This window comes from Colwellia demingiae (assembly GCF_007954275.1).
Taxonomy (GTDB): domain Bacteria; phylum Pseudomonadota; class Gammaproteobacteria; order Enterobacterales; family Alteromonadaceae; genus Colwellia; species Colwellia demingiae.
In genome coordinates this window covers 288357-403699 of the sequence record NZ_VOLT01000004.1, presented here as the reverse complement: position 1 = coordinate 403699, position 115343 = coordinate 288357, and the positions used below count along the sequence as shown (strand labels likewise).

Annotated in this window: 94 protein-coding genes and 1 pseudogene (2 of these 95 cut by a window edge); 47 read left to right on the top strand and 48 right to left on the bottom strand. The window is 37.9% G+C overall.

Going from position 1 to position 115343, the window contains the following annotated elements; all coding sequences use genetic code 11:
* From ESZ36_RS09855 to leuD, 6 genes are all read left to right on the top strand, one after another.
* Positions 1-246 carry the 3' portion of an FAD synthase family protein gene (locus ESZ36_RS09855; protein ID WP_146787023.1) on the top strand. It extends 153 nt beyond the left edge of the window, so only the last 246 of its 399 coding nucleotides appear in the window; its start codon lies off the left edge, out of view; its stop codon occupies positions 244-246.
* Between the two features lie 18 nt (positions 247-264).
* Positions 265-1308, top strand: a complete 1044-nt coding sequence (locus tag ESZ36_RS09850) for a CDP-glycerol glycerophosphotransferase family protein (protein WP_146787021.1) — start codon at positions 265-267, stop codon at positions 1306-1308.
* Between the two features lie 392 nt (positions 1309-1700).
* The gene (gene leuA / locus ESZ36_RS09845; RefSeq protein WP_146787018.1) at positions 1701-3281 is read left to right on the top strand and encodes a 2-isopropylmalate synthase; all 1581 of its coding nucleotides are present in this window, start codon (positions 1701-1703) and stop codon (positions 3279-3281) included.
* Positions 3282-3357: 76 nt separating this feature from the next.
* On the top strand, positions 3358-4446 hold the full coding sequence (leuB, locus tag ESZ36_RS09840) for a 3-isopropylmalate dehydrogenase (protein WP_146787015.1): 1089 nt from the start codon (positions 3358-3360) through the stop codon (positions 4444-4446).
* 1 nt (position 4447) lies between these two features.
* Entirely contained in the window at positions 4448-5863 is a 1416-nt protein-coding gene (gene leuC, locus ESZ36_RS09835) for a 3-isopropylmalate dehydratase large subunit (RefSeq protein ID WP_146787012.1), read from the top strand.
* A 137-nt stretch (positions 5864-6000) separates the two neighbouring features.
* Complete coding sequence (leuD, locus tag ESZ36_RS09830) at positions 6001-6597, top strand: 3-isopropylmalate dehydratase small subunit (protein ID WP_146787009.1); 597 nt, start codon at positions 6001-6003, stop codon at positions 6595-6597.
* A gap of 127 nt (positions 6598-6724) precedes the next feature.
* On the opposite strand, the gene ESZ36_RS09825 is transcribed toward leuD, so the two are convergent.
* Entirely contained in the window at positions 6725-8428 is a 1704-nt protein-coding gene (locus ESZ36_RS09825) for an AAA family ATPase (protein ID WP_146787006.1), read from the bottom strand.
* A gap of 169 nt (positions 8429-8597) precedes the next feature.
* On the opposite strand from ESZ36_RS09825, the pseudogene ESZ36_RS09820 reads away from it, so the two are divergent.
* The 3 genes and pseudogenes from ESZ36_RS09820 to ESZ36_RS09810 all read left to right on the top strand — a co-directional run bounded on the left by ESZ36_RS09820 (position 8598) and on the right by ESZ36_RS09810 (position 13053).
* A pseudogene (locus ESZ36_RS09820) lies at positions 8598-10760 on the top strand (TonB-dependent receptor).
* Positions 10761-10890: 130 nt separating this feature from the next.
* The gene (locus tag ESZ36_RS09815; protein WP_146787003.1) at positions 10891-12228 is read left to right on the top strand and encodes a multifunctional CCA addition/repair protein; all 1338 of its coding nucleotides are present in this window, start codon (positions 10891-10893) and stop codon (positions 12226-12228) included.
* A 243-nt stretch (positions 12229-12471) separates the two neighbouring features.
* Positions 12472-13053 (top strand): hypothetical protein, encoded by a 582-nt coding sequence (locus tag ESZ36_RS09810; protein ID WP_146787000.1) that lies wholly within the window; start codon positions 12472-12474, stop codon positions 13051-13053.
* Positions 13054-13077: 24 nt separating this feature from the next.
* Here the strand turns inward: ESZ36_RS09810 and ESZ36_RS09805 are convergent, their stop codons facing one another.
* The 4 genes from ESZ36_RS09805 to ESZ36_RS09790 form a co-directional block, all read right to left on the bottom strand.
* Positions 13078-13734, bottom strand: coding sequence for an alpha-ketoglutarate-dependent dioxygenase AlkB family protein (locus ESZ36_RS09805; RefSeq protein WP_146786997.1), 657 nt, complete (start codon positions 13732-13734; stop codon positions 13078-13080).
* Between the two features lie 34 nt (positions 13735-13768).
* Positions 13769-14182, bottom strand: coding sequence for a VF530 family protein (locus ESZ36_RS09800; RefSeq protein ID WP_146786994.1), 414 nt, complete (start codon positions 14180-14182; stop codon positions 13769-13771).
* Positions 14183-14380: 198 nt separating this feature from the next.
* Positions 14381-16192, bottom strand: a complete 1812-nt coding sequence (locus ESZ36_RS09795; RefSeq protein WP_146786991.1) for a NapC/NirT family cytochrome c — start codon at positions 16190-16192, stop codon at positions 14381-14383.
* Between the two features lie 294 nt (positions 16193-16486).
* Positions 16487-18115 (bottom strand): cytochrome D1 domain-containing protein, encoded by a 1629-nt coding sequence (locus ESZ36_RS09790; protein WP_146786988.1) that lies wholly within the window; start codon positions 18113-18115, stop codon positions 16487-16489.
* A gap of 423 nt (positions 18116-18538) precedes the next feature.
* Between ESZ36_RS09790 and ESZ36_RS09785 the strand changes: the two genes are divergently transcribed.
* From ESZ36_RS09785 to ESZ36_RS09735, 11 genes are all read left to right on the top strand, one after another.
* Positions 18539-19105: a bacteriohemerythrin gene (locus ESZ36_RS09785; RefSeq protein WP_146786985.1), complete on the top strand. Its 567-nt coding sequence runs from the start codon at positions 18539-18541 to the stop codon at positions 19103-19105.
* A 241-nt stretch (positions 19106-19346) separates the two neighbouring features.
* Complete coding sequence (locus tag ESZ36_RS09780) at positions 19347-19718, top strand: c-type cytochrome (RefSeq protein WP_146786982.1); 372 nt, start codon at positions 19347-19349, stop codon at positions 19716-19718.
* Positions 19719-19826: 108 nt separating this feature from the next.
* Complete coding sequence (locus tag ESZ36_RS09775) at positions 19827-21068, top strand: cytochrome D1 domain-containing protein (RefSeq protein WP_146786980.1); 1242 nt, start codon at positions 19827-19829, stop codon at positions 21066-21068.
* A 2-nt stretch (positions 21069-21070) separates the two neighbouring features.
* The gene (gene ahbB, locus ESZ36_RS09770) at positions 21071-22189 is read left to right on the top strand and encodes a siroheme decarboxylase subunit beta (RefSeq protein WP_146786977.1); all 1119 of its coding nucleotides are present in this window, start codon (positions 21071-21073) and stop codon (positions 22187-22189) included.
* Positions 22182-22694 (top strand): Lrp/AsnC family transcriptional regulator, encoded by a 513-nt coding sequence (locus tag ESZ36_RS09765; protein WP_146786974.1) that lies wholly within the window; start codon positions 22182-22184, stop codon positions 22692-22694. The genes ahbB (ESZ36_RS09770) and ESZ36_RS09765 overlap by 8 nt, the downstream gene beginning before the upstream one ends.
* An 88-nt stretch (positions 22695-22782) precedes the next feature.
* On the top strand, positions 22783-23340 hold the full coding sequence (ahbB, locus tag ESZ36_RS09760) for a siroheme decarboxylase subunit beta (RefSeq protein WP_146786972.1): 558 nt from the start codon (positions 22783-22785) through the stop codon (positions 23338-23340).
* A 367-nt stretch (positions 23341-23707) separates the two neighbouring features.
* Positions 23708-24940 carry a heme d1 biosynthesis radical SAM protein NirJ gene (nirJ, locus tag ESZ36_RS09755; protein WP_146786969.1) on the top strand — a complete coding sequence of 411 codons (1233 nt, stop codon included), beginning with the start codon at positions 23708-23710 and terminating at the stop codon, positions 24938-24940.
* A 161-nt stretch (positions 24941-25101) separates the two neighbouring features.
* Positions 25102-25980, top strand: coding sequence for a uroporphyrinogen-III C-methyltransferase (gene cobA, locus ESZ36_RS09750; protein ID WP_146786967.1), 879 nt, complete (start codon positions 25102-25104; stop codon positions 25978-25980).
* A gap of 297 nt (positions 25981-26277) precedes the next feature.
* Positions 26278-27906 carry a nitrite reductase gene (locus ESZ36_RS09745; protein ID WP_146786964.1) on the top strand — a complete coding sequence of 543 codons (1629 nt, stop codon included), beginning with the start codon at positions 26278-26280 and terminating at the stop codon, positions 27904-27906.
* 130 nt (positions 27907-28036) lie between these two features.
* Positions 28037-28519 (top strand): GNAT family N-acetyltransferase, encoded by a 483-nt coding sequence (locus ESZ36_RS09740; protein ID WP_146786961.1) that lies wholly within the window; start codon positions 28037-28039, stop codon positions 28517-28519.
* Positions 28520-28785: 266 nt separating this feature from the next.
* Positions 28786-29658, top strand: a complete 873-nt coding sequence (locus ESZ36_RS09735) for a hypothetical protein (RefSeq protein WP_146786958.1) — start codon at positions 28786-28788, stop codon at positions 29656-29658.
* 87 nt (positions 29659-29745) lie between these two features.
* Here ESZ36_RS09735 and ESZ36_RS09730 read toward each other — a convergent pair whose 3' ends face one another.
* Positions 29746-30762: a hypothetical protein gene (locus ESZ36_RS09730; RefSeq protein WP_170235815.1), complete on the bottom strand. Its 1017-nt coding sequence runs from the start codon at positions 30760-30762 to the stop codon at positions 29746-29748.
* A gap of 436 nt (positions 30763-31198) precedes the next feature.
* Between ESZ36_RS09730 and ESZ36_RS09725 the strand changes: the two genes are divergently transcribed.
* Positions 31199-31654 (top strand): hypothetical protein, encoded by a 456-nt coding sequence (locus tag ESZ36_RS09725; protein ID WP_146786952.1) that lies wholly within the window; start codon positions 31199-31201, stop codon positions 31652-31654.
* 14 nt (positions 31655-31668) lie between these two features.
* On the top strand, positions 31669-32556 hold the full coding sequence (locus ESZ36_RS09720; protein WP_246129046.1) for a prenyltransferase: 888 nt from the start codon (positions 31669-31671) through the stop codon (positions 32554-32556).
* Between the two features lie 100 nt (positions 32557-32656).
* Here ESZ36_RS09720 and ESZ36_RS09715 read toward each other — a convergent pair whose 3' ends face one another.
* Positions 32657-34483, bottom strand: coding sequence for a DUF885 domain-containing protein (locus ESZ36_RS09715; RefSeq protein WP_146786949.1), 1827 nt, complete (start codon positions 34481-34483; stop codon positions 32657-32659).
* 223 nt (positions 34484-34706) lie between these two features.
* The gene (locus tag ESZ36_RS09710; protein WP_211357777.1) at positions 34707-35582 is read right to left on the bottom strand and encodes a DMT family transporter; all 876 of its coding nucleotides are present in this window, start codon (positions 35580-35582) and stop codon (positions 34707-34709) included.
* A gap of 421 nt (positions 35583-36003) precedes the next feature.
* On the opposite strand from ESZ36_RS09710, the gene ESZ36_RS09705 reads away from it, so the two are divergent.
* Positions 36004-36582 carry a bacteriohemerythrin gene (locus ESZ36_RS09705; RefSeq protein WP_146786946.1) on the top strand — a complete coding sequence of 193 codons (579 nt, stop codon included), beginning with the start codon at positions 36004-36006 and terminating at the stop codon, positions 36580-36582.
* A 118-nt stretch (positions 36583-36700) separates the two neighbouring features.
* Here the strand turns inward: ESZ36_RS09705 and ESZ36_RS09700 are convergent, their stop codons facing one another.
* From ESZ36_RS09700 to guaB, 6 genes are all read right to left on the bottom strand, one after another.
* On the bottom strand, positions 36701-38788 hold the full coding sequence (locus ESZ36_RS09700; protein WP_146786943.1) for a RecQ family ATP-dependent DNA helicase: 2088 nt from the start codon (positions 38786-38788) through the stop codon (positions 36701-36703).
* Between the two features lie 2 nt (positions 38789-38790).
* Complete coding sequence (locus ESZ36_RS09695) at positions 38791-40308, bottom strand: protein adenylyltransferase SelO (RefSeq protein ID WP_146786940.1); 1518 nt, start codon at positions 40306-40308, stop codon at positions 38791-38793.
* Positions 40309-41028 carry a glutathione S-transferase family protein gene (locus tag ESZ36_RS09690; protein ID WP_146786937.1) on the bottom strand — a complete coding sequence of 240 codons (720 nt, stop codon included), beginning with the start codon at positions 41026-41028 and terminating at the stop codon, positions 40309-40311.
* 193 nt (positions 41029-41221) lie between these two features.
* Complete coding sequence (locus tag ESZ36_RS09685) at positions 41222-41569, bottom strand: RidA family protein (protein ID WP_146786934.1); 348 nt, start codon at positions 41567-41569, stop codon at positions 41222-41224.
* Positions 41570-41893: 324 nt separating this feature from the next.
* Positions 41894-43471 carry a glutamine-hydrolyzing GMP synthase gene (gene guaA / locus ESZ36_RS09680; RefSeq protein WP_146786931.1) on the bottom strand — a complete coding sequence of 526 codons (1578 nt, stop codon included), beginning with the start codon at positions 43469-43471 and terminating at the stop codon, positions 41894-41896.
* Between the two features lie 352 nt (positions 43472-43823).
* Complete coding sequence (gene guaB, locus ESZ36_RS09675; RefSeq protein WP_146786928.1) at positions 43824-45296, bottom strand: IMP dehydrogenase; 1473 nt, start codon at positions 45294-45296, stop codon at positions 43824-43826.
* Between the two features lie 220 nt (positions 45297-45516).
* On the opposite strand from guaB, the gene xseA reads away from it, so the two are divergent.
* The gene (xseA, locus tag ESZ36_RS09670) at positions 45517-46851 is read left to right on the top strand and encodes an exodeoxyribonuclease VII large subunit (RefSeq protein WP_146786925.1); all 1335 of its coding nucleotides are present in this window, start codon (positions 45517-45519) and stop codon (positions 46849-46851) included.
* 94 nt (positions 46852-46945) lie between these two features.
* A complete protein-coding gene (locus tag ESZ36_RS09665) occupies positions 46946-48379 on the top strand; it encodes a sensor domain-containing diguanylate cyclase (RefSeq protein ID WP_146786922.1) in 1434 nt (477 codons plus the stop codon).
* Here ESZ36_RS09665 and ESZ36_RS09660 read toward each other — a convergent pair.
* The 10 genes from ESZ36_RS09660 to ndk form a co-directional block, all read right to left on the bottom strand.
* On the bottom strand, positions 48371-49045 hold the full coding sequence (locus ESZ36_RS09660; RefSeq protein WP_146786919.1) for a PilZ domain-containing protein: 675 nt from the start codon (positions 49043-49045) through the stop codon (positions 48371-48373). The genes ESZ36_RS09665 and ESZ36_RS09660 overlap by 9 nt on opposite strands.
* Positions 49046-49205: 160 nt before the next feature.
* Positions 49206-50702, bottom strand: coding sequence for a ribosome biogenesis GTPase Der (gene der / locus ESZ36_RS09655; protein WP_146786916.1), 1497 nt, complete (start codon positions 50700-50702; stop codon positions 49206-49208).
* A gap of 527 nt (positions 50703-51229) precedes the next feature.
* Entirely contained in the window at positions 51230-52474 is a 1245-nt protein-coding gene (gene bamB, locus ESZ36_RS09650) for an outer membrane protein assembly factor BamB (protein ID WP_146786913.1), read from the bottom strand.
* A 51-nt stretch (positions 52475-52525) separates the two neighbouring features.
* The gene (locus tag ESZ36_RS09645) at positions 52526-53197 is read right to left on the bottom strand and encodes a YfgM family protein (RefSeq protein WP_146786910.1); all 672 of its coding nucleotides are present in this window, start codon (positions 53195-53197) and stop codon (positions 52526-52528) included.
* 23 nt (positions 53198-53220) lie between these two features.
* A complete protein-coding gene (gene hisS / locus ESZ36_RS09640; RefSeq protein ID WP_146786907.1) occupies positions 53221-54501 on the bottom strand; it encodes a histidine--tRNA ligase in 1281 nt (426 codons plus the stop codon).
* Positions 54502-54683: 182 nt separating this feature from the next.
* Positions 54684-55814 (bottom strand): flavodoxin-dependent (E)-4-hydroxy-3-methylbut-2-enyl-diphosphate synthase, encoded by a 1131-nt coding sequence (ispG, locus tag ESZ36_RS09635; RefSeq protein WP_146786904.1) that lies wholly within the window; start codon positions 55812-55814, stop codon positions 54684-54686.
* Positions 55815-55882: 68 nt separating this feature from the next.
* Positions 55883-56875 (bottom strand): RodZ domain-containing protein, encoded by a 993-nt coding sequence (locus ESZ36_RS09630; protein ID WP_146786900.1) that lies wholly within the window; start codon positions 56873-56875, stop codon positions 55883-55885.
* On the bottom strand, positions 56868-58460 hold the full coding sequence (gene pilW, locus ESZ36_RS09625; protein WP_146786898.1) for a type IV pilus biogenesis/stability protein PilW: 1593 nt from the start codon (positions 58458-58460) through the stop codon (positions 56868-56870). Before pilW ends, ESZ36_RS09630 begins: the two co-directional genes overlap by 8 nt.
* Before the next feature lie 76 nt (positions 58461-58536).
* Entirely contained in the window at positions 58537-59697 is a 1161-nt protein-coding gene (gene rlmN, locus ESZ36_RS09620; RefSeq protein ID WP_146786895.1) for a dual-specificity RNA methyltransferase RlmN, read from the bottom strand.
* 298 nt (positions 59698-59995) lie between these two features.
* Entirely contained in the window at positions 59996-60427 is a 432-nt protein-coding gene (gene ndk / locus ESZ36_RS09615; RefSeq protein ID WP_033092026.1) for a nucleoside-diphosphate kinase, read from the bottom strand.
* 432 nt (positions 60428-60859) lie between these two features.
* Between ndk and ESZ36_RS09610 the strand changes: the two genes are divergently transcribed.
* The 4 genes from ESZ36_RS09610 (at position 60860) to ESZ36_RS09595 (ending at position 66850) form a co-directional block, all read left to right on the top strand.
* On the top strand, positions 60860-62275 hold the full coding sequence (locus ESZ36_RS09610) for a solute carrier family 23 protein (protein ID WP_146786892.1): 1416 nt from the start codon (positions 60860-60862) through the stop codon (positions 62273-62275).
* Positions 62276-62292: 17 nt separating this feature from the next.
* Complete coding sequence (locus ESZ36_RS09605; RefSeq protein WP_146786891.1) at positions 62293-63918, top strand: acyl-CoA synthetase; 1626 nt, start codon at positions 62293-62295, stop codon at positions 63916-63918.
* A 193-nt stretch (positions 63919-64111) separates the two neighbouring features.
* Positions 64112-66124 carry a cache domain-containing protein gene (locus ESZ36_RS09600; RefSeq protein ID WP_146786888.1) on the top strand — a complete coding sequence of 671 codons (2013 nt, stop codon included), beginning with the start codon at positions 64112-64114 and terminating at the stop codon, positions 66122-66124.
* Between the two features lie 24 nt (positions 66125-66148).
* Positions 66149-66850 (top strand): response regulator transcription factor, encoded by a 702-nt coding sequence (locus ESZ36_RS09595; RefSeq protein ID WP_146786885.1) that lies wholly within the window; start codon positions 66149-66151, stop codon positions 66848-66850.
* 397 nt (positions 66851-67247) lie between these two features.
* On the opposite strand, the gene ESZ36_RS09590 is transcribed toward ESZ36_RS09595, so the two are convergent.
* Both ESZ36_RS09590 and iscX read right to left on the bottom strand, forming a co-directional pair.
* The gene (locus tag ESZ36_RS09590) at positions 67248-68936 is read right to left on the bottom strand and encodes an NAD-dependent malic enzyme (RefSeq protein WP_146786882.1); all 1689 of its coding nucleotides are present in this window, start codon (positions 68934-68936) and stop codon (positions 67248-67250) included.
* Between the two features lie 278 nt (positions 68937-69214).
* A complete protein-coding gene (iscX, locus tag ESZ36_RS09585; RefSeq protein ID WP_146786880.1) occupies positions 69215-69421 on the bottom strand; it encodes a Fe-S cluster assembly protein IscX in 207 nt (68 codons plus the stop codon).
* Between the two features lie 348 nt (positions 69422-69769).
* Between iscX and ESZ36_RS09580 the strand changes: the two genes are divergently transcribed.
* The gene (locus ESZ36_RS09580) at positions 69770-70228 is read left to right on the top strand and encodes an Lrp/AsnC family transcriptional regulator (protein WP_146786877.1); all 459 of its coding nucleotides are present in this window, start codon (positions 69770-69772) and stop codon (positions 70226-70228) included.
* Between the two features lie 138 nt (positions 70229-70366).
* On the opposite strand, the gene ESZ36_RS09575 is transcribed toward ESZ36_RS09580, so the two are convergent.
* Complete coding sequence (locus ESZ36_RS09575) at positions 70367-71296, bottom strand: putative porin (protein WP_146786874.1); 930 nt, start codon at positions 71294-71296, stop codon at positions 70367-70369.
* Between the two features lie 193 nt (positions 71297-71489).
* On the opposite strand from ESZ36_RS09575, the gene ESZ36_RS09570 reads away from it, so the two are divergent.
* On the top strand, positions 71490-71747 hold the full coding sequence (locus ESZ36_RS09570; protein WP_146786871.1) for a DUF2164 domain-containing protein: 258 nt from the start codon (positions 71490-71492) through the stop codon (positions 71745-71747).
* Positions 71748-71893: 146 nt separating this feature from the next.
* Here ESZ36_RS09570 and ESZ36_RS09565 read toward each other — a convergent pair whose 3' ends face one another.
* The 3 genes from ESZ36_RS09565 to ESZ36_RS09555 form a co-directional block, all read right to left on the bottom strand.
* On the bottom strand, positions 71894-73459 hold the full coding sequence (locus ESZ36_RS09565) for a hypothetical protein (RefSeq protein WP_146786868.1): 1566 nt from the start codon (positions 73457-73459) through the stop codon (positions 71894-71896).
* A gap of 241 nt (positions 73460-73700) precedes the next feature.
* The gene (locus ESZ36_RS09560) at positions 73701-75893 is read right to left on the bottom strand and encodes a M3 family metallopeptidase (RefSeq protein WP_146786865.1); all 2193 of its coding nucleotides are present in this window, start codon (positions 75891-75893) and stop codon (positions 73701-73703) included.
* 495 nt (positions 75894-76388) lie between these two features.
* Entirely contained in the window at positions 76389-76757 is a 369-nt protein-coding gene (locus tag ESZ36_RS09555; protein WP_146786862.1) for a hypothetical protein, read from the bottom strand.
* 364 nt (positions 76758-77121) lie between these two features.
* On the opposite strand from ESZ36_RS09555, the gene ESZ36_RS09550 reads away from it, so the two are divergent.
* From ESZ36_RS09550 to ESZ36_RS09540, 3 genes are read left to right on the top strand one after another with little or no spacing between them, the layout of a single operon-like run.
* Complete coding sequence (locus tag ESZ36_RS09550; protein ID WP_146786859.1) at positions 77122-78657, top strand: HAMP domain-containing sensor histidine kinase; 1536 nt, start codon at positions 77122-77124, stop codon at positions 78655-78657.
* Positions 78654-79262, top strand: coding sequence for a hypothetical protein (locus ESZ36_RS09545; protein ID WP_146786855.1), 609 nt, complete (start codon positions 78654-78656; stop codon positions 79260-79262). The genes ESZ36_RS09550 and ESZ36_RS09545 overlap by 4 nt, the downstream gene beginning before the upstream one ends.
* A 15-nt stretch (positions 79263-79277) precedes the next feature.
* Positions 79278-80651 (top strand): sigma 54-interacting transcriptional regulator, encoded by a 1374-nt coding sequence (locus ESZ36_RS09540; protein ID WP_146786852.1) that lies wholly within the window; start codon positions 79278-79280, stop codon positions 80649-80651.
* Positions 80652-80775: 124 nt separating this feature from the next.
* Here the strand turns inward: ESZ36_RS09540 and ESZ36_RS09535 are convergent, their stop codons facing one another.
* The 5 genes from ESZ36_RS09535 to ESZ36_RS09515 form a co-directional block, all read right to left on the bottom strand.
* Entirely contained in the window at positions 80776-82359 is a 1584-nt protein-coding gene (locus ESZ36_RS09535) for a tetratricopeptide repeat-containing sulfotransferase family protein (RefSeq protein WP_146786849.1), read from the bottom strand.
* Between the two features lie 135 nt (positions 82360-82494).
* Positions 82495-84903 carry a TonB-dependent receptor gene (locus ESZ36_RS09530; RefSeq protein WP_146786846.1) on the bottom strand — a complete coding sequence of 803 codons (2409 nt, stop codon included), beginning with the start codon at positions 84901-84903 and terminating at the stop codon, positions 82495-82497.
* Positions 84904-85475: 572 nt separating this feature from the next.
* Complete coding sequence (locus tag ESZ36_RS09525) at positions 85476-86402, bottom strand: tetratricopeptide repeat protein (RefSeq protein WP_146786843.1); 927 nt, start codon at positions 86400-86402, stop codon at positions 85476-85478.
* Between the two features lie 91 nt (positions 86403-86493).
* A complete protein-coding gene (locus ESZ36_RS09520; protein WP_146786839.1) occupies positions 86494-87168 on the bottom strand; it encodes an alpha/beta hydrolase in 675 nt (224 codons plus the stop codon).
* Between the two features lie 99 nt (positions 87169-87267).
* A complete protein-coding gene (locus ESZ36_RS09515; RefSeq protein ID WP_246129045.1) occupies positions 87268-88200 on the bottom strand; it encodes a LysR family transcriptional regulator in 933 nt (310 codons plus the stop codon).
* Positions 88201-88397: 197 nt separating this feature from the next.
* On the opposite strand from ESZ36_RS09515, the gene trxA reads away from it, so the two are divergent.
* From trxA to ESZ36_RS09495, 4 genes are all read left to right on the top strand, one after another.
* On the top strand, positions 88398-88739 hold the full coding sequence (gene trxA / locus ESZ36_RS09510) for a thioredoxin (protein ID WP_342779722.1): 342 nt from the start codon (positions 88398-88400) through the stop codon (positions 88737-88739).
* Positions 88740-88915: 176 nt separating this feature from the next.
* Complete coding sequence (locus ESZ36_RS09505) at positions 88916-90121, top strand: NnrS family protein (protein WP_146786830.1); 1206 nt, start codon at positions 88916-88918, stop codon at positions 90119-90121.
* Positions 90122-90253: 132 nt separating this feature from the next.
* The gene (locus ESZ36_RS09500) at positions 90254-91207 is read left to right on the top strand and encodes a D-2-hydroxyacid dehydrogenase (protein WP_146786827.1); all 954 of its coding nucleotides are present in this window, start codon (positions 90254-90256) and stop codon (positions 91205-91207) included.
* 106 nt (positions 91208-91313) lie between these two features.
* Positions 91314-91892, top strand: a complete 579-nt coding sequence (locus ESZ36_RS09495) for a GNAT family N-acetyltransferase (protein ID WP_146786824.1) — start codon at positions 91314-91316, stop codon at positions 91890-91892.
* A 307-nt stretch (positions 91893-92199) separates the two neighbouring features.
* On the opposite strand, the gene ESZ36_RS09490 is transcribed toward ESZ36_RS09495, so the two are convergent.
* The 11 genes from ESZ36_RS09490 to ESZ36_RS09440 form a co-directional block, all read right to left on the bottom strand.
* Positions 92200-92502, bottom strand: a complete 303-nt coding sequence (locus tag ESZ36_RS09490) for a hypothetical protein (protein WP_146786822.1) — start codon at positions 92500-92502, stop codon at positions 92200-92202.
* Positions 92503-92647: 145 nt separating this feature from the next.
* Positions 92648-93325 (bottom strand): uracil-DNA glycosylase, encoded by a 678-nt coding sequence (ung, locus tag ESZ36_RS09485; protein ID WP_146786819.1) that lies wholly within the window; start codon positions 93323-93325, stop codon positions 92648-92650.
* A gap of 129 nt (positions 93326-93454) precedes the next feature.
* Positions 93455-94759: a threonine synthase gene (thrC, locus tag ESZ36_RS09480; RefSeq protein WP_146786816.1), complete on the bottom strand. Its 1305-nt coding sequence runs from the start codon at positions 94757-94759 to the stop codon at positions 93455-93457.
* An 84-nt stretch (positions 94760-94843) separates the two neighbouring features.
* Positions 94844-95830, bottom strand: coding sequence for a homoserine kinase (gene thrB / locus ESZ36_RS09475; RefSeq protein ID WP_146786813.1), 987 nt, complete (start codon positions 95828-95830; stop codon positions 94844-94846).
* Positions 95830-98307, bottom strand: a complete 2478-nt coding sequence (gene thrA / locus ESZ36_RS09470) for a bifunctional aspartate kinase/homoserine dehydrogenase I (protein ID WP_146786811.1) — start codon at positions 98305-98307, stop codon at positions 95830-95832. Before thrA ends, thrB begins: the two co-directional genes overlap by 1 nt.
* A gap of 152 nt (positions 98308-98459) precedes the next feature.
* Positions 98460-98534, bottom strand: a complete 75-nt coding sequence (gene thrL / locus ESZ36_RS23175) for a thr operon leader peptide (protein ID WP_146787372.1) — start codon at positions 98532-98534, stop codon at positions 98460-98462.
* Between the two features lie 137 nt (positions 98535-98671).
* A complete protein-coding gene (locus tag ESZ36_RS09460; protein ID WP_146786808.1) occupies positions 98672-99673 on the bottom strand; it encodes a GGDEF domain-containing protein in 1002 nt (333 codons plus the stop codon).
* Complete coding sequence (locus ESZ36_RS09455; protein WP_146786806.1) at positions 99673-100281, bottom strand: chemotaxis protein; 609 nt, start codon at positions 100279-100281, stop codon at positions 99673-99675. Before ESZ36_RS09455 ends, ESZ36_RS09460 begins: the two co-directional genes overlap by 1 nt.
* On the bottom strand, positions 100278-100643 hold the full coding sequence (locus ESZ36_RS09450) for a response regulator (RefSeq protein ID WP_146786803.1): 366 nt from the start codon (positions 100641-100643) through the stop codon (positions 100278-100280). Before ESZ36_RS09450 ends, ESZ36_RS09455 begins: the two co-directional genes overlap by 4 nt.
* Before the next feature lie 570 nt (positions 100644-101213).
* Positions 101214-101987 (bottom strand): M48 family metallopeptidase, encoded by a 774-nt coding sequence (locus tag ESZ36_RS09445; RefSeq protein WP_146786800.1) that lies wholly within the window; start codon positions 101985-101987, stop codon positions 101214-101216.
* 30 nt (positions 101988-102017) lie between these two features.
* Positions 102018-102395 (bottom strand): YebG family protein, encoded by a 378-nt coding sequence (locus ESZ36_RS09440; protein WP_146786797.1) that lies wholly within the window; start codon positions 102393-102395, stop codon positions 102018-102020.
* A gap of 475 nt (positions 102396-102870) precedes the next feature.
* On the opposite strand from ESZ36_RS09440, the gene ESZ36_RS09435 reads away from it, so the two are divergent.
* The gene (locus ESZ36_RS09435) at positions 102871-103215 is read left to right on the top strand and encodes a DUF3718 domain-containing protein (RefSeq protein WP_146786795.1); all 345 of its coding nucleotides are present in this window, start codon (positions 102871-102873) and stop codon (positions 103213-103215) included.
* Between the two features lie 112 nt (positions 103216-103327).
* Here ESZ36_RS09435 and mrcB read toward each other — a convergent pair whose 3' ends face one another.
* Together mrcB and hrpB are read right to left on the bottom strand one after the other, a co-directional pair.
* Positions 103328-105637, bottom strand: coding sequence for a penicillin-binding protein 1B (gene mrcB / locus ESZ36_RS09430; RefSeq protein WP_146786792.1), 2310 nt, complete (start codon positions 105635-105637; stop codon positions 103328-103330).
* An 85-nt stretch (positions 105638-105722) separates the two neighbouring features.
* Positions 105723-108254, bottom strand: a complete 2532-nt coding sequence (hrpB, locus tag ESZ36_RS09425; protein ID WP_170235814.1) for an ATP-dependent helicase HrpB — start codon at positions 108252-108254, stop codon at positions 105723-105725.
* A gap of 556 nt (positions 108255-108810) precedes the next feature.
* Here hrpB and ESZ36_RS09420 point away from each other — a divergent pair.
* The 8 genes from ESZ36_RS09420 to panB all read left to right on the top strand — a co-directional run.
* Positions 108811-109242: a hypothetical protein gene (locus ESZ36_RS09420; protein WP_146786787.1), complete on the top strand. Its 432-nt coding sequence runs from the start codon at positions 108811-108813 to the stop codon at positions 109240-109242.
* A gap of 75 nt (positions 109243-109317) precedes the next feature.
* Positions 109318-110031: a DNA/RNA nuclease SfsA gene (gene sfsA, locus ESZ36_RS09415; protein ID WP_146786784.1), complete on the top strand. Its 714-nt coding sequence runs from the start codon at positions 109318-109320 to the stop codon at positions 110029-110031.
* A 273-nt stretch (positions 110032-110304) separates the two neighbouring features.
* A complete protein-coding gene (gene dksA, locus ESZ36_RS09410; protein ID WP_011045037.1) occupies positions 110305-110751 on the top strand; it encodes an RNA polymerase-binding protein DksA in 447 nt (148 codons plus the stop codon).
* A gap of 41 nt (positions 110752-110792) precedes the next feature.
* On the top strand, positions 110793-111740 hold the full coding sequence (gluQRS, locus tag ESZ36_RS09405) for a tRNA glutamyl-Q(34) synthetase GluQRS (RefSeq protein ID WP_146786781.1): 948 nt from the start codon (positions 110793-110795) through the stop codon (positions 111738-111740).
* A gap of 327 nt (positions 111741-112067) precedes the next feature.
* Positions 112068-112760 carry an SDR family oxidoreductase gene (locus ESZ36_RS09400; protein ID WP_146786778.1) on the top strand — a complete coding sequence of 231 codons (693 nt, stop codon included), beginning with the start codon at positions 112068-112070 and terminating at the stop codon, positions 112758-112760.
* Between the two features lie 221 nt (positions 112761-112981).
* A complete protein-coding gene (pcnB, locus tag ESZ36_RS09395; RefSeq protein WP_146786775.1) occupies positions 112982-114406 on the top strand; it encodes a polynucleotide adenylyltransferase PcnB in 1425 nt (474 codons plus the stop codon).
* A 10-nt stretch (positions 114407-114416) separates the two neighbouring features.
* Positions 114417-114917: a 2-amino-4-hydroxy-6-hydroxymethyldihydropteridine diphosphokinase gene (gene folK, locus ESZ36_RS09390; RefSeq protein WP_146786772.1), complete on the top strand. Its 501-nt coding sequence runs from the start codon at positions 114417-114419 to the stop codon at positions 114915-114917.
* 82 nt (positions 114918-114999) lie between these two features.
* Positions 115000-115343 carry the 5' end (the start) of a 3-methyl-2-oxobutanoate hydroxymethyltransferase gene (gene panB / locus ESZ36_RS09385; RefSeq protein WP_146786769.1) on the top strand. The gene runs 451 nt beyond the window's last position, so 344 of the gene's 795 nt are visible here — the first part of the coding sequence; the start codon lies at positions 115000-115002; its stop codon lies off the right edge, out of view.

Below are 115343 nucleotides of genomic sequence, written 5' to 3'. Positions count from 1 at the left end.
TGTGAAGACGACCGTCAACACATAATTCGCTCTATGCGCTGCGTTGATGAGGTTTTTTTAGAAGAGTCATTAGAACTCAAAGCCGATTACATTAAGTATTATAATGCCGATATATTAGTCATGGGTGATGATTGGCAGGGTAAGTTTGACCATTTAAAAGATATCTGTCAGGTGATTTATTTACCTCGTACCCCTTCAGTTTCGACTACAGAAATTATTGAAGTAGTTAAAACAAAACGACTTTAACTTAATCAGAGCCCACTTATGACAGCTAAACGTTATTTATTTTATATCGCTCATAACTATTCTTTTGAAATATTAAGACCATTACAACAAGCTATTTGGGCAAATGGTGATGAGGTAAAATGGTTAGCTATTGGTCAAGAAGTCAACCTCAGTTATTTTCAAAGTAATGAATCTGTATTGAACTCTATAGATGACGCTAGAAGTTACAACCCAGATGCTAGCTTTGCACCAGGGAATGAAATCCCAAACTTCATTCCTGGATTAAAAGTTCAAATTTTTCATGGCCTTGAATGGAAGAAAAAAGGCCACTTTGTTATTCGTGATTTTTTTGACCTTTATTGTACTCATGGTCCAGCAACCACAAGCCGCTTCAATACATTAGCTCAAAAACATGGTTTTTTCGATGTAATTGAAACCGCTTGGCCAAAACTTGATTATTTATTCACATCACCCGCGATGCCAATTAAAGACAAATTGCACGCTCAAGAAAAAAAGGTCATTCTATATGCGCCAACTTTTTCTCCTACATTAACTTCAGCCCCTGCATTATTTGATGAAATAAAGCGTTTAAGTGAGCAAAAAAGTTATCATTGGTTAATTAAATTTCATCCTAAAATGGCAACACAATGGCTCGAGCGATATAAAACGTTAAAGAAAGATAACGTTCAAATTATCGAAACATCAAGCATAAATGAATTATTACAAACAGCTGATATTATGGTGTCCGACACCTCATCAGTTATTGGCGAGTTCTCGTTACTCAATAAAGTAACTGTAAGTTTAAATAATAAAGAGCCCGGTGATTACCTAGTCAATATTCAAACAGCAGATCAACTTGAACCAGCAATTGAGCGAGCACTTAATCCAAGTAAGAAATTGAAGACAGCAATTAAGGCATATGCTGACGATCTTCATCCATATCAAGATGGCCAAGCTGCTCAGCGTATTTTATCAGCTACAGAGAATATTTTGACTAATGGTAAACAAGCGAAGAAAAGTAAACCATTAAATCTTTTTAGGAATTTAAAACAAAGAAAAAAACTTAAATACTGGGCTATTTGAATGAGTTATAACAGTGCATATAACTAATCCGTCTAGCGATAAAATATTTTTCATTTGACATAGTTAGAGTATCTGCGCTATTAATAGTATATTGAATAGTTTTCGCTTAAAAAGAATATTTATTAGCTTTTTTCGTATTTTTACACAAAGGCTAAAATAGATTAAAATGACTCACATGACTAAATTGATCAAGCACATTAAAAATAACCTCCTCCTCGTACTCATCGTGCGCGGCTAGGTTTTGTTGCTTCTTCAAAAGTTTAAATATTGAGAACTAAGTAGAAATAAAATAAAACCCGCGCTAACAATCGCGGGTTTTTTTATGTCCGCAGTTAGGTTAGTCGTGAATAATTGATAATGCAGACATCAGCAAAGATTTTAAAGGATAAAAAATGAGCAATCCACAAATTAATAATGACCAAGTTATAATTTTTGACACCACTTTACGTGATGGTGAGCAAGCATTGAATGCCAGCTTATCGGTACATGAAAAACTTCAAATTGCCTTAGCGATTGAACGCTTAGGGGTAGACGTAATGGAGGTCGGTTTTCCGGTTTCTTCTCCTGGTGATTTTGAATCAGTACAGCAAATAGCCCGAACAATTAAAAATGCTCGTGTTTGTGGTTTAGCACGTGCAGTAGAAGCAGATATCGATGCCTGTGCACAAGCATTAAAAGTTGCTGACCAATTTCGTATCCATACCTTTATTTCAACCTCTGATGTGCACGTACAACAAAAACTAAAAAAAGAATTTAGCGATGTAGAAGCCATGGCAATTCACGCGGTGAAGCATGCAAGAAAGTATACCGATGACGTCGAGTTCTCTTGTGAAGATGCAGGCCGTACGCCAATTGATAATTTATGTCGCATGGTAGAAGGTGCGATTAAAGCCGGTGCCACCACAGTCAATATTCCTGATACCGTTGGTTACACCCTGCCCTTCGAATTTCAAGGCATCATAACTGACTTATTTAATCGTGTACCTAATATAGATCAAGCGATAATCTCTGTTCATTGTCATAATGATTTAGGTTTAGCTGTTGCTAACTCAATGGCTGCGGTTCAAGCAGGAGCACGTCAAATTGAATGTACCATCAACGGTATCGGCGAGCGTGCGGGTAACTGCTCGTTAGAAGAAGTCGCCATGATCATGCAAACACGCCAAGCATTGTTAGGTGTAAAAACAAATATCAATCATCAAGAAATAGCACGCGTATCTAAGTTAGTCAGCACCGTGTGCAATATGCCTGTGCAATTAAATAAAGCCATTGTTGGCGGTAACGCCTTTAGCCACTCATCAGGTATCCATCAAGATGGCATGTTAAAAGCCAGCAATACTTATGAGATCATGACGCCTGAAAGTGTCGGTATTGCGAAAACAAAGTTAAACTTAACTTCTCGCAGTGGTCGTCATGTCATTAAACACCGCATGGAAAGCTTAGGTTATCAAGAAAGTGACTATGAGATTGAAGAATTATATGCTGACTTTTTAACGTTAGCGGATAAAAAAGGTCAAGTCTTCGATGATGACCTAGAAGCGTTAGTATTCAAGTTGCAGCAAAAGGATTTACAAGATTTCTTCCAGTTAGATACTATCAATGTGCAGTGTGGCGATGGCGAATTTTCTACCGCTAGCATCAAGCTCATCTCTGGTGAAGTAACAGGTGATAAAGACAATAGCAAGACACATGCTGCTACGGGTAACGGCCCTGTTGATGCGCTGTATCAAGCAATTAAGCAAAGTGTTGATATAGAATTTGAAGTCAGTGATTACAAAATATCTAATAAAGGCTCAGGTGAAGATGGCTTAGGCCAAGCCGATTTAATAATCATTTGGCAAGGGAGAAATTTTCACGGTTATGGTTTAGAAACCGATGTTATTGAAGCATCCGGTCAAGCATTGATTAATGCACTAAACAGCATCCATAGAGCGATGACAATTGCCGATTTAAAATCAGCAAAACAAGCTTAATAGCGTTAACAACAAATTAAATTAGCAGTAGCGAATCAATCGCTGAAAAGTTTTTAAAATATAAAAGGTTATAAAAATGTCCAACATAGCAATTTTAGCCGGTGATGGTATCGGTCCAGAAGTCATGGTTGAAGCTAAAAGAGTGTTAAACACGGTAGCGAGCAAGTTTGATTTTGAAATAACAACTCAAGACTACGACATTGGTGGTGCTGCCATTGATAATCACGGTAATGCTTTACCTGATTCAACCATGGCTGGCTGTATAGCGAGTGATGCTATTTTATTTGGCAGCGTTGGCGGTCCTAAATGGGCTAACTTACCACCAACAGAACAACCAGAACGCTGTGCCTTATTAGGTTTACGTAGCCATTTCGATTTATTTTGCAACATGCGTCCAGCAACATTACAACCAGCGTTATCCTCTTTATCTACTTTGCGTAGCGATATTTCTGAGCAAGGTTTTGATGTATTAGTGATCCGTGAATTAACCGGCGATATCTATTTTGGCGAACCAAAAGGCCGTAGGGGTGAAGGTGAAGAAGAGACTGGTTTTGATTCTATGTTTTATTCACGCCGCGAAGTTAAACGTATTAGTCACCTTGCTTTTCAAGCAGCGCAAAAACGTAATAACAAAGTTACTTCTGTTGATAAAGCCAATGTATTAGCAACCAGTCAATTATGGCGTCAAGTGGTTGAAGAAGTAGCGCTAGAGTATCCTGATGTTGAATTAGAGCACCTTTATGTTGATAACGCTGCCATGCAGTTAGTTCGCGATCCTAACCAGTTTGACGTGATGCTATGCCCTAACTTATTCGGTGATATATTGTCAGATATCTGTGCCATGATCACCGGCTCTATGGGCCTATTACCTTCAGCTAGCTTGAATGAGCAAGGTTTTGGTATGTATGAACCTGCTGGTGGCAGTGCGCCTGATATTGCAGGCCTTGGTATAGCTAACCCTATTGCTCAAATTCTATCAACGGCTTTAATGCTTCGTTATAGCTTAAATCAAGATGCAGCAGCCAAAGCGATTGAAGATGCAGTATCAAACGCACTTGACAATGGTGTGTTAACTGCTGATTTATTACCCGCTAACGAACGAAAAAATGCTAAATCAACCAGTGAAGTGGGTGATTATATTTGTAAACAGATTGAGAGCGCATAAGATGACAACTTCTACCCCGCAAACCATGTATGAAAAATTATGGCAAACCCATTTAGTTGAAGCAGCGAAAGGGGAAACACCATTATTATATGTTGACCGTCACCTGATCCATGAAGTGACCTCACCACAAGCTTTTGCAAATTTACGTTTTCATAACCGCCCAGTACGTCATCCTGAACGTACAATTGCGACTATGGATCATAATATTTCAACACGTTCAATTAAAATCGACGCCGCTGGTGAAGGCGCTGCCAACCAATTACGCGCATTAGCAATTAACTGTAAAGACTTTGGTATCGAGCTTTTTGACATGGGTCATAAAAACCAAGGTATAGCACATGTTATTGGGCCTGAGCTAGGGTTGACATTGCCAGGTACTATTATTGTTTGTGGTGATTCACATACCGCTACCCATGGCGCTTTTGGTGCCCTTGCTTTTGGTATTGGTACCTCTGAAGTAGAACATGTTTTTGCTACACAGACTTTACGTCAAAATAAAGCCAAAACCATGAAAATCGAAGTGAAAGGCCATGTCGGTGCAGGTATTAGTGCAAAAGATATTATCTTAGCTATTATCGGCAAAACAGGTAGTGCTGGTGCGACAGGTTATGTGGTTGAATACTGTGGCGAAGCTATCGAAGCGCTAAGTATGGAAGAGCGCATGACTGTTTGTAACATGAGTATCGAATTTGGCGCGAAAGCGGGCTTAATTGCACCAGATCAAACCACCTTTGATTATGTAGAAGGTAAAGAGTACGCACCAAAAGGTGAAGTATTTGAACAAGCCGTTGTTGATTGGAAAAACCTAAAATCTGATGCTGATGCGACATTTGATGCAGTATTAACCCTTGAAGCAAAAGATATCAAAGCACAAGTCACTTGGGGTACCAACCCAGGGCAAGTTATCAGTGTCGACGGTATTGTCCCTTCGCCTGAAGACTTTAGTGACCCAGTTGAAAAAGAGTCTTGTGTTAGTGCGCTAAACTATATGGGCCTAACTGCCGGTACCAAGATGACTGATATTCATGTGAATAAAGTATTTATTGGTTCTTGTACTAACTCACGTATTGAAGATTTACGCGCCGCTGCCGGTGTTGTTCAGAAATATGAAGGTCAACAAGTAGTTGAAACTATCGATGCCATAATCGTTCCTGGTTCATATCGCGTTAAAGAACAGGCAGAAAGTGAAGGCTTAGATAAAATATTTACCAATGCTGGTTTTGAATGGCGTTTACCTGGCTGTTCAATGTGTTTGGGCATGAATGACGATGTACTTGAAGAAGGCGATCGTTGTGCATCAACCAGTAACCGTAACTTTGAAGGTCGTCAAGGCCGTGGTAGTCGTACTCACCTAGTGAGCCCTGAAATGGCAGCTGCAGCAGCTATCACAGGTCACTTTGTTGATTTAAATGCGTAACAATTGTCTTTTTGCTATTTAAAGCAATTACTGTGTCAAAAGTATTCATTGACTAGCGTCAACTCCGTGCTTTTTCCTTTTAATTGGATTAAATAGCTTCAAGAAAAATCGCTACTTAAAATTTTTTAGGAAGACAGATGGAAAAATTTAACACTCACACAGGTTTGGTTGTGCCACTAGATGTTGCAAACGTCGATACCGATCAAATCATCCCTAAACAGTTTTTACAAAAAACTGAACGCGTAGGTTTTGGTGTACATTTATTTCACGATAGCCGTTATTTAGATCATGCGGGTACGAAAGTGAACCCTGACTTTGTTATCAACAAGCCAGAATATAAAGGTGCTAGCATCCTATTAGCCGGTGAAAATTTTGGTTGTGGTTCAAGTCGTGAACATGCGCCTTGGGCACTGCAAGAATACGGCTTTAAAGTTATTCTTGCGTCAAGTTTTGCAGATATTTTTTACGGTAACTGTATCAATGTTGGTCTTTTACCGATTAAGTTAAGCGAAGCAGAGATAGAACAGTTATTCAAACTATCTCCTAACGCCCAACTAACGCTTACTGTTGATTTACCAAATAACATCGTAACTTGTGGCGAATTATCTTTTAAGTTTAGCTTGAATGAATTTCAACAATATAGCTTAGAAAATGGTGTTGATAGTGTCGGTTGGACTTTAGATAAACTTGATACCATCAAAGCCTTTGAAGAAAAAATGCCTGCTTGGCAATAAACGGAACCATGACTTAATAAAGGAATATTATTAAGTCCATGAAAATAATAGCCCGGCTGAATAACAATTTAGCTGGGCTTTTTATTGCTTTCAACTAAGTTCTCACTTAACTGAAAAGATCAACAAACTACCAATTTGTCAACGCAGGTAAACTGAACTTTTCACCTTGAAAAGAAAGAATCACTTGTTGAGGTAATATTTTCTCAACAAACAAATTATCGCCTATAGAGTCACCTTCATAACGATCTCGACCATTCACCTTTACCCAACCCTGACCGTCAGAAGCATATATATGCTGTTCAAATTGCAAACTTGGTAAAGCATTTTGTAGTTGTTGAGGCATTTGAGTGAGTGGTCTAATAGTAGCCTCTTCATTAGAGTTGTGAGATGACTCATAAGTATCATGGCTATTTTCCAAACGATAATCGGTTGACTGACTGCTAGGCGTGTTTCCTACGCTAGTTTCATCTATTGCGGCTTGAAAACGGGCTATTAAATCACTAGAAACACCTTCAACATCGGTAACTTTATAATTAGTATTCTGCATATTTTCATAAGGCAAGTTATTCTTCTCACCGCTAACCAACAGAGTTTCATCATTAGCAGGCTCGTTAATTTTATTTTCAACTGCTAGTGCATCATCCGATTTGCGCTCAGCTTCAACCTTGCTAAGTTTTTCAACCGTAACAAGTGCTGTATTTGGAGCTGAATTATCTAAGCTAGCCATAGCTGTATCGGTATTGTTATTGTTATTGTTATTGATTCTAGCTTGTTCCGATTGAACATTACCCTCATCTAACAGTGGTTTTTTTTCACTATTTACGACAACCTTAGCCAATTCAGTACCGTTTAGATGTTCGTCGGTGCTGATTACACGTTCTTGGCTACTCTTAATCACAACATCTTTAATGGGTGTTTGTCCCCACCAAAAGCCAGCTAAAGTGAAGAACGCAGTAATGCTTAAAACAGTAGAAAACATCATGACAGCATTATAATGAACTCGCCCCTGCTTACGGGTTACATCTTCTCCTAATGCACGTGTGGCCGCCGCAACAACCGTTTTTTTATTAACAACACTATCATTTTGGTTATACGCCAACATCAATGCGCTATGACACAGTAAGTTAATCAACCTTGGTACACCTTGAGATAATTGATGAATTTTAGTTAACGCACTTCTATCAAAGAGTTGTCTTGCGCAATCTGCGACAGTTAATCGGTGCTGAATATACTGCATTAGCTCTTGTTTTGTTAACGGCATTAAGTGATATCTTGCCGTTATACGTTGTGCTAATTGGCGTAAGTCTCGACGTTGTAATAATTGCTGTAATTCAGGTTGTCCTATTAGAATTACCTGTAACAATTTTTTAGTATTGGTTTCTAAGTTGGTAAGTAAACGCAACTGCTCTAACACTTCAGGCTGTAAATGCTGAGCTTCATCAATAATCAATAATGTATTGATATCATTTTCATGGTTTTTCAACAGCTTTTCTGAAATTTTATCAGTTAGGCTTTTTAAACTAGCACCTGTTTTGCGATAACGAATTTTTAATTGGTCACATAAGGTTGCGAGTAACTCTTGACAAGACAAGGTAGGATTAAGAATAAAAGCAACTTGAGTGTTGTCCGGTAACTGCTCCATTAAACAACGGCTTATTGTCGTTTTCCCCGTTCCTACCTCCCCAGTTAACAATGCGAAACCACCCACTTCACCTAAGCCATAAGTTAAATGTGTCAACGCTTCCCTATGCCTTTCACTCATAAATAAATATTTAGGATCTGGGGAAATTGAAAAAGGTAGTTCACTTAGTGAGAAAAAGTTGCGGTACATGGTGTGTCTGGGCAAGAAAAGTAAGGTACAAAATTAACTGCTTGTTTGAAGGATGTCAAAGAGTAACTAAATTTAGAGCAATTAGATAACATTTAATTGCAAACGATAACAATTATCATTAAGATGTGCGAATTAATTAATTACCTCCAATACTTAGAAGGAATACATGGTGTTAAAAACATATTTTACTCTATTGGCGCTTATTATAAGCGGTCAAGCACTCAGCCAAGAAAACCAATCAGAACCAAATAAAATCCAACAAAAGTCTAAAGAACAAGATATTGAACGCATTATCGTTACCGGTAGTCGTATTGCCGAAAATATAGATGAAGTGCCCGCTTCAATAACCATAATCACCCAAAAACAAATTGCCGCACAGCTAAAAGTTTCCTCAGAAATTCAAAGTTTATTGGCAAATCTTGTCCCTGGCATGGCGCCAAGTACAGGCTCTTCGAGCAATTCAGGGCAAACTCTTCGAGGGCGTTCTCCTTTAGTAATGATTGACGGCGTACCGCAATCAACACCATTACGTAATGGTTCATTAGGTATTAGAACACTCGACGCCAGCGTCATTGAACGTATTGAAGTCATTAAAGGTGCTACTTCCATTTATGGTAATGGTGCTGCAGGCGGTATCATTAATTACATCACTAAAAAAGCCAACAGTGATAAAGCGCTAAGCGGCCATGCAAGTATTTCAACGCGTTTTAGTGCCGTAGAAACAGAAGACTCAATCGGTCAACGCTATGAAGGTGGCATCAATGGTGAAATAAATAACTTCGATTATGTCCTTAATGCTAGTTACGAAGAAAATGGCTTACAACGCGATGCTGACGGCGATATTTTAGGTTTAAAATACGGGCTATCTGATGCGGTAATGCAAGATTACTTTGCTAAGGTGGGATATCATTTTGACGATGAAAAGTCATTACAGTTCACTTATAACTACTATCAATCAAAACAAGATGTAGATTTAATCGATCAAGTTGGCAATATTAATACCGGAGAAAAAACTCAAGCAATACCTGTTCCTCAAGGCAAGATAGTCTTAGGTGAGCCGCAAGGTCCAAGCAACCACAACATGATGCTTAAGTATGTTGATGATGAAGTCTTCGAGCAAACACAATTGATGGTCGACCTTTATAGCCAAGAAGTAGACAATACTTTCTTTTATTCGCCAGTACTAGCTAATCCTGATGCGGGTTATGCTGGTGGACAATCATTAATAAATTCAGAAAAAAAAGGTCTTCGAGTAACGTTCAATACGCTGGTTGATTTCAGTTTTGATAATGGTGACTCACTTGAGACCACCTTTATTTACGGTATCGATGCACTCAATGATGTCACCTCTCAATCTATGGTAGATGGCCGAGTTTGGGTGCCAGAAATGGATATGGAAAATCTCGCCGGTTTCTTGCAAACCAAGTTAATTTATAATGATGACCTTGTTATTAAGTTGGGTGTCAGACAAGAAGATATTGATTTAACCGTGAATGATTACAGTACTCTCAAGCTATGAAAAAGTGCTGTTCAATGCTCTGTACCTGTCAATGTTACTGGAGACACCTTAAATTATAAAGCGACGACCTACAATATCGGGATAAAGTATAATGCGCTGCCATTATTTAGTCCTTTTGTTAGTTACTCGCAAGGTGCTGATATTTCTGACACCGGTCGATTATTGCGTACCGCAACAGTTACTGATATTTCTCTCATCCATACCCAAGCCTCTGTAATCGATAATTACGAACTAGGTTTTAGTTCTGATTTCGAGCAAGTTCATTTTGAGTTTGCCACCTACTTCAGTACTTCTGAATTCGGTACAACGAATAAGTTTGATGAAACTACTGGTGTCTATTTACCAGTACGGGCACCGCAAGAAATCTACGGTTATGAAGCATTAATCAATTATGAGATCAACGAAGCCTGGGCTGTAAATGCCACTTATAGCTGGGTAGAAGGTAAAAATACTGAAGCTGACGTTTATTTAGGGGCAAAGCAAATCAGTCCACCTAAAGCGACAATAAATGTCAATTGGAACCCGAATAGTGATATCAGCGTAGCGATCAATTATTTATATGTTGGCGATCGTAAGCGCTTTGAGCCTGTTAATGACAAATATGTTGGTGATCAGGGCCCTATTGAGAGCTATCAAATTGTCAATTTAAGCGGTAACTATAACTTCGCGAGCGATTGGTCAGCATTTATTGGCGTTGAAAATTTATTTAACCAAGATTACTACCCAACAAAATCACAAGGCTACACCTACGGTGGTTACAACATTAAAGGTTTAGGAGCCACGGTAAATATGGGCGTTAATTATCAATTCTAATAGTTAATCCTAACCATCGATGAATAAAGGCAAAGCAGAATTTCTACTGCTTTGCCCACGGACAATCTCTGAACTTATGCTTGTTCTTATGATACACTTTAATTAACATTCTCTTCATTTTGGTCGTACTTTGTTAACCAGTAAATCTGAAATTAAAAATAGCGAACTTAACAGTTACTTAGTCGGTGGTGCGGTACGCGATAAACTACTCAATCGCCCGATAAAAGATGAAGATTATTTAGTGGTTGGTGCCAGTGTTGATCAAATGAAAAATCTTGGTTATCAACAAGTGGGTAAAGATTTTCCTGTTTTTTTACATCCCCAAACAAAAGCAGAATATGCCCTAGCCCGTACTGAGCGAAAACAAGGCCAAGGTTATACCGGTTTTAGCTGCTACTTCGCCCCTGACGTTACCATCGAGCAAGATTTACTTAGGCGCGATCTCACAATCAATGCCATGGCAATGGATCACAACGGTAAGATAATTGATCCCTATAATGGCCAAAACGATCTTAACGATCGTATTTTACGCCATGTCAGCGATGCTTTTATTGAAGATCCTCTGCGCGTTCTACGTGTCGCACGTTTTGCCGCACGCTATCATAAATATGGTTTTACCATTGCCGATGAAACACTAAACCTAATGCAGGAAATAAGTGCAAGTGGCGAGTTAAAAAGCTTAACACCTGAGCGTGTTTGGCAAGAAATGCAATTAAGTTTGGCTGATGGTGGCGTTAATTCTGACACTAATTCAGGTAACCCTGAAGTCTTCTTTGAAGTATTGCAGCAATGTAATGCCTTAGAAGAATTATGGCCTGAACTAGCCGTTTTGTGGGGTATTCCAAACCCTGCACTTTGGCATCCTGAAATATGCAGTGGCATTCATACCATGATGGTATTACAACAAGCTGTTTTGTTAACACAAGCGATTCCTGTGGAGCAAAGTGACTATAGAACTGCAGTACGTTTTGCTGCCTTATGCCACGATTTAGGTAAAGGTGTTACCTCTGATAAATTATGGCCTAGCCACAAAGGACATGAAAAATCAGGTTTACCCTTAGTCGAAAGAATCTGTCGACAGTTGAAAGTCCCTTCACATTACAAACAACTTGCTTTGAAAGTTTGTGAGTTTCATTTACATTGTCATAAAGCTTTTGAACTTAAAGCCAGCACGTTATTGAAAATGTTTGATCAGCTCGATATTTGGCGTAAACCAGAAGAATTTGATTTGTTTTTAATGGCTTGTAAATCTGACTTTTTAGGCCGTTTAGGTTTTGAAAGCCGTGCCTATCCACAAGAGCAATATTTACAAACGGCAGTCAAAGCTGCAAGGCAAGTGACAGCGCAACCCTTTGTTAAACAAGGGTTTCAAGGCCTTGCCATAAAAGAAGCAATGGCAAAAGAGAGACTAAACGCTATTACAAAAATTAAAGCCGAGTCTGCGCATTTGAATCCTACGCCGCAATAAAGAAAAAACGCACTTCAATCTAATGTCCTTGTGTTGTTTAGTGAGAATACTCGCTGAACAGCATTATAAAAATTGTAAAACACCGATATAACAACCAAACAAGCTGTACGAAATACAAACAACAATTTATTGCAACATATTTACAAACAACAACAACTTATTAGCACCAGTTTAACTATCATATTTACATCAAGTCAGTGTCTGGTTTGGGTAATACCAAGTTAAATAAACAAGGTGGTTAATATGACAATGCAAATAATTTCTTCAAGCAATTCAACATCAGCTCTTACTATTCAACCTATTAAGCCTAGCTGGCCTCAACCAGAGCCACGACAAGACTTTAGCAATATTTTAACACCTGAGCAAAAGAACACGATTCAGCAAGGTGCTGATGACAAAATAGCTGAGCAAGTTGAAAATGTGAAATCAAATTACCAAACCGCTAAAGACATTGATTTAATGCAGTCATACTATCAACAACAGCAGAAACTTTTTGATGTCTATTTACAAACAAGTACTGATGGCAATACAGCATCAAGTTCAACTCAAAAAAATGAAAATACCAGTGCAGTGTCTGCATTAACAAATGCTTATGCTGACTTATATCAAATACACCAAACGATAAAAGAAGGTGTTGGTCAATTACCTGGGGTTGGAATAAAACATGAAGAAATTGAAAAATCACCAGATAATTCAGTTGCTAGTACAAGTAACAATGAGGCGATAATAAGTGCTAGCAGTCAACCGTTAGCGCGCAAACAACTCGACGCTTACAACAGCCTAATGATGCCAAGCACGTCTTCTTATGTACACCTTAGTGCTTAGTTATCTGCTGACACAACTTAACATTTAAGACTTAACATCCTGAACCGAATACTTGAGTTCAGCTTTATCTATGGTTCTAAAGGTGAGGTTTATCCGTGGTTCAGATACTTTTTTGGTTGGTGGTAAACGGTGTAACCAATGCTGCTGCGTAATGCCTTTCATCACTAACAAACTGCCAGGTTTAAGTTGTAAGGCAACAACTTCTTTTGAAAATTTATGTTTAAAAGCAAACTTTCGCTCCGCGCCAAAGCTTAGCGAGGCAATAGCACCTTGCTCTTTTAAATCTGCTTCACCATCACTGTGCCATGCCATGCCCTCTTCACCCGAATGGTAAAGGTTTAATAAACACGAGTTATAGCTTTCATTGCTTTGTTGTTCTACTAAATTTTTAAGCAATAATAACTCTTCAGTAAATGGGATAGAGTATCTGGTAACCCCTGAGTAACTATAGGCAAAAGGTTTACCGTCAATCGTATCTGCGCACCAAGCGACTTTTCTTTTCGTTTCTATGATCTTACCAAATACTAAGGCTTGATCGTGACGCCAAGCAATAGTGTTAAATAACCGCTCAAAGTAATAGCTGCTATCACTAAGAGGCATGATTTCGCCATAATAATTAACCACACCATCTTTTGGCAAAATGTTAATCGGCTCATCGAGCAAAGAAGAAAATAAGTCCATGATTAAATAAAATAGCCTTAACGCGAGTTATAGATTATCTATTGCCCCAAGGATTAGCAGAAGTTGCAGCTGCAGCACGCTCACGCGTTTTCTTAGCTTGTTTAATGCGTATCTCTTCTGCATCTTCAAGGCTAAGCTCTTTCGGTGGTCTTTGCTCTAACCCTGCAGGCACAATACGGTCACGTGGTGGTAATTCAAAGTTAGCATCATCGGCTTTAGGTAAGCTGTTATATTGATACATATAAAAAGCCTCAACCTTTTCTTGCGCCCATGAAGTTTTCTTTAAAAACTTTAAACTCGACTCAATACTGGCATTTTGCTTAAAGCAATTTAGGTTCATGTAAGCCGATAATATTTCAAAACCGTAATGGTCAACTAATGTTGTTAAAACTGTTTCTAAACTTGTACCGTGCAGTGGATTCGCTTTATAGATATCGGGGTTACTCATTTTTATTCCTAACTTTTCATCACTATTCAATATTTTGATTATACCTTCTTTTGATGCATCACTACATACGGGAGCGTTAAAACAAATAAAAAAGCTGTAAGATAACGTCACTTTGTCAGTGTCGCTAACTTACAGCTTTATTAATTTTTAATTTAAGCGCAAATATATTTACACTCTAATTTATAACAATATGACTAACTATTGCTTAGTAACATTCACTTCAGCATCAGCATTATCAAGTGCTAACTTATAACCAAATGAAACATGGTGATAACGAGCGCTTGAGTAATCGTCATGTATTGCAAAGCCAAAGTTATATACTTTACCTGCTTCAATACTTACATCACCGGCTTTATCAGATTTAAGCTTACGCTTAACAACTACCGACCAAGTACCATTTTTCAATGAAGCTTCAACAGCTGCGCCAACACCTTTATGCATGTCGCGTTCTGCTAAAATTTGACCATCTTCAACTTCTTTGGTGCCTGATTTATAACGAACAACATCCATAAATTGATTAGCTGTTTGTGCCGCATCAATTTCGCTTTGATCTTTCAGTTTATCCCAACCACCTAATGATTTACCGCCACGACCTTTAAGCTCTAGCTTAGTACGTGATTCTTTAAGATACTTAGTAACACCTGTACCTGAACCAGTATCGAATTTAAGACGTTTAGCTAAATCACTGCCTTTCAACGTATCAGCATCTGGTGCAAACGGCATAGAGTTAGCATCCGCATGACACGTACCCCAACAACCTGCTCTATCTGCGTATTCAACATCATCAGTTGCTAGCATAAAAGCTAACTTCATTGGGTTTTCTGGGTCCATTTTACCACCATCAACAAATGGAACGGCAGCGTGTTCACCATCAGCCCAACTGAATCTCAAATATAGATTTTCAGCATCGTGAGTTGAATCAATAGTTACATCGATATGACCACGTTTTCCAGGGATAACATTAGGTTCAAGTTTCTTCTCACTTTCACCGGTAACGATATTGTTACCAATATCAGCTATCTCTTCACCATGACATTCAATACAACGATCACCCTTAGTAAAGGCACGTTTACCACCGTGTCTACGACCTAAAATCCATTCAATAGACGCAGTACCTGGGTAGAAAACACCAATATCTTTTGAGCTTGCTTTGCTCCAATCAACATTAATATTACTAGCAGTCGGTGCTGCACTTGCAGTAGCTTTTGACGACTTAGCTGTAGTCGCTTTGCTAGAACCAGCATTAGCTAATGCTTCTTCAACGGCAGAGGCTATTTTCTGTTCATTTTTTGCTTTTTCAGCCATTTTTTCTTCTTTGACTTTCGCAGCCGCTGCAGCTTCTTTCGCTTCTACACGTGCTAAACCTTCGCGGTAAGCTTGTGGCACTTCACGAATATAATCAGGGTTTGGTGCTTCAAGTATTTCTAATTCTTCATCAGAAAGCTTGTCACGTACATTGTGATGCGCAATACCTTTATGACAATCGATACAGGTTTGTCCTGTTTCGAAAGCATTTAAATGCTGCTTACGTGCGCGTGGCTTTTGAAATTCAGGATTCATAGATTCAAAATTGTGAAAGTTACGGCACTCTCTTGAGTCAGTTGATTTCATTGCATGCCAAACACTTTGGGCTAATTCAAATCGGTGCTCATTAAATTTTTCTTTGGTATCAAGCTTGCCTGTTAACCAAGAAAAAACTTCTTTTGACGCTTGAATTTTACGAACAACTTTATGTATCCAAGGTTTAGGAACGTGACAGTCCGGACAGCCAGCTCTCACGCCTGTACGATTAGAAAAATGTATTGATGGTTTGTATTCTTGGTAAACGTTGGCTTCCATTTCGTGACAACCGATACAAAACTCGGTGGTATTCGTTGCTTCCATGGCAGTATTGAAACCACCCCAGAAGACAATACCTACGATAAAGAAGATAACAGCACCTGAGACAGTAGTGCCGAGTATTAATCGACGTGACCAAAAACTTGGTTTTAAGAAAGTGTTATTTGCCATAATTGACTCTTGAATTGACTCTTAATAAGTTCAGCTCTCTTCCCTTTAGCAATAATGCTGAGGGAAATTATTATCCATTGCCTTCCCGATTGATCTAAACAAGGAAGTCACAATGCTTATAAGGCGTAGTAACGTATTTATAAAGTACGATTACAACCCTTTTTATTTTCACTACTTCAGTTACTTTTCTAAGAAAATGTCGAATGAAAAGTCGAATGAAAATAAAAAGGGCATGGCATCAGCCATGCCCTATTCATATTTAGTAACGCTTACCTATAAAGGTAAGATAATTACCTAAGTTTTATGGTTCATACGGTTATGAACGTTAAACTTACCAGTAGGCGTTGTTAAGCCTTTAATGCGGTATAACTCTTTAAGAGTTTTTGCATCATAAACAACAATCTCACCAGTTGGGTTTTTAGCATCTTTACGGTTCCAAACTGAAACCCAAACTTCAGAGCCATCGTTGTTAAATTCCATGTGTAAAGCCGCTTTACCTGGCTCAGTTGTTACACGGATAGTTTTAACAATTTCATGAGTATCTTTATCAAATACTTGCACTGACTGTTGAACTTCTGGTTCAGGGTGCTTAAGTTGATCAGCCCAAACGTATTGTGAAGTTTCGTGTGTACGAATGAATGCACCAGCACCATCTGTTTCAACTTCATAACAAAGTTTCCACGCTTTATCTGGGTGACCCATAGGATCGTTACCCCAAACAGAAACTAGGCCAACACCTAAGTGAGTTGTTCCGCCAACAGGACCACATTCTTTATCAATCCAGTTAGCACCTGGACCAGGATGTGGTAGAGCGTCAACTTCGATCATCGCTTCTAACTTACGTTCGATAGTATCAATAACAACCATTTTGTTTGATGCGTTAGCAGCAATTTGGAAGTAACGACCTGAAGGGTCGAAGAAACCATCGTGTAAGAATTCTGCTGAAGCAATGCTAGTAATTGTTAAGTTATCTAAGTCAGTATAATCAACTTGTAACATTTGACCCGTTTCTTTAACGGCAACGATAAATGAAGATGTTAGAGGCGAAGTGTAAATTGCCGCTACACGTGCTTCATTGATGAATTCACCTTTAGTATTGTAACCACGAGTAGATACAACTTTAAGTGGGTTTAACGTTACAGCATCCATGATAACGAAATGCGCAGGCCAGTAACCACCAGCAATTACGTATTTTCCGTCACCAGAAACAGCGATATCACGAGCGTCATAAGCCATTTTAGTTTCAGCAACTAACATTTTATCAGGTGTTTGCCATAAATCGATTTTGTTAACTTTACCGTCACGACCAATGGTGTACCAGAAACGACCAACATCTTTTGCATGGTCAATTTTATGATGCTCAGTACCTTTGATTACATGTACTGCGTAACCGGTATCGATATGAGTGATGATTTTCTTAGTATCGCCATCAATAATTGCCGCAGTACCTGCGTCACGTTCGATAACAACAAAGAAGTTTTTCCAGTTTAAACCGTGCATTGGTTTAGTTGGGTAATCTTTCGGTGCAACATACTCTTTAGTATGTGAACGCATTTGCTCTAAAGACATTTCTGGTGGAACAGGTGGTTCCATTTGGATGAACGTTGCCATGTTGGCAATTTCTTTCTTAGTGAACAAGTCATCAAAGTTGTTCATGCCGCCTTCAGTACCTAAAGCGATAATTTTCTCTAAACGCTTCTGGCCTTTTTTCATTGTGCTTTTTGGCTCTAAGTTTTTGCCTGTAGCGCCTTTACGCAAAGTACCATGACAACCAGCACAGCGTTGGAAGTATTGTAATTTTGCTTTTTCATAATCAGCTTCAGCCAAAGTTGGTTCTGCAGCTGATACTGACATACTAACACCAGTAGCAGCCATGCCTATTGCTAGACCAAGTGCTGAAAGACCATATTTTACTGTTTTCATTGGGTACTCTCCAGATATTAAAAATTATTTTTTTGTTAAACAAGTTAAATAATGATGCTTTACCTTTGTTTAACTTTTTAGTCGTTTTCATTTAGCAGATCGGAGCTATTTAGAGCCAATCGACTGAGATCCTGATAAAAAAGGCATCTTCAGGAAGTTTTGTTTACACATAATGTGTAAAACGTTGATGCTTCATTTATGTAACGAAATATTACTATCAGCACTATCAGCTATATCCACTTTTGAAAATGTGATTCAGATCAAGTTTAAAAAAAAATAACTTTTAATGATTACACAAGTTGATCAAGGTCAATAAATTGCGCATTGAATTATAAAAAAACTACTTGTTCATCAGTATTAAGCGCTACTATTCAGTCAACGTTACTAATCATTTAACCATATTTTTTTTAGGGGTATTTTTTCATGGAGAATCGCACTAAGTCATTTATTTATGCGGCTATCATCGGCTTAATTATTGTTGCCATCTTTTTAGGTTTTTTATCAAGTATGGCGAACCCCATCTCTTGGATCCTAATTGCAGTATTATTGCTCATTCCAGTTCTTTACAAGAAAAAGTCTAATCCAAAGCAAATGAAGTGGCGTGAAGAGTACAGCGTTGGTATCGCACACATAGATGATGACCATAAAAAGTTAATCAGTTTATTAAATAATTTTAGCATCGCTTATGACTACGCTATGAGTGAGTCTTTTGAAAAAGAAGCATTGAACGAATTAATTAGCTATACCAAGTATCATTTTGAGCGTGAAGAAAAGATGATGGAAGATAATGGCTATCCTGACTTAATCGCTCATAAAGCGCAGCATAAAGTGATGATTGAGCAAGTTGAGAAATTTGTACAACTATACAATGACAAAGGCCATGATGCGCTTGAAGAAATTGCTAGTTTCTTAACTGATTGGTTAATAAATCATATAAATGGTACTGATAAACAGTATTCTGAACACTTACATAGCAAAGGTATTTATTAACATTTAATCACACATTCTTCACAGACGAACACACAAAAGAGCTTCCTAGAAGCTCTTTTTTTTGATAACTACCAAATCGATTGAATGAGCTAAAACTCAGTGAAAATTAGTATAATTCCGCATAAAGTGATTTAAATCAAAAAAGCCTCGCACTTCATCATCAAAGTATGATCTTTGACAAAAAACGAATCCCCTAAGCGTTATAAGGTTAAGACAACTTAAAAAGCACAGTGGAAATAAAATGAGTCCTATAAAAATCACCTTAAGCGGTTTAGCTATCGCTACTCATTTATTAAGCCTTATTTTTGTTACAGCTGCTGTTGCAGCGAACGATGACACCAATAAAGAAGCGTTATCTCAAGCACGTAAAGATCAACTTACCCATATCGTTAAACAAGATTGTGGTTCTTGCCATGGCATGACCTTAAAAGGGGGACTAGGGCCAGCGTTATTACCAGAAAACCTTGAAGGAAAATCAATACCGTATTTACAATATACTATTTTACATGGCCGAACAGGCACTGCAATGCCTCCTTGGAAACCGCTATTAACCGAACAAGAAGCCTTGTGGATTTCCCAACAATTAAAAGCGGGAAAAGTAGCTAAACAATAAACCAAATATTTAATAGCTAAATTAAAGTATTCAAAACCAAACAACTTTTTACCAAATATAACAGCAAAGACTTTTAGCACTAATAAAAGCACCATGAAAGGATAACTGATGAACACACCCTTATTAAAACTAGCGAGCATTGTAATACTGTCTAGCGTGATTGCCGCTTGCACTAGTCAAACGTCTACTAAAACAGACCAAGCACCAATTCGCGCCACTGGAGATATGGGGGTTGTTATTGAGCGCGCCACCGGCCAAGTGCAAATTGTTAACCATACCAATCAAGAAGTATTAGCAGAAATAGATGGTCTAGGTGATTTATCTCACGCTTCTATTGTTTATTCACGTGACCAACGCTATGCCTATGTTTTCGGCCGTGATGGTGGGTTAACTAAAATAGATATTCTTAAAGACAAAATTGCCAAGCGCGTAATGCAGTCAGGTAATAGTATTGGCGGCGCAATTAGCCAAGATGGTAAATTAGTTGCCGTTTCAAACTACACTCCTGGCGGCGTAAAAGTATTTAACAGTGAAACGCTTGAATTGGTCGCCACAATCGACAGCTCTATTTTAACCACTAAACCAAAAAATAAAGATGGCAGCCCAGTACGCTCTAAAGTAGTTGGCTTAGTTGATGCGCCAAACAACAAGTTTGTTTTTAGCTTATTTGATAGTCATGAAATTTGGATTGCCGACTTCTCAACGATTGAGCAAGACAAAACGCCTAAAATAACCAAGTTTACTGATATTGGCCTATTTCCTTATGACGCCTTAATCAGCCCTGATGGTCGCTACTATATTGCCGGTTTATTTGGCGAAGACGGTATGGCGCTCGTTGACTTATGGCATATAGAAAAAGGTGTTAAACGTATTTTACCTAATTACGGTAAAGGTCAGAAAAAACTACCTGTTTATAAAATGCCCCATTTAGAAGGCTGGGCAATTGCTGGCGACTACGCTTTTATGCCAGCAGTGGGTCAACATGAAGTCTTAGTAGTAAACACTAAAACATGGGAACAAGTGACATCAATCCCTGCTCATAGCCAACCAATATTTGTTATGGCGCAGCCTGATAACCGACAAATATGGGTTAACTTTGCTCACCCTGACAACAATACCATTCAGATATTTAATACCGAAACCTTTGAATTAGTAAAAACGTTAACGCCTGGTCCTGCTGTGTTACATATGGAGTTCACCCCACGTGGCGAACACGTATGGATGTCAGTACGCGATAGCAATGAAATTCAGATTTACGATACCAAGACTCAAACGTTACAAAAAACACTTAAATCATCAAGCCCGAGCGGTATTTTCTTTACCAGTCGCGCACACCAAATAGGCTTATAATCATGACTAAAGAAACCGCAATAATTAGTCAGTTACAGCAAGACATTATTAATAATAGCCAAAAGGGTTTTCCACTTACCAGCCAGCCTTATAAAACAATTGCTGAGCAACTGGCTCACGTTAATATTGTGACGAATGAGCTGGAGGTATTTCAAGCCATTGATGATCTAAACAGCCAAGAAGTGCTATCACGTGTTGGACCAGTATTTGATCATAAAAAAGCAGGCGCAAGCACATTAGCTGCCCTTGCGGTGCCAGAAAAAGACCTTGATAAAATTGCCGGTATTGTTAACCAATTTGACCAAGTGAATCATAACTACGGTAGAGAGCATGTTTATAATTTATGGTTTGTCGTCACGGCCAGCGATATGGTGGCACTCAATAGCACCATAGTAAACATTGAATTACTCACAGGTTTACCTGTTTTAGTATTACCAATGGAAGCTTCTTATCACATTGATTTAGCGTTCAGTATTAATGTTACTGGCGTAGAAAGTCCCACTTCCAATCAAGAAAGTAAACTCGTTACTTTTAATAATAATGACACAATAAGCTTAACTGACATTGAAAAAACAGCCTTACGTCAAGCCATCGAGAAAGGCTTACCAACGCACTTATTTCCTTATCAAGTAATTGCCGAACAACTCGCTTTAACAGAGCAACAAGTGTTGATGCAAATATCTCTTTGGCAAGAAGATGGTTTGATCCGCCGCTTTGGTTTAGTCATTAAGCATAGAAAATTAGGTTACGACGCGAATGCTATGGTTGTTTGGAATATTCCTAATGAAAACATGGATGCCGTTGCCCTGAAATTAGCCAAGTGTGCTCCTGTTTCCCTGTGTTATCAACGTCCTCGCCGCTTACCTGATTGGCCATATAACTTGTTCTGCATGATTCATGGCACAGATAGAACCTTAGTTTTACAACAAATAAGTCAAATTACCGAACAGCTTGGCCTTGAGTCGATCGAAAAAGATGTGCTATTTAGCTTCAAAGCTTATAAACAGCACGGTGCTCGTTATTTTAAAACAAAGAGCAGTAAGGTAAAAACCAGCAAGATAAATGCCGGTAAAACAGAAAATAACAACGACATGAAAAAACAAGGACAAGCCCATGGATAATAGCAGCAGTCCACTTAAGACCGAAAGCCTAAGTAAAAGCCGAAAATGCCAAACCGTTGAACTTTCTGCGCTAGAGAAACAATTAATCAACCTACTACAGCATGGCTTACCTGTTTGTGAGCGCCCTTTTGCACAAATTGCTGAAGAAATATCAAGCACCGAACAAGCCGTCATTGAATGTTTAACAAAATTGCGCAGCGAAAAAGTACTAACCCGTTTTGGCCCCATGTTTGATGCAGCAAGTTTAGGTGGCGCTTTTACCTTAGCAGCTTTAGCAGTACCCGAAGCTGATTTTGACTTTGTTACCGAACAAGTAAATAGTTTTGAACAAATTGCTCATAACTACCGCCGAGATCATGATTTTAATATGTGGTTCGTTATCGCCACAGAATCAGCTGAAGAAATTGAGAAAGTAGTACAAGCGATTGAAACAAAAACTGGTTTAAAGGTGCTTAACGTACCGAAACTAAAAGAGTTCTATGTGAATTTATACCTACCAGTATAACTACCCGTTTAACAGATTACTCGTTTAAAAACAGCAGCAAAGCGTGTTAATTACTGAGTAAAACGCCACATACAAAAGAGTTTACATTATGTCTACAATCACTCAAGAACACGAAAAAATAACGAAAGAAAAACTTAGCGATCAAGAAAGACAATACATTTTATTAACCCAGAATGGTTTACCTATTATTCAGGAGCCTTATCACGCGATTGCAGAGCAAATGAATCTTAGTGTTGAGCAAGTACTCTCCCTAACTAAAAGCATGCAAGAACGTGGCATTATCAGACGCATTGCCGCTGTACCTAATCACTATAAATTGGGTTATCAATTCAACGGCATGACCGTATGGGATATTGATGATGAGCAAGCCGAAAAGTTTGGCGATGCTGTTGGTAGGTTACCTTTCGTTAGCCATTGTTATTTAAGACCACGCTTTTTACCCGAGTGGAATTACAATTTATTCGCCATGGTGCATGGAAAAACAGAAGAATCAATCACCAAGTATCGGGGTCAGATCAAAGAATTGTTAAAAGAGGTCTTGGTCTCCCGCAACCATGATTCAAGTCAAGACATTATTACCAAAAGTAATGATATGTTAACCAGCACAGCAATACTGAAAAAAACAGGTTTGCGATTAAAAAAGTAATAGTAGCCTAATACCAAAGGTATACGGACTTATAACTAGATTACATTAATCGCATAAAGAACAACGCCGAAGGTCAAGGTATGTAATACCAAGTCTATTAAGTTATTTCCCGCTCAGCGAGAATTAAAAGACTTAGAGGCAGGCTTTAATTAAAGATAATGGTTATTCCCTTATCAAAATAAATAACGCTGTAAATAAGTCTTTGCCTTTTGCTAGGTACTCGCCCTTCGGGAGCTTATTAGCAAACTGATAACATCGCAAAATTGGTGAAATATAGAATAACTATATTTAATCAATTTCACTTATTCTAAGCTCGCTAATAGTAGCTCTGAGCTGAGAATAAATTTAATAGAATTGGTATAATATTATGTTTAGAATCTCACAATTATTAAAAACACTTCATGATGACATGGCTGAACTTAAGCCCGTTAAAGCATCACGTAAAATGAAGGGTCCAGTGGTTATATGGAACCTGATCCGTCGTTGCAACTTGCAATGTAAACACTGTTATTCAACATCTCTTGATATCGACTTTAAAGACGAACTATCAACTGAGCAAGTTAAAGCCACCATAGATGATTTAAAAGTTGCTCATGTGCCCGTGTTAATTTTGTCAGGTGGCGAGCCATTATTACGCCCTGATATTTATGAAATCACTGAATATGCTAAACAAAAAGGTTTTTACCTTGCGCTATCTACTAACGGCACGTTAATTAACGAAGACAATATTGAAGCAATTAAAGCTGCAGAGTATCAATATGTTGGTATCAGCATTGATGGTTTAGAAGAGTTTCACGATGAGTTCCGTCGTCAAAAAGGTAGTTTTAAAACCTCAATGCATGCCATTAAGTTGTGTAAAGAGGCGGGTATTAAAGTCGGCATGCGTTTATGTTTAACACGCGAAAACTTCAAAGATTTACCTGCCATGTTGAATTTAATGGAAGAAAATAGTGTTGATAAATTTTATTTATCTCACCTTAATTATTCAGGCCGTGGCAAGCGCACCGCTGAAAATGATGCCATGTTCAAAATGACTAAAGACGCTATGGAGCTTCTTTATACTCGTGCTTGGTCGCATATCAATCAAGGCATAGAAACCGACTTTGTTACCGGTAACAATGATGCTGACGGTCCATTTTTATTACAATGGGCAAGCAAGCAGTTTGCTGAAGAATATCCAGAAGCTATTGCCAATTTAAAACAACGTTTAATCAATTGGGGCGGTAATTCAAGTGGTATTAACGTAGCCAACATTGATAACACCGGCACAATTCACCCTGATACTTACTGGTGGAATCATCCTATCGGCAATGTAACAACTGAAAAGTTTTCTGATGTCTGGCGTGATACTCAAGACTCACTAATGTTAGGTTTTAGACAATCACCACGCCCAGTAAAAGGACGTTGTGCAAGTTGTGATCACTTAGCTATTTGTGGTGGCAACACTCGAACCCGTGCTTTTGCGCAAACCGGTGATGCTTGGGCTGAAGATCCTGGATGTTACTTAGATGATGATGAAATTGGTTTTATCCCGTCGCCATCAAAGTTTGCCGACGAGTTAACTAACACAGAAAATCCGATTCAATTTGTTGAAGTTTAACCGTAGTAAGTACACTAATTATTAAAGAAAACTTAGCAACACGTAACAAATTAATTATTAACAATACGTAGCTAACTAATTCTTAATGATACAAAACTAAAGAAACTAATTAAGCAACCGAGCCTGTCCTGAAATAGGCTCAAGTGCAATAAGGCGAGAGCATGAATACACTATCAGCAAATCAACCAAACAGCCTAATATCAGCAGATAACGATAAAATATCAGCGAGAGGGAAATCAGTATTAAACCAAGGCGAAGTTGCCCTAGTTGGCTCTGGCCCTGGTGATGCTGAATTATTAACTATTCGTGCAATGCGCTTTATTGAGCAAGCTGAAATCGCAATTTATGACCGATTAGTAAGTGATGAAATATTAGCGCTATTGCCTGATAATTGTGAACGATTTTACGTGGGTAAAGAGCAAGCTAAACATTGTGTACCACAAGATAAAATTAACGAAATTTTAGTACACGAAGCGCGCTTAGGTAAAAGAGTATTGCGTTTAAAAGGTGGCGACCCGTTCATCTTTGGTCGTGGTGGTGAAGAAGCAGAATACATGTTGCAACATGGTGTAAGTTGTCATATTTGCCCAGGCATTACTGCTGCTTCTGGCTGTACAACGTATGCAGGCATTCCGTTAACACATCGCGGTGTTGCACAAGGTTGTACATTTATTACTGGTCATATTCAAAACAATGGTCAGCTTAATTTGCCATGGCAGAGTTTATGTTGCCCAACCCAAACGGTTGTGTTTTACATGGGCATTAATACCTTATCTAAAATTGCAGAAAAACTTGTTGAGCATGGCCGAGATATTAATACGCCAGCCGCATTAATTCGTAAAGGCACACAGCCTGAACAAAAAACCTATCGCGGTACTATCGGTAACTTGGCTGAGCTTGTTGAAAAACATAATATTACCCCGCCAACGCTTATCGTTATTGGTGATGTAGTAAATCAGTTAACTGAGCAACAATTAAAAACCCCTGGTTTTTTAGATGCTAATGACTATGTTCAACCACAAGCAATAAAAATAGCTTAAGTAAAACTGAACAGACTGCCAGCTAACAGTCGTCATTTCCGAGGTTCCTGATCGGAAATCCATAGCTTTAAACTGGCTCCTCGATTAAAACAACACGAGGATGACGACGAGTACTAGTCAGATTAATTAATGATAAAAATTTAATGATAATAAATTTTCAAGAAAAAGGCGCTTGATTCAGTAATAGCTGGCTATTGGGATTGAAAGCAACGACTTTATTGGATGTTTAGGCCATTAAAATGGATCCTGTAATTACTTTGATTAGTATATATATCACGAATACAAAAGGTTACCCCCATGACTAAACACCATTTTTTAATGTCTCTATCTATCGCTCTTTTGTGTGGTTTTTTTACCGTCAATGCTGTCAATGCAGCACCAGCCAAAAAAATCACAATGTCAGCCGATGAAAAAGTTGCGGCCCAAAAGCTCTATCAAGACAATTGTCAAAGCTGTCATGGCGTTGATCGATTAGGTGCTATGGGGCCTGCATTATTACCAGAAAACCTTGCCCGTTTTCGCAAAAACAAAGCCATTAAGGTTATCAATACCGGTCGTGCTGCCACACAAATGCCTGCCTTTAACAAAACCTTAACTAAGGCTGAAATCGCCAGTTTAGCTAATTATATTTATACGCCATCAAAAGCCTCTCTGAGCTGGACAGTTGCCGATATTAACGCGTCAAAAGTACAACATTTTGATCAAAGTAAACTACCAAATGAAGCACAGTTTGACGCTGATTTAATGAATTTATTTATTGTTGTTGAATTAGGTGACCACAGCGCCACCTTATTAAACGGCGATACCTTTGAGCGCTTAGATCGCTTTAAAACCCGTTTTGCTTTACACGGTGGACCAAAATATTCTCCTGACGGTCGCTTTGTATTTTTTGCCTCGCGCGATGGTTGGATCAGTAAATACGATATTTACAATCGCAAAACCGTCAGCGAAGTTCGCGCAGCGATTAATACGCGCAACATCGCTATATCGAATGACGGTAAATATTTAATTGTCGGTAATTACCTACCTAATAACGTAGTCATACTCAATACCAAAGACTTATCACCACTTAAAGTGATTGATGCCATCGACAGTGACGGCAATAGTTCACGTGTAAGTGCCGTATACAACGCGCCACCACGTCATAGTTTTATTGTCGCACTCAAAGACGTGAAAGAAGTATGGGAAATACCTTACAGTGATGAAGGCGGCGTTGAAGTCTATAAAGGCTGGGCACATGACTATAGAGTAGAAGCGAAAGCAGAAGGTTGGAAAGCTGATTTATCTAAAAAGAGTGATCAATTCCCTATTCGCCGCATTAAAACTGATGATTACTTGAATGACTTTTTCTTCGACCCTGATTACATCAACTTAATTGGTACCGCGCGTAACAGCCACAATGGTCAAGTGATCAACCTAGACACTAAAAAGAAAGTAGCCTCTATCGGCTTAACCGGTATGCCACATTTAGGCTCTGGCATTACCTGGAATTATCAAGGAAAAGAAGTGTTCGCTTCACCCAATATCAAAGAAGGTAAAATTACTGTTATCGATATGGAGAATTGGAACATCATTAAAGAGATCAAAACCGAAGGCCCGGGTTTCTTTATGCGTAGTCACAGCAAATCGCGTTATGCGTGGACCGACGTATTCTTTGGCCCAAATAACGACAAAGTACACGTTATTGACAAGAGCACTTTAGAGATAGTAAAAACCTTAGCGCCATCACCGGGGAAAAATGCCGCCCATGTTGAGTTTACCAAAGATGGTAAGTTCGTACTGTTAAGTGTGTGGGATATGGATGGTGAACTGATTGTTTACGATGCCGAAACATTGGAAATAGTAAAGCGTATGCCAATGAAGAAACCGTCGGGTAAGTACAATGTATTTAACAAAATAAGCTATGAGAAAGGCACGAGTCATTAAACTCATTTGATACACTATTTCTCAATAATAAATGGCTCGCCCATGACTAACTGGTATAGTTATAAAAAGATAACTATCTACTGCAATTAACTTAATTTAAGTTAATTGCAGAAAGTCAGGAGAATATTTAGTGAGTTATGAAATTCAGTCCATCAAGCCTCATCACGATCATCAAGTTTGCAAAATAATTAAAAAAGTTGGCTCAGAGTTCGGAGCCGTTGGTGAAGGGTTTGGTCCTTCCGATCCTGAAGTTGATGCGATGAGCCTTCATTATAAAAATGAAGATGCTAGCTGCTACTTAGTTGCCACTATTGCAGAAGAAATAGTTGGAGGAAGTGGAATTGCAGCTTTTAATGGCAGCAAAGAGATATGTGAGTTGCGTAAGTTATTCCTACTCCCAGAAAGTCGAGGATTAGGCTTAGGTAAAAAACTTACTGAAAGTTGCTTAGACTTTGCTAAAAGTAAAGGTTATAAAGAATGCTATTTGGATACACTAACAAGCATGGAATCTGCAATTTCTCTCTATGAAAAGCTAGGTTTCATTCATCTAGATAAACCACTAGCAGGTACAATCCACAGTGGATGCGATGTTTGGATGTTAAAAAAGCTGTAATCTACACTCCATGCGAAAAACAGCTTTCATATTATCATCCTATCTCTACTTTACATTTCATCTCGAAAAATGGCTAAATAAACCTCCTGTGAATTACAAACGCTGTAATTTATAGCGGTCTTATTTAAGCCAATCGATTCTATATTGAAATTAGTTTACTCTTAGCTAGTTCTTAATTAAAAGAGCTTTATAATACTAAAGCTTTGTCATTGGCTAACAAACAGTCACTAAACAATATCTTAATCATCAATAAAGGCTATCCATTAATGTTATCAACTTTTTTTAAAGCAAAACCAGTCATTGATGAAGAAAGTAAAGAATGGATTTTTGATACCTTTCTTTGGTGTATCGACCAACTTGATGGCGACTTTTTCAAAGATAACAGTGAATTGATATTACCCAACAATTCTTTTTATCCGGGCAGTGCAAGCAGTGTAGAAGCAATGGCGGATAAAATATTTGCTAATACGCTTAAATACGCCGGCATGACGTCTTGGCCACTACAATTGGTATCAGCTGACAACTTTAGCCAAAAGCCAATGCCTCAATTAATTTTTGAATCAAGGCTTCGTGGTGAAGACGCTAATGTTAGTTCTAAAATAAATACGCATATAAGCTCTGATGTAAGCTCTCATGTCAGTTATAAAGTAGAAGGTGAGGAAATCACACCTACATTAGCACCTTCAACACCTACGATAGATATTGCTTTTCATTCAAGTCAGCTTAACCAGCCACAAGATTTAATTGCCTATTTAGTACAAGTACAGGCCGGTATTTTAGTTAATCAAAATGGTATGCTTCCCCCTGGAGGTAAAGAAGTATTGCCTCAAACTATAGATTTAGTCGCTTGTTTTATGGGGTTTGGTGTTATCTTTGCTAATACAGCTTACCAATTTAAAGGTGGTTGTGGCTCGTGTAACAACCAAAACCTTAACCGACAATCAGCACTGCCTGAGTTAGAAACAGTTTATGCTTTAGCTTTATTTTGCGTAATAAAAGGGGTTGATATTAAGCCGGTAAAGAAAGCGCTGAAATCTCATCTGACTAAGCCATTTCGCCAAGCTCACAAAGAAATTTCATTGTATTTACAACAAACCACTAATCCTGAACATACACAGCTAATCGCTGCTAATGGTTAATGTTAGTAAGTGGTTATGTTATTTACTACGATGCCATATTAGCGTTAAAAGATTACTGTGAGTGATTGTACTGACAGTGTTAGTAACTTATTTTATTGATCTACGTTTTGGGTAATCTATATTTTTACATTGGTGTATATCATTTAATAAATCACCTTGATATTCGCTGGATTCATTCATGAGGGCTAAAGAGGTAATCCCCATTGGTTCTGCAAGTGTTTCAACCAACTGGTTATATAAACTAACGCTAATCGGTTTGATTTGGTCGAGTTTACCCAACAACTCGTCTTGTTCTGGTGAAGAAAGTTTGTGCCCCCTTGATACTTTATGCGCCTTTTCTATCCAAAAAAGATAAGCATGCCTAACATCACTTTCGCTCACTAAGGTGAGCCTACTGATGCGGTAATGCAATCTGTCATATAGCATAGGCTCATTGTTTAATATAGATAACCTAAGCAACTGTAAACCCGCGACAATTTGACCAGAACGCCTCGAAATTTTTTGTGAGAGTTGTAAAGCATTTATCAAGTACTCTTTGGCCAACGAATAATTGCCTTCTTTTAGCGCCATTATTCCTAAGCTGTTATAAATAGCGCTTATTAATACCTCTGCATTTTGTTGTTTAGCTAATTGCAAAGCTTGAGCATAGGTTGCTTTCGCCTGACTATATTTATTAAGAGAACTTAAGCTACTCCCTTTACTGATCAGTAAACTTATTATTTGTTTGTCGTTTTTAATTGGTTGTTCAAGTCCACAATTGAAGAGCAAAATAGATTCATGGGGATGTCCAGTTCGGCGTAAAAATATACCTAAACTACTTAACAAAGAAACAAATTTATCTGTTTCCTTTTCTAGTTCGGGATAGGAGATCATTACTTTTACCGTTTTTTCAACCTGATTTAAATCATTTAGAGCAATAGATGCTCTTAATAGATTTTGATGCCAGGTTAATTGATCATTTATGCTCAGCTGACCAATATTGGCAAGGTGTTTTTTAAGTATTCTTGATGAAACTGAGGGTTGTATTCGTAAGTAGTCTTCTGCTTCAGATAACTTGCTCAATAAACTTTCTGATGCAGGCTCTGCACTTACAGAGTGAATCATGAAAGTAATCATTATAAAAAGCTGTAATCTAAGCATAATATCCATATTGATGAGCGTCTTCAATGAAAGAAATTGGCTTGTAGTCTAAGTAAACCGCTTAGAAGTTTTTATAAAGTCCTAAAATGCCTAAAATACAGTAAAAATTATAGCACCTCTTATTCCTTTATCTAGAAAGCCAGTCAATTTCTCCATTAATATCATCCCTAAGTAAAATAAACTAAGATATCCAATACAAAGCGATACCACTAAAAAACCCCATAAAAAGCAGCTAATTTCCCTAATTAGTTATCGCTTGTCTTGCCAATTCATTATCTAATTCGAAACGAATTTAACAGTTTGAATTCAGTAGCATTTGATGTAAATTAGCAGTTAAAATAGTCACGGTAATGACTAAGATGTCTGCACAATAGTTTGGTCTTACTTAAACGGAGTTAACGTGAAACGAAAAATTGGCGTTGTACTTTTAGTGCTTGCAGCATTAATAGCTATGGGCACAGCTGCTGCACATCTATCATGCATATATTTGGGCCCTGAATGTTATGCCGCTCAAATGGCACCCCCACCAATTGTAGAATCTGCTATTAATGGTACTTATTTAGCGCCAATCGGAACGATATTCGCCTCAGCTGTTTTTGTTATTCTGGGGCTTTATGCGCTATCTGGTGCTGGCTTTACGGGCAAGTTAATAGATAAACTACCACTGGTTAACTATGCAATATATTCCATAACAACGCTTTGTATTATTCGTGGTCTATTGCCATTACAACTCTGGCTTCGCCACCCCGAAAAAGTAAATGATACTGTTCTTTATGTTGGTATTGTTTGGCTAATGACTGGGTTACTGTATTTAGTTGGCTATCGTATCTGCGCTAAACAACACACATCAATTTGATAAAGTAGAACATCATGATTAATTCTGTATTACAAACAATGCGCCCTTCCTTTCTAGTATTAACACTAGCCTGTGTTTTTCTGGGGCTTTGCACTTCTTTGGCTACGGGAGCATCAATAGATAAAGTAGTGTTTATGCTTATCTTCATTGGTGCTATGTCTGCTCATATCAGTGTAAACATGCTGAATGAGTATCATGATTTTAAAAGTGGATTAGACTTTAAAACCATAAAAACCCCCTTTAGTGGTGGTAGCGGCGCACTGCCCAATAACCCAAAAGTTGCAAAGTTAGTATTGTTGCTTGGGCTGTTAACATTGTTTATCACCATCGCTATTGGTATTTATTTTATTCGCACTATTGGCGCTACTATTCTGCCGATTGGTCTAGTGGGACTGGTGATTATTGTCACGTATACCCAATGGCTAAATCGCATGCCAAAGTTGTGTTTAATTGCCCCTGGGGTGGGATTTGGACTGTTAATGGTTATTGGTACGCATATCGTATTAACGTTGGACTATTCATTACTGGTTTGGCTAGTTTCACTAATACCATTTTTTCTGATCAATAATCTGCTTTTGTTAAATCAATATCCTGATATGAAAGCCGATGCCAGTGTTGGTCGTAAAACCTTTCCGTTAGCTTTTGGTATCAAGCGCAGTAATCAAGTTTATGGCTTATTTATGTTACTAACCTATTCATTAATTTTACTGTATGTTGTGGTGGGCATATTGCCAACGATCGGTTTGATTGCGTTAATTCCAATGCCGCTTTCCATTTTTGCATGGATTGGTGCTATTAAACATAAAGAGAACATCGGGAACTTTCAGCAGCACTTAGGCGCGAATGTAGCAGCTACCATAATAACGCCATTCTTATTAGGACTATCAATACTTATTGGTTAATGGTTAATGGTTAATGGTTAATTAAAGTAGAGCAAAATACACTAAAGTATTTCGCTCTACTTAAAAACAAAGTAACACTGTGCTTTGTTCGTACTAATTTTTATTCAGCTGATTTATCAGCAATATATTGATCAACTAAACGGGTTAGAATATCCAAAGGAACAGCACCATTTTTCAAAATCACATCATGGAAATCTCGTAAATCAAATTTATCACCTAAACTGGTTTTAGCTTTCTCACGTAACTCTAGGATTTTCATCAAGCCTATTTTATAAGACGTGGCTTGTCCTGGCATCACGATATAGCGCTCAATTTCTGCAACAACATCACTATGTGTCATACCCGTATTAGCTACCATGTAATCAATCGCTTCTTGTCGAGTCCAGCGTTTATAATGAATACCGGTATCAACCACTAAACGTACCGCGCGAAATAATTCAGCTTGTAATCGACCTATATTGTCAAAAGGATCATCTTGAAAGCCTAAGTCCCAAGCTAGGCGCTCTGTATATAATGCCCAACCTTCAGTATAAGCGGTAAAGGGTGAAATCCGACGGAATAAAGGCATACCTTCTAATTCCATAGCAATAGCTATTTGAAAGTGATGACCCGGAATACCTTCGTGATACGCCAGAGTTCTCATGCTGTATTTCGGTGTAGCTTTAATATCGTATAAATTAGCAAAGAACATACCCGGTCGACTTCCGTCAATTGATGGTTGCTGGTAATAGGCTCCTGGTGCAGTTTTTTCCTTGAACTCAGGGATTCTGCGCACTTTCATGCTCGCCTTTGGACGTATTCGAAAAGCCGACTCTAAACCTGCATTGATTTCATCAAGAATGGTTTGATAGTCCGTTAATATTTGTTCTCTACCTGCTTGGGTATCAGGATAATAGAATTCCTCTTGAGCAGCTAAGGTTTCAATTGCTGCTGTGAATCCTTGGCTAACGTCATAGTTTTCTTCTTCTAAAATGGTCAAAATTTCTAATTGAATCCGATCCACTTCACGCAGACCGATATTATGAATTTCATCTGCGCTGTAATCGGTAGTGGTGAAAAACTTAAGTGCTTGAGCATAAACTTTATCACCATCAGGTAGCTTCCAAATGCCATCATCGGTAGTAGCTTTATCAACAACTTGGTTGAAGTAATCTATAAGCAATTGATAAGCAGGATGTACTGAAGCAATAATTTCCTCTTTGGCTAAGTTTAATAATCTAGTTTGTTCAACAGAAGAAATATCTTCTGCATCGGATAACTTCGTTTTTAATGATGAATAGAGAATGTTGTCTTCAACAGGCTTAGCCACAAATTTTGTCATTTCTTCAAGAACACGGTCAATAACAAAACGTGGAGGTAGAATGCCCTTTTCTTCCCGTAATTTTAAACCCTCAAGGTTTTGGGAGAATTTCACTTTTACTTTATTAAGTCGAGCAATATAGTTCTCGGCATCACCAACTGAATTGACCTGATGTTGAGCATCCATAAAACTAGGGTAACCATTTTGAATACCAAACAACTGGTTCACTGGGTAATTGTGATATCGGTATGGTTCTGAGGCTAATACGATATCCAGTAAATACATGGCAATTTCTTTAGACAATAGCTGCGATTCATCTAAGTCACTATCATCATAGGTAAGTAGTGTTTCTTTTACCTTTTTCATTTCAGCAAAAAGAGCATCAGTCTTTTCTGGGCGATCGTTATCAAGTTCAGCGTTATGTCCCGTAATGCCGATAGACTCCAAGAAACCCAACGAAGTCAGCGTTTCCGGGCTTTCAAAGGCTTGTTGTAAAACAGTTCTATCCAGAAATGAGCGGAACATAAAAGGTTTTTCGGCATACCATTCGTGTGATGTAAATGCACCACCTAGCAATATGACAGACAATAGGGAGAGTCCTATCCATTTGAAAATTGATTTAACCATGTGATTTTATTATCTATTAATTTTACAGGTGGCTTATCCTAAACCTCAATAGCCGCGAACTTCAAGCGTTACCCAAGGAAACTTACAATTGGTAACAAATGAACCAGCCTGACCTTTAAGGTCGAAATAAACACTTACTACTATCACTAAGTAGATTAATTAATAAATCCACTTAGCGCTACCTTAGCAAGGTTTAGGGGGAGTGTAACAGCACGTAAATTTACTAGCGTTTCCAAAGTACGTTGATTAAAGCACCTACCATGATTAATCCACCGCCCATAATGGTAGTGGCCATAGGAACTTCACTAAAGTATGCCCACCCAATAAAGACTGAAAAAAGTACTTGTACATAGGCATATGCGGTTGCTTTATTAGCATCGGCGCTATGCAGTGCCTTGGTTAAACCCACCTGCCCAACTTGAGTGAATATACCCACTAAAATCAGTAGACCGGTCGCAGCTAGACTCGGCATAACAAAATCACTACCCAACATTATCATTGAGATAGGAAAGGCAATCAGAGGAAAGTAAAAAATAATAACAGAGCTGTCATCAGTTTTAGTCAGTTTTTTGATAATGACATAAGCAATAGCACTACCAAGCGCCCCCATTACAGCCGAGCCAATACTAATCCATGGGTAATGTACAATGCTGTCTAATTGTAAATTCGGCTGAATGATAATGAATAAGCCAAGTAAGCTGATGGCGATACAAGTGATGGTTGAGCGTTGTATGGTTTCTTTCAAAAAAAACACAGCCAACACTGCAGTAAACACAGGATGCAAATATTGTAATACGGTCGCTTCTGCTAAGGGTAAGGTTGTTACGGCATAGTAAACAAACATCAAGGCAAACGAACCAACGGTACCTCGCGCAATCAGTAGCGTTTTATTATGTCCCCATAGGGATATCTTTTTACGTTTGATATCAGCGTAACTAATAATGCCTGACACAATGGCTCTTGCTGCGACAATTTCAAGGACTGGAATGCCTAAACCGCTAACTTCTTTTACACAGGCAGCCATTAAGGCAAAACCTAACGCTGAGATCAACATATACCAAACACTCATTGGCATTGAATTTTTTATGGTGGTGAACATTTACTGTTGTACTCGAATAAAGAAGAAGGAAAGTTATACCAAACGGATTAGCTCGGTGAATAGGCGCTATTCTATCTCATTTATAGTCGGTGCGAACTAGCTTGATCAGATTATTACTCACGGTTTTGTTATCACTGCTTGGTCTTTGAGTCGCTCAACGGTAAGCTAAAATATAACTGACTGGGCAGTTGATACTTAATTGAGAGGAGAGTTTATGCAACAATGTATTTTAAACAGATTGAGAACTAGCCTTAAAACAACTATAAAACAATGAGATAAATCAATAAACAGAACAAAATAAAGTTAATACATCGTAAATTTGACTAATATCAACAAAAGTGTCGGTTAAATGCAAAAAGTCCTTATTAAAGAGTAGAGTAGCAGCTCTATTCAATTCCCTATTACTTGTAAGGTTACTATCGTGATTGTTAATAATCGTGTTAAGTCTGCTAGCTTTATCATTATCTCTATTCTCATATTGCTATCAGTTATTCTCAGTTTTTTGACTAACCCTGTTAGTCCAACACCTTGGGTGCTAATCGCAGCATTGTGCATGATGCCGCTGATAAAGCAGAAACACATCAAACAAATTAAATGGAGTAAAGAGTACAGCATAGGTATTGAGTATATTGATCAAGACCATAAGAAACTGTTGCATTTATTAAACCAATTTAGCATCGCTTTCGATTATGCCCAGTGTGAAGAATTTGAACGTGAAGCTTTAGCAGAGTTAGTAAGCTATACCAAGTATCACTTTAAGCGTGAAGAAAAATTGATGGAAGATTATGGCTACCCTGGTTTGCCTGAACATCAAGAAGAACATCAAGCCATGATTGATAAAGTAGAAGAGTATGTCGCTATTTATAACATAGAAGGTCATGACTCACTTAAACAAGTAACTAATTTACTCACCTATTGGTTAATTAACCATATCCAAGAATCTGATACCCAGTACCGTGATTATCTAGTTGAGCTAGGTGCTGACGAGTTTGATATTTAGCATTCTTTTTCTGATTTCTGTTTTCTTTGTTTCCCTCCACTTAGTTAAAGGTAAAAACTAAAAAGCTACGCCTAAATCTTTGGGGATTTAGGCGGAGCTTATTTTTATTAACACTCCTTTACTTGCTTAAACTGGCCAGCTTTTCACGTATAGCTTGGTATCGTTGCTGTTCGCATAAACCAAAGCCAGATAATTGTCTTACTTTATTGCGACCAAATAATGGCACTGACATGCCAGCAAAAAAGCGGCAAAAACTTTCAATTGATAGTGGTTGATTTATTTTTCCGCTAAGTCGCTCGGCCAATTCCGTCATGCCCTGCTTTAAAGCGTCATCACTGGGCCATGGAATTTGTGCTTGAGAATGCTCAAGTACTGCCACTTGACCTCGACAAACACTACAGTGACCACATTGTGGGGCTACTGCTAAATTACGAGTACCAGTATCATTAGCATTTAAGCTAGTACCGTTAATAACTGCGCCATCAATAGCTATGTCGTCAACAACAGGCGCATCAAATATTTTATCATCAAAATAGCGCGCTAAGTTTACCGTTAAACAAGTGTCGAGCTGGAAAAAACGTACTAACGTAGCGATACGTTTAATTTCTTTTTCTTCATTATCTTTAAAGTAGTGACTGAGTGTTTGGCACAAACCAGGATCGGCTAATTCATTCAGATTTATTTTAAATACCTCTGTCATACCTTTAGTTTCAAGCACTATCAATTGTTGTTCTTGAAGGTATTCAAGGGCGGCTATTACACGATTACGTTCAATACTTTTATCTTGCAGTAAAGTATCAAAATTTAAACTGCCCCAGACTTTTTTAAAGTCGGTAGCATTAAAGATACGTTGTAAAAAGTCTTTACGCTGATCATTAAAACTATTGATAATTTCAGCTTTAGGTTTTAATAGTTTGATTTTAAAGTCAGCAAAGTAAGCGTAAAGTGGCTCAATTACACCCGCTAACTCTAACTGTACTAAGAGGGTTTTTAGCGGTAGTTGTTTAATATTAACAGCATTAGATAACTGTAATATTTGCAACTCCCACTTTCCTTCAGATCGGCTGTCACTTGTGCTTGAGTAAGCACTTGTTATTACCTCTGACTTTATCGCGTTTAATAACATTTCAATGCCGGTAAACTCAGGTGTATCGCCGTAAACAAAGTTTTCAACGGTATTTAAGCCATCTAGATTAGCTAACGTAAAACACTGCGAAGGCTGCCCATCTCGTCCTGCTCGTCCTATCTCTTGACTGTAATTTTCTATAGATTTTGGCAAGTCATAATGAATAACAAAGCGTATATCGCTTTTATCAATGCCCATGCCAAAGGCAATTGTCGCGACAATTACTTGTATTTTACCTGCCATAAAGTCTTGCTGAATTTGGCTGCGAGTATCACTGTCAAAACCAGCATGATAAGCACAAGCATTAATACCTTGCTGTTTTAAATATTGCGCGACTGTTTCAGCTGAATGTTGCAAAGTAACGTAAACAATACCAGCACCTTGTTGCGCCGAAATAATTTGCTCAAGTTGCTTGTTTTTATGCGTCTGAGTAACAGGCAGTACACTTAAATCAAGGTTTGATCGATAAAAGCCAGTTTGCACAATATGTTCGTCTCGTATAGCAAACTTAGCCGCCATATCTTGTTTTACCTTACGCGTCGCTGTTGCGGTAAGTAATAACACCAACGAAATTTTTAACGCTTGGCAATAACTCGGTAATTTCAAATAATCTGGTCGAAAGTTATGACCCCATTCAGAAATACAGTGCGCTTCATCAACCACCAGCATAGACACGGGTACAGATTCAATGAATTGCCTGAAGCGTTCATTTTTAAAACGCTCAACAGACACCATTAATACTTTAATATCACCATCACGCACACCTGCCATCACGGTTTGTGCTTCATTTCCTTTTAAGGTCGAATCAATACTTGCCGCCTTAATGCCTTTGCTTGCAAGAAACGACAACTGATCTTTCATCAAAGCTAATAAAGGCGATACCACTAACGTTAAATGTGGTAAATGCAGTGCAGTTAACTGATAACACAACGATTTGCCCGAGCCTGTCGGGAATATAGATAAGCTTGATTGGCCATTAAGTAGTTGAGTAATGGTCTGCTCTTGTCCGGGGCGAAAGCCATCGAAGCCAAACGTTTCTAAAAGTGATGTTTTAAGCGAGTTACTTTGCGGGTTATTCATGATCATGTGCCGCAATACGTATGATAGTCTTTACCACCATCGACAGGAGCATCTTGATAGTTTTTAGTCTCCGTGATTTCTGTATAAGGCTGTCGCAATACAGCCAAGAATTTATTTAGCGCAGTTAAATCGCCTGTTTCTTGGCAACTCTCTAGCAGGGCTTCAACATGATGGTTTCTTGGAATAACAACCGGATTATTACTCACCATTAACGTAAGAGCAGCCGCTTTAAATGACTCAATTCGAGTATTCCAACGAGGTAACCATTCATTAAGTACATTAGTTAGGGACACATCATTAGGATTGTCGTTATATGAATCAGTTAATGAGGCTGTTAATGCAGTGAAAGTTTGCGTGTAATCTAATTTTTGCTCTTTCATAAGAGTAATCAAGTCATTAATCAGCTTACCGTCGCCTTCCGCTGGTTCATCTATGCCAAGTTTAGCGGCCATCATAGTCAAATAACCTTGTTGGAGGTCTTGATGGAATTGGCTTAATAATGGCTCAATTTTCTCTACTGCATCATCTTCATCGCTATCGACTAACGGTAATAAAGTTTCGGCTAATCGAGTCATATTCCACTGCATAATGCTTATCTGTTTACCAAAAGCATAACGACTATTACGATCAATTGAGCTAAAGACAGTCTCTGGATGATAAGCATTCATCATGGCACAAGGGCCGTAATCTATGGTTTCACCTGAAATAGTCGTATTGTCTGTATTCATTACACCATGAATAAAACCAACTCTTAACCATGAAAGCACTAAAGGAATTTGCTTTGATAAAACGGCAGAGAAAAATTCAAGCACTTGTTGGCTGCTAATTTCATTGTCAGCTTTGTTGCCATCGCTTTTGTCACTTGTACCTTCTGATGATGTAGGTAGTAACTCGGGAAAATGACGATTAATGGCATAATTTGTTAACTTTTTAAGCGAGTCTGTATCACCCCGCGCAGCAAAATATTGGAAAGTTCCAACTCTTATATGGCTTGCAGCTATCCGTGTAACAACGGCACCATCATAAGGCCGCTCCCGATAAACATTTTCACCGGTAGTGACCACCGCTAAACAACGCGTAGTAGGTACACCAAGAGAAAACATAGCTTCACTCATGATGTATTCGCGCAATGCTGGACCAAGCGCACAACGACCATCACCTTGACGTGAAAAATTACTTACGCCTGAGCCCTTAAGCTGAATATCCCAACGTTGTCCCTGAATATCTGCAATATCCCCTAATAAATGTGCACGACCATCACCAAGCTGCGGATTAAAGTGACCAAACTGATGCCCAGAATAAGCTTGTGCAACTGGCTTGCTTCCTTCAATCAATTGATTACCTGAGAAGTATTGTGCGAGTAGTTCAGCATCATTGTCTTTACTAAAAGGAATAGTTAACGCTTTGGCTAATGGTTCATTCCATAATAATAATGATGGCTGAGCCACAGGAGCAGGCAATGTTTGCTCTGAAAAGCTTGTGCCAAGTGCTTGGTAGTTATTAGACAGGTTTATGGACATTTATTTCTCTTGGTAAAATTTTTCTTCAATTCGTTGACAAAATTGTACTAGATTTTGGTATCTTTTGGCATTTTTAGTAAATTTACTTTCAAAACCATTATCAAAACGTACTGAAATAAACTCACATAAATGCGAATAAACGACGGCATCAAATGAGGTATGAGTCTCGCCAAAGAAAAAGTTTTTATCTGCCAGAAGCGTGGACAGTGACGCTAAGCTCTTATCTGAAATAGCGAGGATTTCTTCTAATGAGTGACGACCAACGCCTTGGCCATGAAGATTTTTCTTCACCGATTTACGAATAATATTAGGTAAAAACCAACGTAGTGGTATCGGTAAAGTAGCAAAGAAAGCTTCATTAGTTAACGGCCAACATTCATCCGTCGCCCAACGAGAATAAACCAAACACCAATAAAGACCTTCATCTAATGATTTAGTTATTAAATGAGCTTGTGCTTTTTGCTCTGGTGTCAATTCAGCATCTAAGGTTACCTGATACTGCTTTGTTAAATAGGTCATTATTGCATCAGAATCAGCAACTACTGTACCGTCATCATCGATGAAAGGTAATTTACCTTTTGGTGATTTTTTTAAATATTTGGCGCCATATTTAACCTGGCATGGAATATTGGCCATACGCATAAAAAGATCCACTTTAACCACAAATGGACTAGCGTCCATCACATTAAAGCACTTACCAAACCCATAAAGTGTAATCATTACTCATCCTTGTTTGCATATCGTAAAATTAACACGAAAAAAAAGCCAATAGACCTGTATTATTATACAGTATCCATATTGGCCTTTTTTTACAAGTAAGAAAGCACTGAATATAATTTAGCGCCAACTTTATCGGCGTTTCAATTTAATCCAGTGTCCGCTAGGTTCACTCTATATAACACTTTTTACAGCATTATATTTCTGCTGCAACCACTGAGATTTCAACAAGCAATGCTTCTCTCGCCATTTTAGCGGCAACGCAAGCACGTGCCGGCGCATGCCCTTCTGGCACCCATGCATCCCATACGGCATTCATCTCAGCAAAGTAACTCATGTCTTTAACATAAATAGTTGCTGATAAGATGTGCTTTTTGTCACTGCCCGCTTGCGCTAATAATATATCAACTTTATCAAGCATGGTTTGCGTTTGCTCGGTGATATCTTTAGTGGCATCTGCCGCAACTTGACCACATAAATAAATAGTACCGTTATGCTTAACAATTCGGCTCATTCTTTGTTTAGTTTCAATTCTCTCAATCATAGTAATGTACTCTTCCTATTTGAGGCTTTAACTTCATTGTATTCACTTTTTATTTCATCACTTATAGTCATAAGCTCAAAAATAAAAAACTCTACGGCTTCGTTAAAGCACTCAACTAGATTGAGCTCCTTGTTTGGTGTTCAAAGTTATTATAAAAATAAAGCCCCAAAGTTTTTCAACATTGAGGCTTTGTATATCAAGTCATGAATTTAGCTTTTAGACGACGGAAAATGATTTCACTTCTAGGAGATGGCACGGAGCTGACGCATGTCAGTAAGTACCTTCGACAACGAAGTTAGATGATTTAACCAGTCTAAAACTAAATTATTCCCATTCGATAGTAGCAGGCGGCTTGCCGCTAATATCGTAAACTACACGGGAGATGCCATCAATTTCATTAATAATACGGTTAGAAACTAACCCTAAGAAATCATAAGGTAAGTGTGACCAACGCGCCGTCATAAAGTCGATTGTTTCAACACAACGTAAAGAGACAACCCAATCATATTTACGTGCATCGCCCATAACGCCTACTGACTTAACAGGTAAGAACACGGTAAACGCTTGGCTTACTTTAGTGTATAAGTCATGTTTGTGTAATTCTTCAATGAAGATAGCATCTGCACGACGTAATAAGTCGGCATATTCTTTTTTCACTTCACCTAAAATACGCACACCTAGACCAGGTCCAGGGAACGGGTGACGGTAAAGCATGTCGTATGGTAAACCAAGCTCTAAGCCGATTTTACGAACTTCATCTTTAAATAATTCACGTAACGGCTCAACTAAACCTAATTTCATGTAATCAGGTAAACCACCAACGTTATGATGCGATTTAATCACATGTGCTTTGCCTGTTGCAGAAGCAGCTGACTCAATCACGTCTGGGTAAATAGTGCCTTGTGCTAACCATTTTGCATTATCAAGCTTGTTAGATTCTTCTTCGAAAACATCAATAAAGACATTACCGATAATTTTACGTTTTGCTTCTGGTTCACTTTCACCCGCTAAACGATTTAAAAATCTATCTTCCGCTTCAATTTTAATAATATTTAAACCAAAGTGGTCGCCAAACATATCCATCACTTGCTGGCCTTCGTCTAAACGAAGTAAACCGTTATCAACAAATACACAGGTAAGTTTATCGCCAATCGCGCGATGTAATAACATAGCAACAACAGATGAATCAACGCCACCTGAAAGACCTAAGATAACTTCGTCGTCACCTACTTGTGCTTTCATTTTAGCGATTGCATCATCAATGATTGATGCAGAAGTCCATAATTTTTCACACTTACAAATTTCAACGACAAAGTTCTCTAAAATGCGTGAACCTTGTTTAGTATGGGTAACTTCTGGGTGAAATTGTACGCCGTAGAATTGTTTTTCTTCGTTCGCCATTGCGCCATAAGCACAACTTGCTGTTTGTGCAACGGTAACAAAACCTTCAGGGATAGCTGATACTTTATCACCGTGACTCATCCAAACGTCAAGTAAAGCATTACCGTTATCGCCAATACTATCTTCAACATTGTTGAATAACGCTGATTTAGCAATTAACTCAACCGCTGCATAGCCAAATTCTTTATGGTCTGAACTTTCAACGCCACCGCCAAGTTGTTCAGCCATTGTCTGCATGCCGTAACAAATACCTAATACAGGCACGCCAGCGGTAAATACATATTCAGGAGCACGAGGAGAGTTGGCTTCAGTTACTGACTCTGGACCACCAGCAAGGATAATACCTGTTGGGTTAAAGCCTTTAATTTGCTCTTCGGTTACATCCCAAGACCAAAGCTCACAGTAAACACCAATTTCACGTACGCGACGTGCAATTAGCTGAGTATATTGTGAACCAAAATCCAATATTAGTATGCGGTGATCATGAATGTCTTTGCTCATGTGTGTTTTCCTACTTTTGACGCTCGTCATGGGCAAACTTTATACTGCGTTGTTTTCGTAATGAAACAAAATCATTTATTAACATAAACTCATTTGTTTAATGACTCAACAGCCTTGCCTAAAGCTCGCTCATTTAGAGCGTGGTATCTTAAATAAAACAGGCTGAACTAATTTATTCATAGTTCAGCCTGACAAAAATTCGTTTTTACATTTATCATAAAAAGCGACTAAGAATAGTTTAGTTCAAAGCTAGTTAGCACTAGAGCAAAGAAGAAGCACTGAGTTGACGCTAGTCAGTGAGTACTTCTGATGCTGCTATTGTGATTAACTAGCACAGGAATAAGCTATTCGACTAACCCATACGGTAATTAGGTGCTTCTTTGGTGATAGTCACGTCATGTACATGTGATTCGCCCATACCTGCTGAAGTTATTTTCATAAATTCAGGCTTAGTGCGCATTTCTTCAATAGTTGCACATCCAGTCAAGCCCATTGATGAACGTATGCCACCCATTTGTTGATGAATAATAGCGGATACTGGACCTTTATAAGCAACACGACCTTCAATACCTTCTGGTACTAACTTGTCTGCTTCGCCTTCAGATTTTTGGAAGTAACGGTCACTTGAACCATCTTTTTGCGCCATAGCGCCTAAAGAGCCCATGCCACGGTAAGATTTGTAGTAACGACCTTGGTAAAGTTCAACTTCACCCGGTGCTTCTTCAGTACCAGCCAACATGCTGCCAACCATAACGCAGTGAGCGCCAGCAACAAGTGCCTTAGCAATATCGCCAGAGAAGCGGATACCGCCATCTGCGATAACTGGAATACCAGTACCTTTCAAGCCTTCAACAGCATTTGAAATAGCAGTTAGTTGTGGAACACCAACACCAGTAACGATACGCGTTGTACAGATTGAACCTGGGCCTATACCAACTTTAACGGCATCAACACCGGCATCAGCCATTGCTTTTGCACCTGAAGCGGTTGCTACGTTACCAGCAATAATTTGTAAATCTTGGTATTTATCACGTGTTTCTTTAACGCGATCAAGAACGCCTTGAGAGTGGCCATGTGAAGTATCAATTAATAAAACATCAACACCTGCTGCAACTAAAGCGTCGATACGCTCGTCAGTTCCTGCGCCTACACCAACTGCAGCACCAACACGTAAACGACCTAATTCGTCTTTACACGCATCAGGCTTATTTTCAGCTTTTTGGTAATCTTTCGCAGTAATAAGACCTACTAATTTGAACGCATCATCAACCACTAATATTTTTTCAATACGGTTAGTGTGCATTAAACCTAAAATTTCTTCGCGTGCAGCACCTTCTTTAACCGTGATTAAATTGTCTTTCACTGTCATTAGCGAAGAAACTGGTTTTGTTAAATTTGTTTCAAAACGCAAATCACGACCAGTAATAATACCAACTAAGTTGTTGTTATCATCTACTACAGGGAAACCTGAAAAACCTAAGTCATCAGCTTTATGCATAACTTGTTCAATAGTAAAGTCAGTACTAACTGTTACAGGGTCTGAAACAATACCGCTTTCATATTTCTTCACTTTACAAACATTTTTCGCTTGTTCAGCAATGGTCATATTTTTATGAATAAAACCTAAACCACCTTCTTGCGCTAGTTTAATAGCTAAGCGCGCTTCTGTTACTGTGTCCATAGACGCAGAAACGATAGGTACGTTCAAATTAATTTTACGGGTTAATTTAGTTTTTAAATCAGCCGTGTGTGGGAGTACTTTTGAATGGGCAGGTACAAGTAATACGTCATCAAAAGTTAAAGCTTCTTGGGCAATTCTTAGCATCGCAACATCTCTCTAAAAGGGTTGGTTAGGGAGTGAATATTGCGGCAGAATTTTAACCGTTTTCTTGTTTTAGGTAAACCTATTTTTATTAACTTTTCATTAAAAGATTGTAATATTAAATGTTAAACAGCGTTAAATGATGAAAATAAATTGAAAGACAGCGCTATTCAATAAATAATAGTAAATCTTATCAATTATTAAGCCTTGATTTCTCACCCTTATGAGCCAACAGCATATTTTACAAATCAGCGAGTTAACTAAAAAAGTACGTTTTATTCTAGAAAGCGAATTAAACACTGTTTGGTTAACTGGCGAAGTATCAAATTTTATTGCCGCCAGTTCGGGTCATTGGTACTTATCATTGAAAGATGCGAAGTCACAAGTTAAGTGCGCCATGTTTAAGGGAAGCAATAGACGTGTTCGCTTAAGTACCGGGGCAGCTCCGAGTAATGGTCAACAAGTATTAGTTAGAGCAAAAGTATCTTTATATGAGCCACGTGGAGACTTTCAATTAATTATCGAGCATATGGAAGATGCTGGCACGGGTTTATTACGTCAACAATATGAGCAATTAAAAAACAAACTTAATGCCCAAGGCATTTTTGATTTATCTCATAAACAGCAGCTACCAAAACATATCAGCTGTGTAGGTATTGTCACTTCACCTACAGGCGCTGCCGTTAAAGATATTTTAACCGTGCTAAAACGTCGTAATCCAAATATCAAAGCCATAATCTACCCTTCACTAGTACAAGGCGAATATGCTCAAGGAGATATTTGTCATGCCATTGAGAGTGCTAATAGTCGCAATGAATGTGATGTACTTATTGTTGGCCGAGGTGGTGGCTCTTTAGAAGATTTATGGCCGTTTAATGAAGAAACTGTAGTGCAGGCCATTTATAAGAGTGTTTTGCCTGTCATTAGCGCCGTTGGCCATGAAATTGATACAACCCTGAGTGATTATGTTGCCGATTTACGTGCCCCAACCCCCTCCGCAGCGGCAGAGTTAGTATCAAGTGATAGTAGTGAATTGCTAAATCAATTACTCATGTTTAAACAGCGTTTGATAAAAGCTCAGCAAAACAAGTTAGCGTATTTAGGCAATGAACAACATTATTTACAGCATCGTTTATCTCAAGTGCATCCCGAACAGCAGTTACAGTTACAACAGCAGAAATCGGATGAATTAAGCTTACGTTTAAAGCAAGCAATGAAGCGTAATATAGAGAAAATACAGAATAAGCCTACTCAGCTTAGCCAACGACTGTTACAGCAATCCCCGCTAAAGACTATTCAATTACAGCAACAACAAGTTAACCAAAATGCATATAGGATCACGCAAGCAATGCAAAATTCATTACAGCATAACAGTGAAAATTTTGTGCATTTGATTGAGCAATTACAACTAGTTAGCCCGCTTGCTACGATAGCTAGAGGTTATAGTGTGACTCGTAATAAGCAGAATGATGTGATCACTAAAGTGGAACAACTCTCAAGTGACGAAGAAATTAGTGTACAGCTTAGCGATGGGCGCATTAATGCTAGAGTGATATAACGCCTACAACACTACTTACCATGACTTAGTAAAATTTACTAAAGTGCATAATAACTGATATGATTTCGATATATTTACTAAAACAACTTATGTTATGCGCTTTAATTACCGAATTGTTTTCATTATAACTGCCTTAGTTTTTACCTTGTCTGCTACCTTAACGGTAATTAACTATTTAACCTCGATGGAAACGACTCGAGAGCAATTAAAAAATAGCGCCCTGCCTTTAACAATAGATAATATATACACTGAAATTCAGAAAAACATCATTGAACCTAATCTCATTGCCTCAATGATGGCGCACGATACCTTTTTAATTGACTGGCTATCAGATGAAGAAGATGAAGTGCAGAAAATTGTACATTACCTAGAAACCATTCAAAATAAATACCAAATGTTCACCGCATTTTTAGTTTCAGATAAAAGCCGAAACTACTACTCGGCTAAAGGCATGTTGGATAAAATTGATAAAAAAAGTCCTAATAGTCAGTGGTATTTAGACTTTCAAAAATCCTCGGAACTAAGCGAGATCAACATAGATTACAATACCAACATGGGCAGTGAACTTATCATGTTTATCAACCATAAAATTCTTGATAATGATTATCATATGATTGGTGCCACGGGTGTAGGATTAAAAACGTCTTACATCAATGATATGTTAAAAGCTTTCAGACAACGTTATCAGTTTTCAGTTTACTTTGTAGATGTTAATGGCAAGGTTGTGATTGCTGAGCAAAACGTGAAAAAATTAAATAACCTGAGTGATATACCTGATCTTGCGAGACAACTTTCAGACATTATTGGTAAAGGAAGTCAGGTATTTGAATACACGCAGGCGGGAGAAGCTTTTTTACTTAATAGAAAATATATTAGTGAATTAGACTTATATCTTATCGTTGAGGCCAAGGTTAACAACTTTACCCAAGCAGCTGAAGAAACCTTTTATCTCAACGTACTTCTCTCAGCAGTTATTACCCTACTGATAAGCTTTATCATTGTGCTTTATGTTAGAAAAATTCATTTGAAATTAGATAAACTGGCCAGTAATGACGACCTTACTCACTTACCCAACAGACGCAGTTTTCATAATGAACTCGCAAAGCAATTATTACTCAAAGAACGTTATAATAGCGAGCTGTCACTTTTATTTATTGATATTGATAACTTCAAAGATGTTAACGACACTAAGGGACATGACGTTGGTGATAAAGTACTAAAATCGTTAGCCAATATATTAAATAATAATGTTAGAAAAAGTGATTTTGTCGCACGGTGGGGAGGTGAGGAATTCATTATCCTTTTAATCGACTCTGATATTAATCAAGCCCAAGTTATTGCTGAGCAATTGCGCTCCCAAGTTGCCAATAGTAATCATTTGTCACAATATGCTCAACAACAAGTTACCATTAGTTTAGGAGCAACTTCTGTGACTGATGAAGATAATATTGATACACTTTTAAAACGTGCTGATTTGGCTTTATACAAAGCAAAATCAAAGGGAAAAAACTGCATTGTGTCAGACTAAGGCTTGATAGAGTAATTCTATTACTTGTTGTTTATTCACTTGATTGAATTTAACACCAAAAGACACACCATCAACTTGCTTCTTAAAATTACAAACAGTCGCGTCAAATTTAATGTTGTCTTCTCCTTCACTCGTTTCCACCAAAATTTCGATGACTTTATCTTCCGCCAGTACCAATTTTTCACCATTTATAATATCTAACTGACCACCATTAACAGATAAATTTGTCATCGTGGTTTGCCAGTAAACATCATCAATTTTAACTTTAGCTACTATCTGAGTTTCAATGCGAACGGAAGAACGTAATTGCTGTAATGTCACAGTATTTGGGATGTCTAACACCATAATACGCGAGGGAATTTGCAAGGTTTGTCTAATGGTACTTATAAAAGCAACTGCTGCACCGTCTCGACCTTCAATAAGACCACGTACTGTAATTACAGTACCTTGACCAATGTATTGAGAAAACGCACCTAATTTTGAGGAGTCTGGGTACTCAATGAGGACATATTTCTTAGGTAAGTAACCAATAAAATAGGTATTAAACTTTCTTTTTTGACCAGCAGGCGTAGAGATATCAATAATGATAGGCGCACCCGCTTTCAAATAAGATAAATTACGTGCAGAAGGTTTAGTTGGATCAATTAAGATTTCTGGTTCGGCCATATTCTTCGATCAGATAATACGTGGAGCATATTTGTTACCTTAGTAAAACCAAGGCATGATTGCAACTTGCTATTTATATATCCGTTACCTTTCAAAATGCTCAAAGATTCTGAAACATGCCTATTGATTGGTAACGGTTATATGAAAGTTGCGCTGAACCTTAGTCTTTTTTATAACCTTGCGTGGCACGAGCAATTTTCTTTTGCTCTGTATAATTTAGCTTCTTCTTACCTGCAAATGGGTTCAGCGTATCTTTAAATTGAATACGGATAGGCGTTCCCATCATTTTTAATGACTTACGATAATAATTCATTAAATAGCGCTTATAAGACATAGGTAACTTCTTCGCTGAGTTACCATGAATAATAATTATAGGCGGGTTATAACCACCAGCATGCGCATATTTAAGCTTAATACGTCGTCCTTGATGTAAAGGAGGTTGATGATCAAAAACCGCCATATCAAGTATTTTAGTTACCATGGCAGTTGAAATACGTTTAGTTGCAGAAACAAAAGCTTCTTCAACTGACTCATATAAATGACCAACACCTGTACCATGTAAAGCAGAAATAAAATGTACACGGGCGAAATCAATAAAACCTAAACGTCGATCAAGTTCCGTCTTAATACGATCTTTTTCATGATCCTCTAATCCATCCCACTTATTGACGGCTAAAACGAGTGAACGACCTGCTTCAAGAATAAAGCCCAATAAGCTTAAATCTTGATCGCTAATGCCTTCTTGAGCATCAATGATAAGAAGACAAACGTTGGCATCTTCAATGGCGCGCAAGGTTTTAATCACTGAGTATTTTTCTACGACATCAGTAACATTTTTACGACGACGAATACCAGCAGTATCAATTAAGGTGTACTCACGGCCATTGCGTTCCATTGGAATATAAACGCTATCACGCGTTGTACCAGGCATATCGAAAACAACAACACGCTCTTCACCCAAAATTCGATTGGTTAACGTTGATTTTCCGACATTAGGACGACCAATTATCGCTAATTTTATCTTGTCATTTTCTTGAGGTTCATCTTCAAGCTTCTTAGCAAGTTGCTCTTCTGTAAGCTCAACGTCCTTATCACTAAAGAAAGCATCATCAAACTCACCTTCACCCGCCTCACCCTCTTCTATTTTTGGTTTGCCAAGTTCTTCAATATGAGGCGTTAGTGCAATCGTTAAAAGTTGCGTAACACCACGACCATGAGCAGCTGCAATTTGGTGAACATGCTCGCCTAATCCTAACGAGTAAAATTCAGCCACGGCCGAATCACCATGAATTCCATCAATCTTATTGGCAACGACAAATATTTTTTTATTTTGCTTACGTAAATGATCTGCAATACCATGATCAGCTGCTGTCAAACCATCACGAGCATCAACTAAAAACAGTACCGCATCGGCTTCTTCTATCGCCATCAATGACTGTTCAGCCATTTTCACATCAATGCCTTGTTCATCGCCATTAATACCACCAGTATCAATAACAATAAAGGGATGTTCTTCTACTTCAGCTTGACCATATTGACGATCGCGAGTTAGACCAGGGTAATCGGCTACAAGAGCATCTCGACTACGGGTTAAACGGTTAAATAACGTTGATTTTCCGACATTAGGACGGCCAACTAGAGCAACTACAGGAAGCATGAGCACCTCAAAGGAATCACCATGCAAGCGAGTAATGCACGGTTTTTCAAACAAATATAAAAACTAAATATCAAAGATTAAAAACAAAACTACTCAGTCAGCTTAGTTAAAAATGATATTGCTAAAAACAAGCAACGGCTCCTAATGCATTTTATACCCGTTACCAATCAAAGTGTATATTGATTGGTAACGGGTATGCATAGGAGCCGTTATTAACTTTAGTTGCTTTATTTTAAAAAAAACAACTTATACCCAAGCCACTTGAAGGTACCTGTTTCAGGGCGATTGAGCGATTCATGATCAAGGCGCCTCATTTTATTAAGGGTTATTCCCTTAAAAAAGGAGGTAACGAAGAACATGGTTTGCTCAGACGTCCCCGAAGGGCTGGTTTAGAAACGCTTTACGATGCGTTATTGATTGAGACAATAGAATAACTATTCTCTACAATCAATGCCTTGCCTAAAGGCATTTCTAATTCCCGCTGAAATCTGAACCTTCAGGTAGCTTGGGTATATAAACAGTGCAACTTATTGAGCTGCACTGACAATTTTTGGTGTAATAATAACTTCTAAGTCACCATCACGTGATTGACTGTACATTACATCATCAACAACAGTTGGCGTTGAATATATACCACTACTGTCGACTTGATGACGAGACACTATTTCACCTGTCTCTTGATCTAACCAATGCAAGTAACCTTCAAAATCACCAACCACAATATAATCATCAACAACCGCTGGCCCAGTTACGCTGCGATTTGTTAACTCAACATTACTCCAGCGTTCAATACCATCAATTCTATTGAGAGCATAAATATGACCGCGAGTATTGGTAATAAAAATATCATTACGATAAACAGCAATTTGTCTAAATGAAGAGTATTGGCGTTTCCATAAAATTCGCCCTGATTTTAATTCGATAGCAACCAAGTTACCACGAGCAGAAATGGCATAAACTTTATCGCCAAACACTACTGGCGCTGAATCAACATCGATAACGCGTTGTAATTCAGTTGAACCGGTAGCTTCACCTACTTCTGTTGTCCAACCTGCTTGGCCTTTTTCAAGAATATATACACCTAACTCACCCTTGCCAGAGCCTACTAATACACCACCTGATGCAATAACTGGTGTACTAATACCACGTAATGTTAATGCTGGAACATCTTGTTCAGCTTTCCACAACTCATCGCCAGTATTAGCATCAAAACCTTTCAGCACGCCTGAAGCAGAATTTACCACTAAAATACCTGAATCAATGGCAGGAGGAGTAATAACTTCACCCTTAATTTTGGCTTGCCATACTAGCTCACCTGTTTCAGCATCCAAGGCAAAAACATCACCGTTTTCAGTACCAAGAAATATTTTATTCATACCTGCAATAGGACCGCCTGCTACTAAAGCAGAAACACGACTATCCCAAAAGCTACGTTCATCATTAATGTCACTTAAATCAGCTTGCCAAACTTTATCGCCACTCTCTTTTTCATAAGCAACAACATCACCCGTGCGACTGGCACTATAGACTTTGTTGTAGGCAACAATGGGCTTTATACGCGAAAAGTAGTCACCGACACCATCGCCTACACTTTGGTCCCACAATATTTCCACATCAAAAGCATTATCTAAATCAGAGAGCTCTGCAACTTTAGTGCTAAGATCTTCTTCATCACTTGATGAACAAGCGAATAAGCTTGAAGACAACAAAATGATGGCGAATACTTTTTTAGTATTCAGACCTTTAAAAAAACTTTTATCAAAACAACGCATAGTTTGCCTTATTAACAACAGTAAATGATCTTGCTAAACAACCTAAATAGGTTACTTAGCTGCAGGTTCAGCAGCGACCACTTCAGCCACAGGTAGAGTAGTAACTTGTGCTAAATCATCTAATTTAATCTGTAAACTTGGACTTGTAGCAATACCGTCAGCGGCAATAGCAGCTAGATAAGCATTACGGGCAAGATCATTTTTACCTTGTTGTAAATACGCATCACCTTTGACTTCTTCAATAGCAGCAGTAAATGATTCAGGTAAATCGTTATTTAATGTGGCAAGGGCATCTGAATATTGCTCAAGCTGAACTTGCACACGAGCCAAGCGTAAACTTGCAATAGCCTTAATACCATCAGTTGGTGCAGATTCAATTGCAGTAGCTAGTTGTTTTTGAACTTGTGGCCAATCTTTATGGGTTGCCGATTCTTTAGCAAGGGCTAATGCAGTTAAAGCAACATAGCTATTGTTACCATTTTCACTGATAAATTTTTCAGCATTAGCGGTAAAAGCTTTAGCATCTTTACCACTTTGTTCGATAAGTGTTTGGTAGCTATCTGATACGGCTAGCTCTTCATCAAACTTATTATCCTGATAAAGGTTAAAACCGATAAATCCAGCAAAACCTAGGGCGATACCCGCGATAATAGTATTACCATTTTGTTGCCAGTAACTTTTAATTGCTTCTACTTGTTGTTCTTCAGTTTGATAAATTTCCACTACTTCACCTTGGCCTAAAGCCTTTAAATTAATTCAGATAACAAGCTCGAAACTTGGGTAAATTCCACGCTTTCCTGTTCTTTTTGTCCGCGTAAGTATTTCACCATAACTTTCTCTTGGGTGATTTCATCATCACCTAAGATTAACGCGATTTGTGCACCGGATTTATCGGCACGTTTCAATTGTTTTTTCATATTGCCGCCACCACAGTGACATTGCAATCTTATATCTGGTACTTGATCACGCCATTGTTCAGCTAACTTGTTCGCGGCAACTTGTGCATCATCACCCAATATAACGACATAGGCATCTACCTGTGGACGAATATTAGTTACTTTTTCTAATTCAGTTAGCATTAAAACTAAGCGCTCAATACCTAAGGCAAAACCAAAGGCCGGTGTTGCTTTACCACCTAGTTGCTCAACTAAACCATCATAGCGCCCACCAGCACAAATAGTACCTTGTGCGCCAAGTGTTGTAGTTACCCATTCAAAAACAGTGCGATTATAGTAATCTAAGCCACGTACCAAGCGCTCATTCAATACATAATTAATACCTGCTGCATCTAAGCGAGCACATAGCGTATCAAAGTGCGTTTGCGTTTCTTCACCAAAATGATCTGATAACTTAGGTGCATTCGTTAAAGCTTCTTGAACTTGTGGATTTTTACTATCCAACACTCTTAACGGATTAGTGTGCATACGTCGCTTAGAGTCTTCATCAAGTAACTCCTCATGCTCAAGTAAATAAGCAATCAAAGCTTCACGGTAATTAGCACGTTCTTCGTTTGATCCTAATGAATTCAACTCTAGTGTGACAAATTCATTGATAACAAGTTCCCGCCATAAGCGCGAAGTTAGTAAAATAATTTCCGCATCTATGTCTGGAGTCGCAATTCCAAAGGCTTCTAAGCCAAATTGATGAAACTGGCGATAACGACCTTTTTGTGGTCTTTCATGACGAAACATTGGTCCCATATACCAAAGACGCTGCTCTTGGTTATATAATAAGCCATGTTGATTACCGGCACGGACACAACTTGCAGTACCTTCTGGACGGAGCGTTAAACTATCGCCATTTAAATCATCAAAGGTGTACATTTCTTTTTCAACAATATCGGTTACTTCACCAATACCACGTTTAAATAGAGCGGTTGACTCAACAATCGGCATGCGAATTTCAGCAAAACCGTAATTACTGGCAACACGGCGCAGTACCGTTTCAACCATTTGCCAAATATTAGTTTCACTTGGAAGGCAATCATTCATGCCACGTATTGCTTGTAGAGCCTTTTGTTTAGCCACTGAGCTGTTCTCTCTTTTTGTTTTTCTATAAGGCCGATCAGCATGCCCCTTTTGGGCCCACTTTCTGGCACTTAATGCTGTGTTAAAATTGCGCAGCGCGCAGTATACCTAATAATACGAATTGAATAAACCATGGTGCTTATAGTGTTTTAATTGCCTTACACGATAAGTTAACGCTAGTTTTAGTCTTTTGTTAGGATATCAATTTTGTTTTTTTCATCAAGACGCTCACTCATCGAGCGTGCTTTAGCGCGGATACGTTGCTCTAATTGGTCAACAAGGTCAGTGTTATCAAAGCGTTCCTTTTGACGTATACCGTCTAAGTAATAACCGCTTTTTTTACTGCTGCCCGTTAAGCCAAGGTCTGACACCATCGCTTCACCTGGCCCATTAACAATACAGCCAATAATTGAGACATCCATTGGCGTCATAATATCTTCAATACGTTGCTCTAAAGCATTTACTGTCGAAACAACATCAAACTCTTGTCGAGAACAACTTGGGCACGCAATCAAATTAATACCGCGACTACGTAATTTAAGTGATTTTAAAATATCAAAACCCACTTTAATTTCTTCAATAGGATCAGCTGCGAGTGATATGCGTATAGTATCGCCAATGCCTTGCGCTAATAATAATCCCAAACCAACTGATGATTTTACCGAACCAGAGCGTAAACCGCCGGCCTCGGTAATCCCTAAATGTAATGGATTATCAATTTGTTTTGCTAATAACTTATAAGACTCAACCGCTAAAAAAACGTCAGATGCTTTAACACTCACTTTGAATTCGTTGAAATTTAGTCTATCCAATATATCAACATGGCGCATAGCCGATTCTAACAATGCCTCTGGCGTTGGCTCGGTATACTTTTCTTGAATATCTTTTTCTAATGAACCACCATTGACACCAATGCGAATGGGGATATTGTTATCTCTAGCACACTCAACCACACTGCGGATTCTATTTTCATTACCAATGTTACCAGGATTAATACGCAAGCAATCAACGCCGTATTCGGCAACTTTTAAGGCAATACGATAATCAAAATGAATATCAGCAACTAAAGGAACTTTCACTTGTTTTTTGATTTCACGAAAGGCTTCGGCAGCATCCATTGTCGGTACACTAACACGAACAATATCAGCGCCAACGGCTTCTAATGCTTTTATTTGCGCCACCGTTGCCGCTACATCAGTGGTCAATGTATTTGTCATTGATTGCACAGTAATAGGCGCATCGCCGCCAACAGGTACATTACCGACCATTATTTGGCGAGAGATACGGCGTATAATTGGTGATTCTTTAAACATAATTTTTCTTTATACTTTTTCTGTATGTAAAGTAGTTGCTAAATTAAGGAGTTCCCCTAAAACAGTGACTACTCAACAATAGGTAAGTTAAATTTAGCAATATTGCCAACATTAAAAGCCGACATATCGACTGGCTTATCATTAAAAACAATACTGGCCAATTCTGGTTTTCCAACAGTAATAAGCAGCGGTGCTTTACCTTGTATAGTCATTACATAACCTGACTTTTTCACACCCCAAGCGATTCGCTCACCCGTTGCATCATAAATATTTACCCAGCAATCCCCTTTAAAGGTAAATACTGCAGTACTTATCGCTGGTACTTTTGGTTCTGCGGGTTGAGAAACGTCATTTACTACAAGATTAGCCGGTGCTTTAATATCATTATTAGCATCATTTATTAGCGCTTTAGTTGTTGTATCTAATGCTAATTCTGCCTCATCTTTTTTTTCTCTTAGCTGAACATCATCATTAACGGGTGTTGTTTCAACAACCAAAGATGAAGGTTCGATATTCGTCGCTGCAACATCACCGCTAACGTCTTGTGCAGGTGCTGCGTTTGGAATCACATTTGATGCGTCATCCGCTTGCTGTCTACTCTCTTGTAGCCACCATAATACGGTCAAACCCACCAAAACGGCCACAATCAAATAACTTAACCACATAACACGGCTATGCTCTGCTTGTTTGGATGTTTCTTTAGAGAAACTCAACATTTCGCTGCGTTGTGTGGTGGCTGCATCAAGCGCATCATAACTTGCCAGTACATCTTTTACTTCAATGCCAACCAATTTAGCATAATTGGCTAAATAACCTCGATTGAAAGTAACCGGCATTGAGGGGTCAAAAATATCGTCTTCAATATTTTGAACCAGTCCTACTTTTAAGTTCAATTTACTGGAAATAAACTCTTGTGAGAGTGATAACGCTTTGCGAGCTTCACGCAGCATAGCTCCAGGACTCAACATTTCCATGTGATCACTTAGTTCAGTGACTTGTTCGGTAATATCACTTTGTTGTTCTTTATCTACTTCTAAAGCAGGGGATACATCATTAGTCATTAATATTTTTCACTGTTTGAGGATCAACCACATAGAGCTTATCGCCTATCCGGATTTTATTTTTTTCGGAGATATTATTCCACTTACGCAAGGTGTTGAGTTTGACATTATATTCTACAGAAATACTATACAAATTTTCACCTGGTATCACTGTATGCACTATTTCTTGCGTATCAACCATATCAAACTCATTACTTACTTCTGCAACCGCTATGACTTCAGCTACCACTAGTTCAGTTTCGACCGGTTCAGGTAAGGCTTCTGGTAAAGGCACATCACGTGTCGCAGCTATAGGCATAGTTGAAGTCGGTTCGGTTGAATTTGAAACCACTTGATTGACTACAACGGCTTCTGTTGCCAAAGGAATAACTTTATCTACTGCCTTATTAAGCGGCACCACATCTTCTACTTTTGTTACTGTAATATCACTTGCTGGTTTATTTGTTACTGCGACTTCACTTGTTGGTTTATTTGTTACTGCAACTTCATTTGTTGGCTTATTTGTCGCTACGAGTGTACCTGCGACTTTAGGAGACAGTAATACAATCCCTGAGCCAACAGCAGCTGGCGTCGTACTTGTTATCAATGACGTAGACACTGCTTTCGTAGTAATCTCAGTAGTTGCCGTATTTTTAGTACTCATTTTCGGGGTAACTGTTTTAACACTACTAGTATAAGGTGTGTTCGCTGATTTTCTCGGCGAAAGTTTTACCACGCGCTTATTTTTAGATGGCGATAATTGACGATTTTTTTCTTTTTGGGTCAATTGGTACTTCTTTGCTAAATTATCAGCGTCGATCAGTTCCAGTTCATTGAGTAGGTATTGTTTACCCTCCCATGATTGTGGATACATCTTCACTAACATATTAGCGTAATTTCTTGCTGTTCTGCGTTGTCCTAACTTCCAATACAATTTATAGGCGAGCGATAATGAATTTGCAGTAAAACGTTGTGTACTACGCTCAAACTTTTGTAAGTAACGCTTAGCTTCCTTGTAATTGCCCATAGCATATTGCAGGCGTACCATTTGAAATAACGTACTTGTTCTATTTGGACTATGGTAAATAGACTTATTTAAGTACATTTCTGCTTTTTCAAAATTGTCATTTTGTAAATAACATGAGGCAAGGTTTTCATAACTTTCGGATACTAATAAATAGCTAGGTACGGCTATCGCTTTAAGAAATTGTATTTCTGCTGAAGCAACGTTACCTTGTCGACATAAGAATACCCCGTAATTATTTAAGGTATCTGCACTGTCTGCTTTAATTGATAAGGCTTGTTCAAATGACTCAATAGCGAGCGTTCCTTCGCCTACTGTTTCATAATAATGGGCAAATGCTGTATGTACTTGGACTAAATTCGGTGAGAATTTTTTCGCTTTCTCAAGGTTAAGTTTTGCTTGAGACATATCACCCATTTTTAAATAGCCTAATCCTAAGGAAATACGCGTTGCCGCCATTTCATCACGATTTGCTTGGTTTTTTACGATAGGCTCATTATTTTCAAAGCTTTGGGTAACACAACCACTTAACAACGTCACAGAGATTGCTGTTAAAAGGGTTGGAATTAAATATTTAGCCATAGCTTTATCCATAATATGCAATGCGGTAACCGCCTCTTATTGTTATTTTTTTTACCAAAAATCAGTAGACTAATGGTCAAACTATTTTTATAGAGATAGTGTCAGCTTTAGGTTCATCTTTCAATGAACTTATTTCAGCGTTCTTAGCTGCATTTATAACACTTCGCTTAGTTCTATCAAAAACATCACCTGCTAACTGACCACAAGCTGCATCAATATCTTCACCACGGGTGCGCCTAGTGATAACCGTTAAACCATAACTTTGTAATACTTTATCAAAACGATCGATGCGAGAGTTGCTTGAGCGTGTATAAGGTGAGCCTGGATACGGATTAAAAGGAATTAAATTAATTTTACTTGGTAAGCCTTTTAGCGCATGCGCTAATTCATGGGCTTGGTCAGTACTGTCATTAACGTGATCAAGCATAACGTATTCAATTGTTGCTTGTTTATTCGCTTTTGAACCATCGATATAACGACCCGCAGCGGCAATAAAATCTTCTAATGGGTATTTTTTATTAATTGGTACTAACTCATCACGCAACTTGTTATTGGGTGCATGGATTGAAATAGCTAAAGCACAATCAATTTTTGCTTTAAGCATATCTAATGCTGGCACTACACCTGAGGTACTCACAGTTACACGACGTTTAGATAAGCCATAACCTAAATCGTTTAACATGGTATCAAGCGCAGGAATTAAATTTTTCATATTTAATAATGGTTCACCCATGCCCATCATAACAATGTTGGTAATCGGGCGAGTACCTGCGATGCGGGTGGCACCAATGTCATTGGCGACACGCCATACTTGGCCAATAATTTCGGCCATAGATAAATTGCGATTGAAGCCTTGCTGAGCCGTAGCACAGAAGGTGCATTCTAATGCACAGCCAACCTGAGATGAAACACATAATGTGGCACGATCATTTTCAGGGATCCAAACGGTTTCTACTTCTTGTCCGCCTTCAAGTTTCAAAGCGTATTTAATAGTACCGTCTTCTGACACTTGTTTTTCAGAAATATCTGGTGCAGATATCACACAATTACGCTGTAATTTTTCACGTAACTTTTTATTGATGTTGGTCATTTGCTCAAAATCGCTGTAACCAAAGTGATAAATCCACTTCATGATTTGATCGGCTCTAAAAGGCTTTTCACCAATAGACTCTAAGTATTCACGCATACTTTTATGATCAAAATTAAGTAGGTTTACTTTTCCGCTTACATCACTCATAGAACAAACTCTCAATAACTAAAATTAAACTACTAAGATAAGTAGCCTAAAAAACAAGGCGCATATTGTACGCTTTTTAAGCGACAATCGCAATTTTACTGGATTATCTTCAGAGGAATTATTATCCGCTTAAAATAACAAAAGGATTTTACTAATTGCTCAGTAAAATCCTTTTAATATTAATTTAATTTAAAATCAAAGTTGTTTCTTTGGTATCAAGGCGCTAGCGCGGAACGTAGTTTACTACGTGAGCACTTGCAACGATGATAGCGATGAAATCAACTCGATTTAAAATAAATTAACGAGTGCGTGGACAAATTTCGTCATCAGAGAAGAAATAAGCAATTTCACGAGCAGCAGATTCTAAAGCATCAGAACCGTGAGCAGCATTTTCGTCGATTGAATCAGCAAGATCAGCACGGATAGTTCCAGCTAATGCTTCAGCAGGGTTAGTAGCACCCATGATTTCACGGTTTTTAAGAACAGCGTTTTCGCCTTCTAAAACTTGAACCATTACAGGACCTGAAGTCATGAATTCAACTAAAGCGCCGAAAAAAGGACGTTCGCTATGTTCAGCGTAGAAACCTTCAGCTTTTTCTTGGCTTAAGTGAATCATTTTAGAAGCAACGATTTTTAAACCAGCAGTTTCAAAACGGTTGTAGATTTGACCAATGAAGTTTTTAGCAACTGCGTCTGGTTTTACGATAGAAAAAGTACGTTCGATAGCCATGATAAGCCCTTATAATAAATTTAAATTTTAGTGTAATTAAGTAGAGATCAAATGAAAAAACTGACATCTACAAATTTTGGCGCGATTATAAACGAAATAATAGTAAACTGCTAATATTAACCGTTGAATAATTATCATAACATTTTGCTAATTTTCTCATGGTCCTTTAGTCGTAGTCAGCAATGAAAAATACAAAGTATTCTTCAAGTGTAAAATGAAAAGTACCGCTTATTGACCATTTACTGAGTTTCGCTGTAACTCAAGCTGGTTCTGACTCCCTGCCTTTTACTAATAAAAATACTAATAAATATTTCATCATTCTTGCTCTAAAGTGTCATTTTTGGTTGTTACATTTGGTCACATTGTCGAAAAAGTTCTGAAATGCTTTCATAGTTCACTGTGAGTTAAAATTAAACAACTGCAGGATTATCAATGCAATTTATAAAACGTGCACATGGGGAAGAACAACCATACTGGCCAGCAGGGCCATTTAAAATTAGATTACCTTTTGTTCATTACCGCTGGGAATTACCAGAAATGATACAAGGTTTTTTCATGTTCGTGGTTGGTTTAGCCATGATCCCTTTGCTTGAAAGTTACTTAGGTATGCCATATGAAGCAGCATTAGCTTTTACCTTTGTTGCTGGTGTAGGTTATATTTTACCCGCCTTACTCGGGGTTCCTTTAGTGCCCGGTTGGATAACGCCAGCCATTCCTGTGGTATTACTTTACTTGAAAGGCTTTGAACCAGGTCCTGAAGCAATCAGAGCATTGTTTGCCTTACAAATTGAAGTCGCTATTATTTTTCTTATTTTGGGCGCAACTCGTCTAGGCTCTAAATTAGTTGATGTCATTCCAAACTCACTAAAATGTGGAATAATTATTGGCGCCGGCATGGCAGCAATGATGGGTGAACTAAAAATTGGTGGTCGTATTGATGCAACACCTATTTCATTAATTGTTGGCTCTATTATTTCAGCCTATATCTTATTTTCTCTTTCTTTTAAAAATGTTATCAACGAAAACTCTTTTGCCCGCAAAATTGCAAACTTCGGTATGGTACCTGGAATGATCATTGCTATGCTCGTAGGTTGGACTGTCGGTGAATACCCATTACCTGACATAAAATGGGGCATTACTAACCCAGATTTCTCGTTAATGTGGCAGTATTTACCCTTTACTGTTGGCTATCCTGATTGGGAAATATTCTTACTGGCCATTCCAACAGCCTTAATAGCTTATGTCATTGCTTTTGGCGATATCCTTGTTGGTTTTACCTTAGTTAATCGTGTTGATCATATTCGTAAAGATGAAAAAATTGAAGAAAATGTTGACCGTGTTCATCTTGTTACCGCTATTCGTAATGGTTTTCACGCATTTTTAGCACCATGGCCTGGATTAGCAGGACCACTATGGACAGCTGCCCACGCTACCGTTGCCGAGCGTTATGCTATGGGTCGTAAATCTATGGAATCTATTTATAGTGGTGGTGGTACTTTTTGGATGAGTGGTTTACTTGCTCTATTCGCATTACCTTTAGTGACCTTATTTAAGCCGGTATTACCAATCGCACTTTCTCTTACCTTAGTTCTTACAGCCTACATATGTATCATGGTTGGTATGGAACAACTAAAAAATTCAACTGAACGCGGCGTTGCCGGTATTGTTGCGGTTACATTAGCTATGCCAGATCCTAAATCAACCATGTATGCCGTATGTATTGGTGTAATACTTTACTTCCTAATTGAGCGCCCTAGATTAATGGGTAAGCATGACAGCAAAGATAATATTATTTTTGCTGATGAAACGCAGGAAGAAGTCGCTGTAACTAACAGTAATAATACTTAGTAATAGGGAATATATAAATGACTACTATAAACATTTTTGAGCAATATTTAGAGCCTAATGAAGCTAACTATATGGCCCTAACTCCCATTTCGTTTTTAGAACGAGCGGCCTTTGTTTACCCAGACAAAACAGCAACCGTTAATGGTGATATTCGTCATACTTGGTTAGAAGTTTTTCAACGCTGTACACGTTTTGCGAGCGCTTTGGCAAAACGAGGCATTGGCCGAGGCGATACCGTATCAGTTATAGCACCCAATATTAGCGAACACTTTGAAGTACACTTCGGTGTACCTATGAGCGGTGCAGTACTCAACTCTATTAATACGCGTCTTGATGCTGAAGCGATTGCTTTTATACTCGTGCATGCAGAAACCAAAGTATTGATTACAGATAAAGAATTTAGCCCAATAGTAAAAAAAGCATTGCGCATGATTCCACATAAACCTTTAGTCATTGATATTGATGATCCTAACTTTACCGAAGGTCAATTAATCGGCTCGTTAACGTATGATCAATTGCTTGAAGAAGGTGATAGTGATTTTGAACCGATACGACCGAATAATGAATGGGATGGTATCTCTTTAAATTATACTTCTGGTACAACGGGCGATCCTAAAGGCGTGGTTTACCACTATCGTGGTGCCTACCTTAACGCTGTCAGTAATGTCATGTCATGGAGTATGGGTGAACACCCAGTCTATTTATGGACGTTACCTATGTTTCATTGTAACGGCTGGTGTTTTCCTTGGTCAATTGCAGCAACCGCTGGCACGAGTGTAAGTTTACGTCATGTGCGTGCTGAGCCTATATTCAATTTAATTAGATCTGAAAAAGTGGGCTACTTTTGTGGTGCTCCGATTGTATTAAATATGCTTAACGGCGCAGAACCTTCATTAAAAGCCGATATTAATCACCCAGTGAAAGTAATGACTGCTGGTGCTCCACCTCCAGCCTCAGTGATTGAAGGTATGGAAGCTTCTGGTTTTAAAGTGACTCATACCTATGGCTTAACCGAGACTTATGGCCCTTCTGTCGTTTGTGCTTGGCATGACGAATGGAATGAAGAAAGCCCTGAGAAGCAAGCTAAATTAAAATCTCGCCAAGGGGTTCGCTCTCCAATGCTTGACCAATTGATGGTAGCAGATCCTGAAACCTTAGAGCCTATGCCAAAAGATGGTGAATCAGTTGGTGAAATCTTTATGCGAGGCAACCTTGTGATGAAGGGCTATCTAAAGAACCCTTCAACCACGCAAGCTGCTTTTGAAGGCGGTTGGCTTCACTCTGGTGACATCGCGGTTTGGCACAGTGATGGTTATATTGAAATAAAAGATCGCTCTAAAGATGTCATAATTTCAGGCGGTGAAAACATTTCAAGCGTGGAAGTGGAAGATATTTTATATCGCCACCCCAAAGTTCAAGAGGTGGCAGTGGTCGCGAAAAAAGATGATAAATGGGGAGAAACACCTTGTGCGTTTATTACACCAATGCCAAATGTGGAAATAACCGAACAGGAAATGATCACCTTTTGTCGTGATAATATGGCGCATTTCAAAACACCAAAAACCATAATATTTGGTGAGTTACCAAAAACGTCAACGGGTAAAATACAAAAATTTGTTTTGCGTAAACAGGCAAATGAATAAATAGGCAAGTAATAAATATGAACACTGTTTTTTAAATAGTAGTTATATACTTAAACGGCTGAAAACTACATGACCCTGTATTTCAAAGTTGTTTAAGTATAGTCCCTTCCAACCTCCTACTATTTTTTTGGGCTGGCTTATCGCCAGCCCTTTTTTTATAATAATTTCATCGTTTACTTGAACTAGGTGACTAATGTTTTTACAGCAAAAATTGTCCCGTACCTTCTTTTCTGCCATCACCTCTATTTTGCTCGTATTACTTATTGGTATTTATTGGTATTCGGTGCCTTTAATTAATAAAGAAGTATACAAAATTGAAAAAAATGCCAGTCGTTTAGTCTTGAATAACGTCTTTGAGTTAGCCAGTACAATGCAACTGAACCTAAAACCTCGTAAAGAAGAAGTCGTTCATAGACTACGTCAAATAATCAAAAACAGTGTCATTGCCAAGACGGGTTATATTTTCATTTTTGATGAACAAGGTAATATGCTGCATCACCCTAACCCTAATATTAACGGCACCAACGCTTTACAGCTTAAAGATCCAAAAACAGGTAAGCCCATTTTACAAGAGCTTATTGCTGTTGCTGATACCGGAAAAGAGCTCGAATACCTTTGGGATAAGCCTAGCGATGCCAATAACTATAGCTATAGTAAATTATCCTTAGTACGACACCTACCTGAACTGGGTTGGTATATTTGCTCTTCTGTCTATATAGAAGAGCTACAAAGCAGCGGAAAACTGCTTAGCCAACGCATTTTAACTATAGGTTTTATTACCTTTATGTGTGCTATTTTTTTAGCGTTAATTTTTTCCTATTGGGTAACCAAACCGATTAATACACTTGCTTTGATCGCCAGAAAAGTGAGTCAAGGAGACTTAACCGTCACCAGTGGTATATCACGTGCCGATGAGTTAGGTATTTTAGGCAAAGCCTTTGACGACATGGTAGAGCAAATGCGTGAGAATATTGAAATGCTTGATTTAAAAGTTGCCTCACGCACACAAACGTTAGCCACAACCAATGCGCAGTTACAACAAGCACTGAGCGAGAGTCAACAAGCGCAGCAGCAATTAGCACAAGTGCAGCACATCAATGCTGTTGGGCAACTTGCTGGGGGATTAGCCCACGATTTTAATAATATACTCACTATTATTTTAGGTAACCTACTCGCTGCTCAGCAAGATAATGAGAATAATAGGCCGTTATTATTACGTTTATTACCGGCAATAAAAGCCTCACGTAAAGGCAGTGATATTACTAACCGTTTATTAGCCTTTTCACGAAGACAATATTTGGTACCTTGTAGAGTGAATATAAAGGTATTAATTGACGAAACAATCGAGCTATTGAAAGGCTCTTTACCCAGTAAAATTAAGATTAACACTGAATATTCATATGACGATTTACAGGTTTATGTCGATGCTAATCAGTTAGAGAATTGCTTAATTAATTTGGTGTTAAATGCAAAAGATGCCATGCCAAACGGTGGCGTTATCACTATCATGGTCAATAAAAGAATAGTGAATGAATTTTTACAGTTTGATGAAGAAGTAACCTTCGGGGACTACCTTGATGTCACTATCATAGACGATGGTAATGGTTTCTCAGAACAAGCAATAAACAAAGCATTCGAACCCTTTTTTACTACAAAAGATACTCACCAAGGTTCGGGACTTGGCTTGAGCATGGTATTTGGCTTTATCAAACAATCACAAGGCTACATTCGCATTGCTAATCAACAAAATGGCGGCGCTAAAATATCATTATTATTACCCTTACTTACTTATGAAAAAGAAAAAACCGATTCAAAATCAATACTCCATGACGATGCAAAAATAACCAAAGAAATAGGCTTTTCAAATAAGCTGATTTTGCTAGTCGAGGATGATCATGATGTTCGAGCAATTATTAGAGAACAGTTAATATCATTTGGCCTAAATGTTATCGAGGCAAATGATAGTGATGAAGCCGAGCAACTTATTGATACTATTAATGACTTATATGGTATGGTTTCAGATATTAGTATGCCAGGTAATAAGGATGGTTTTGAACTTGCTGCCTTGTTAAAAAGTCGCTCCCCTAACTGTAAAATTGTACTCATGAGTGGCTATTTTCAACAGCAGAAAGAGCCCGATGAAGACACGCCTATTTTGTTAAAAAAACCTTTTGTGGCAAGTAAGTTATTTCAAGCATTACAATAAAAAAGAATCGAGGTGATAACACTTGTGAATACTAAACCTTTAATTTACGTTATCGATGATGAAGCCGAAATATGTGACTTAGTTTGCCAAGAGCTTGAGCGTTATAACTTTAGTACACAAGCATTCACTACATGCGAACAAGCCCTGTTGGCAATAAAAAAACAGTTACCAGCACTTTGTATTATTGACCTTGGCTTGCCTGATATGGATGGTTTGTCATTAGTGAAGAGGCTTTATGATGATAAAAAGATTGGCGTTATTATTTTATCCGGTCGAAACAGCTTACCCGATAAAGTATTAGGCTTAGAGCTTGGTGCTGATGATTATATTAGTAAGCCTTTTGACCCGCGAGAGCTTGTTGCTCGAGTAAAAAGTATTATTCGTCGGATTATAGTCAATGAATTACCTATCACATCACTTCATACCGCTAGCTTTGGCGATTGGACATTTGAACAATCAACACTCACTTTAGCTAACAACAAGGGCGATAGCTTTATGCTAAGCGCTGCTGAAACTGAAATATTGATGGTATTACTAAATGCCCCAAGACAAATATTATCACGAGAGCGTTTACTGAGCGAAGATGCAACGTCTTTCGACCGAAGTATTGACGTTAGAATGTCGAGATTAAGAAAAAAAATAGAACAGGATCATAAAAACCCAAAAATAATCAAAACAGTTTACGGTGCTGGTTATATTTTTACTTTAGAAGTTATTTGGCAATAAACCTAATACCAAGTCCATTAAATTTATTTCCACCTCAGAGCTATGTCAGAAGAGTTATAACAAATAAAATTTGTATAGGTATAGTCATTCTATATCTAACAAATTTATGCAGTTATTGCTTTTGTGAAAAGCTCCCAAGGGCGAGTACCTAATAAAAAGTAAAGGCTGACATACAGCGTTATTGATTTTGACAAGGGGATAACCATTCTCTTCAATCAATGCCTTGTCTCTAAGCCTTTTAATTCTCGCTGAGTCGGAAATAACTTAATGGACTTGGTATAATTGCAACTCAAACAGAGCGTCAAATTAGTCGGCTCGCTATTTATCGCCCTATTGTTTACCAAGTAATCCCACCTCTGTTTAAATAGAGGTGGGATTAACTAGTAATATTCGTTAACTACAAGCTTGTTCTACGATATTGGCGATATTCAGGTTTCCAAAAATTATGCTCAATTTTTGCTAACAACTCATCATCAGTTAACTCCAATGCTAACCCTTGCTTATAAGCTACTTTAGCAATAGCAAAAGCTATATATCTACTTAATTGTGCAATAGAGGTTAACGGTGGCAATAATTCATCAGACTCTTGATTTGCAAGCGGTGATGCTGCCGCTAAGGTTTCACTCGCAACTTGTAACATATCATCGGTAATTCGACTTATATTTGCCGCAACAACCGCTAAACCAACACCAGGGAAGATGTAACTATTATTACATTGAGCAATTGGGAACGTTTTACCTTGATACTCAACTGGCTCAAACGGGCTTCCTGTCGCTATAATTACTTGTCCTTGTGTCCAATTAATTACTTGGCTAGGTGTTGCTTCTACTTGACGAGAAGGATTACTTAACGGGAAGATTATTGGCATCTCACAATGAGACTTCATCGCAGTAATAACTTTTTCGGTAAATAATCCCGCTTGGCCTGAGACACCAATAAGAATATCAGGTTTAGCACCGTGCATTACTTCAACAAGTGAGGCAAACTCTCCAGCAATATCCCATTCGGCTATGGCTTCATTGCTTTGCACTAATTTTTGCTGGAAATCACGAAGTTCTCCCATACCTTGCGTTAACAAACCAAACCTATCAACCATAAACACTTGGCTACGTGCTTGCTCTGCACTAAGGCCTTCGTTCATCATCTGACTGATAATTTGTTCGGCAATACCACAACCTGCAGAGCCTGCGCCAACAAAAGCAACATTCAGCTCTGAGAGTTTGGAGCCTTTACTACGACAAGCAGCCAGTAAAGTCCCGACAGTAACCGAAGCGGTTCCCTGAATATCATCATTAAAACAACAGATTCTATCTTTATAACGTTGTAATAAAGGCATTGCATTTGGCTGTGCGAAATCTTCAAATTGCAACAAAACATTCGGCCAACGACGTTTAACTGCGCTGATAAATAACTCTAAAAATTCATCATATGAATCTTGATCGATACGCTTATGTCGAGCGCCCATATACATTGGGTCATCTAATAATTTCTGGTTGTTAGTACCCACATCAAGCATTACCGGCAATGTATGTGCTGGGCTAATACCACCACAAGCGGTATAAAGAGACAACTTACCAATTGGAATACCCATGCCGCCGATGCCTTGATCGCCTAGTCCCAAAATACGTTCACCATCGGTGACAACAATCACTTTTACTTTATTTTTAGTCGCATTACGCAGCATGTCATCAATATTAAATCTATCTTCATAAGAGATAAATAAACCGCGTGAACTTCGATAAATATCAGAAAACTGCTCACAAGCATCCCCAACCGTTGGGGTATAAATAATGGGCATCATTTCAGCTAGATTATTTTGTACTAATTTAAAAAATAACGTTTCGTTATTATCATGAATAGCACGTAAATAAATATGCTTATTGATGTTCGTTTGAAAACAACTGTACTGACGGAATGCACGCTCAGCTTGTTCATCAATACTCTCAAAGCGTGGCGGTAAAAGGCCTGTTAAGTTAAAGCTACCACGTTCTTCTTTGCTAAAAGCACTGCCCTTATTAAGTAAAGGGGTTTCTAATAATGATGGACCTGCATAAGGGATATAAAGTGGGCGTTGAGATTGAGGCATTTGAATGACTACTTATATGTTTTGTGAATAATCGAAATAGGCGAAATTAATATAGCTAAGAGTATAAATGATATTGAACCTGCTGCAAAGCAAGAGAATGATTGAAAATGCTAAAAATCAGAATAATTAGTTGAATCTATTTGAAAAATAGTTTCGATTCTACAATGCGGAATAACTGCATGTTACGAGCAAAATCGTAAGGTTATGCTAAGCCGACTTTACTAGGGACACAAGCTCAAACCATTGCGTCCAAGGTAATATAGAAAGAGCAACAGTCACTAATCTACCTCTGCCATCCAAGCCAATTGAATAGCTTCTAGCACCCGTTCGCCGCAATGATTTGGATCATCATCAAAACGTTCCAAATCAAGTACCCACTGTCTTAAATCGGTGAAATGCAGTTTAAATGGGTCAGCGTTGGGATGCGATTCAATTAAGTCCAACGCAATCTCTTGTGAATCACTCCAAAGTAGTCCTGATGCCATAATATTTCCTATAGTGCATACCGTTATTTTTAGCAGTTAACCTTTATGATTTAACATAAGCCTGACACTAAAATAACAACTGAAAGAAAAAGAAATCTACCATTAACATTAGTATAAGCCAAATGAATAGCAACCTCGCTTTTCGACAAAAAGGGCAATCGGTATGCCACCATTTTTTAAGTTTACCCTTCATTTCATATCCACAAAAAACACCTTGTCTCAATGTTAGCGTATTTAGTGATTAAAACCATAAAAAACAAATCGGCTTAACGATAAAGTTAGCAATACAATGCTAACATACGATGCATAATTAGTTTTATATTCCATAAAGTTCGATAAGGCAGTAGCATGGATTCTTTTGATAAACATATTTTAAGTATTTTACAAAAAGATTGTACTTTATCAACCAGTGAAATCGCTGAGCGAGTTGGGCTATCGACGACCCCTTGTTGGCGAAGGATCCAGGCCATGGAGAAATCAGGTGTCATTAAAGGGCGTGTTGCCCTCGCTGATCCAGAAAAGTTAAACGTCGGTTTATCTATTTTTGTCATGGTAAAAACGAATCAACATAATCCCGATTGGTTAGCCACCTTCGCTAAAGTTGCAGAAGACTTCCCTGAAATTGTCGAGTTCTATCGTATGAGTGGCGATGTGGATTACTTGCTTCGTGTTGTTGTGCCGGATATGAAAGCCTACGATCACTTCTATAAAGAGCTTATCACTCGGGTAGATTTTTCTGATATAAGTTCAAGTTTCGCTATGGAAGAAATAAAGTACACCACTGCCCTACCCGTTGATTATATTTAGCTTTTTAATACGGGGAAACTCTAATGACTGTTTAATAAGTTTTTATAAAACTACCTAGCTAGTGACCCTATTAAATATGTAGCAGTAATTCAATAGGGTAGCGCGACTTAATTAGGAGATTATTACTTTCATTCATTACTAGAATTGTGCAGTAACGGTGAAATAATACCCCTCGTATTCATTTTTATTTTTCTTGTTAACGACTGAATTATAACCCGCTTGCACTGAGTAGTTCTGATTAATGAAGTAATTAGCACTAATGCCATAAGCATCATCTTCGGCAAAATAAGCTGCGATGGATGTTCTTGTATCATAATAATAACTGCCATTAACACTCCAGTAATCATCAGCGAAAACATAATCCCTATTATCATGAAGGTATTCGCCGCCAATCATAAGATAACTTTGCTCTCCTACGCCAAAAAAGTATTGAGATGAAAGCCGGTTAATATCAAAATTGTCACCCGCATTATAGCTAAAGCCAATATAATCAGTACCCGTTAATTGCCAGTTATAACTAGCCGTATAACCACAAATATCATCGAAATCTTCTTCACAACCAGCACTAATAAGAAAGTTATCAGAAAATAAATACCCTATTAATAATGAGACGTCGCTATCATCGTTATCAAAATTATAGTCATTCCACTTACCTTTTGACTCGTTATAGTCGTAGCTAGCGCCAATGATGAAGCTATTTACTATCCATTGACCTCCGATACCATAGGTAGTAGCGTTTGAATCAAAATTAGCGTCCTGCCCATGTATTAAAGAAGAACCGTCCCTATTCCGATTGACCGCCGAAGCGAAGACATTACTGCTGGTGTTGATGTAAGCAAACTCATTTAAAGGGCCTAGTGCTAGCCTTTCATCAAAATAATATTTACTGGATAACGAAAAGTTATCCGAATCACCTTTATTGTAAAATCCATAATCTGGTGCCTCAGCAAAGTAACTTTCATGGGCGTAAGATAGTTTCGTAAACGACTGGTAGCTTTCGGCAAGTACGGTATTGCTCAGCAGCATAGCCACCAAGGCTGATAGTTTTGATAGTTTTGATAGTTTCAACGTGTAAGATCCTTTTAATAGTAATATCCATATAAAACAAAGTAAATATGACAGCTCATACTTCTTTAGTCTACTAACACACTAAGAATCTTACACTTTTCATACAATTGGCAGCAAACATGGATCTTGATTGGTAATCGGTATAATAATAAAATATCATTTATCACTTTTCATATCTTTTTGCAGATTTATTATGAGTACAATAAAATTCTCAAGTACAGAAACAGAACAGTTAGTTGCCAAGATTCAAGGCTATTTTGCCAAAGAGCTCGATCAAGATCTTGGTCAGTTTGATGCAGAGTTTTTACTCGATTTTTTTTCTAAAGAAGTTGGCGCTCACTTTTACAATCGAGGCTTGTTTGATGCACAAGTAATTATTGCCGCTAAACTGGAAGATGTCAGTGAAATGGTACAAGAAGGCATTAGTGAAATTGAAAAGCCCGTTAGTTAGTGCTTTTTACTGTCTAAGGAATATAAGCACTCTATACTTCATCCCTAATTCGAGACTCTGATTAGCCTTAACGGGCCTATTTTACGCATACAAAAACTCGCCGAAGCGAGTTTAAATGCAAAGAAAATTACTCTGAAGTCATACCGCTATTTGTCATCTTTTACTGTCACTGGTATTTCTGCTACTTGTTCAACAGCTTCAATTTCTAGTACTGTTTCTTTAATTTCTACTGCTGCCGCTTCTTCAACATCGAGCTTAGCTACTGTCACTTTTACAGGCTCTACCGCCTGTACTTGCAATGCTAACGCTTGTTGCTCCGCCTCTTTTTTAGCCTGCTCTTGTAATGCTAATACTTTTTGCTCTGCTTCTTTTTTTGTCTTGGCTGCTAAAGCTAGCGCCTCTTTTTTGGCTTGTTCTTTTAATGCTAGTGCTTTTTGTTCTGCTTCTTTCTTAGCCTGTGCTTGTAACGCTCGCTCTTTTTCAGCAGCATGTTTACTTTCAACATCTGATACTGCTTCTTTATAGGCTTGTAGACGAATTAACTCAATATCTTTACTTTGCAATTGCTTATTAAGATCCGAATTTTCGAGAACCAAAGCATCATATTTTCCGTTTAAATTAACTAACTGACTTTTGAATTCAGTTCTAAGACTTTCTGTAGCCACTGATGACTGGCTGTTATTACTTTGCAATGCTAATACAGCAGCATTAGCTGTAGTTAACTTACCTTTAATAGTATCTGCTTGCAGTGCTATTGCTTCTAATTGCTTTGTCATTGCTAAATCACGTACATCAGCAGTACCTAAAGATTCAGAGACTGTATGCAATAGTACTTCTTTATCGAGCAAGTATTGCTCGTAAGACTTACTTTTAGTGTTCTTCAAAGCATTTACTTCTTTCGATGTATGATAAAGGTGAGCAAGTTCGAATTCAGCAAGCTCTACTGCGGCTTTAATTTCTTTCGTGGCGCGAGGAGTAGCAATAATAATTGCATTTGCATTACTTCGGGCTGTTAATAACTGCTGATGACTTATAGGAACATATTTTGCCAAACTTTTTTTCTTGATATAAGCAATATCGGAATCAAGCTGACCTAGTGCATTAACACGTACGGTACGCACTTCTAGTGCTTGCATATCAATCAGTAATTCAGGCTGTTGTTCTTGTGCCTTACTTACTTTACCCTCGTCAATATATTCAACGAGATCATCAATTCTTTCATTGATATCTCTATAATCTTTGGCATAAATTTTAGGTGCACCAATATCTTTTAATAGTGCTTGTTGAGTAAAAGTTGCGGCCAAGGTGCTTTCTGCCGTTTCTTTAATGCTATAAGAAAATTTTAGTTTTTGATTGGCAAGCGCAATGTAATTAATAATTTCTTGCTTAGCTTCTTGGTATTGCTCGGTATCACTTTGAAAAACATTTAACGAGGATGTGCCATTTTGGCCTATATCCATATATTCTTCAGTCGCATTATCAAATTCTTCAACCGCTTGCTCAAAAGTACCTGGTGCAAAATAAGCGAGTTGATCTCTTCGACCTTGATTAATGTCATCCTTTAGCTTATCGAGGGAGGTTTTCGCTTCAACAAAGTATTTAGTTTGTTGGTTAACTTCAGAATTTTTAGTAGTCGCGGGTTTATCGGTTGACTGACAAGCCGTCAAAATCGACAGTCCTACACAAGCAATACAGATGTTTAAGGTTTTCATTTAAGGTCCTTTTAAGGTGGTTTCTTACAAAAATTTACATACTTTTACAAATTATAACGCGAATACATTTCGGCTATCAAAGAAAAACCTTAAAACTACCAGTTAAAGTAACTAAAAATGAAATTTTTAACAAAAACTCTTATTTAACAATAAATAATGGGCATAAAAAAACTCGCCGAAGCGAGTTTTTAATGATTGTAATACTTAATGCGATTGGTATGACTACTATTTACGTCAGTAGTTAATCTTCAGCTTTTACCGGAAAGCCGCGATCACGCATTAACGCTTCAACTTTTGCATCTCGGCCTCTAAAGGCACGATAAGCTTCACTTGGATCAACCGCATTGCGAACACTAAATAAATGCTCTACCAGTTTATCGGCAACATCTTTATCGTAAAAACCACCTGGAGCTTCTGCAAAAGCTTCTGCCGCATCAGACGTTAAGACTTCAGCCCACATATAACCATAATAACTTGACGCATACCCTTCACTGCTAAAGATATGACCAAATTGCGGACTACGATGACGCATAACAATTTGCTTAGGCATTTTTAATTCAGCTAACGTTTCACGCTCAAATTTATCTGGATCAATACCTGTTGGGTCAACGGTATGAAACTTCATATCAACCAAAGCAGAAGCTAAATACTCTGTAGTACTAAAGCCTTGATTAAAGGTTGCTGCTTGTTTAATTTTAGCTATAAGCGCTTTAGGCATGGCTTTGCCCGTTTTGTAATGTACAAGGTAGTTGTCAATCACTTCATCAGTTGATAACCAACGCTCTAATAGTTGTGATTGAAATTCAGTGTAATCACGCACGCCAGAGTTAAGTGTTGGGTACTCAACTTTTGATGCCAAAAAGTGTAAAGCATGACCAAATTCATGGAAGTAGGTTTCTGCATCTGACCAAGAAATCAAAGTAGGTTGTCCAGCAACACCTTTAGAAAAGTTGGAGTTGTTAGAAGACAATACATTTGTCTTACCGCCAAACGTAGTGTGAGAACGATAGGTAGTCGCCCATGCTCCTGAACGTTTACCTTTGCGTGCAAATGGGTCTAAATACCATAGGCCAATATGCTCACCTGAAGTTTTATCTTTTACTTCCCAAACACGAACATCTTCATGAAATACCGGTACTGAACCATCTGTCACTTCCACAAAATTAAAATTAAATAAGCGCCCAGCTACATAGAACATAGCTTCACGTAAATTATTTAACTGTAAATACTGTTTAACTTCATCAGAGTCTAAGTCGTATTTATCTTTACGTACTTTCTCGGCATAAAAACGATAATCCCAAGCTTGTACTTGCTCTATACCATCTTGCTTTTTTCCAATAGCTAACATGTCAGTAACTTCTTCATCGACACGAGCAATGGCTGCTGGCCAAACAGACTCCATCAAAGCGATAGCATTCTCTGGTGATTTAGCCATGCGATCTTCTAAGCGCCACGAGGCATAGTTTTTATAGCCTAATAAGCCGACACGTTCATGACGCAGCTGTAATATTTCTGCAATGATGGCATTGTTGTCAAACTCATCACCATTATCACCACGGCTGTAGTAGTTTTGCCAAACCTGTTTTCTTAAAGCACGCTCTGTTGAATACGTTAAAAAGGGGTCCATAGAAGAACGAGTGTTGGTAATTGCATACTCACCTTGATGATCTCGTTCGGTCGCTGCAGCAGCGGCAACATTAACAATAGACTCAGGTAAGCCACCCAACTGTGCTTTAGTTAAGTAAACAACATAACTTTCTTCATCGGCTAAAACGTTATTACCAAACTTTGTTTGCAACTGCGCTAAACGTTGATTAATTTGGGCGTAACGTTCTTTATCGCTATCATTTAAAGTCGCGCCATCACGTGAGAAACTATTATAAGTTAATAAAACTAAACGCTGTTTTGCCGGACTCAGTGATTTAACTTCATCAGAATTATAAACAGCTGAAATACGATTAAATAATTTTTTGTTTTGTTTAATCGTTGATGTAAAAGTAGATAATTTCGGTGCTAGTTCTGTACCAATTGTTCTAAATTCACTGCTTGATTTATTTGAGCGCCAAATACCGTAATACGTGAAAATTCTATCTAGGTCACTGCCCGTTTTTTCCATAGCAACAATAGTATTTTCAAATGTAGGCGCTTGGGGATTATTAGCAATTAAATCGATTTCAGCTAAATTAGTCGCCATCGCTGTTTCCATTGCTGGCACTAGGCCTGCTAATGTTACTTGGTCAAATGCAGGGACGCCCTGAAAAGCCCCTTGCCATTTAGCTAAAAGAAGCGCTTCAGATTCTTTAACTGCTGCATCACTGGCAGTAGCTTTAGTTATTGTGCTAGCAGCGGGCTGTACATCGGTAACTTGTGTTGCTGTTGAGCAACCCATTAAAATACTAGAAACTAAAAATGCTTTGATAAACAGGGGTTTCATTGAATATTCTCTTTTTATAGTAATTGCCATTACTATATCAAGCATCAACTGTAGTGGATATATCAGCAAGGACCGTCTATCGCAGTATCAAAGCGGTTAATCTCATTTATACCCATGATACTTCAAACTGCGAGCTGCGAGCTTCAGGTCGCTTGAGCCATTCATGAGCAAGACGATTTTTTTTATTAATGGTTATTCAGGAGAATATGCTCAAGATAATTTTTCTGTACTCTCTAGCAATCTACATCCAAATAACATCTTTAAAATAGATGCAATGATGAGCATTTTTTCTCTGACATCCCCGTAAACTGACTATATTAGAGCATATAAAAAAGGCCGACTACTGAAGTAGCCGACCCAAGGGGAGTGGAACGGGTATATACCAAATCGATGCAGAAACTTTCTCAGTCCTTAAGAAAGATAACTACTGATTTGATAGGGGGTTGGGAGCTCCCCTAAAACTGTCGTGAGTAAGTTATACTCGCTGTTTATTTGCTATTTAGTGGTCGCTGCCTTTTTAGCTACAAAATCAACTAATTCTTGTTCTGTAACTGAGTTATCAGCATTACTATCTATATTTGTGAAAGACTTCACTAACCATTCATTTTCGCCATCAACAACTTCTTGTCGGCTTAACATGCCATTTTTGTCCATATCTAATGAAGTAAAAGTAAATTTATCGCTTGGCTCTTTTACTTCTTCAATAGCTGCTGTAATTGCTTCTGCGTTAGCAGAGTTTTCAGCATTTACAACGGTATTATCTTCATTGGTATACGCGAGATCATCATCAGCATTGACGAAAAAAGATGCCATACTTACGGCTACTACAAATGCGGTTACTTGAGTTAAACTGATACTATCCATGGTGAATCCTCTTTTTTAATATTAAAGCGTTTTATAGGCGCTAGTTAAATCCATTATCAATTGAGGTTTTGCATAGAGCGTGCCAAAACAAATAAGCCATTGATTTAAAAAGACTTAACCAGCAATTAAGTCACTAAAAACTTGCTGAAGTGTCACCAAATAACAACACAATAAAATATTGCCAGTTATTGTTAAATAAAAAAGCTATATAAAATAAAATAAAATGTTACTTTACAACAACTTAATAAAATTAGAATTATCATTTGTCGTTGTCTCAAAATAAAGACACTCTTGTTTTTACTTTATTTTTGTCATACAAAGGGCATTCAGATGTAACCATCGTAAAGCGTTCAGGCTAGATTTTATGACTTCTCTTAACAACCCAAAAAAAAGTAAGCGATTACCAAGGCAGTTAACACTTTCTTTTTTTAATTTTAGCCAATCTCTTCTTAACAAGATTTCTATTAAGAAATTAACATTAATTGGTTTTACCTTTGTCGCAATGCCGTTAGTGATGGCTTTGCTTTTTGGTGCAAATAAAGCCAGTGAATTAGCAAAGCAAAGTACTACCGCTATTTACAATGTTGCGCAACTAACACAACTTAACAGTAAGCTTGATGACACTATTGCTAAATTAGAGCGCTCTGCTAGTCAATTTGTGGTACTTAAAGACGATGAATTACTTGCCGTATTTAGTCGCCACCAAAAAACGTTAAAAGATATAATTCAAGAAACATCAGCTAAACAGCAAGATAAAGTATTAAAAGAGCGGCTAACGTCGCTACAAGCTGAAAGTTATAGAATAAAAGAACTAATGTTAAGTGATGATGTTAGTGCTTTTTCATTAGAGCAAATCCAACAAGAGTTTAAACCATTACAACTTATTAATGAGCAGCTAGAGAAACGCAGCGCTTTTGTTGTTAATCAGCAAGTTCTAGATATACAACACACCACCGAAGAGATTAGTAATAGCATTCTTGAGCGCTTATATATTATTCCTATCACTCTGCTAATTGCCGGTGTATTTATCATTTTGATCACCAAACCATTAAAACGACTCACTGATAAAATTCAATTGCTTGAGCAAGGTAGTTTTGAACAAGAAATTAACTTACACGGCCCTGCTGAAGTCAGGGAAATAGCAGATGCGCTAGAAAATATGCGCCAACGGCTTCATGCACTTGAGTTACAAAAGTCGAGTTTTATCCGTCATATATCACATGAATTAAAAACACCACTAGCTGCAATTAGGGAAGGCACAGAGCTTATTTATGATAATAGTGTTGGCCCACTCAATGAGGACCAGCAAGAAATTTGCGATATAATTCGCGTAAGTGTTAATCGCCTCCAGCGTTTAATTGAGGACTTACTCGAATTCAATATTGTCCTTGATTCAACCAGCCTATATGGCTTAGATAAAATTAGTTTATCTGAGTTAATAAGCGATGCATGTAACGTTCGAAAACTCGATATCAAGTCGAAAAATTTGACTTTGAAGTGTAATAACAGTCCTTATTTTATTTACAGTAATAGCAAACAACTCAGTGTCATTTTAGATAACATTCTCTCTAATGCGATAAAGTATTCCCCTGTAAATGGAAGTATCACAATAACTTATAGTAGTAGCAAGGAGTGCATAACCATTAATATAATTGACCAAGGGCCAGGGATAGAGCCGTCGCTCAGCGAGAAAGTATTTGACGCTTTTTATCAGGGTAAAGCCCCAATAAACAGTCAGATAAAAGGCAGTGGTTTATGGCTAACTATAGTCAAAGAGCTATTACTTCGCCTAAATGGTAATATCAAGATAACACAGGCAAAAAAAATCAGCGCAGCAAATGAAAGCGGTGCCTGTGTCACCATCACTTTACCTAATACGCAAACAGATAATGAATTATGAAAATAACTAACCTGAGCGTAAAACATTCAACAATTAGATCAGCTAAACAGTGCCTTTCGATCGCATTTATTCTGCTCTTAACCAGCTTATCAACCGCTTGCCAAGTAACTGAGCCAGCGATTATTACTCATAATGATGTTACTAATAATGATAATACTAATGATTCGATCAAATATAGTCAGTATTACTTAACATTAAAAACCCTAAGTAATAAGCAGCTCTTATTAGAAGAGAAAAATCAGCAATCATTATTGACTAGTCAACTCGATGACAAAACCCTTAGCCAAGGCAAACTTATCTTACTCTATAGTTTACCAAATCCAGGGCTTAATCAACCTTACAAAGCAAAACGACTACTCAATGAACATTTATTAGCAAGTAATAAAATGAGTAAAGATAACCTAGCTTTTATTATGTTATTAAGAGATCAATTAAATATCCAACTTCGTTTACTTGAAAAGCAAGCGCGCGCTGACAAAGAATACAATCAACATAATGATGAACACCGCGCGACCATTGAACAATTAAACCAACAATTAGACCTTGTAAATAAGCAGTTGATATTACTAAAAAAAATAGACAAAAACATTAGCGACCGTGGCTAAGAGAGAGAAAATATTATGAACCTAAGTAGCCAAACAGTTACCAGTAACTCAGCTAAAATTCTTATAGTGGATGATGATCCAAGTTTGTTACGTTTGCTCGGTATTCGTTTATCCGCTGCAGGCTATAATGTTGAATCTGCCGCCAATGCAAAAATCGCTTTAGGAAGATTACAAAACTTTATTCCTCAGGTAGTTATTAGCGATTTGCGTATGGAAGGCATGGATGGAATGGCACTATTTGAACAAATTAGAATACAGCATCCGAATATCCCTGTAGTAATTATGACTGCCCATGGCACTATTCCTGATGCGATTAACGCCACTAAACAGGGTGTATTTAGTTTTTTAACTAAACCTTTTGAAAGCCAAGAGCTACTCGATACCGTTGAGCAAGCAATACGTTTACAGCCCTCAAATAGCGAAAAAACGAGTGAAACAGAGCTATGGCGTAATAATATAATTAGTCGAAGTACTGTGATGACTTCACTATTACAACAAGCCAAACAAGTAGCTAACAGTGATTTTAGTGTTCTTATTCATAGTCAAAGCGGCACAGGTAAAGAATTGCTAGCAAAAGCAATTCATCAAGCCAGTAACAGAAAAAATAAAGTATTCACCGCAATCAATTGCGCTGCTATACCAGAGCAACTACTTGAGTCTGAATTGTTTGGTCATATTAAAGGGGCGTTTACCGGCGCTGAACGAAATCATCAAGGTTTATTTCAAGCAACCAATGGCGGTACTTTATTCTTAGATGAAATTGGTGATATGCCACTAAGCTTTCAAGTAAAACTATTACGCGTTTTACAAGAACGAGAAGTAAGACCGGTAGGTAGCACCCAAGCGGTAAAGGTCGATGTACGGATCATTTCAGCAACTCATGTTAATTTAACAAAAGCGATTAAAGCCAGTACATTTAGAGAAGATTTATATTATCGACTTAATGTTGTTGAGTTAGAGTTACCCACTTTAGCGCAACGAAGAGAAGACATTCCATTGTTAGTACAATACTTTTTAAATCAGGCGGTTGCTCGCTCAAATGTGCCCATAAAAAGCATCAATCAAGAAGCTATGGAGTTACTTATTAGTGCCCCTTGGCCAGGTAATATCAGGCAGTTGCAAAACGTGATAGAGCAAAGTATTGCACTATCGAGTGAAAGCGTCATCAGTGCAAATTTAGTAAAAAATGCACTACGTGATGATTCAACTCAGTTTCCATCTTTTCAGCAAGCACGAGATCATTTTGAGCGTGATTATTTATCTAAATTATTAAAAATTACGGCAGGAAATGTATCACAAGCTGCACGCATTGCTCAGCGTAACCGTACTGAGTTTTATAAGCTGTTAAATCGTCATCATTTAGTCGCTGAATCATACCGTGAAGAATAGTTTATAGCTGCTACCATTCAAGTTATATCAGATTCCTTAACTGGTAACGGCTAAATAGCACTTCATCAGGCCGGAGCTTAACGTCTAGCTATCTAACCATAAAACAATACATTGATTGAAACGATTAAGTGTCAATGTTAGTGGCTAAACTCTTTTTTACATCATCAAGGTAAGCATCATATTTTTTCCAATTACCAATCGAGCGATTATTAATAGGACTACGAACTTGCAGCGCACTAGCGGTAGCCACTGGTGCTGAGTTTTGATGAATATCTACACATTGTTCTTGCCAAGAAAGATCACAAAATTCAATAAGCTGCTTGGCTTCACTCAAAGGATCATTAACCAATTTTTCATAATTAATTAGATAAAAATTTTCAGGAAAAATTTCTAGCCACAACTCAGCTAATTGTTTGAATAACAAATAAAATTCCGTAGTACTTTTCAGATCGTAAGCATAACTGTAATACGATTGATTGACAGAAAATAGCTGCCTAAAATTACTCACAATAGTATCCAATGGATTTCTATCTAAACAGATAATTTTTGCCTTGGGTAATGCTTGTAGAATAAAACCAACATAAAGTACATTTAATGGCATTTTATCGACAAACCTTGCTGTCTTTCCGGTTATTGCTCGTGTATTTTCAATATATGCTTTACCTAACTCATTAAAGTTTATGTTTTTTGTTGCTGTTACTGTCTCGGTATCGATCACACGATTACTAGCGGTTTTAGCCATTTTTTTAACGAGTAAGCCAAAGTGTTGCAACTCCCCTGCACTAGTCACATCGGTATGTTGTGAAATAATCCGTTCAACCAAGGTTGTCCCTGATCTTGGCATACCAACCACGAATATTGCTTCATCGCTTTCAAATCCCTGGGACAGAGACGGCTTGCTGCCTTTAAAGTGGCTCACAAGACTTTTAAACAGCGCTTTGTCTTCATTAATGCTGTAGTTCAATTGTTTGAGCTTGAATTTTTTTGCCGTATCTAAGTAGTGAAATGCTTTGTCAAAATCTTTTAAGGCTTCATATTCACGTGCTAGGGCATGGCCTATATATAATCTATCGTCTGCGTGCTGAGTTTTTTCAAATAATTGCTCAAGAAGAGGAATATGATTACAGTCTTTTGATATTCCACCTAACCCCGTTAATGCCGAATGTCCTTTGTAATAGTTTGGCGCCATTGAAATAGTTTTTTCATAGGCTTTTTTAGCGCCATCGAAGTCACCAATAAATTTTAATGAAGCCCCTAAATTAAAGAAATAATTTGGATTTTTATCATTAATAGCCACGGATTTTTTAAAAAACTTAACCGCTTTTTCATGCAATCCCATTTGGCTATACGCCACGCCGAGCGTATCTAAAGTTAATGAGGATTGAACCGTTAATTTAGCGATTAATTTAGCGGCAAGTTCTGCAAAGTGCAGTGCTTCAACATGATTATTTTCGAGCGCATAGTGTTTGGCAAGTTGTGATAAATACTCAGGGTTCTTAGGAGCAAGTACATTGGCTTGCTTAATCAATTCAATCGCTTTTGTTAAATTATGATGGGCACTGGCAATCATAGCTAATAAAAAATAGGCATCAGCAAAGTACTTATCTTGCTGTAAAATTAAAATTAAATGCTGATGCGCTTGTTGATACAAACCTTGATTTAAAGCTTTTTGTGCTTGCTGGTGCAATTTTTTTATTGTGTTAGACATGCTTAAACCATTTAATTTTAATTTACTAGATAATAGTTATTTTGAGTCACTACTGCTTATAAAAAAGGCACAGTATTATTTATATAAAGTAAATAATACTGTGCCTTAATTTCATACTTCTTGTTAAATCAATACCTACAGATCAAACAAGTAATCGAAGCGAATCCCTACTTTACGTGGCGTTATTAAGTAGTGACCATAGTTACGTTGAATTGCAGGATCATTTGCAGTAGTTATATCACCCACATCACGACGAACTGAGCTATAAGCATATTTATCAAACATGTTATCTACGTATAGGGTCACCGACCAAACATCTTCAGAGAAGCGTGCTGACATATTACTTAACGCATAACTGGGTAAAGCTTCGCCATTATTTCGTAGTCCAACTTTAGAGTAAACATCACTTTGATAGGTTAAACCATAGTTAATATCTAAACCTGTACCACCAAATACTTCAGTCGAATAGGTTGCGCCTAATGAAAATTGTTGTTCTGGTGAACCGGGTAAGCGATCACCTGCCAAACCAATGTCAGGAACATCATCACTGGTCAATTCTGCCTTAGTATAAGCATACGTAGCATAAGCAATAAGACTATCAGTCAGCATGGCTCTGCTTGATATTTCAACACCTGACGCCTCTGCTTCACCCGCATTAGAGGTGTAAGGTTGTTGACCAACTTCCGTCGCTCCTTCAATTTGAGCATTGTCCCACTCCACCATAAAGAGTGCGGCATTAAAGTGTAATTGATTACTAAACCAAGTACTCTTAAATCCTAACTCGTAGTTTGTGGTGGTATCTGGCTCATACAATAATTCATCAGGTTGAGCACAAACACTTTGCTGTTGTCCAATATCTTCATCACAAGCTGCAATTCCGTTAGAACCACCAATTCGAAAACCTTCACTTATGGTAGCGTAACCCATGACATCATCACTAAATTGATAACTGGCATTAACTTTAAATAGGCTGCCATCATCATCAGCTGCCGACTCCATTAGTTCTATATCTATTAATGTTGGATCATAACTCGCATCATAAATCGTGTTTAATAAAGGTAAATCCGCATCAGATTGAGCGACTACATCATATTGATAGAAACGTGCTCCCAACATCAAAGTTAACTTATCCGTTACGCTATAGGTAATTTCACCAAAAATAGCGGACTCAGTAATTTCGGCTTTATCCACAGAGACATATTCTAGAGAGTCAGGACGTAATTGCTCTGCCCCAAAATTATCAACGGCGTATTGGTCAAAACCCGGTGTATATTCACGACTATCGTTAAAGCTTTCAAATTTATTATAATAAGCGCCGACAATCCAAGAGAATGCTGAATTTCCTGTGGATACTAAACGGATTTCTTGGGTGAAGTTTTCAGCTTCATCAACTTCTCGAGTAAAAGCTGAGAAGCCTGGGAATTCTTCATAGCTATAATCTAAACGAATCAATAAATCGGTTTGATCACGTTGGCCAAGAGCTTCGAACTCTGAATAACCGGTTGCAGAAGTCAGTTCAGCAAAACCTAAATCAACGGTCATTTCTAGGCTAAGTAAAGTGTCTTCTTTTTCTCTTGGCTCTTGATAACGATAACCTGATTCATATTCACCCATAACCGTAGATAACGGGTTTGTTTCACTTAAACTATTATTATGAACGATAGAACGTCCACCAATTTCCTGTTTTTGATAAAAGTAAGACAAGGTTGCATCAAAAATATCATTAGGTTGCCAGCGAATCATTGCTTTTGCTGTCGTTGTTTGCTCGAAATTAGCGTCTTTCACTTGTTTCAAGTTACTGTTAACCGCATCACTATCTGACCAATCCGGATCCGGCAATGAAACACCCCCTTCACGAACCACATAGTTGTAATCAACATAACCAGGCTCATCCAAATAATTAACAGCAAAACGTACCGCTAATTCATCGTCGATAAGTGGTGTATTAAACACAAAACCAGCTTCACCACCGGTATCATCACTTTCTGATAACGTAAAAACATCACCATAAAGCGAGCCTGATGTTTCGTCTAGTATCGGTTTATTTGGCAAATAACGGATAGCACCACCCAGTGTGCCAGCGCCATATAAAGTTCCTTGTGGACCAATTAGAACCTCGACACGTTCAACGTCAATGAGTTTCATATCAACGACAAGGGGGATTTCGCCAATATAAGTGGCAACAGTGCCAGCATCAGAATCAGGACCGGAAGAGTTGGTATTTAAACCACGAACGATAATCGGAGAACCGGTACGACCACCTTGATCGGCAACACTTAAACCCGGCACCCAACGAGCAACATCAGATAACTGAGTTATATTTTGATCTTTCATCACATCACCATCAAGTGCCGTGATATTTAACGGCGCTTCTTGCACTGTAGATGCTCGACGAGAGGCAGTAACTTGGATACGCTCTATACCATCCGCTGCAGGTTCTTTAACTGTCTCTTCTGCATAACTATTTACCGGTAAAGCCAGTGCAGAACTCAGTGCTAAGCATATGGCAGACTTCTTAAATACCTGCGAATTTTTTACTTTCATGTGTCTATTCCGAAATGTTATTTTTATGGCTTGTAGCCACTTCTTATAGTTAATTTTTTCACTATTTGAAAGTTTTTCTGATTCAAATATCACTTTTATTATGAAGGAATGGTATGTCATAACGATAAATTATTGTATTTATAACAGCTATTCCATCTTAACTGGGATTATATATGGTTATGCAGTTTTATTGAATAACTACCTACACATAATAGTTAAATGACAGCTTAAGATCATTATGCGTTACGATGGATATTTTGGCCAAAATTAACATTTCTAGAATTAATCCAAATATTTCAATTAGTTTGTTAGATTATTTATCTCATTACTGTTTTTACTCGGGGTAATCAAGAGAAGGGTAAAATAGAGGGAGGGGGACTAAACTAGGTAAATTAATGCTTCTAATAAACACGAATAAAAAATTAGACAGAGGTAATAATAAAAAACACCATTATTGCTTGAAGTAATTTTCTTAGTTTTATGAACGACGTAAGTCTCAATTTTTATACGCTGTAGCTTATCAATAAGATTACGTAGACTAAATAAGATTAGTCTACGTAGATTGTACAAGTTTAACTTATTTCATTAGGTGATAAGGTAAAATCGATTTTTCTCACTTTTATATTTACGCCAGCATCTAATAACTCTTGGTAAAAATCAGCCTCTTGGCAAGAACTAACCTGCCGACAAACAATCACGTATTTAAGTACGCCTGCTTTATCACTTTGCAGTGCTGCTTGCTTAAACCAATACAAGGCTTGAGTGAGATCCTTATTAATATAATCACCGTTCAAGTACATTTGCGCGAAGTTCACTTGCCCTTGTGCAAAGCCTAACTGGGCTGAGCTACTAAAACGTTCAAAAGCTTGTTCTACATTATTTTCAAGGTAGTCAGATTTTAGCAAACTTAGACCTGCGAGATTTTCACGCTTACCTGGAATATACAAATTAGTACTTAGATCCGTTTTAGGATCATTAATATAATTCCCAAATAGCATGTTTTTATCTGGACGTTTAACCATATAAATAGCGCTAGAGTCATGCATTGCTTTTATCTGCGTTAATGATAAGTCATAACGCTTAGACTCAAAATAACCTTTATACCTTAACTGGCCATAGCGAATACTATCTTTTAGCGATTGTTGGCGTAGATAAAAGATATTGCCATAAAGTAGCGTTACCACATCACCGGTAATATCGACTACTTTAGCAATTCTATATTTTTCATTTGGTCTCAGGTTATCACTGAGGACTCTGAAGTCTAAAAAGTAAATGTCATCTACTTTAGGCATGGCAAGGTAGATTAAGCTATCATCATTTTCTTGTTGAGATTGGGTAGACTTTTTATAGATAAAAAAACACAGAGTTAAGAAAACTATGATTTTTAGCACGTTAGCAACAGTTAAGTACTGACTATTAAACCAGCCATTGTCAGGCCTGAACTTTATTGCTGCCTTCACGGTATTGTCCATTCCCTTACGTGCTTTTATCCTGTCCATTCATCATCCTCAGTTTTATATGTCAGTGACTAACAAGACCACGACTTAAAGCAACTATACCCATTTATACTACTCAATGTGGACTTAATGACTAACCTAACAACCTCGCTTGTAACCAAGCGGAAATATCCTTCAGCTGATCGGGTAATACCGAATGGTCCATTGGATAACTTTTCCAAGCCACGTTGTAGTCAGCTGCTGTTAATAATGTATTTGCCATTTTACCAGCACTCATTGGTACAACATCATCTCGCTCACCATGGTTTTGTAAAATAGGCGTCGCTGCATTAGCACTGTGACATTGCTCTGGTAATGCATCGGATGTAGGTAAATAACAAGATAATGCCAAGATACCCGCTAAGCTTTGCCCAAAACGTAAACCAGTAAATAAACTCAATACACCACCTTGGCTAAAGCCAGCTAATACGATATTTTTAGCTGCTATACCCTGATCAATTTGTTCTTGAATTAACGCCTGTACCTTTTTTTCAGAGGCTAAAACACCGTCCATATCAGCACGATTATGTAAATCTAGGCTTTTGATATCATACCAAGACCGCATAACATAACCTTGGTTAATCGTTACGGCTTGCTCAGGTGCATGAGGAAAAATAAAACGTATACCGTGATTTTCTGGTAAAGAAAATATAGGTACAATAGGTGCAAAGCCGGCACCTGAGTCTCCAAGACCATGTAACCAGATTACACAGGAAGTTGCTGGAGTTTCAGGCTCTACGGTAATTCGTTCAAGTGATGTTGCTGACATAAAATTCAATGATTTATTCGTTAATAAAAAGATGTCACATCATAACAATCGTTAGTGTCTGTGGCAAAACTGCATATGAAAAAGATCACCTAGAGAGGTTTACAGCAATTGCCCGACATTACTTTGAAAATAATCTAAAAATGTTCTCGTTTTACTAGCAACATGGCGACTTTGATAAAGTACACTTAAGCGCTGAGCAACACTCTCATGAGTAAGTGATAATCGTTGAAGTGATTGCGCTTGTGAATTGTTCTTTAATACTCGGCTTTTTAATACACTATTTTTTAAAACATAGTCGGGTAACTTACACAAACCCAAGCCCTGCTCCGCCGCACGAAGACGCATTTCTGGACTAGAAAGTACCACTCTACCGTTAACATTAACTTGCTCAATTTTATCACCATTACGAAAATGCCACGGCTGACCTTCTTCTTCTAAAATACAGTCATAATGGCTAAGTTGTTCTGGTTTAATTGCTTTTTCTTGACACAATTGACTTTCTGTTTCCGACGACATTGTCGGTGAATAATAAATAGATTGTGGAAAACTTAACAATTCTTTAGCAATCCAGTTTGTTGTTGGCAACGCTTGTTCATGCAAGACAAAACAAAGGTCAAACTTGGGATCAAATTCAGGAACCGATCCTGAATAATGCTGACAATGTAAGTGGATTTTAGGATAACGACTTAAGAAATCGCCAATTAATGTACTTATAATTTGGTTAAAAAAATCTAGGGGTAATAAAATATTCAGCTTACCTTGGGGCTGATGTAATGATGAAGAAAGCTCTTCCTCGACCTTAGCCAAAGCATCTATATGCTCTTTGCTGGCACAAAAAAGCAATCGGCCACTATCGGTGAGCTCTTGCTTTCGCGTAGTACGTAGAAGAAGCTCACAACCTAGTTTCTTCTCTAGCGATACTAAACGCCGGCTTAACTTAGATTTGGCTATACCTAACTCCTTTGCGGCGGCTGTAAAAGATCCCGCTTCAACTAAGCTAACAAATAAATGCAAATCATCTAAATTACTCAATTTTATACTTCCTTTCTATTGTTTCATTTTTAGAACAATGAATTCCATTAAACACATCTAATAAAGTAATTGCAACTTCAGTACACTGCATTTACTGATTGAGGGTTGATTAACCGCTGACATATCACCTGAAATATACGCATTAAATAAACAGCATTTAGCTACCCTTTGGTAGAAATTTAGTAACAAAAAAACAGATGGAGTACATCATGAGCACAGATACATTGATAAAAGTTGAAGAGATTTTAGCTGAACAATTTTCTCAAGAAGTAGAACAAGCAACAGGCAAGGTACTAATAGATTTTTACGCACCATGGTGTGCACCATGTAAAATGCTAGCCCCCGTTGTTGAGCAAATAGCACAAGAACATGAAAATATTAAAGTCATAAAAATAAACGCAGATAACAGCCAAGAATTGATGGCTAAGTTTGGTATTCGAGGTATTCCCACATTACTATTAATGAACAAAGGAGAGTTGGTCGCTACACAAGTGGGAGCCGCTTCTGTCAGCCAAGTGACAAAGTTCGTTCAACAGTAATAAACCTCCCCATTAGCAAGTTAGGCTATCAACACTTGATAGCCTATCTATTTTCGTTATCTCCACAATATTATTGACCATACCTTGATCTATTTCGGGCATCACTACTGACTATTCATTACAATCATTCTTAACAATTATGTCGTAATTATCTTAGATGTATACAAGGCACGCAAATGATGCAAATCACCGACTTAAAAACAGAACAAAAAATTCCACCGTTATTACGCTTAGGTTTTAGACCTTTTTTTCTAAGCGGGGCGTTATTTAGCGTTTTCGCCATTACGCTTTGGCTATTAATGTATAAGGGAACAATTAGCTTATCACCTTTAGGCGGCGGTTATTGGTGGCACATTCATGAGATGATTTTTGGTTTTGGCGGCGCCATTATTGCAGGTTTTTTATTAACTGCTGTACAAAATTGGACTGGCGTTAGAGGCGCTCAAGGCAATACACTACTCGCATTATTCATGCTCTGGTTAGCGGGTCGCACTTTGCTAGTCGTTCCTGACTTACTCGGCTCAACACTAAGCAGCCTAATCGACCTACTTTTTCTACCCACTGTTGCTTATGTCTTAGCCAAACCAATTATTGCCATGAAGCAATACCGTAATTTGTTCTTTGTACCGCTACTCGCTTTATTCACAATCGCTAATTTAGAGATGCACTTATCAATACATTACCCGACAACATTCAATAGCGTCTACTCTGGTTATGCGGGTGTTATGTTAGTAACCTTTTTAATGTCAGTAATGGCTGGTCGTGTTGCTCCAATGTTTACAGCCAATGGCACAAAAACGCCTAAAGCTGCACCGCTACCTTGGTTAGATAAAGCTGCTAATGGAAGTTTAGATATTGCTATGTTCAGTCTTCTACTACAACCAATAGTTGGTTTTTCGGCGACATTCTTTGGCGTATTACTTATCATTGCTAGCGTATTTCAAACGATGCGTTGGGTGAGATGGCGTCCTTGGATAACGTTAAATGTTCCTCTTTTATGGTCTATTCACGGCGCTATGAAATTTATCTGCTTTGGTTTATTCGTGCTTGGTGCAAGTTATTTAATACCTGAAGTAACAAGTAATCATGTGTGGCACTTACTGACTATTGGCGGTATTGGCGGTATGATTTTAGCCATGATATCACGTGTTTCTTTAGGCCATACAGGCCGTCCATTAACACCACCAAAATCAATGACAGTTGCCTATATCTTAATAAATTTAGCCGCACTGGTACGTTCCTTTGGCCCATGGGCTGTTCCTGAAAAAACTTTATTATTTATTGATATCAGTGGTGGATTTTGGATCATTGCTTTTGTTATATTTATTGCCGGTTACGGTCCTATGTTAATAAACGAAAGAAAAGATGGTCGACCTGGGTAGAGTGATTTACACTCTTTATATAACATGACAGCAATGTCTTGCGGTACCTGAATATGTAAATAAGCTAGCTAGTTCTATTCGAATTACCTAGCTTATTTTTATTAGGCAACTATAAAAAATAGAGTAAACACCATGCGCGCAGTATTTTTAGATAAACAAACCTTCAGTTCTGCCATTGATTTTTCTGTCATTGAGCAACAGGTAACCCAGTTAGTTTGTTATGCCAATACGTCACCTACTGAGGTAATGGCGCGCTGTCTAGATGCAGATATTATTATTACCAATAAAGTACAGTTAACGGCAGAAGTTTTATCCGCCTTACCTAAGGTAAAGCTCATTTGTATCAGTGCAACGGGTTATAACAATGTAGATATTGAAGCTGCTAGTCATTTAAATATTGCCGTAACGAATGTTAGTGGTTATGCGGGACAGTCTGTCGCACAGTATGTCTTTGCCCAGTTACTCGAGTATTATCAGCAAACAAGTCACCATAATAGCAATACTGAACAAGGTTTATGGTCAAGCAATGATACCTTTTGTTATCACGGTAATAACATCAGTGAATTAGCAGGAAAAACGCTTGGTATTATTGGCTACGGTAGCCTAGGTAAAGCAGTTGCTGATATTGCGAAGGCGTTTAATATGAAAGTACTCATTAGTGAACGGCCTCAAGCCAGCACTATTCGAGTAGAACGAGTTTCTTTTGATCAGGTCATAGAACAAGCAGATATTCTCAGTTTACATTGCCCGCAAACGCCTGAAACTGAAAATTTTATTAATGAAAGTGTATTATCTCGCATGAAAAACACCGCCGTATTGGTCAATACAGCTCGAGGAGCATTAATTGATGAGTCAGCTCTATTGAATGCTTTAAAAACGAAAGAAATTTCCTATGCAATTTTAGATGTATTAACACAAGAGCCGCCTTCTGCTGATCACATACTACTTAATAACAAGCTAACCAATTTAAAAATAACCGCGCATATCGCTTGGGCAAGTAGTGAAGCTCAACAGCGTTTAATTGATTTATTAAGCCAAAATATTATTTCCTTTACCCAAGGCGAACGATTAAATCGTTTAACGTAAACTAGCTCAGTTACCCCAACTAATTGATAAGTAAATTTCACTGCAAGTTAGTTAAAGCTTTGCTATCTTAGCGTTGAGATAATCAATTAGATGCGTTAAGAAAACCATGACAATTAAAAATGACACTATTAAGTATTTAGCTTTAACATCAGAATATTTCTCACAAGTGATCACGCTCGCCAATTTTGTTCATGGCGATGGTTATTTAGATGATGATAAAATTATTGAGTGGACCAATAAAGGCATAATTAATAACATTAACTGTAGTTTTGTCGCCCTGCTTGATGACCAAGTTGTCGGCTTTCGTAGTACTTATTCGGCCAATCAATGGCAAATAGATCAATGGTGCAGCCCACACTTATGGCAAGTAGATAGCCAAAAGTGCTGTTATTTCAAATGTAATACCGTTGATGAAAAATATCGAGGCTTAGGCATTGGTAGACAACTATTACAACTTGCCATCAACGCTGCACAGCAACAAGGCGCTCAAGCAGGCATAAGTCATTTATGGAAACAAAGCCCGAATAATAGTGCCGTGTCATATTTCAGTAAATGTGGCGGAAAATTAATAAAATCACACCCTGACAAGTGGAATGAAGAGAGTAAACAAGGCTATAGCTGTATTTTATGTGGCCACAATTGTCATTGTGAAGCTGCCGAAATGATTATTCATTTTGATAATTAATATTCTGTAGCTATCTATACCCGTTCCACTTGAAGATGCATGATTCAGCTGGAATTAGAAACGCCTTTAGGCAAGACATTGATTGAAGAGAATAGTTATTCTATTGTCGAAATCAATAACGCAGCATAAAGCGTTTCTAAACCAGCCCCCTGGGGAAGACTGAGCAAATCATACTCTGCGTTACATTTCTTTTTAAGGGAATGACCCTTAATAAAAAAATGCGCCTTGATTATGAATCGCTCAAACTTCCTGAAACGAGCATATTCAAGTGGAGTGGGTATAAGTAGAACAGCGGCTTAGGTTGAGATTAAATATTATTTACCTCACTTTTGAGCTGCTCTTTTAAACGCTTAATGATATCTTCATTAAATAACGCTAATCCTTTTCGAGTAAGAATAAAAGACGATGCGCTACCCACGTCATGAGCGATAAGATCTTCATGACGTAAAAACGCTATCGTGCCAATATGAGCAGCACGTTTGTCAATGTCCATCTCAGAGTCGACAAAAACATCGTTAAAGCCAATTTCTGTTGGCGTAGGAAAGTGCTGTGCTAATAGTTTCAGTATTATCACTGACGATTCATCGAACGGTGAAAAATTTATGCTCATTAGGTTTTCCCCTCAGTGTAGAACTCCATGCTATTTAAAATATAGCAGAATAAAATCCATTATAAAGTTGTTAAGGCACTGTGATAACTGCTACTGAAATCACGCACTTTCAATAGTAGAGGAATTATCATTAATTTCTTTTACCCTAAGTCCCTAGAGGTAAATGCCAATCAATTTGATTAATTTCGTGTTTAGCTAACCAATCATTAGTTTGGGAAAAGTGTTTGCTGCCAAAAAAACCTCTGTAAGCAGACAGTGGTGATGGATGTGGCCCCGTTAAAACTAAATGTTTTTCTTGGTTAATATTTTTACCTTTCTTATGTGCATGTGCTCCCCATAAAATAAAGACACAGCCATCATTGTGCTCATTTAATTCGTTAATGGCTTGTTCAGTAAAGGTCTCCCAACCCAACTTTGCATGGGAATGAGCATTTGCTTGCTGCACAGTTAAAACCGTATTTAGCAGAAGTACTCCTTGCTCTGCCCAATGTGTTAAGCAGCCGTGCTTTGGTGTTTTAAAGCCCTCAACATCAGTCGACAGTTCTTTATAAATATTAACAAGTGATGGTGGTACCTTAACTCCATCCTGCACTGAAAAAGCTAAGCCGTGTGCCTGATCTTTTCCGTGATAAGGATCTTGCCCTAGAATGACAACTTTAACCCCCGCTATATCGACATGATTAAAGGCATTAAAAACATCATTTTCTGCTGGATAAATTGAAATTTCTGACGCTCTTTGTTTTGCTATTTCAGTGACTAATTTTTTAAAGTAGCCTTGCTTCGCTTCTCGATTAACAAGCTGTTGCCATTGTGGTTTCATCATATTCATATCCAACGATTTAGGGGTTTAGCAATAAAAAAAGCTATCACCTAAGTGATAGCTTTTATATTTTACGTTAAGTAATGCAATTAAGCATTCTCAAAATAGTTAGTGCGAGGTTTTACACCCAGCTTAACTCAGCAGGTAGCTACGTAAATCATTGAAATTTGCTGCAAGATCTTGCGACAAAATAGGCTCGCCAGCACAATCGGCAAGCTCTTTTGGTAAGCCTAACGGTTGACCAAGAATACTTTCAACAACTTCTTTAAATTTAGCTGGATGAGCTGTTCCTAAAAAGACACCAAACTCGCCTTCAGCAGCGCTATATTGTAGTGCTTTATAAGCGACAGCAGCATGCGGTTCACTAATATAACCTAACTTACGAAGTTGGATGACGGTTGATTGGGTTTGTTCTTCGTCAATAGATACTGAGCTAACACAACCCTGCTCAACAATACCACTCTTCAACATATGTTCAACGCGTGGCCAATTATTCGGGTTACTCACATCCATTGCATTTGAAATAGTGGCTACCGTGCTATTCGGAGTCCATTCACCTGTTTCTAGATAACGTGGCACAGTATCATTGGCGTTAGTTGCGGCAATAAAACGTTTAATTGGCAAGCCCATCGCTTTGGCAAATAAGCCCGCGGTTAGGTTACCAAAGTTACCACTTGGAATTGAGAATACGATGCTACTTAAATCACTTTTCGCTCGAGATAATTGTGCTACGGCTTCAAAGTAATAACATACTTGCGCTAGTAATCGACTGATATTTATCGAGTTAGCTGAATTTAAACCAATGGTATTTGCCAATTCTTTATCATCAAAAGACTGCTTTACTAATGTTTGGCAATCATCAAAGTCACCATCAACTGCTAATGTTTCAATATTTCCACCTAACGTGGTAAACATTTTTTCTTGTAGCAAGCTGATTTTTCCTTTCGGATACATGATAACAACACGAATGTTATCAATACCGTGGAATGCATGAGCAACAGCCGCACCTGTATCACCTGACGTAGCAGTTAAAATGGTTAAAGGTTTAGTCTCACCACTTGCTTTAGCATCTTTAGCAACAAATACCTGTAAACATTTGGCCATAAAGCGAGCACCAAAGTCTTTAAAAGCTAACGTTGGCCCATGGAATAATTCTAAAATGGCACGTTCTGGGCTAATAGGCTGTAATAAAGCAGGGAAATTAAAAGCATCTGTAACAATGTCAGTTAATTCACTTTTCGTTAAATCACCTTCAACAAAGGGTTGTAATATTTTCACACTACGCTCTACTAAAGGCAGTGCTAATAGCTCTTCGATATTATCAAGTTTTGGCATATCGGTAGGGAAAAACAAGCCCTGATTTTTACCTAAACCTTGCTTGACTGCTTGAGCAAAAGTTACCTGCTCATCATTTTCTTTTAAATTATAATATTTCACTGTTGTTCCTAATAATCTGTTCACTAAGATTGGTTAGCCGTCGTATTTATATATGACCAATGCCAATCGTTATTAATATATAAGTTAAATTTCTGTTGCGCCAACATCATCGACTTTACACACATGGACAAAGCCTAATGCTGTTTGTAAATAGTTCTCTTGTAACCATAGGGCAAATTTCTCTGCTTGTTTTTCGCTATCACAAACACAAAATAGTGTCGGGCCTGAGCCTGAAATTCCAACGGCTAACGCGCCTTGCGAGCTTAAATAATCTCGAGAGGCTTCATATTTTGGCAACAAGTCTGTGCGATATGGTTCTGCAATCACATCGGTTAGTACTGAGAATGCTTGGCTTTTATCTTGACGATGACATGCATCAACAAATGTAGCTAAGTTTTGACCGTAGCTGATAACGTCACTACGACTATAAGTTGTAGGTAAAACGTCTCTGGCTGCTTTAGTTGATACTTCGATACCAGGATACGCCATTACATAATAGCAATCATCGAAACTTGGTAAAATGCGCGAGATCACATTTTCATCAGGAACCATTAATTGCAAACCACCTAAATAACATGGCGCAACATTATCATAATGTAAGCTGCCACTAATTTGCGCTTCCATTTGCCCTGTCATTTTTAATATAACATTTTCATCAAAACTAAAGTTATGGTATTTAGCATAAAAGGCATTCAAGGCGGCTAGCGCTGCTACAACAGAGCAAGCACTTGATCCTAAACCGCTGCCAACAGGCATTTTTTTGTCTAAAGTAATTGCAACAAAAACAGGTGTTTCTTTAACACTGATTAATTGCTCATTAAACAATAATAGGCAAGACCAAACAATATTATCTTCCTTATTACTTGGTAATTTATCAGCAAAAATACCGATAACCGTTAGACTATTATCATTGCTGGTTGTTGCATTTACAGTGACAACATCACCTAATAATGTACCATCTACCGGCTTTACTGCGAGCCCTAAAACATCAAAGCCCACACTAACATTACCTATAGAGGCCGGTGCAAAAACCGACACACTTTTATTAACAGTGGTATTAGTAACTGACATTAGTGCTGTTGCTCCCATGCTAAGGTTCTTAATAAATCACCAAAAACACCTGCCGCTGTAACCGCTGCGCCCGCACCGTAACCGCGTAAAACAAACGGTAAAGGTTGGTAATAACGACTATGAATAGCCAAGGCGTTTTCGCCATCTTTAATGCTATATAACGGGTGGTTTATTCCTACAGACTCGATAGAAACTTGGCATTTACCATCAACAATATTACCAATATAACGAAGCACTTTACCTTCTAATTTTGCACTCGCTACACGCTCAGCAAAGTCACTATCAAGCTTAGTTAAGTTACTCATAAACTGACTAACATCACCACTGGCATCAAAATCATCGGGTAATACTGACTCAATATTGATATCTGATAACTCAAGCTGCATGCCAGCTTCACGAGCCATAATCAATAATTTACGAGCAACGTCCATACCACTTAAATCATCGCGAGGATCCGGTTCAGTAAACCCATTCTCTTTAGCAATTGCAGTCGCCTCTGATAACAACATACCCTCTTCTAACTTACCAAACATATAAGATAGCGAACCCGACAATACACCTTCAAAGCGTTGTAATTCATCACCCGCTTTAATTAAACTTTGTAAGGTATCAATAACAGGTAAACCTGCACCTACCGTTGTTTCATATAAGAAACGACGATTGGTTTTCTGTGCTGTACTGCGTAGCTCTTGATAATATTCCCAAGAATCAGTATTCGCCTTTTTATTTGGCGTAACAATATGAAAACCTTCAGCTAGGTAATCGACATAATTCATTGCTAATGTTTCATTTGACGTTGAGTCAACAAAAACAGGGTTAATTAGATGATTATCACGAACAAAACCTTTAAGGTTATCTACATTAACTGCTAGCGCCTCACCTGCATTCGCCATAGCTTCTTGCCAGTTATTTAAATCGATACCTTCTTTGTCAAACACCATACCTTTCGAGTTAGCAATACCGTAAACTTTCAAGACAATATTTTGCTTTTTCAAACTCGTTTGTTGACGAGATATTTGTGCGATCAGCTCACTGCCAACAACACCACACCCTACTAAGAAAACATCAATAGTGGGTTTATGAGAAAAGAAATTCTGATGACTTACTTTCATTGCATCCATACATTTTCGCTGCTCAACAACGACAGAGATACTACGCTCCGATGAATCCTGAGCAATAGCAACCACATTAACTCGAGCTTGTGCCAATGAACTAAAGAACTTAGCTGCTACGCCCCGTTGATGGTGCATACCATCACCGACAAGCGACACAATGGATAGTTCACCTTTTAGCGCTAAAGGTTCAAGTAGGCCATTTAACAGCTCTAATTCAAACTCTTCGTGCAAACTTTGTTTAGCACGCGCAGCATCACTTGAGTAAATACAAAAGCTAATGCAATACTCACTAGATGATTGGCTAATCAGTACCAAAGAAATATTTTCTCTGCTCATGGTTGCGAATACGCGACTCGCCATGCCTACCATGCCTTTCATGCCAGGTCCTGACACATTGACCATGGTTAAGTCATCAAGGTTAGAAATTGCTTTAACGCGTTTTTGTTGGTCATTCTCATTGGAGATTAAAGTACCCGGTGCACTTGGGTTACTGGTATTCTTAATCAAACAAGGGATATGGTACTGAGCAATAGGTCCGATTGTTTTTGGGTGTAAAACACTTGCACCAAAATAAGATAACTCCATTGCTTCTTGATAAGATAAATAATCAAGTAATTTGGCTTCTTTAATATAACGAGGGTCTGCATTATAGACCCCATCTACATCAGTCCAAATCTCACAACATTCAGCTTCAGCACAAACAGCTAATACCGCTGCTGAATAATCAGAGCCATTACGCCCTAATGTAGTTACTTCTGGCATACCATCATTGTTGTCCGCATTTACCCCAATAAAACCAGGCATTAACGATACTTGATTTAATTCAGTGTATTCATGCTCAAATTTTTCTTTCGATAGTACTAAATCTGCCACTGCATTTAAGGATGACTTGTTGGTATATAAAAACTTTTCTGGTGCTAACAGTGATACTTGTAAGCTATAAGCTTGTAATACGGCATCAAGTATTGCCACACTTAAACGTTCACCGGTACTGATAATACGAGCACGGATATGATCAGGGCAATAGGTTAGTAACGTTGCGCCTTGCATATAGCGTGAAATTTGATGTTCATAATTAGCTAACGCTTGCTCACAATGTTGATTATTAAAGTTGCTTATACTTGCCGATAAATCATCGATAATAGTAGTAATTGCACGTTTAAAATGACCTAAATCTGCCACTACCTTTTCTTCATCACTAATGTTTTCAGTCATAGCAACTAAGTGGTTGGTAACCCCTTGTGGGGCCGATACAACAACGGCAAGTTTTGATGATTCGCTTTTATTTTGGATAATATCGGCAACTTGACGAAAACGCTCTGCTGAAGCTAGTGAAGAGCCACCAAATTTAAGTACACGCATGTTTTCTTCCTTTATAAAGAAATAGTGAATAAAGATACTCTTTGCTTATTGAGCTATTTAAGCTATTAGAGTTAATACTCTTCATTGTAAACATAAAAAAGCCCGTAACCTTTTCAGGTCACGGGCTTCGATAAAATTTTCATTTATACACGTTAGCCAGCGACCGCCATCCTAATTAGGGTGGTAGTGGTTGTAATAATAGTAATGTGGCTGGTGTTTATTTTCATAACCCTAAAGTGCCTTAAGTTGCAGTAACTGTCAATCTATAATGATAAAAAATATTAAATAAAAAGTTATAATTTATGCATATAATTTAATAATAGGCATTAACGTGTTTACACAGATAAATACTCATTTTGCATCTTTATAGAAGTTCAGTAGCATTACATACTTGATTGCGACCCTGAGATTTCGCTTGATATAAAGCACTATCCGTTTGGGTGATCAGTTCTTCATAATTTGCTTCTCTGCTACTAAGTTGTGCAACGCCTAAGCTGACGGTTACGTTTATCACCTGATCATTATAAGTGAACGGTGTTATGGCTATTATTCGACAAATACGCTGTGCAAGTTCTATTGCTCCTGCAGAATCTGTCTCAGGTAAAATAATAGCGAACTCTTCTCCACCATAACGACCAAAGGTGTCTTCAACTCTTAATAAGGCACTTATTAAAGCACTGACCTCAATTAACACCATATCGCCACCTTGATGGCCATAATTATCGTTGAGCAGTTTAAAGTGGTCTAAATCAAGCATTATCAATGATAACTTTTTGTCATGTCGTCGTGCTTTTGCGTATTCTTGCTCTAGTGAGTCTTGCCAATGTCTTCGATTATAGATTTGAGTTAAACCATCTATACGGCTTATTTGCGCTATTTCAGCTAAGGTCTTTTGCAATTGCATTTGATAATGACAAGCGTCAGTAACATCTTCAATTAAGATACAAATATATTTGCTATTATCATCAGTTTCTATAGGTAGAAAGGTGCAGTTTTGCGCCATAAACTCACTATCTGTTGTGATCGGCCGAGTGTGAGGTAATTCGAATAAGTGATGTCTTTGTTGCCAAGAACAAAAGCTTGGCGTATTTAATTGTAAAACTGAGCTAAGTTTACGAGATAACCAACGTTGTGGCAGCTCAGGAAATGCACAAAAAATAGATTGCCCAATAATATTGCCTGGTATTTTATCGGTATGAACCTGTAAAAAACGATTCCAAATAACAATATTAAAATCAGCATCTACTACCAAAACACCGGTATTTAGTTGGTTAGCAATTTGGCTATTGATTTGTTTGAGAACCAGTTCATTTACATCAGGTACCTCTGAAATCGCGGGTGAAATTGGTGTATTAATATCAGGCATTAGAATTCTTCCAAAATTCGATCAAGTACATGTTTTATATTCGTGATCGCTGTTTCAGGGATCAATAAGATCATATTGCAATTAAAAGAATAATCAGTCACTTGATAATTAATATTTACTTTTAATGCTAAATCCCAAGTAAACGGCATTTGTTGTAAATGTTCAGATAATATTTCCTGTATATTCGGCAATAATTTTGGCGCATTATAAGACAATTGATTATTAATCTGCTGAGCAAATACATTTAAAAAAGTTGTCGTTAAAATGGAACTAATATCAATTAATTGCTCATCTTGTGATAATTCATCTGGTTCATATCCCAATAAATCAGCGATTCTAGCTGAGCCCTCTTCTTGGTAAACCAATAATGCTTCACCTCGAATTCCTTCATAACCAAAAAATCCTTGGCTTACAACGGCCATAGTATTTTTCTGCTGACTCAAGGTTTTCATCAGATCTTTAGCTGCTACACTCTCAATACTCGGGACTTTCAAATAAACAAAAGTATCCAGATAACGAGCAAGTTGATCACTAGCTTGTCCCATAGCAATATTAATGAGCTCTTGTAAGCAATCTTGTTGGTCTTCAGTTAGGTGAAATTCATTCATAGAAGGCCATGTTGTCGCAAATTATTAAGTAATACATCTGCTTGTACAGGCTTACGCATAAACTCTTTTGCTCCTAGTGCTTTTACCTTACTTTGCATTTCAGGCTGAATATCTGCTGAAATAACAAAAACACTGCAATTAAGGTTTAGTTTTTGTATGCCTTGTAAAACACCAATACCATCAATCCCCGGCATAGTAAGATCAAGAAAGAGAATTTCGATACTATTATCACGTAAAATTGTTAGTGCTTCTGCACCATTACAAGCAATTTGAACGGAGTCTTTCCATTCCTCAGGAAGGCTTCTAAGCACTTGCTTTCTGGCCATGTTTGAATCATCACAAATAAGCACCGATGGGCTCATAGAAGGAGGGACCTTATTTTATTTTATTGTAGATAATTTACCCTAAATATAAGCAATTGTTAATTAACAATTCATTTTTTTAACAATATTATGTAGATAGTTCATTTATAAATGAAAAACTCGTACTTTTAGCACGAAATCACTCCACTTCGAATGTAACTAAAGAGATAAGAATTGAATATGAATACGTCGTAATCGATTTAAGAGAGAACTAACGTTTTGGAATATAAGCAGTACAAGATATGAACAGTATGTATCATTTACATAGCGAGATTTAAAGGTTAAAGGCAAAGTTTGGAGTTGTTAATGGTTATTCACTATCAGAGCATATAAGCCGTTACAACTAGGCACCAATGATAAAAAAAGCACAAGCAATAGAGAATACAGCTGAGCTGATATAAACCATGATAATTTTGATATTATCGAAACTAATTTTCATCACATTGCCTTTTAAAATTTAAATAATAAATAAAAGAGAGTTAATGAATCGATTATAATTTATTGCTACAGCAAAAAGTGTAGTTAACGGTAGGTATATTGTCTAAATTTGTGACGAAGATCATTGATCTTCTAGTTTTTTCTTAGCGGTAGTAGGGGGAGGTGCCACTGTAATTGCGATTGATAAGTACTAAGCCATTTTTTAGCTATTTGATAGTTTGGGCAGAATTTTTCAACGAGTTGCCAGAACTCTTTAGAGTGATTTAAATGCTCTAAATGGCATAACTCATGAATGATCACATAATCAATAACGTACAAGGGCGTCATCATTAAAAGGTAATTGAAACTTAATTCACCTCGATTATTGCAACTTCCCCAACGAGCACGGTACTGACGAATATTTATTATTGATGGGCACAATGATATTTCTTTACTAATAGTTTCAAGGCGCTCGATGATTAATTGTTCAGCTTGCTGCTTAAAGTAAACTTCTAGTTGCTTTTTTATCTGTTTAGCTTTTGCTAAAGGTACTGTTAACTTAGCATTAGTTCTTTCACTTATAGCGACATTGAGCAGCTTATTCGTTGTATTTTGATAAGTACATGACTCTATTTCAGAAGTGACGTTATGACTAAAATATACTTCAGATTTTTTTGCTATGCATGTATTGAGAGTGACTTTCTCACCTAAATAAAGCAAGCTTGAACCTTGACTGAAGTCACAGGCATCGGGTGTTTTTTGTTGCTCTGCTAACTTATTACGCAACCAAGCTGATTTTTCTTGAATGAAAATATCAATAAATGCTGACGTCACATAATGAGGAGCTCTCACAGTCACTTGACCATGTTTCACCTGCAGCGCGAGTGTTTTCCTACGCTTACTACGAATAAGTTTATATTCAAGCATAGAATGTTAACCACAACACATCATATTCAATTAACTAGCTTCACTCAGTTTGGTCGCCGTTATTTTAGCTTTACTTTTTTTTGCTTTAGCTGCCGGCTTTTTTGTTTCAGTTTCGGCGAGATCAGTAATAGGCAAATCAGTTACTTTTTCAACTAATTTTTTAACGATTACTTTTGTCGGTTTTTTGGCTAATAAAGCAACAAGTACTTCTTCTCTATGCTGTGCCAAGAAAATACTTAATTCTTCATTAGCACTATCACTTAATTCTACCGAAGATTGAGAGAACATCTGGCTTAAGTTATCTGCCATATCCAACATTTTGTCATATTCATCAGCCGATTTCTTATCCATAAATGTTTTCGCCTCTACCCCGTTTCTAATCACTACAAACCGACTTTCAACTGCCATTAGATTTCCCCATTCTTACATTTTGAGCTAATTAAAGGCCCATCACGCTGTTAAAAAATTAATACCTAAAGCATTAAATTAACGTTTACTCAAATAATATTAACCACGATAGCATAATCAACACGAAAACTGTATATAAAAACAGTTCAATATAACTACTTTCAATAAGCTAGATCATTGAAGCTTTTAAAAACCAGTCAATCATCGCAAGTTTAATCGTTTCTACTACAACTTTCGTATGTCAAAGTATCACCAAATGTAAGTGTTAATGTCACGATTAAACAAGGTTTACAGCTGAATAAACAAACAATCAATCACTTAAAGAATATACGCCAATTAATGCTTGATTTTTAGTTACATCCTCTGGGTAAATGGTTACAACTTTTAACTAAAAAGAGTCCACTATTATGATGTGCCTTGTATAACGAGGACGAATAAAAACTAACGATATAAAATAAACCTATGGAGAACTACCATGACTACTTTCAAAAAAACCTTACTTGCTCTTGCCGCGTCTTTACCTTTATTAGCTATTAGTTTACCCAGCCAAGCAGCAATGACTCCCTATATGGAAAAAGCCTTGATTGATGTTTGTAAAGCCGCTAAAAGCAATAGTGTGATAAAATTCAAAGGCACAACTAAATATTATCGCCTAAAAACTAAAACAGTCGCATTAAAACTAATGTGTAATGGTGAAGATGTTATCAGCTTTGCTGAAAGCTATGGTGCTGATAAAACGGCGGCCAAATTACAAAAAAGTTTAGGTAATGTACGCATCACTGATGTTGCCGCATTGTCAAAAGTTAGCGTGACTTTTTAAATTGCCCACTAAATAAGAACGCTCAAGAGGATAGTATTGAGCGTTCATGTTTAACCTGAATCCTGCTTTATATATATCCTCTAGCCACTATTTTTATTAAGCTTAAAAATGACTACTCACCAAAAACCCTTTCAAACCAAGACCTATGGTCCTCTTTTTCTTGTAAACAGTCTTTTGAAGTAATTATACCGTCTCGCACGGCAGGATAAATCACCGTATTGGCGCATTTATCTGTTACGGCATTACCCGTCTGTTGCTCAAAAAGAGTAACCACTATACTTTCTGGTTTAGCCTCTATTTTATTTACAACTCCCTGTTTCTTTATGAAATCAGCGAATAAAGGCAGCGCTCCACTACTCCCGGTTAAACCCGTTGGTTTATTATTATCTTTACCCAACCAGGTTGTTATTAAATGTTTGCTGTCATAACCGATGAACCAACTATCTCGTAAGGCATTACTTGTGCCTGTTTTACCCGCGACTTTTTTGTTATTTAAACGCCAAGTCAGTGATCGAGCGGTGCCCACTTGAGTGACTCTTCCTAAAGCGTAATCAAGTAAGTAGGCAGCATTGCTTGATAAACGTTGCTCACTTGATTGCTGCTTTTGCCAGAGCGTCTCGTTGTTTGAGGAGAGAATTTTGGTGATGGTATGGGACTTTTGGTAATAACCGTGGTTAGCAATTGATAGATATAATTGGTTAATTTCCAATGGCGACATATTAATGGCACCTAATAAAACAGACGGGCGCATTCGAAGTTTTTGCTGATATCCCAATGCTTTAATAGCATCAGCTACGCTATCCAAACCTAAACTCATACCCAAATTAATAGTGGGTACATTAAGTGAAAAGACTAAACCCTCGATTAATGAAACCTGCCCTCGATATTTTCCATCATAGTTTTTAGGTTGCCACTTTTTACCGGTACCATTTCTTAAAGTAATAGCCTTATCATCTAAGATAGTGGCAAAATTATATTGCTGATAACGCTCGAGTGCCGCAACATAAATGGCTGGTTTAATTAATGAGCCTATATGACGTTTAGCATTAAGCGCTCGATTAAATCCAGCATAACCACTTTCCCTACCACCGACGAGCGCTCTAATTTCACCACTGGCAATATCAGTAACCACCATTGCCGCTTCTAGATTTTTTTGGTGGTATTTCCGTTCTAGTAAGGGTAATTGCTTGGCAACACTTTGCTCTAATAATTGCTGGCTTCTATGTGAAAATCCAGTGAATACTTTAATACCTGATTTTTGAGTAAAACTCGACAGGTGCTGATTTAGTTCTGCATTAACCAGTTGTAAATAAGCAGGGTAATTTTTTTTGGCTAACCGTCTATTCGACCTAATAGACAGTGTTGATTCTGCTGCCTGTTCAAAATCAACCAGTGATAATAAATGCTGTTCAAACATAAGCCTAAGAATAAGGTCTCGGCGTTCTATCGCACGTTCTGGATGACGCCATGGGTCGTAGTAACTTGGTCCTTTAACTTGAGCTATCAATAAAGCCATTTGACCATGGCTTAATTCATTAATTTTTTTACCAAAATAAAACTGTGCGGCTAAGCCAAAACCATAAACGCCATTGGCATAATTTTGCCCTAAATAGACTTCATTAATGTAAGCCTCTAACAGTTGATCTTTACTGTATCTAAGTTCTAGAATCACCGCCATTAGTGCTTCTTTAATTTTTCGAGAAAGTGTCCGTTCACGATTTAGAAACATATTCTTTGCTAGTTGTTGAGTTAACGTGCTACCGCCTTGCACCGTACGTCCAGCACGAATATTATTAAGTAGTGCTCTAAAAATACCAACGGGTGAAACGCCATGATGATGATAAAAATCACGATCTTCAATTAACAATAAGGTATCAATCAATTGGCTCGGCACTTCTTCTAGCGACACCAGTACACGATCTTCCTTATTATCAGGAACTAAACGCGCAAGTAGCTGTGGTTCAAGCATTAATGTAGTAACCGCTTGCTCGTCAACACTCAGGGAAACAACAATTTCGCTAACGACTTCAATACTGAGTTGTTGTGCGTAATTGACTCCATTAGCGAAATCAAAAGCACGTTGGAAAATATTCAAACGTTCTGACGACTGAGAAAATTGACCGGCTCGAGTGGCAAATTTAACTTTCTGATAACCATTAACTTTTAGTGATTGCGCTATTTCTTCTAGGTTTTCCTGCTCACCTAGCTGCAATTTTTTTATTTGACCATAAACTTGTACAGGTACTTGCCAACGCTGACCTTCAAATTTTTTCCTTACCTTAGCGTCAAGATAAATAGAAAATATTCCTACCGTAAACACAGTGGCAATAATCAACTTGCCTAAAGTTATACCTATTCGGCGCATTATTGACTTTTCTTTGACCACAGGGCTACTGCGTTTTGTTGCTTTATTTATTGACATTATTTTTCGATATGCTTGAGGCTGTTAATTTTTACTGATTATTTTTGCAACTGAGAAGTTAAATACTCCCCAACTCCAACACTAGTTATTCTTTTATATGACGCTTCATTTTATTGGTTGCCTTAGCGTTAACAGGATCATCTGGCCAATAATGCCTAGGATAACGGCTTTTCATGTCTTTTTGCACTGCTTGATAGCTACCAGACCAAAATTTAACTAAATCTTGTGTTACTTGAATAGGCCGTTGCGCGGGTGAAAGTAGCTCTAAAAGTAAAGGTATACCTTGATTTTGTTCACTTATACCCGCAATAACGCCAACATTGGGTGTTATTGTTAGGCCATATAATTCTTGCATAGGTAATGAAACTTTTGGAGATTCATCTTGAGAATAACTAATAGGGCAATGTCTTCCTGTAGGCCCAACATAAACAGTAGGCGCAGCTTGTTTTAATATTTTTTGTTCTTGATAGCTAAGTAAAGATAATAACATTTGTGATAAGTCGAGTTTATCGAGCTGCGCTTTAGTTTTTATGCTTCCAACAAACGGAGCAAACCACGTTGTTAATTTTGTTAATAGCAGATCATCATCGATCATCGCTAAATCATATTCCGGAAAATACTTGTTCAACCACAGCCAACGAGCCTTGAGCGCTAGATCTTTGGCCTGCCAAGATAAAAAACCCAGCCCTTTTTTCATCACCAAACCACACCACATAGCACTAATTGTTTCAGCTGTTACGTCTTGTTTTAATGGCTGTTCTGATAAGACTATTGCACCTAATGATGTTTGCCTTTTAGCGATTATTCTGCCGCTTTTAATATCAAAATTTGCTATGTCTTGCTGTTTTATTTGTGCAGCAAAAGTATCGGTGATTTCTTCTAAGCTGATTTGACTAGCTAATCTCACCGTTAACTGGCTACCTAGTTGACTCGTTTGAGCGATAACAATAAAGCCTTCACCTGCTAAAGCATCTTGTTCATTCACTAACGCTCCTTTGCCATTAACACAAATAAAGTCACCATGATTTCCCCGGGTTTTAGCAACACGTTCTGGGTAAGCATAAGCGAGCAGTACACCCGTTTTTGCTAAATCAAGAGAATGTACGCTAAAACGTAATTGTACGTTTTGAGCAAGTCGACTCGCTTGCTGTAAAATCCGCTCTAACAATGGGTTTTTATTACTCTTATACCGAATAAGCAATTGCAACCGATGAATGAGGTCACAATCATATTTCGCCTGTTCTCCTTTTAAAATATCGCGTTCTTCGAGTAAAGCGGCGATTAAACAAGCCAATAACGTGCTATTCGGCCCTTGGGTTTGTGCCATTAATATCATATGAGCAAAACGTGGATGACAAGGCAAGCAAGATGCTTTTTCACCGTGCTTGGTTAGTAGGTATTTATTATCAACAATGTCTAGGCTTACTAGTTCTTGCCATGCTTGTTGCTCCTTTGCTTTACTGGGCAGTTCCAATAAAGGTAACTCGGCTAAGGCTGTGACTCCCCATCGAGCAGCTTCAATAAGTGTCGGTAGTAAATCTGCTTGTTGAATATCATTAACACTATGCAACGGTCTACGTTCAAAATCATCTTTGCCATATAAGCGAATACACTGCCCAGGCATTAATCGCCCTGCTCGCCCCGCTCTTTGTACAGCTGAAGCTTTTGATATTTGCTTTTGCATTAGCTTATTCATCAAACTAGCACTATCAAAAACAGCAACTTTTTCAAGCCCGCAATCAATAACAAGATCAATGCCGTCAATGGTCAATGAAGTCTCTGCAATATTTGTAGCTAAAACAATTTTACGATGTCCACTTGGACAAGGTGCTATTGCCTGCTGCTGCTCCTTTAAACTCAGCTCACCAAATAAAGGGCAAATTTTAACACTTTCCATTTGTTGAGCCATTAAGCTATCAAGTAAAAACCGAATATCGGCCACACCCGGTAAAAAAACTAAGATTGAGCCCATGTGGTTAAACATTTTATCTTTGATAACTGCCAACGCATGTTCACGCCAACGTTGATGAGCCCTAGGAGCTTGATAACTCACCTCTATTGGATAGCTTCGCCCTTCACTACTCAATAGGTGAGCATCAGGTAGTGCTTGGCTTAAATATTCAATGTCTAACGTTGCAGACATTAACAGTATTTTTAAATCCTGCCGTAACTCTGTTTGTACTTCACGGGTGAGTGCAAAAGCTAAGTCGCCCTGAAGACTTCGTTCATGAAACTCATCAAAAACAACCAATGCAGTACCTAACAGCTCGGCATCTTTTTGAATGATCTGCGTTAATATGCCTTCAGTTATTACCTCAAGACGGGTATTTTCTGATGTTTTACTATCATTACGTAATCGATACCCAACAGTTTCTCCTACCTTCTCTTTCAGTTGTGCAGCTAAAAATACTGCTATATTTTTAACAGCCAAACGTCTAGGTTGCAGCAAATAAATTTTCTTATTAGCCAAACTTGGCAACGTTAATAACCATAGAGGTAAGCAGGTTGATTTACCCGCTCCAGGAGGAGCCGATAATATGAGAGTATTTTGCTCATCAAGGTTTTGGCAAAACTGTTGCTTAATTGCTTCTATGGGTAAAGAAGTGGTCACGGTCATCGACAAAATTAAATTATTAAAAATATGACTGCTATCATAACAATTATTAGTTGTCGGGCATATTGCCAAACAGTCTAAACAATAAACTTCATCGCCGTATTCAATATCAATAGCTGTCTACTACTCAATTAGATACCTTCAATTTTAATGAAGTTAACTCGATAACATAGTTGGGTAATGCTTATTAAATTGGCCAACAGCCGTGAGTTTTTCTATAAGGACCATGCTTACATGGTGATGAAACTGATTAACCAAACGTATTAGCTTGTAAAGTAAAATGGATAAGATACAAAGTTGGCGCAAGCAGCAATACATACAAAATAATTTTATCTAAAGTTAGACTAGTATTTTAAGAGGAACTTTGGCAGAAAGTAAGATAAAAAGCCGAAAAAACATATACTCCCAGCTAAGTTAAAAAAAAGATCATTCGGATACTAAAAATTTTAGACTAAAACTTGCAAAAAAATATTTCTATGCTTACTTGGCAAATTAATTAAAGACTGTTATTACTGAACGTTCCCCTTTATTAATCAGCGACAATCAGAGAGGAAATAACATGCAACATTCGGCACATGGAAGTTATATCATTGAACAACAAAGTAATATTTTATTGGTTGATGTACAAGAACCATTTAATGACGTGACTGCGGAAAATTATCATCAAGATATAAAACAAATAATAGAAAAAATGAGTGGTGAACCATGGGGGTCATTAATTACCTTTCGTGGCAGTAGTGTTTTCACCCCTGATGCCGAACAGCAGTTAAGAAAAACAACTCAGTATCGACAAGAAAAAGGCATGATTGCTATTGCTGTTGTTATTTTAAATAGCGCCTATGCAGATATGCAACAAATGCAACTACAACGTATTTACCACGACTGCCAAATAGAGTTTCATGTTTTTAGTGATAGCGAGATTGCTACTGATTGGCTAAATGATTTTATAGAACAAGCAAGTTTATTAAAAAACAAACAACGAAAGGCTTAACTTGTTAATTAAAATGACAATACCAACATAAAACTACAGTATAATGAGCTACTAACTTAATTAGCTAATTATACTATGATACTTCAAGTACAACACGCCAAATTAATTAAGCGTTATAAACGCTTTCTAGCCGATATTGAACTTAATTGCGGTGAGGAAACAACCATACATTGTGCTAATACTGGTGCGATGAAAGGTTGTGCAGAGCCAGATGATACCGTTTGGTATACCACTTCGACCAACACTAAGCGAAAGTATCCATTTAGCTGGGAGATCACCCAAAGTCAAGATGACCACTTTATTTGCGTCAACACCTTGCGCGCTAATCAGTTGGTGGAAGAGGCATTACACCAAGGTTTGATCAAAGAATTATCAGGCTTCGATGAATTAAAACGAGAAGTAAAGTACGGCAATGAAAACAGCCGGGTTGATTTTTTAGCAACTTATAATCATGCTCCTGATACATATATTGAAGTCAAATCAGTCACATTATTAGAGAGTGGCCACGGCTATTTTCCTGATGCTGTAACTACACGTGGACAAAAACATTTACGTGAATTAATGGACATGGTCGCACAAGGGCATAGGGCTGTCTTATTATTTGCCGTTTTACATAGTGGTATCAATGATATTTCTGCCGCTAGCCATATTGATCCAACCTATGCAAAGTTACTCAATGAAGCTCGCCTTGCTGGTGTTGAAATAATAGCCTACAAAGCAGCTTTTTCACTAAAACTCGGAGAGCTTGATTTTAATTTAGTAGAAAAAATTCCCTTTATTGAACGATAAAGATTGACTCACCCTAGTAAAAATTGCTAAAAGAGCTTGCTCAAAATTTTTAAATAACAGTGTGAAAATCATAATTTTCATTAACTAGTTGATAACATTAAATAAAATATTTATTTTAGCTAATTTGTTGATTTTTATCATGAGCGACACAATATAGTCCTGATTCATCGGGTCATATATAACATATTGGCACTTACAACAAAGGCATCATATTACGTAAAACGTGATATATTAATAAATTGCCTTGGTCTATGTAGCATTGGGAGAATAAGCATGCCAACAAATAAACACAAGCCACTAGGTATTCTTGCCTTAGCAGGCGTTGCGCCATATCAAGAAAAAGCTGGCGAAGAGTACATGGAAGAGCCTCAGCAAGAGCATTTTAAGAAAATTTTAGATGCTTGGCGCCTACAGTTACGTGAAGAAGTTGATCGTACCGTATCGCATATGCAAGACGAAGCAGCAAACTTTCCAGATCCTGTGGATAGAGCGGCTCAAGAAGAAGAGTTTAGTCTTGAATTACGTACACGAGACCGTGAACGTAAACTTATCAAGAAAATTGAAAAAACTTTACAGTTAATTGAAGATGACGACTTTGGCTTTTGTAAGTCTTGTGGCATAGAAATTGGTATTCGTCGTTTAGAAGCCCGTCCTACTGCCGATCTTTGTATTGAATGTAAAACGTTAGCTGAAATTAAAGAACGCCAAATGGCTGGCTAAAAGTAGCTAACCTTAGCCACTTGTAACTAGACATAGTTAACATGCAAAACTTGCATATCAAGCGACCACTAGAGCCTAAGCAGGCTTATCAATATCGTGGTCGCTTTGCTCCATCCCCTTCCGGTTTACTTCATTTTGGTTCTCTTATCGCTGCTTTAGCGAGTTTTCTTGATGCAAAAGCGTTTGTTAATAATCGCGGAGAGCAAGGAAAATGGCTAATTCGCATTGAAGATATTGATCCGCCTCGTGAGCAAAAAGGCGCCAGCACGGCAATATTAAAGACACTTGACGCTTTTGGGCTACACTGGGATGAAACAGTGCTTTATCAAAGTACTCAATCTCCATACTACCGTGATATTTTATTCAATTTATCGCAACATAAACTAAGCTATTATTGTCAATGTACTCGCTCTCAAATCAAGGCTAATGGCGGCATATATCAAGGCCATTGCCGCACAGCTAATTATAAATCACAAAACAGCGCTGCAAGGCTTGTTAACCAATATGGCTTACATCAATTTAATGACATATTTCAAGATGACGTTGTTTGTAATAAAGCATTAGCTAATGAAGATTTTATTATTCATCGTAAAGATGGCTTGTTTGCTTACCAACTTGCAGTAGTCGCTGATGATATTGCACAGGGCATTACCCATATAGTTAGGGGCTGTGACTTACTCGAACCCACAGCTAGACAACTAACTCTTTTTAAAACATTAAACAATAACTTTTTAAAATGCACAACGCCACGATATGGCCATATTCCTTTAGCAATAACGAATGATGGTTATAAGCTTAGTAAGCAAAATAAAGCGCCCGCAATTAATAATGCTAAGCCACAACCTGCGCTTGTTGCTGCACTAATTTTTTTGGGCCAAACACCTATGCCTGAGTTAGTTAGTGCTAGCGTTGAAGAAATAATTAAATGGGCGATAATTCATTGGCAACGGGACCTTGTACCCAAAGTTTTTGAGATAAACATTGATTAAGCTAAGCGAAATTAGTTTTTGAAGCACAACTCATTGAAAAATATAGGTCTATACCTGTTCCACTTGAAGATGCAGGATTCAGCTGGAATTATAAACGCCTTTAGGTAAGGCATTGATTGAAGATAATAGTTATTCTATTATCGAAATCAATAACGCAGCTTAAAGCGTTTATAAACCAGCCCTTTGGGGTGACCTGAGCAAACCATATTCGTCGTTACATTTGTTTTTAACGGAATAACCATTAACAGAAAATGTGCCTTGATTATGATTCGCTCAGATTTCCTGAAACGAGCATCTTCAAGTGGAGCAGGTATATGAGGAAATATTATGTCTACCAATACACACAATACTATCGTAATCACTGGTGCCAATCGTGGCATCGGGTATTCCATGGCTAAAATCTGCCAACAACGTGGTGATATCGTTTATGCACTTTGTCGCCAAAGCTCTAAAGATCTAGATGCACTTGGTGTCAATGTGGTTGAGAAAATAGATATTGCTACCCAGGCAGGTATCGAGAAAGCTGTATCATCCCTTAGCGGTATCAGCATTGATTTATTGATCAACAATGCGGGTATTTTACGTGATGAGCAACTTAGTGATTTAAACAAAGACACCATTATTGAGCAATTTAATGTTAATGCGCTTGCGCCACTCTGTTTGAGCCAGGCTTTACTTGCTAACTTATCTTCAGGTAGCAAAATTGGCTTGATTACTTCTAGAATGGGCTCTGTCACGGATAATACATCTGGAGGCAGATATGGGTATCGCATGTCAAAAGCTGCACTTAATATTGCGTCAGTATCATTGGCAAGAGATCTCAGTAATGAAAATATCGCCGTCGGTATTTATCATCCTGGTTATGTACAAACCGAGATGGTAAATTGCGATGGCGTATTACGTAATGGTGATATCAGCGCCAACGTTGCGGCAGAACGCTTACTCGCCTTAATGGATAACTTAACCATGGCAGATTCAGGTGTATTTAAGCACTCAAATGGCGAAACATTACCCTGGTAATTTGAGTCTAAAAAATTCAGTTTAAGAAAGAAAAATGAGCTTTGCTTCTCAGGCTGATTTTTCTATCCTTTTTTTGCTGCTTTTTCATGCTATTTACCACGACAGTTATTCTCTTTTGCCCTGCACTGTTATATCATTGCGCCACTATTTTATGTCTGTATTAAAGGCCTGTGACTATCAAAAGCGTTATTAATTTATGCAAAAGAGTTTTCTCCAAAAAAGTGAGTAAAACTATCGCCGAAACGATCCCTAAAAAGGACGCTAACAAAAGCGCCCGTAGCAACACTAATGTTACAACTGCATCCTTTGATAATCCATTGATCTTCTCACGAGATCAACATCCAGTTTCACGTCAATTACTTAGCCCAAATGCACTTAAAGTATTATACCGCTTAAATAAAGGTGGTTTTGATGCCTACCTTGTTGGTGGCGGCGTTCGTGATATTTTATTAGGTTTTAAACCTAAAGATTTTGATATTGCAACCAATGCAACACCTGATGAAATTAAAGAGCTATTTAGAAATTGTCGCTTAATTGGTCGACGTTTTCGCTTAGCACACATTGTTTTTGGTCGTGAAATAATTGAAGTTGCAACATTTAGGGGCCATCATGCCAATGCCTCTGAACAGGAAAAAAGCTGCAAGACAACCTCTAAGCAAAGCGAAGATGGCATGCTATTGCGTGACAACATATACGGCAGTATCGAGGAAGATGCTGAACGTAGAGACTTCACTATCAATGCACTATATTACTCAGCTAAAGACTTTAAAGTTTATGATTTTGCCAATGGAGTTCAAGACGTAAACGATAAGGTAATTCGCTTAATTGGCGATCCTGAAACGCGTTATCGTGAAGATCCAGTGCGTATGTTACGAGCGATCCGCTTTGCCACCAAGCTTGATATGCAAATAAGTGATGATACTAAAGCACCAATCAAAGAATTATCTACCTTAATGGCCAATATTCCTGCGGCTCGTTTATTTGAAGAATTCTTGAAAATGTTCATAGCAGGTAAAGCTGTAGCTAACTTTGAGCAACTACGTAGTTATGACCTCTTTGGTTATTTCTTCCCTGCTGTTGAACAAGCACTTAACAATGAATCAGACGAACAACGTTTTTTACTCGACTTTATTATGCTGGCGATGGAAAACACTGACAAAAGAATAAACAATGATCAACGAGTAACACCTGCATTTTTATTTGCCGCTATGCTTTGGTATCCATTACAAAAGCATATTCAACAAATTAAAGTCACTACTCAACTGACCCCACAAGATATCTTCTTTGCTGCCCTAAATGAAATCATGCCAGAGCAGCAACGCAGTATTGCGATTCCTAAGCGTTTCCAAGCAGTCATTAAAGACATTTGGATCCTGCAAGATAAGTTAGGCCGCCGCGAAGGGAAACGAGCATTTAAAACGTTAGAGCATCCTAAATTTAGAGCAGGTTATGACTTCTTATTATTACGCGCCCAAATAGAAGATACAGATGAGCTTAAAGAATTGGCTCATTGGTGGACAGATTTTCAAGAGGTCTCAAATGAAGCCCGTCTTCAAATGATCAAGGGCGTGAAATTGCCACAAGGCGCAAAACGACGCCCAGCAAAGAAACGTCGTAAGCCTGCTGCAAAACCACCTGAATCGTAACGGCAAGCTGATGCAAAAAAAAGTAACAGCTTATATTGGTTTAGGTAGCAACTTATCAGACCCAAGGGTTCAAGTAAGCAATGCAGCTAAAGAAATAGGCAAAATATCAGCAAGTAATGTTATTGCGTTATCGGCTTTGTACTTGAGTAAGCCGATGGGCCCACAAGATCAAGATGATTACATCAATGCGGTAATTGCCATCGAGACGAGTTTATCTGCACTTGAATTATTAGACGCTTTACAAGCCATAGAAAATTCGGCTGGGCGAGTACGGAAAGATAATCGTTGGGGCGCACGAATTCTCGATTGTGATATCTTACTGTACGGTAATGAATCTATAGAGAATGAGCGCTTAACTGTTCCTCACTATGGTATGAAGCTGCGAGAGTTCGTTCTACTTCCACTAACAGAGATTGCGCCTTCTTTACATTTACCAGACGGTAGTTCAGTCAGCATACTTGCTAGTGAAATTAGTGACAATGGCATAATCAAATTATCATTATTAGAATAAAAAATATTAGAATTATTATTCTAAACAGTATACTCATTAACGCTAACCGCTTAATAAGCTAATTAACCTATTCGGAAAAGTCATGGCTAAAATCACTACTGCAAGTTTGCTTAACATGAAACAACAAGGCAAAAAAATATCAACTATTACTGCCTATGATGCCAGCTTCGCAAAATTATTTGATCAAGCAGGCATACACGCCATACTTATCGGCGACTCTTTAGGCATGGTATTGCAAGGTCAAGACAGTACATTACCTGTGACAATCGAAGATATGGCTTACCATACACGTTGTGTAAAACGCGGCGTTGAAGAAACCCTTATTATTGCCGACATGCCTTTTATGAGCTATGCCAATGAAGAGCAAGCTTTAGCAAATGCTGCACTGTTAATGCAAGCGGGTGCGAGTATGGTAAAAATGGAAGG

Excerpts from the sequence above, each read along its gene's own strand:
- ESZ36_RS09850 (WP_146787021.1), top strand. The coding sequence starts at position 265 with ATGACAGCTAAACGTTATTTATTTTATATCGCTCATAACTATTCTTTT.
- leuA (WP_146787018.1), top strand. The coding sequence starts at position 1,701 with ATGAGCAATCCACAAATTAATAATGACCAAGTTATAATTTTTGACACC.
- leuB (WP_146787015.1), top strand. The coding sequence starts at position 3,358 with ATGTCCAACATAGCAATTTTAGCCGGTGATGGTATCGGTCCAGAAGTC.
- leuC (WP_146787012.1), top strand. The coding sequence starts at position 4,448 with ATGACAACTTCTACCCCGCAAACCATGTATGAAAAATTATGGCAAACC.
- leuD (WP_146787009.1), top strand. The coding sequence starts at position 6,001 with ATGGAAAAATTTAACACTCACACAGGTTTGGTTGTGCCACTAGATGTT.
- ESZ36_RS09825 (WP_146787006.1), bottom strand. The coding sequence starts at position 8,428 with ATGTACCGCAACTTTTTCTCACTAAGTGAACTACCTTTTTCAATTTCC.
- ESZ36_RS09810 (WP_146787000.1), top strand. The coding sequence starts at position 12,472 with ATGACAATGCAAATAATTTCTTCAAGCAATTCAACATCAGCTCTTACT.
- ESZ36_RS09805 (WP_146786997.1), bottom strand. The coding sequence starts at position 13,734 with ATGGACTTATTTTCTTCTTTGCTCGATGAGCCGATTAACATTTTGCCA.
- ESZ36_RS09800 (WP_146786994.1), bottom strand. The coding sequence starts at position 14,182 with ATGAGTAACCCCGATATCTATAAAGCGAATCCACTGCACGGTACAAGT.
- ESZ36_RS09795 (WP_146786991.1), bottom strand. The coding sequence starts at position 16,192 with ATGGCAAATAACACTTTCTTAAAACCAAGTTTTTGGTCACGTCGATTA.
- ESZ36_RS09790 (WP_146786988.1), bottom strand. The coding sequence starts at position 18,115 with ATGAAAACAGTAAAATATGGTCTTTCAGCACTTGGTCTAGCAATAGGC.
- ESZ36_RS09785 (WP_146786985.1), top strand. The coding sequence starts at position 18,539 with ATGGAGAATCGCACTAAGTCATTTATTTATGCGGCTATCATCGGCTTA.
- ESZ36_RS09780 (WP_146786982.1), top strand. The coding sequence starts at position 19,347 with ATGAGTCCTATAAAAATCACCTTAAGCGGTTTAGCTATCGCTACTCAT.
- ESZ36_RS09775 (WP_146786980.1), top strand. The coding sequence starts at position 19,827 with ATGAACACACCCTTATTAAAACTAGCGAGCATTGTAATACTGTCTAGC.
- ahbB (WP_146786977.1), top strand. The coding sequence starts at position 21,071 with ATGACTAAAGAAACCGCAATAATTAGTCAGTTACAGCAAGACATTATT.
- ESZ36_RS09765 (WP_146786974.1), top strand. The coding sequence starts at position 22,182 with ATGGATAATAGCAGCAGTCCACTTAAGACCGAAAGCCTAAGTAAAAGC.
- ahbB (WP_146786972.1), top strand. The coding sequence starts at position 22,783 with ATGTCTACAATCACTCAAGAACACGAAAAAATAACGAAAGAAAAACTT.
- nirJ (WP_146786969.1), top strand. The coding sequence starts at position 23,708 with ATGTTTAGAATCTCACAATTATTAAAAACACTTCATGATGACATGGCT.
- cobA (WP_146786967.1), top strand. The coding sequence starts at position 25,102 with ATGAATACACTATCAGCAAATCAACCAAACAGCCTAATATCAGCAGAT.
- ESZ36_RS09745 (WP_146786964.1), top strand. The coding sequence starts at position 26,278 with ATGACTAAACACCATTTTTTAATGTCTCTATCTATCGCTCTTTTGTGT.
- ESZ36_RS09735 (WP_146786958.1), top strand. The coding sequence starts at position 28,786 with ATGTTATCAACTTTTTTTAAAGCAAAACCAGTCATTGATGAAGAAAGT.
- ESZ36_RS09730 (WP_170235815.1), bottom strand. The coding sequence starts at position 30,762 with ATGATTCACTCTGTAAGTGCAGAGCCTGCATCAGAAAGTTTATTGAGC.
- ESZ36_RS09720 (WP_246129046.1), top strand. The coding sequence starts at position 31,669 with ATGATTAATTCTGTATTACAAACAATGCGCCCTTCCTTTCTAGTATTA.
- ESZ36_RS09715 (WP_146786949.1), bottom strand. The coding sequence starts at position 34,483 with ATGGTTAAATCAATTTTCAAATGGATAGGACTCTCCCTATTGTCTGTC.
- ESZ36_RS09710 (WP_211357777.1), bottom strand. The coding sequence starts at position 35,582 with ATGTTCACCACCATAAAAAATTCAATGCCAATGAGTGTTTGGTATATG.
- ESZ36_RS09700 (WP_146786943.1), bottom strand. The coding sequence starts at position 38,788 with ATGAATAACCCGCAAAGTAACTCGCTTAAAACATCACTTTTAGAAACG.
- ESZ36_RS09695 (WP_146786940.1), bottom strand. The coding sequence starts at position 40,308 with ATGTCCATAAACCTGTCTAATAACTACCAAGCACTTGGCACAAGCTTT.
- ESZ36_RS09690 (WP_146786937.1), bottom strand. The coding sequence starts at position 41,028 with ATGATTACACTTTATGGGTTTGGTAAGTGCTTTAATGTGATGGACGCT.
- ESZ36_RS09685 (WP_146786934.1), bottom strand. The coding sequence starts at position 41,569 with ATGATTGAGAGAATTGAAACTAAACAAAGAATGAGCCGAATTGTTAAG.
- guaA (WP_146786931.1), bottom strand. The coding sequence starts at position 43,471 with ATGAGCAAAGACATTCATGATCACCGCATACTAATATTGGATTTTGGT.
- guaB (WP_146786928.1), bottom strand. The coding sequence starts at position 45,296 with ATGCTAAGAATTGCCCAAGAAGCTTTAACTTTTGATGACGTATTACTT.
- xseA (WP_146786925.1), top strand. The coding sequence starts at position 45,517 with ATGAGCCAACAGCATATTTTACAAATCAGCGAGTTAACTAAAAAAGTA.
- ESZ36_RS09665 (WP_146786922.1), top strand. The coding sequence starts at position 46,946 with ATGCGCTTTAATTACCGAATTGTTTTCATTATAACTGCCTTAGTTTTT.
- ESZ36_RS09660 (WP_146786919.1), bottom strand. The coding sequence starts at position 49,045 with ATGGCCGAACCAGAAATCTTAATTGATCCAACTAAACCTTCTGCACGT.
- der (WP_146786916.1), bottom strand. The coding sequence starts at position 50,702 with ATGCTTCCTGTAGTTGCTCTAGTTGGCCGTCCTAATGTCGGAAAATCA.
- bamB (WP_146786913.1), bottom strand. The coding sequence starts at position 52,474 with ATGCGTTGTTTTGATAAAAGTTTTTTTAAAGGTCTGAATACTAAAAAA.
- ispG (WP_146786904.1), bottom strand. The coding sequence starts at position 55,814 with ATGTTTAAAGAATCACCAATTATACGCCGTATCTCTCGCCAAATAATG.
- ESZ36_RS09630 (WP_146786900.1), bottom strand. The coding sequence starts at position 56,875 with ATGACTAATGATGTATCCCCTGCTTTAGAAGTAGATAAAGAACAACAA.
- pilW (WP_146786898.1), bottom strand. The coding sequence starts at position 58,460 with ATGGCTAAATATTTAATTCCAACCCTTTTAACAGCAATCTCTGTGACG.
- rlmN (WP_146786895.1), bottom strand. The coding sequence starts at position 59,697 with ATGAGTGATGTAAGCGGAAAAGTAAACCTACTTAATTTTGATCATAAA.
- ndk (WP_033092026.1), bottom strand. The coding sequence starts at position 60,427 with ATGGCTATCGAACGTACTTTTTCTATCGTAAAACCAGACGCAGTTGCT.
- ESZ36_RS09610 (WP_146786892.1), top strand. The coding sequence starts at position 60,860 with ATGCAATTTATAAAACGTGCACATGGGGAAGAACAACCATACTGGCCA.
- ESZ36_RS09605 (WP_146786891.1), top strand. The coding sequence starts at position 62,293 with ATGACTACTATAAACATTTTTGAGCAATATTTAGAGCCTAATGAAGCT.
- ESZ36_RS09600 (WP_146786888.1), top strand. The coding sequence starts at position 64,112 with ATGTTTTTACAGCAAAAATTGTCCCGTACCTTCTTTTCTGCCATCACC.
- ESZ36_RS09590 (WP_146786882.1), bottom strand. The coding sequence starts at position 68,936 with ATGCCTCAATCTCAACGCCCACTTTATATCCCTTATGCAGGTCCATCA.
- iscX (WP_146786880.1), bottom strand. The coding sequence starts at position 69,421 with ATGGCATCAGGACTACTTTGGAGTGATTCACAAGAGATTGCGTTGGAC.
- ESZ36_RS09580 (WP_146786877.1), top strand. The coding sequence starts at position 69,770 with ATGGATTCTTTTGATAAACATATTTTAAGTATTTTACAAAAAGATTGT.
- ESZ36_RS09570 (WP_146786871.1), top strand. The coding sequence starts at position 71,490 with ATGAGTACAATAAAATTCTCAAGTACAGAAACAGAACAGTTAGTTGCC.
- ESZ36_RS09565 (WP_146786868.1), bottom strand. The coding sequence starts at position 73,459 with ATGAAAACCTTAAACATCTGTATTGCTTGTGTAGGACTGTCGATTTTG.
- ESZ36_RS09560 (WP_146786865.1), bottom strand. The coding sequence starts at position 75,893 with ATGAAACCCCTGTTTATCAAAGCATTTTTAGTTTCTAGTATTTTAATG.
- ESZ36_RS09555 (WP_146786862.1), bottom strand. The coding sequence starts at position 76,757 with ATGGATAGTATCAGTTTAACTCAAGTAACCGCATTTGTAGTAGCCGTA.
- ESZ36_RS09550 (WP_146786859.1), top strand. The coding sequence starts at position 77,122 with ATGACTTCTCTTAACAACCCAAAAAAAAGTAAGCGATTACCAAGGCAG.
- ESZ36_RS09545 (WP_146786855.1), top strand. The coding sequence starts at position 78,654 with ATGAAAATAACTAACCTGAGCGTAAAACATTCAACAATTAGATCAGCT.
- ESZ36_RS09540 (WP_146786852.1), top strand. The coding sequence starts at position 79,278 with ATGAACCTAAGTAGCCAAACAGTTACCAGTAACTCAGCTAAAATTCTT.
- ESZ36_RS09535 (WP_146786849.1), bottom strand. The coding sequence starts at position 82,359 with ATGTCTAACACAATAAAAAAATTGCACCAGCAAGCACAAAAAGCTTTA.
- ESZ36_RS09530 (WP_146786846.1), bottom strand. The coding sequence starts at position 84,903 with ATGAAAGTAAAAAATTCGCAGGTATTTAAGAAGTCTGCCATATGCTTA.
- ESZ36_RS09525 (WP_146786843.1), bottom strand. The coding sequence starts at position 86,402 with ATGGACAGGATAAAAGCACGTAAGGGAATGGACAATACCGTGAAGGCA.
- ESZ36_RS09520 (WP_146786839.1), bottom strand. The coding sequence starts at position 87,168 with ATGTCAGCAACATCACTTGAACGAATTACCGTAGAGCCTGAAACTCCA.
- trxA (WP_342779722.1), top strand. The coding sequence starts at position 88,398 with ATGGAGTACATCATGAGCACAGATACATTGATAAAAGTTGAAGAGATT.
- ESZ36_RS09505 (WP_146786830.1), top strand. The coding sequence starts at position 88,916 with ATGATGCAAATCACCGACTTAAAAACAGAACAAAAAATTCCACCGTTA.
- ESZ36_RS09500 (WP_146786827.1), top strand. The coding sequence starts at position 90,254 with ATGCGCGCAGTATTTTTAGATAAACAAACCTTCAGTTCTGCCATTGAT.
- ESZ36_RS09495 (WP_146786824.1), top strand. The coding sequence starts at position 91,314 with ATGACAATTAAAAATGACACTATTAAGTATTTAGCTTTAACATCAGAA.
- ESZ36_RS09490 (WP_146786822.1), bottom strand. The coding sequence starts at position 92,502 with ATGAGCATAAATTTTTCACCGTTCGATGAATCGTCAGTGATAATACTG.
- ung (WP_146786819.1), bottom strand. The coding sequence starts at position 93,325 with ATGATGAAACCACAATGGCAACAGCTTGTTAATCGAGAAGCGAAGCAA.
- thrB (WP_146786813.1), bottom strand. The coding sequence starts at position 95,830 with ATGTCAGTTACTAATACCACTGTTAATAAAAGTGTGTCGGTTTTTGCA.
- thrA (WP_146786811.1), bottom strand. The coding sequence starts at position 98,307 with ATGCGTGTACTTAAATTTGGTGGCTCTTCACTAGCTTCAGCAGAGCGT.
- ESZ36_RS09460 (WP_146786808.1), bottom strand. The coding sequence starts at position 99,673 with ATGCCTGATATTAATACACCAATTTCACCCGCGATTTCAGAGGTACCT.
- ESZ36_RS09455 (WP_146786806.1), bottom strand. The coding sequence starts at position 100,281 with ATGAATGAATTTCACCTAACTGAAGACCAACAAGATTGCTTACAAGAG.
- ESZ36_RS09450 (WP_146786803.1), bottom strand. The coding sequence starts at position 100,643 with ATGAGCCCATCGGTGCTTATTTGTGATGATTCAAACATGGCCAGAAAG.
- ESZ36_RS09445 (WP_146786800.1), bottom strand. The coding sequence starts at position 101,987 with ATGCTTGAATATAAACTTATTCGTAGTAAGCGTAGGAAAACACTCGCG.
- ESZ36_RS09440 (WP_146786797.1), bottom strand. The coding sequence starts at position 102,395 with ATGGCAGTTGAAAGTCGGTTTGTAGTGATTAGAAACGGGGTAGAGGCG.
- ESZ36_RS09435 (WP_146786795.1), top strand. The coding sequence starts at position 102,871 with ATGACTACTTTCAAAAAAACCTTACTTGCTCTTGCCGCGTCTTTACCT.
- mrcB (WP_146786792.1), bottom strand. The coding sequence starts at position 105,637 with ATGTCAATAAATAAAGCAACAAAACGCAGTAGCCCTGTGGTCAAAGAA.
- hrpB (WP_170235814.1), bottom strand. The coding sequence starts at position 108,254 with ATGACCGTGACCACTTCTTTACCCATAGAAGCAATTAAGCAACAGTTT.
- ESZ36_RS09420 (WP_146786787.1), top strand. The coding sequence starts at position 108,811 with ATGCAACATTCGGCACATGGAAGTTATATCATTGAACAACAAAGTAAT.
- sfsA (WP_146786784.1), top strand. The coding sequence starts at position 109,318 with ATGATACTTCAAGTACAACACGCCAAATTAATTAAGCGTTATAAACGC.
- dksA (WP_011045037.1), top strand. The coding sequence starts at position 110,305 with ATGCCAACAAATAAACACAAGCCACTAGGTATTCTTGCCTTAGCAGGC.
- gluQRS (WP_146786781.1), top strand. The coding sequence starts at position 110,793 with ATGCAAAACTTGCATATCAAGCGACCACTAGAGCCTAAGCAGGCTTAT.
- ESZ36_RS09400 (WP_146786778.1), top strand. The coding sequence starts at position 112,068 with ATGTCTACCAATACACACAATACTATCGTAATCACTGGTGCCAATCGT.
- folK (WP_146786772.1), top strand. The coding sequence starts at position 114,417 with ATGCAAAAAAAAGTAACAGCTTATATTGGTTTAGGTAGCAACTTATCA.